The sequence below is a fragment of the Veillonella parvula genome (assembly GCF_032575955.1).
GTDB lineage: Bacteria > Bacillota > Negativicutes > Veillonellales > Veillonellaceae > Veillonella > Veillonella parvula_J.
This window is the reverse complement of the sequence record NZ_JAWFXN010000001.1, coordinates 115,344-230,686: the sequence shown is the minus strand read 5'-3', so window position 1 is coordinate 230,686 and position 115,343 is coordinate 115,344. Positions and strand designations below refer to the sequence as shown.

At 39.3% G+C, this 115,343-nt stretch carries 104 protein-coding genes, 1 tRNA gene and 2 other RNA genes (2 of these 107 cut by a window edge); 1 reads left to right on the top strand and 106 read right to left on the bottom strand.

The features are described from left to right. From mltG to E7L28_RS00730, 65 genes are all read right to left on the bottom strand, one after another. Positions 1-455, bottom strand: partial view of an endolytic transglycosylase MltG gene (gene mltG, locus E7L28_RS01050; RefSeq protein ID WP_316692213.1) — the start only. The gene continues 979 nt to the left of window position 1, outside the view; 455 of the gene's 1,434 nt are visible here — the first part of the coding sequence; the start codon lies at positions 453-455; the stop codon falls past the left edge of the window. Positions 456-698: 243 nt separating this feature from the next. Beyond that, positions 699-995 (bottom strand): DUF1292 domain-containing protein, encoded by a 297-nt coding sequence (locus E7L28_RS01045; protein ID WP_004696361.1) that lies wholly within the window; start codon positions 993-995, stop codon positions 699-701. Positions 996-1,021: 26 nt separating this feature from the next. Continuing rightward, on the bottom strand, positions 1,022-1,441 hold the full coding sequence (ruvX, locus tag E7L28_RS01040) for a Holliday junction resolvase RuvX (protein ID WP_004696363.1): 420 nt from the start codon (positions 1,439-1,441) through the stop codon (positions 1,022-1,024). Continuing rightward, positions 1,441-1,701 carry an IreB family regulatory phosphoprotein gene (locus tag E7L28_RS01035; RefSeq protein WP_004696366.1) on the bottom strand — a complete coding sequence of 87 codons (261 nt, stop codon included), beginning with the start codon at positions 1,699-1,701 and terminating at the stop codon, positions 1,441-1,443. Before E7L28_RS01035 ends, ruvX begins: the two co-directional genes overlap by 1 nt. Before the next feature lie 154 nt (positions 1,702-1,855). Further along, entirely contained in the window at positions 1,856-4,471 is a 2,616-nt protein-coding gene (alaS, locus tag E7L28_RS01030) for an alanine--tRNA ligase (protein WP_227065635.1), read from the bottom strand. A gap of 278 nt (positions 4,472-4,749) precedes the next feature. Next, a complete protein-coding gene (locus E7L28_RS01025) occupies positions 4,750-5,562 on the bottom strand; it encodes a C40 family peptidase (RefSeq protein WP_004696370.1) in 813 nt (270 codons plus the stop codon). Between the two features lie 84 nt (positions 5,563-5,646). Then, on the bottom strand, positions 5,647-6,657 hold the full coding sequence (locus E7L28_RS01020; protein ID WP_004696372.1) for a glycosyltransferase family 2 protein: 1,011 nt from the start codon (positions 6,655-6,657) through the stop codon (positions 5,647-5,649). Positions 6,658-7,034: 377 nt separating this feature from the next. Beyond that, on the bottom strand, positions 7,035-7,412 hold the full coding sequence (locus tag E7L28_RS01015; protein WP_008714244.1) for a hydrogenase expression/formation C-terminal domain-containing protein: 378 nt from the start codon (positions 7,410-7,412) through the stop codon (positions 7,035-7,037). Positions 7,413-7,462: 50 nt separating this feature from the next. Further along, positions 7,463-8,059 carry a HyaD/HybD family hydrogenase maturation endopeptidase gene (locus tag E7L28_RS01010; RefSeq protein WP_038125459.1) on the bottom strand — a complete coding sequence of 199 codons (597 nt, stop codon included), beginning with the start codon at positions 8,057-8,059 and terminating at the stop codon, positions 7,463-7,465. Next, positions 8,052-8,861 (bottom strand): Ni/Fe-hydrogenase, b-type cytochrome subunit, encoded by an 810-nt coding sequence (gene cybH / locus E7L28_RS01005; protein WP_038125462.1) that lies wholly within the window; start codon positions 8,859-8,861, stop codon positions 8,052-8,054. Before cybH ends, E7L28_RS01010 begins: the two co-directional genes overlap by 8 nt. Before the next feature lie 14 nt (positions 8,862-8,875). Further along, entirely contained in the window at positions 8,876-10,777 is a 1,902-nt protein-coding gene (locus E7L28_RS01000; protein WP_316691957.1) for a nickel-dependent hydrogenase large subunit, read from the bottom strand. Beyond that, positions 10,777-11,916 carry a hydrogenase small subunit gene (locus E7L28_RS00995; protein WP_118091349.1) on the bottom strand — a complete coding sequence of 380 codons (1,140 nt, stop codon included), beginning with the start codon at positions 11,914-11,916 and terminating at the stop codon, positions 10,777-10,779. Before E7L28_RS00995 ends, E7L28_RS01000 begins: the two co-directional genes overlap by 1 nt. A gap of 274 nt (positions 11,917-12,190) precedes the next feature. Beyond that, on the bottom strand, positions 12,191-12,520 hold the full coding sequence (locus E7L28_RS00990) for a thioredoxin family protein (RefSeq protein WP_004698670.1): 330 nt from the start codon (positions 12,518-12,520) through the stop codon (positions 12,191-12,193). 57 nt (positions 12,521-12,577) lie between these two features. Beyond that, an RNA gene (gene rnpB, locus E7L28_RS00985) (RNase P RNA component class A) lies at positions 12,578-12,928 on the bottom strand. Positions 12,929-12,977: 49 nt separating this feature from the next. After that, positions 12,978-14,081 (bottom strand): Nif3-like dinuclear metal center hexameric protein, encoded by a 1,104-nt coding sequence (locus E7L28_RS00980; protein WP_316691956.1) that lies wholly within the window; start codon positions 14,079-14,081, stop codon positions 12,978-12,980. A 15-nt stretch (positions 14,082-14,096) separates the two neighbouring features. Next, complete coding sequence (locus E7L28_RS00975) at positions 14,097-14,828, bottom strand: tRNA (adenine(22)-N(1))-methyltransferase (protein ID WP_195394652.1); 732 nt, start codon at positions 14,826-14,828, stop codon at positions 14,097-14,099. 244 nt (positions 14,829-15,072) lie between these two features. After that, positions 15,073-15,147 (bottom strand) — tRNA-Ile (locus E7L28_RS00970). 65 nt (positions 15,148-15,212) lie between these two features. Next, positions 15,213-15,776, bottom strand: a complete 564-nt coding sequence (gene folE, locus E7L28_RS00965; protein WP_316691955.1) for a GTP cyclohydrolase I FolE — start codon at positions 15,774-15,776, stop codon at positions 15,213-15,215. 86 nt (positions 15,777-15,862) lie between these two features. Beyond that, positions 15,863-16,597: a 7-carboxy-7-deazaguanine synthase QueE gene (locus E7L28_RS00960; protein ID WP_024061961.1), complete on the bottom strand. Its 735-nt coding sequence runs from the start codon at positions 16,595-16,597 to the stop codon at positions 15,863-15,865. Continuing rightward, positions 16,584-16,922, bottom strand: a complete 339-nt coding sequence (gene queD, locus E7L28_RS00955) for a 6-carboxytetrahydropterin synthase QueD (protein ID WP_012864569.1) — start codon at positions 16,920-16,922, stop codon at positions 16,584-16,586. Before queD ends, E7L28_RS00960 begins: the two co-directional genes overlap by 14 nt. Positions 16,923-17,127: 205 nt before the next feature. Continuing rightward, positions 17,128-18,288, bottom strand: coding sequence for an RNA polymerase sigma factor RpoD (rpoD, locus tag E7L28_RS00950; protein ID WP_004696398.1), 1,161 nt, complete (start codon positions 18,286-18,288; stop codon positions 17,128-17,130). Between the two features lie 28 nt (positions 18,289-18,316). Then, positions 18,317-20,089, bottom strand: a complete 1,773-nt coding sequence (gene dnaG, locus E7L28_RS00945; protein WP_316691954.1) for a DNA primase — start codon at positions 20,087-20,089, stop codon at positions 18,317-18,319. Between the two features lie 257 nt (positions 20,090-20,346). Beyond that, complete coding sequence (gene rny, locus E7L28_RS00940; protein ID WP_004696400.1) at positions 20,347-21,948, bottom strand: ribonuclease Y; 1,602 nt, start codon at positions 21,946-21,948, stop codon at positions 20,347-20,349. Between the two features lie 118 nt (positions 21,949-22,066). Further along, positions 22,067-22,510: a regulatory protein RecX gene (locus E7L28_RS00935; RefSeq protein ID WP_316691953.1), complete on the bottom strand. Its 444-nt coding sequence runs from the start codon at positions 22,508-22,510 to the stop codon at positions 22,067-22,069. 2 nt (positions 22,511-22,512) lie between these two features. Then, positions 22,513-23,553, bottom strand: a complete 1,041-nt coding sequence (gene recA / locus E7L28_RS00930; protein WP_004696404.1) for a recombinase RecA — start codon at positions 23,551-23,553, stop codon at positions 22,513-22,515. A 4-nt stretch (positions 23,554-23,557) separates the two neighbouring features. Further along, complete coding sequence (locus E7L28_RS00925; protein WP_316711395.1) at positions 23,558-24,805, bottom strand: competence/damage-inducible protein A; 1,248 nt, start codon at positions 24,803-24,805, stop codon at positions 23,558-23,560. Positions 24,806-24,842: 37 nt separating this feature from the next. Continuing rightward, a complete protein-coding gene (rimO, locus tag E7L28_RS00920) occupies positions 24,843-26,189 on the bottom strand; it encodes a 30S ribosomal protein S12 methylthiotransferase RimO (protein ID WP_004696407.1) in 1,347 nt (448 codons plus the stop codon). A 55-nt stretch (positions 26,190-26,244) separates the two neighbouring features. Beyond that, positions 26,245-27,282, bottom strand: coding sequence for an ABC transporter substrate-binding protein (locus tag E7L28_RS00915; protein WP_008601367.1), 1,038 nt, complete (start codon positions 27,280-27,282; stop codon positions 26,245-26,247). A 56-nt stretch (positions 27,283-27,338) separates the two neighbouring features. Beyond that, on the bottom strand, positions 27,339-29,285 hold the full coding sequence (locus tag E7L28_RS00910) for a YgiQ family radical SAM protein (RefSeq protein WP_316711393.1): 1,947 nt from the start codon (positions 29,283-29,285) through the stop codon (positions 27,339-27,341). A 39-nt stretch (positions 29,286-29,324) separates the two neighbouring features. Beyond that, the gene (locus E7L28_RS00905) at positions 29,325-29,777 is read right to left on the bottom strand and encodes a helix-turn-helix domain-containing protein (protein ID WP_004698676.1); all 453 of its coding nucleotides are present in this window, start codon (positions 29,775-29,777) and stop codon (positions 29,325-29,327) included. 48 nt (positions 29,778-29,825) lie between these two features. Beyond that, a complete protein-coding gene (locus tag E7L28_RS00900; protein ID WP_316711392.1) occupies positions 29,826-32,570 on the bottom strand; it encodes an FtsK/SpoIIIE family DNA translocase in 2,745 nt (914 codons plus the stop codon). Between the two features lie 82 nt (positions 32,571-32,652). Further along, positions 32,653-33,954, bottom strand: coding sequence for a replication-associated recombination protein A (locus E7L28_RS00895; RefSeq protein ID WP_278451712.1), 1,302 nt, complete (start codon positions 33,952-33,954; stop codon positions 32,653-32,655). A gap of 244 nt (positions 33,955-34,198) precedes the next feature. Next, a non-coding RNA gene (gene ssrS, locus E7L28_RS00890) (6S RNA) lies at positions 34,199-34,370 on the bottom strand. An 80-nt stretch (positions 34,371-34,450) separates the two neighbouring features. Beyond that, positions 34,451-36,256, bottom strand: coding sequence for an aspartate--tRNA ligase (aspS, locus tag E7L28_RS00885; protein ID WP_316711390.1), 1,806 nt, complete (start codon positions 36,254-36,256; stop codon positions 34,451-34,453). 8 nt (positions 36,257-36,264) lie between these two features. Beyond that, positions 36,265-37,536, bottom strand: coding sequence for a histidine--tRNA ligase (gene hisS / locus E7L28_RS00880; protein WP_279008323.1), 1,272 nt, complete (start codon positions 37,534-37,536; stop codon positions 36,265-36,267). Further along, positions 37,536-38,963 (bottom strand): coproporphyrinogen dehydrogenase HemZ, encoded by a 1,428-nt coding sequence (hemZ, locus tag E7L28_RS00875; protein WP_012864579.1) that lies wholly within the window; start codon positions 38,961-38,963, stop codon positions 37,536-37,538. The genes hisS and hemZ overlap by 1 nt, the downstream gene beginning before the upstream one ends. Then, complete coding sequence (locus E7L28_RS00870; RefSeq protein ID WP_008601380.1) at positions 38,956-39,444, bottom strand: Fur family transcriptional regulator; 489 nt, start codon at positions 39,442-39,444, stop codon at positions 38,956-38,958. The genes hemZ and E7L28_RS00870 overlap by 8 nt, the downstream gene beginning before the upstream one ends. 41 nt (positions 39,445-39,485) lie before the next feature. Beyond that, complete coding sequence (locus tag E7L28_RS00865) at positions 39,486-40,121, bottom strand: MBL fold metallo-hydrolase (protein ID WP_316711387.1); 636 nt, start codon at positions 40,119-40,121, stop codon at positions 39,486-39,488. After that, positions 40,121-42,361, bottom strand: coding sequence for a RelA/SpoT family protein (locus E7L28_RS00860; RefSeq protein ID WP_004696424.1), 2,241 nt, complete (start codon positions 42,359-42,361; stop codon positions 40,121-40,123). Before E7L28_RS00860 ends, E7L28_RS00865 begins: the two co-directional genes overlap by 1 nt. A gap of 11 nt (positions 42,362-42,372) precedes the next feature. Then, positions 42,373-44,355, bottom strand: a complete 1,983-nt coding sequence (recJ, locus tag E7L28_RS00855) for a single-stranded-DNA-specific exonuclease RecJ (protein ID WP_316711385.1) — start codon at positions 44,353-44,355, stop codon at positions 42,373-42,375. Positions 44,356-44,549: 194 nt separating this feature from the next. After that, positions 44,550-45,968 carry a [FeFe] hydrogenase H-cluster radical SAM maturase HydG gene (hydG, locus tag E7L28_RS00850; protein ID WP_077708570.1) on the bottom strand — a complete coding sequence of 473 codons (1,419 nt, stop codon included), beginning with the start codon at positions 45,966-45,968 and terminating at the stop codon, positions 44,550-44,552. 310 nt (positions 45,969-46,278) lie between these two features. Next, a complete protein-coding gene (locus E7L28_RS00845; protein ID WP_024061977.1) occupies positions 46,279-47,367 on the bottom strand; it encodes an ABC transporter substrate-binding protein in 1,089 nt (362 codons plus the stop codon). Between the two features lies 1 nt (position 47,368). After that, the gene (locus E7L28_RS00840; protein WP_120055415.1) at positions 47,369-48,178 is read right to left on the bottom strand and encodes an ABC transporter ATP-binding protein; all 810 of its coding nucleotides are present in this window, start codon (positions 48,176-48,178) and stop codon (positions 47,369-47,371) included. Between the two features lie 14 nt (positions 48,179-48,192). After that, entirely contained in the window at positions 48,193-49,191 is a 999-nt protein-coding gene (locus E7L28_RS00835) for a FecCD family ABC transporter permease (protein ID WP_120055417.1), read from the bottom strand. Between the two features lies 1 nt (position 49,192). After that, positions 49,193-50,215: a FecCD family ABC transporter permease gene (locus E7L28_RS00830; protein ID WP_120055419.1), complete on the bottom strand. Its 1,023-nt coding sequence runs from the start codon at positions 50,213-50,215 to the stop codon at positions 49,193-49,195. Positions 50,216-50,508: 293 nt separating this feature from the next. After that, positions 50,509-51,273, bottom strand: coding sequence for an ABC transporter permease (locus E7L28_RS00825; protein ID WP_004698663.1), 765 nt, complete (start codon positions 51,271-51,273; stop codon positions 50,509-50,511). Next, a complete protein-coding gene (locus E7L28_RS00820; protein WP_119563216.1) occupies positions 51,270-51,926 on the bottom strand; it encodes an ABC transporter ATP-binding protein in 657 nt (218 codons plus the stop codon). Before E7L28_RS00820 ends, E7L28_RS00825 begins: the two co-directional genes overlap by 4 nt. 144 nt (positions 51,927-52,070) lie before the next feature. Then, positions 52,071-52,355: a 50S ribosomal protein L27 gene (rpmA, locus tag E7L28_RS00815; protein WP_004696430.1), complete on the bottom strand. Its 285-nt coding sequence runs from the start codon at positions 52,353-52,355 to the stop codon at positions 52,071-52,073. A gap of 12 nt (positions 52,356-52,367) precedes the next feature. Then, a complete protein-coding gene (locus tag E7L28_RS00810; RefSeq protein WP_004698521.1) occupies positions 52,368-52,682 on the bottom strand; it encodes a ribosomal-processing cysteine protease Prp in 315 nt (104 codons plus the stop codon). 2 nt (positions 52,683-52,684) lie between these two features. Further along, positions 52,685-52,996, bottom strand: coding sequence for a 50S ribosomal protein L21 (gene rplU, locus E7L28_RS00805; protein WP_105086659.1), 312 nt, complete (start codon positions 52,994-52,996; stop codon positions 52,685-52,687). 200 nt (positions 52,997-53,196) lie between these two features. After that, positions 53,197-53,772, bottom strand: coding sequence for a manganese efflux pump MntP (locus E7L28_RS00800; protein ID WP_105086660.1), 576 nt, complete (start codon positions 53,770-53,772; stop codon positions 53,197-53,199). A 28-nt stretch (positions 53,773-53,800) separates the two neighbouring features. Next, positions 53,801-55,228, bottom strand: coding sequence for an Rne/Rng family ribonuclease (locus E7L28_RS00795; RefSeq protein ID WP_105086661.1), 1,428 nt, complete (start codon positions 55,226-55,228; stop codon positions 53,801-53,803). Between the two features lie 34 nt (positions 55,229-55,262). Continuing rightward, positions 55,263-55,958 (bottom strand): TIGR03936 family radical SAM-associated protein, encoded by a 696-nt coding sequence (locus tag E7L28_RS00790; protein WP_120055423.1) that lies wholly within the window; start codon positions 55,956-55,958, stop codon positions 55,263-55,265. After that, on the bottom strand, positions 55,930-57,813 hold the full coding sequence (locus E7L28_RS00785; RefSeq protein ID WP_004698741.1) for a TIGR03960 family B12-binding radical SAM protein: 1,884 nt from the start codon (positions 57,811-57,813) through the stop codon (positions 55,930-55,932). Before E7L28_RS00785 ends, E7L28_RS00790 begins: the two co-directional genes overlap by 29 nt. Positions 57,814-57,868: 55 nt before the next feature. Then, on the bottom strand, positions 57,869-58,972 hold the full coding sequence (gene rodA, locus E7L28_RS00780; RefSeq protein WP_004698715.1) for a rod shape-determining protein RodA: 1,104 nt from the start codon (positions 58,970-58,972) through the stop codon (positions 57,869-57,871). Positions 58,973-58,980: 8 nt separating this feature from the next. Next, entirely contained in the window at positions 58,981-59,904 is a 924-nt protein-coding gene (locus E7L28_RS00775) for an AAA family ATPase (RefSeq protein WP_004698588.1), read from the bottom strand. 1 nt (position 59,905) lies between these two features. After that, complete coding sequence (gene mrdA, locus E7L28_RS00770) at positions 59,906-61,828, bottom strand: penicillin-binding protein 2 (protein ID WP_004698712.1); 1,923 nt, start codon at positions 61,826-61,828, stop codon at positions 59,906-59,908. A gap of 19 nt (positions 61,829-61,847) precedes the next feature. Further along, a complete protein-coding gene (gene mreD, locus E7L28_RS00765) occupies positions 61,848-62,342 on the bottom strand; it encodes a rod shape-determining protein MreD (protein ID WP_021148353.1) in 495 nt (164 codons plus the stop codon). After that, the gene (mreC, locus tag E7L28_RS00760) at positions 62,339-63,256 is read right to left on the bottom strand and encodes a rod shape-determining protein MreC (protein ID WP_004698531.1); all 918 of its coding nucleotides are present in this window, start codon (positions 63,254-63,256) and stop codon (positions 62,339-62,341) included. The genes mreD and mreC overlap by 4 nt, the downstream gene beginning before the upstream one ends. Before the next feature lies 1 nt (position 63,257). Next, complete coding sequence (mreB, locus tag E7L28_RS00755; RefSeq protein ID WP_004698656.1) at positions 63,258-64,295, bottom strand: rod shape-determining protein; 1,038 nt, start codon at positions 64,293-64,295, stop codon at positions 63,258-63,260. 279 nt (positions 64,296-64,574) lie between these two features. Beyond that, complete coding sequence (radC, locus tag E7L28_RS00750; RefSeq protein WP_004696456.1) at positions 64,575-65,273, bottom strand: RadC family protein; 699 nt, start codon at positions 65,271-65,273, stop codon at positions 64,575-64,577. 172 nt (positions 65,274-65,445) lie between these two features. Then, a complete protein-coding gene (locus E7L28_RS00745; protein ID WP_021148356.1) occupies positions 65,446-66,012 on the bottom strand; it encodes a Maf family protein in 567 nt (188 codons plus the stop codon). A gap of 86 nt (positions 66,013-66,098) precedes the next feature. Beyond that, positions 66,099-66,719: a hypothetical protein gene (locus E7L28_RS00740; RefSeq protein ID WP_008714287.1), complete on the bottom strand. Its 621-nt coding sequence runs from the start codon at positions 66,717-66,719 to the stop codon at positions 66,099-66,101. A 152-nt stretch (positions 66,720-66,871) separates the two neighbouring features. Further along, positions 66,872-68,077, bottom strand: a complete 1,206-nt coding sequence (locus E7L28_RS00735) for an acetate/propionate family kinase (protein WP_021148357.1) — start codon at positions 68,075-68,077, stop codon at positions 66,872-66,874. Between the two features lie 3 nt (positions 68,078-68,080). Then, positions 68,081-68,644 (bottom strand): hypothetical protein, encoded by a 564-nt coding sequence (locus tag E7L28_RS00730; protein WP_004696462.1) that lies wholly within the window; start codon positions 68,642-68,644, stop codon positions 68,081-68,083. Positions 68,645-68,830: 186 nt separating this feature from the next. Between E7L28_RS00730 and E7L28_RS00725 the strand changes: the two genes are divergently transcribed. Beyond that, positions 68,831-70,024 (top strand): tRNA(Met) cytidine acetate ligase, encoded by a 1,194-nt coding sequence (locus E7L28_RS00725; protein WP_316692095.1) that lies wholly within the window; start codon positions 68,831-68,833, stop codon positions 70,022-70,024. Positions 70,025-70,148: 124 nt separating this feature from the next. Here the strand turns inward: E7L28_RS00725 and pyrR are convergent, their stop codons facing one another. The 41 genes from pyrR to E7L28_RS00520 form a co-directional block, all read right to left on the bottom strand. Further along, positions 70,149-70,670 carry a bifunctional pyr operon transcriptional regulator/uracil phosphoribosyltransferase PyrR gene (gene pyrR / locus E7L28_RS00720; protein ID WP_004696466.1) on the bottom strand — a complete coding sequence of 174 codons (522 nt, stop codon included), beginning with the start codon at positions 70,668-70,670 and terminating at the stop codon, positions 70,149-70,151. A 93-nt stretch (positions 70,671-70,763) separates the two neighbouring features. Then, positions 70,764-71,687: an RluA family pseudouridine synthase gene (locus E7L28_RS00715; protein WP_021148361.1), complete on the bottom strand. Its 924-nt coding sequence runs from the start codon at positions 71,685-71,687 to the stop codon at positions 70,764-70,766. 86 nt (positions 71,688-71,773) lie between these two features. Further along, positions 71,774-72,214, bottom strand: coding sequence for a signal peptidase II (lspA, locus tag E7L28_RS00710; RefSeq protein WP_021148362.1), 441 nt, complete (start codon positions 72,212-72,214; stop codon positions 71,774-71,776). Between the two features lie 108 nt (positions 72,215-72,322). Then, positions 72,323-72,487 (bottom strand): DUF362 domain-containing protein, encoded by a 165-nt coding sequence (locus tag E7L28_RS00705; RefSeq protein ID WP_004696472.1) that lies wholly within the window; start codon positions 72,485-72,487, stop codon positions 72,323-72,325. A 491-nt stretch (positions 72,488-72,978) separates the two neighbouring features. Beyond that, a complete protein-coding gene (locus E7L28_RS00700; protein ID WP_004696474.1) occupies positions 72,979-73,242 on the bottom strand; it encodes a SemiSWEET family transporter in 264 nt (87 codons plus the stop codon). 240 nt (positions 73,243-73,482) lie between these two features. Further along, positions 73,483-74,784, bottom strand: a complete 1,302-nt coding sequence (locus E7L28_RS00695; RefSeq protein WP_021148363.1) for an SLC13 family permease — start codon at positions 74,782-74,784, stop codon at positions 73,483-73,485. Between the two features lie 38 nt (positions 74,785-74,822). Then, positions 74,823-75,080 carry a hypothetical protein gene (locus E7L28_RS00690; RefSeq protein ID WP_008601433.1) on the bottom strand — a complete coding sequence of 86 codons (258 nt, stop codon included), beginning with the start codon at positions 75,078-75,080 and terminating at the stop codon, positions 74,823-74,825. 194 nt (positions 75,081-75,274) lie between these two features. Next, the gene (gene mmdB / locus E7L28_RS00685) at positions 75,275-76,396 is read right to left on the bottom strand and encodes a methylmalonyl-CoA decarboxylase subunit beta (protein ID WP_008601435.1); all 1,122 of its coding nucleotides are present in this window, start codon (positions 76,394-76,396) and stop codon (positions 75,275-75,277) included. A 70-nt stretch (positions 76,397-76,466) separates the two neighbouring features. Further along, positions 76,467-76,850: a methylmalonyl-CoA decarboxylase subunit gamma gene (mmdC, locus tag E7L28_RS00680; RefSeq protein WP_008601436.1), complete on the bottom strand. Its 384-nt coding sequence runs from the start codon at positions 76,848-76,850 to the stop codon at positions 76,467-76,469. A 101-nt stretch (positions 76,851-76,951) separates the two neighbouring features. Further along, a complete protein-coding gene (mmdE, locus tag E7L28_RS00675) occupies positions 76,952-77,119 on the bottom strand; it encodes a methylmalonyl-CoA decarboxylase subunit epsilon (protein ID WP_004696483.1) in 168 nt (55 codons plus the stop codon). 23 nt (positions 77,120-77,142) lie between these two features. After that, positions 77,143-77,487 (bottom strand): methylmalonyl-CoA decarboxylase subunit delta, encoded by a 345-nt coding sequence (gene mmdD, locus E7L28_RS00670; RefSeq protein ID WP_021148364.1) that lies wholly within the window; start codon positions 77,485-77,487, stop codon positions 77,143-77,145. Between the two features lie 73 nt (positions 77,488-77,560). Then, positions 77,561-79,090, bottom strand: a complete 1,530-nt coding sequence (mmdA, locus tag E7L28_RS00665) for a methylmalonyl-CoA decarboxylase subunit alpha (RefSeq protein ID WP_004696486.1) — start codon at positions 79,088-79,090, stop codon at positions 77,561-77,563. 150 nt (positions 79,091-79,240) lie between these two features. Beyond that, positions 79,241-79,663 (bottom strand): methylmalonyl-CoA epimerase, encoded by a 423-nt coding sequence (gene mce / locus E7L28_RS00660; RefSeq protein ID WP_004696488.1) that lies wholly within the window; start codon positions 79,661-79,663, stop codon positions 79,241-79,243. A gap of 52 nt (positions 79,664-79,715) precedes the next feature. After that, positions 79,716-80,654, bottom strand: coding sequence for a methylmalonyl Co-A mutase-associated GTPase MeaB (meaB, locus tag E7L28_RS00655; RefSeq protein ID WP_024061999.1), 939 nt, complete (start codon positions 80,652-80,654; stop codon positions 79,716-79,718). A 78-nt stretch (positions 80,655-80,732) separates the two neighbouring features. Continuing rightward, on the bottom strand, positions 80,733-81,128 hold the full coding sequence (locus E7L28_RS00650) for a cobalamin B12-binding domain-containing protein (protein ID WP_004696492.1): 396 nt from the start codon (positions 81,126-81,128) through the stop codon (positions 80,733-80,735). Positions 81,129-81,156: 28 nt separating this feature from the next. Beyond that, positions 81,157-82,803 carry an acyl-CoA mutase large subunit family protein gene (locus E7L28_RS00645; RefSeq protein ID WP_024062000.1) on the bottom strand — a complete coding sequence of 549 codons (1,647 nt, stop codon included), beginning with the start codon at positions 82,801-82,803 and terminating at the stop codon, positions 81,157-81,159. 28 nt (positions 82,804-82,831) lie between these two features. Then, the gene (locus E7L28_RS00640; RefSeq protein WP_101928845.1) at positions 82,832-84,337 is read right to left on the bottom strand and encodes an acetyl-CoA hydrolase/transferase family protein; all 1,506 of its coding nucleotides are present in this window, start codon (positions 84,335-84,337) and stop codon (positions 82,832-82,834) included. A gap of 521 nt (positions 84,338-84,858) precedes the next feature. Then, complete coding sequence (locus tag E7L28_RS00635) at positions 84,859-86,097, bottom strand: O-antigen ligase family protein (RefSeq protein ID WP_101928844.1); 1,239 nt, start codon at positions 86,095-86,097, stop codon at positions 84,859-84,861. A gap of 9 nt (positions 86,098-86,106) precedes the next feature. Then, a complete protein-coding gene (locus tag E7L28_RS00630; protein WP_101928843.1) occupies positions 86,107-87,414 on the bottom strand; it encodes a bifunctional folylpolyglutamate synthase/dihydrofolate synthase in 1,308 nt (435 codons plus the stop codon). A 12-nt stretch (positions 87,415-87,426) separates the two neighbouring features. Further along, positions 87,427-90,084 (bottom strand): valine--tRNA ligase, encoded by a 2,658-nt coding sequence (locus E7L28_RS00625; protein ID WP_101928842.1) that lies wholly within the window; start codon positions 90,082-90,084, stop codon positions 87,427-87,429. Between the two features lie 20 nt (positions 90,085-90,104). Further along, positions 90,105-90,995 (bottom strand): twin-arginine translocase subunit TatC, encoded by an 891-nt coding sequence (tatC, locus tag E7L28_RS00620; RefSeq protein ID WP_012864607.1) that lies wholly within the window; start codon positions 90,993-90,995, stop codon positions 90,105-90,107. A gap of 1 nt (position 90,996) precedes the next feature. Next, complete coding sequence (locus E7L28_RS00615) at positions 90,997-91,968, bottom strand: polyprenyl synthetase family protein (protein ID WP_316711383.1); 972 nt, start codon at positions 91,966-91,968, stop codon at positions 90,997-90,999. After that, positions 91,965-92,663: a ribosome biogenesis GTP-binding protein YihA/YsxC gene (gene yihA / locus E7L28_RS00610; RefSeq protein ID WP_316692127.1), complete on the bottom strand. Its 699-nt coding sequence runs from the start codon at positions 92,661-92,663 to the stop codon at positions 91,965-91,967. Before yihA ends, E7L28_RS00615 begins: the two co-directional genes overlap by 4 nt. After that, the gene (gene lon / locus E7L28_RS00605) at positions 92,663-94,972 is read right to left on the bottom strand and encodes an endopeptidase La (protein WP_004696511.1); all 2,310 of its coding nucleotides are present in this window, start codon (positions 94,970-94,972) and stop codon (positions 92,663-92,665) included. Before lon ends, yihA begins: the two co-directional genes overlap by 1 nt. Before the next feature lie 65 nt (positions 94,973-95,037). Next, positions 95,038-96,291 (bottom strand): ATP-dependent protease ATP-binding subunit ClpX, encoded by a 1,254-nt coding sequence (gene clpX, locus E7L28_RS00600; RefSeq protein ID WP_008601448.1) that lies wholly within the window; start codon positions 96,289-96,291, stop codon positions 95,038-95,040. 12 nt (positions 96,292-96,303) lie between these two features. Then, positions 96,304-96,897 carry an ATP-dependent Clp endopeptidase proteolytic subunit ClpP gene (clpP, locus tag E7L28_RS00595; RefSeq protein ID WP_004696517.1) on the bottom strand — a complete coding sequence of 198 codons (594 nt, stop codon included), beginning with the start codon at positions 96,895-96,897 and terminating at the stop codon, positions 96,304-96,306. A gap of 36 nt (positions 96,898-96,933) precedes the next feature. After that, positions 96,934-98,238 (bottom strand): trigger factor, encoded by a 1,305-nt coding sequence (tig, locus tag E7L28_RS00590; RefSeq protein WP_004698674.1) that lies wholly within the window; start codon positions 98,236-98,238, stop codon positions 96,934-96,936. A 163-nt stretch (positions 98,239-98,401) separates the two neighbouring features. Beyond that, on the bottom strand, positions 98,402-98,857 hold the full coding sequence (locus tag E7L28_RS00585) for a CBS domain-containing protein (RefSeq protein WP_004696521.1): 456 nt from the start codon (positions 98,855-98,857) through the stop codon (positions 98,402-98,404). Between the two features lie 111 nt (positions 98,858-98,968). Further along, on the bottom strand, positions 98,969-99,448 hold the full coding sequence (gene rlmH, locus E7L28_RS00580; RefSeq protein WP_008714315.1) for a 23S rRNA (pseudouridine(1915)-N(3))-methyltransferase RlmH: 480 nt from the start codon (positions 99,446-99,448) through the stop codon (positions 98,969-98,971). A 2-nt stretch (positions 99,449-99,450) separates the two neighbouring features. Further along, complete coding sequence (locus tag E7L28_RS00575; protein ID WP_008714316.1) at positions 99,451-100,257, bottom strand: MBL fold metallo-hydrolase; 807 nt, start codon at positions 100,255-100,257, stop codon at positions 99,451-99,453. Positions 100,258-100,362: 105 nt separating this feature from the next. After that, entirely contained in the window at positions 100,363-101,550 is a 1,188-nt protein-coding gene (locus E7L28_RS00570) for a RuBisCO large subunit C-terminal-like domain-containing protein (RefSeq protein WP_205112520.1), read from the bottom strand. Between the two features lie 204 nt (positions 101,551-101,754). Next, positions 101,755-103,140: a nucleobase:cation symporter-2 family protein gene (locus E7L28_RS00565; protein ID WP_004696527.1), complete on the bottom strand. Its 1,386-nt coding sequence runs from the start codon at positions 103,138-103,140 to the stop codon at positions 101,755-101,757. Positions 103,141-103,285: 145 nt separating this feature from the next. Beyond that, complete coding sequence (gene xdh / locus E7L28_RS00560) at positions 103,286-105,835, bottom strand: selenium-dependent xanthine dehydrogenase (protein ID WP_004696528.1); 2,550 nt, start codon at positions 105,833-105,835, stop codon at positions 103,286-103,288. Positions 105,836-105,852: 17 nt separating this feature from the next. Beyond that, positions 105,853-107,202, bottom strand: coding sequence for a dihydropyrimidinase (gene hydA / locus E7L28_RS00555; protein ID WP_315307107.1), 1,350 nt, complete (start codon positions 107,200-107,202; stop codon positions 105,853-105,855). Then, positions 107,199-108,890 carry a selenate reductase gene (locus E7L28_RS00550; protein ID WP_316711380.1) on the bottom strand — a complete coding sequence of 564 codons (1,692 nt, stop codon included), beginning with the start codon at positions 108,888-108,890 and terminating at the stop codon, positions 107,199-107,201. The genes hydA and E7L28_RS00550 overlap by 4 nt, the downstream gene beginning before the upstream one ends. A 28-nt stretch (positions 108,891-108,918) precedes the next feature. Continuing rightward, positions 108,919-110,247: a putative aminohydrolase SsnA gene (gene ssnA / locus E7L28_RS00545; protein WP_316711379.1), complete on the bottom strand. Its 1,329-nt coding sequence runs from the start codon at positions 110,245-110,247 to the stop codon at positions 108,919-108,921. A 54-nt stretch (positions 110,248-110,301) separates the two neighbouring features. Next, on the bottom strand, positions 110,302-111,237 hold the full coding sequence (arcC, locus tag E7L28_RS00540) for a carbamate kinase (protein ID WP_316692174.1): 936 nt from the start codon (positions 111,235-111,237) through the stop codon (positions 110,302-110,304). Between the two features lie 68 nt (positions 111,238-111,305). Then, entirely contained in the window at positions 111,306-112,499 is a 1,194-nt protein-coding gene (ygeW, locus tag E7L28_RS00535) for a knotted carbamoyltransferase YgeW (RefSeq protein ID WP_004696537.1), read from the bottom strand. A gap of 152 nt (positions 112,500-112,651) precedes the next feature. Further along, complete coding sequence (locus E7L28_RS00530) at positions 112,652-113,962, bottom strand: YgeY family selenium metabolism-linked hydrolase (protein WP_278469966.1); 1,311 nt, start codon at positions 113,960-113,962, stop codon at positions 112,652-112,654. Between the two features lie 12 nt (positions 113,963-113,974). Beyond that, the gene (gene dpaL, locus E7L28_RS00525; protein WP_281782902.1) at positions 113,975-115,186 is read right to left on the bottom strand and encodes a diaminopropionate ammonia-lyase; all 1,212 of its coding nucleotides are present in this window, start codon (positions 115,184-115,186) and stop codon (positions 113,975-113,977) included. Positions 115,187-115,195: 9 nt separating this feature from the next. Next, a protein-coding gene (locus E7L28_RS00520; protein WP_278471916.1) for a helix-turn-helix transcriptional regulator crosses the window boundary here: on the bottom strand, positions 115,196-115,343 show its 3' portion. Its footprint extends 485 nt past the window's final position; the window shows 148 of its 633 coding nt (coding positions 486-633); its start codon lies beyond the right edge, outside the window; the stop codon is at positions 115,196-115,198.

The following is a 115,343-nucleotide window of genomic DNA, read 5'->3' as shown; positions in this document are numbered from 1 at the left end:
TTCATATATGGGTATGGTACATAGGTCTTAGCTTCAGCTAAGAAGTCCTTCGCCTTCATAATTTGATTCTTTTCAAGAACGATAGCAATATCACCAACTGTATATCCTTCTGGAATTGTAACACGAATAGATTCTACATGACCTTCTTGTAACAAGGAAATGAGTTCGCGCACAGTTACTTTATTAGGTATTTGATAATGTCCAGTTTGAAGCTTATCATTGGTACCGCTCAAATATAACCAGAGCTTAAAGCCTTGAGTTGAGCGAATAAGCCCTCTTTCAAAAAGCATATCTGCAATTTCAGTACCCGTTTGACCTTTTTCAATAACGACTACTTGTGTTCCATCATCTTGAGCAAAGGTATTCGGTACAAAGTACAATGCACCAAGGCCTCCACCAATAATTAATATACCTACAATAACTAGGATCAAAATATATCTTAAGGCTTTTCTCACGTTGTTGAGTTCCTTTCTGTAACATAACAGTATATCAATTCATTATACCATAAACTCTATATTTCCCCTATATAAAAGGGCAATGATTCCACTTATTCCATTTTATGCAATATATTAATTTTATATATTTGTTATGCCCTTAGCATGAATGAAGTCCCTTCTTTGTACAACAATGATAATGTATAACAAAATAAAAATAGCGCATTGTCCACTGACAACACGCTAAATTTATGCTAAAGACAATTATTCGTCTTCATCCATGTCTTCATACAATTTTACTAGAGTTTCAAAGTTTTCATCTTCTTCATCCAAAGGTACGTATTCTTCTACGCCTTCTTCATTTGTTTCGATGCGAGCCAAGATCATGTATGTGTCATCTTGACCTTCATGGTCGGCATCTTCATCTTGTACATGTACAAGAACGGCATACTCTTGACCTTCATGGTTCAAGATAACATCTTCTGTGAAGTATTGTTTATTACCATGTTCATCTTCGAATTCCAAATAATACACTTCACCTTCAAAATTTTGGTCAACCATTGGAAACCCTCCTTAAGGAAAAATACTTATTTATTAAACTGCAAGCGATCTAGATATCCTTGCAAAATTACAACCGCTGCCATTTTATCGATAACGGATTTACGCTTTTTACGGCTCACGTCAGCTGCGATGAGTTGACGTTCAGCCATAACAGTAGATAACCGCTCATCCCAATATGTAACAGGTAAATCGATGACTTCCTTCATTTTTGCAACGAATTCTTCAGTCTTTTCAGCCCGTTCACCTTTTGTACCATTCATATTTTTCGGCATACCTACCACAAGTTCATGTACTTCATATTCAGAAATGAGTTCTTGTAAGCGATTAAAGTCTTTTTCCAGAGATGTTCTACGAATGGTTTCAATACCTTGTGCTGTCATGAGCAGTGCATCGCTACAGGCAATACCAATAGTACGGCTGCCTACATCTAATGACATAATTCTCATTATAATTGTTTAGCCTTTGCGTATTCTTTCAACAATTCTTCAATCAAGTCATCACGCTCTAAACGGCGGATATCGGAACGCGCATTATTATAACTTGTTATATACGCAGGATCTCCAGAGATTAGATACCCTAAGATTTGATTAATTGGATTGTAACCTTTTTCTTGAATAGATTGATAAACACGCGTAAGCACCTCTTCAGCGGTCATCGGTTCATCGTCTACTTTACGGAATAACATGGTTTCATCTGAAACGTTCATCGTATCCCTCCTTTTTATTACATCGGCAGATTTCACTATACAAGTGAAATCTCACCTACTATTATACTTGAATTAAAGCTACAAAGTCAGTAACTTTTTATGCATTATAAAAAATTTCTATAACAGATACAAGAATAATTATAAAATTATATGCCTATTGTAACATAGATTTTAAGGCTTCACCACCAGCTTTTAATGCTTCCATTAATTTAGCTGGCTCTTTGCCACCTGCTTGTGCCATATCCGGACGGCCACCGCCATTACCTCCAGCTACTTGAGCTGCTGCTTTAACAATATTACCTGCTTTTGCACCTTTAGCAACGACATCTTTAGATACTTTACATACAAAGTTTACCTTATCATCGCCCATAGCAGCGCCTACAAGAACCACACCAGATCCATTCAATTTATCAAGGCCCATATCAGCTAAGTCGCGTAATTCATCAATAGAGGATGCTTTTACAGCTGCGCCAACAAACTCTACATCACCTACCATGACTTTACCAGCAATGATATCTGCAGCACCCGCAGCAGAAACCTCTTTACGAATTTGTTCTAATTCTTTAGCAGTTTCTTTAGCTTCTGCTAATACTTGGTGTAAGCGTTCTTCTATTTGAGGAGCTTTAGTTTTAAGCTCGCTTGCCATGCGTTCAATAGTCAAACGATCTTTTTTTGCTGCATCGAGAGCTGCGCGACCTGTAATCGCTTCAATACGACGTACACCAGAACCGATACCAGCTTCAGATGTTAAACGGAAAGAACTAATGAAAGCTGTGTTGCCTACATGAGAACCACCACATAATTCAACGGAGAAGCCAGGAACCTCTACAACGCGAACTACATCGCCATATTTATCACCAAAGAGTGCCATCGCACCTTTCGCTTTTGCTTCTTCCATGGACATTTCAGCGATAGCTAGGTCCGTAGCTTTTAAAATTTCTTCGTTTACAAGAGCTTCGATTTGATCAAGTTCCTCTTGTGTTACAGGGGAGAAATGAGTGAAGTCAAAACGCAAGTAATCAGGAGTTACTAGAGAACCAGCTTGGTTAACATGCTCGCCAAGAACCTTTTTCAATGCTGCATGTAACAAGTGTGTTGCTGTATGATTGCGGGCCATTGCTGCACGACGAGCTGTATCCACTTCAAGCGTTACATCGTCACCTTCAGAAATAGAACCTTCTATAACAGTACCGATATGATATACAGTACCTTCTGGTAAACGTTTTGTATTATGAACCTCTACCTTACCCATTGGGCCCACGATAAAGCCTGTATCACCTAATTGACCGCCCCCTTCAGCATGGAATGGAGTAGTGCGTACGATAACAGTAATTTCATCGCCGTCAGCTGCTGTTTGTAAGCGTTCAGAACCTTTACCAAGCATCAATACGGAGGATGCAGTTTCTGCTTCATCTTCAACAAGTTCTTCATCTTTCAAGAATGTAATGTCTGGTGTTGCTACCTTCGCATCTTCTTTTACACGAGCTTCACGAGCGCGTTCGCGTTGTTCTTTCATAGCAGCTTCAAAACCTTCATGGTCGATTGTAAAGCCGCGTTCAGAAGCTATTTCCTCTGTTAATTCCCAAGGGAATCCATATGTATCATATAGTTTAAATACTTCTGTACCAGGAACAACAGTTGCTTTTTCAGCAGCTAATGTATCAATTAAAGAGTTTAACAACTCAAGACCTTGTTCCAATGTTTGGTTGAAGCGTTCTTCTTCGTTTTGTACAACACGTTTAACGAAATCTTGTTTCTCAGCGATGGATTTAATACCAGGGCCAAGAATGTCTACGACTACATCAATAAGAGGTGTTAAGAAGATACCTTCGATACCAAGTAAACGTCCATGACGTACAGCACGGCGTAAAATACGACGCAATACGTAGCCGCGACCTTCATTAGACGGTAACACACCATCGGAAATCAATGCTGTGACAGCACGAGCATGGTCAGCAATAACCTTCAAAGAAACATCTGTATTTGGATCTTCATTGTATTTCACACCAGCCCGTTTTGCAGTAGCTTCAATAATAGGGAAAATCAAATCAGTTTCAAAATTTGTTTTACAACCTTGTAATACGGAAGCCAATCGTTCAAGACCGGCGCCTGTATCAATATTTTTGTGTTGTAATGGTTCATAAGACCCATCTGGCATTTTATTGAATTGTGTAAATACTAAGTTCCAGATTTCAAGATAGCGATCGCAGTCACAACCTGGTGCACAATTAGGGTCATCACAACCATGTTCAGGACCTTGGTCGAAGAAGATTTCACTGTCAGGACCACATGGGCCTTCACCAATTTCCCAGAAGTTATCTTCGAGGCGTGTAATATGGCTTTCCTCTACACCACAATCATTGTGCCATGTATCATACGCTTCTTGATCATCTGGATATACAGTAACATATAATCTATTTTTATCGAGTTTAATAACTTCAGTTAAGAACTCCCACGCCCAGTGAATAGCTTCTTTTTTGAAGTAATCACCGAAGGAGAAGTTACCAAGCATTTCAAAGAATGTATGGTGACGAGCCGTACGACCTACGTTTTCAAGGTCACCGGTACGCATACACTTTTGGCTTGTTGTAATACGATGACAAGGAGGTACCAACTTACCTGTAAAGAACGGCTTCAATGGCGCCATACCTGCCCCAATCAATAACAAAGACGGATCGTTTTCTGGTATAAGAGAAAAACTATCTAATTTTAAATGTCCTTTACTTTCAAAAAACTGCAAGTATGCTTGACGCAGTTCATTACCCTTCATGTGTATATTCCTCCTAAAATTATTTACTCTTCATTATAACTCAAAAACGATATAAAATCTATTAAAAACATTGAGATTATGCGGAATTTACGCACTTTCACACCAATTCAAGTAAACCGTAAAAAATATAATTTTAAATCCATATTTTTTTACAATAAAAGTAAAAGTCAAATTTGGTCAATGCTAGTTAAATCATAAATAATAAACATAAAAAGAGGTTATACAAATCAACAAAACAAAATTGATTCGTATAGCCTCTTTTATAGCTAGTTATTAAATTAGCGTACAACGCGTTTTGCGCCGATGTAACGTTCACCCCAATAGCCAGTATCAAGATCTGCTACTGCAACACCACGACTGGAAGTGGCGCTGATGAACTTGCCATCACCAATATAAATACCGGAGTGAGATGGACCTGGTTCATAGGTTTCGAAGAATACCAAATCCCCCGCTTTCAAGTTTGCACGAGAAACTTCAACACCTACGTTATACTGTTCATCTGCCAAACGCGGTAAAGAAATACCTTGTTTTTCAAATACATATTTAACATAACCGGAGCAGTCAAAGCCACTTGGAGTTGTACCGCCAAATACATATGGTACACCACGGTATTTGTCAGCTTCTGCCAAGATTGCGTGAATGCTGCTAGGTGTTTCATTTTTCGTAATATTGTTTAATTTAACGTTCTTGCCATTAATGGAATGACCAGCGATACGTCGGGATGTCGCATTACTGTTTGTAAAAGCGGATTTCGTTGCTACTGCTTTAGTCGCTGCATTTTGGGTCAATACTGCCTTCGTAGAACGAGGAGCACCCATCAATGCATTATACGTAGCAGGGCCTACGATACCATCCACCGGAAGGCCACGATCTTGTTGGAACAGACGAACTGCCCACTTCGTTTCCTTACCATATACACCATTTTTATCTGTAGCATTATAGCCGTGTTTAATTAGTTGTTGTTGAACCGCTGTAACACTTTTGCCCTTATCACCATATTGTAATGTTGTTGCGCCAACCATGGCTGTTGTGGCACACACAAAAGTTAATGTTAATGCCGTTATTTTAACCTTACTATATTTTGACTTCATATGCTTCCTTTCCAAAAAACTTTTAAAGTAAGTTATTTATTCAAAATATACTAACCGTCTATTTATTTACATTCACAAATACAGCTAGTCTTCTTTGCTTTTGTTAGTATAAGCCTCTGGTGCCATAAAAACATCTGCACTACTTGGCCCGAGTAACGGAGCCTCTTCATGCTCTTCAAAATTTATAGCTGACTTAACCCAATACAAAGGCCGTTGCTTCACCTCTTCAAAAATACGACCTACATACTCGCCAATAATTCCCAGTCCGACGAGTTGAATTCCCCCAATAAACAAGATTGATACGCCCAAGGTTGTCCACCCATTCAAAGCTTGTCCTGTAAGATATACATACAAAAGATGTAAAATGAGCAAAAAGCTCATTCCACCACAAAGTACACCTACATACAAGGCGGCCCGTAAAGGCACCCTTGAAAAAGCGGTTACACCATCCAGAGCAAATCGAATCATTTTACGCACACTAAACTTTGAGACACCTGCAAATCGAGGTGGTGCCACAAAGTGCAACTCTGCTTGTCTGTACCCTAAGGCGCCGACAATACCACGTAAAAATCGACCATGTTCTCTGAATCGTTTCAACGTGCCCAATGCTTTACTATTCATGAGGCGGAAATCGGACCCGCCTTCAACAATAGGAACATCGGCCATTTTGTTCATTAGTTTGTAATAATACTTAGACGTGAAAGATTTAGCCCAACTAGCGTCATCAGTTGAATCGCGTATGGTACGCACCACATCATACCCTGATTCCCATAATCGAACTAGTTCAGGAATCAATGCTGGTGGATGCTGCATATCACCGTCCATTGTAATGACTGCATCGCCATGAGCATAATCAAGCCCACATGTAAGTGCCGTTTGATGCCCAAAGTTACGAGCCAGCAATAACACTTTAACATGTTTGTCATTGAATGCAATTTCACGCAGTATCATAGCTGACGAATCACTAGATCCATCATCCACGAAGATTAGTTCATAATCATATGTGAGACCTGACATAACATCAGTTACAGCTTTATAAAAGTTCGCTATATTTTCCTCTTCGTTATATACAGGCACTACAATAGAAAGTAACATAAATCCTCCAAAGTATTTTACTCACATATTTTATGTTAATTAGTAAATTAAGGCAAATGCTAAAGGTTAACAATAAGCCTAATAATGTTTATAAAGCCAGTAAATAAGCCATTTCTCTATAAAACACCAACAAAACACTTCATTTATCTTTTATATAACTATAGCAAATTAATATAATATCAATTCATTTGTAAAACTAATTAATAAAACGATTTATAAAAAATATTTATTTTAATAATATGGAAATAAATATGATTATTTCTTACTTTATTAACTATTAATCAAAAATTTGTATGTATTTTTATCACAAATTTACCGGAAATATCTATTTTCATCTATTTTTCATAAAAAAGGAGACCCGTTAAGGGTCTCCTTTACTATAATCCAGCAGCATCAATCCAAGATTGTAAATCTTCCTCCGCCAGTTCCATATCCTCTATATAAGCACCAGCTACAACTGGATACTTAGCGACCTCTACGGTATGTAAAATTGAGTCATCACGACCATTTTTATAAGTCCCAATCCAGATTCCAGAAAATTGTGATTCATACCATTCTACAGGTTGATCAGTTTCATTAAAGTTAATCGTAATATGACCGCGTCCAAGTGTTTCTAATACTTCAACTTGTTCTTCCTCTGTTAAACCCGTTTTTTCAATATAAATCGAATATGTCTCACCAGTTTCACGCAAATTCTTTAGAGCCAAACGCAACTCATTTAAAACGGCGCGAACATTACCATAATTTTCAATCATAAATACTCCTATACAGAGACTATCTTTACATTCTATAAGCTATCTATATACTATATGAAATTTTCACTTTGTGCTTTAGGCTCAGCTACTACGCCCCATTCTCGTAGTACATTCAAAACACGCTTCTTAACCTCAGGCAAGGCGCATTGTACCGGCTCGCTAGGTTCAAAACCAATTTCCAATGATTCCGGCTCTACACCGATAACCACTGCATCTTCTAATGGATCCTCTTGAATAGCACGGATACGTAAAATATCTTGCATTCCTACTTCATGTACAGAAATATGTTCCGTAAAATATTGTTCTAATTCCTTATGAGGAAATTCATATATAGTTCCTGGAGCATCTCCGCCATTAATAGCGTCTACAAGAAGGATTTTCTTCATACCACGCATATACGTAAGTAATTCCATTCCCATAGTGCCACCGTCAATAATGGAAATCGCAGGCGTAAATGTGAAAGATTCTTTCAATTCTTTTACTACATGAACACCTAATCCCTCATCGGTAAGCAAAATATTGCCGACTCCAAGTAGGATAATTTCATTGTCTCCATCATCATAAAGGCTGTTTAAATCAATACGCGGACCCTTTGAGTCCGCGTATTGTTCCAAGCCACTAATAATATCAGTACTTGTTTTAGTCATTTTCTTGTAATTCTCTTTCTCTAGGATCATTAGGATCACTTGGACGATATGTAGTACCAGATGGTTTATCAATACGTTCCCCACGACGACGTTTACCATTGAGGTCTTCAATATCAATTGGATCATGAGCGTAATATTTCATACCGGAAACCATAGCCGATACTTCGCCCGATTCCTCCATAACATCTTCTCGGAATGCCATATACACGTGAACAATAGTAAAGAACAAGAATCCCCACGCAATGTAGTGATGGATAACATGAACTTTATATTCACCACCAAATAATGTGACTACTGGTGCAAATAAAGTTCCTAAAACACCATTAGGGTCAATCATAGAATACATTGCAAAACCCGTTAAGATTTCAAAGAAAAACATAATGTATACCATCATATACGCAGTTCTAGCTAAAGAATTACGAAGCCAATGATGTTCATGTTTTTGAGGAATCATTAAATAGTGCAATGTTGTTTCTTTAAGACCGTACCAATACCGTTTTTGGCGGAATTTAGGTAATAATCTATCTCCTCGATTCCAAAGAGCTCCTGCAAATCGGAAAATAAAGGAGAATGTTAAGATAACCCCTGCAGTGAAATGGATACGACGCATAGTTTCCATAGAGAACCAGCCATCAATAGCAAAAGTTGGCTCTGGATTACCTGTGATAGCTGCAAATCCGGGATCACCGATATATAGACCTGTCCAAAATAATGCAGTTACGCTTAGCACCATAGTCCAGTGGAATATGCGCAGCCATAGACTAAATACGACATACGCCTTTTTGTCAGTATGTATTAACATAAGTCCACCACCCTTTATTTACACAATGCATCTGTATTGACGGAAACAATTTTTTCGCCTTTTTTATTGTATAAATGGGTTGCACATGCCAGGCATGGATCAAAGGAGTGAATTACCTTCAAAATTTCAAGTGGTTTATCCGCAATTTTTACATGTGTATCAATCATGGAATCTTCATATGCCCCATGTTCATTAGCTGCAGTTTTAGGGCACGCATTCCATGTAGATGGTACTATACATTGATAATTTGCAGAGCGTCCATCTTTAATATGTATCCAGTGACCCAAACCACCACGAGGCGCATCTACAAGACCAACACCTTTAGCATCTTTATCCCATGTGTTTGGTTCAAACTTAGTCATATCCGCTACTGCAGTATCACCATTTTTAATATTAGATACAAGTTTGTTAAAGAAGTATTGGCTAATATTTGCCGCTACTTGTGCATCAAGGCCACGACATGCCGTACGTCCTACCATAGTAGTCATCCATACATGAGCTGGTACACCCAATACTTGAGATACGGTATCAATTTGACGAACAATCATAGATTCAGCCCAAGTTGGGTCTTTGATTATTCCTTGTTTCACCTTTGTATACACAACAATATATTTTGCTAATGGACCAACCTCTGCAGTTTTCCCTTTGAAAGTTGGAGATTTAATCCAAGAATATTTTTTATCTTCATCAAGGAATTCCCATTTTTCTTTTGTACCAGATTTAGGACCTGTAAACTTAGGATCAGTAACACCTTCAATAGGATGAAGTGTTTTTGTTCCATCTGGATATGTAAACCAGGAATGATCAACCTCTTCACTAAGGTATTGAGGATCCATGAAGTCTTTACCTTCTAATGGGATGAATGTTGCTTTATCTACACCTAATGCAAAGTTCTCAACAACACCATTGGAACGAACAATACATTTCTTATGATAATCACCATTAGAAATACCGGTGTACGTATCATCAGGATAATCGCCATAGGACATAACGCGTTTCTTCGCAAGGCCACCACCATCGATCATACCTTTTTCTACATATATTTTACCGATAGCTAATAGATCTGGCACGTAGAAATTATCAACTAAGTCTTTAGTCAATGCAATAGATTGCTCTACGGCAGCAAGGCGTTGCGTATTAATAGGGGCATTCATATCATTCATAGAGATAGAACATGGCATGCCACCTACAATATAATGAGGATGTGGGTTTTTGCCACCAAATACAACGTGAGGAATTACAATATCACGTTGACGATCAAGAATGTTCAAATAATGAGATACGGCCATCAAATGAACTTCTGGAGATAACAAGTTATAATCAGGATGATCCCACCATTGAGCGGAGAAGATGCCTAATTGACCAGATTCTACGATTTTCTTAACCTTTTGTTGTACAGCTGCAAAATAGGCAGTTGTAGCTTTAGGGAACTCCTTAGGATATGCAGAATCTTTAGACGCAGTTTCAGCTGGCGCTAAACCACTTACATTATAAGTAGCTAATACATCATTTTGTAATTGTACAGTTTTAGCTGGATCTGCACTAAGAGCTGCTACTGGGCTAACCCAGTCAAGAGCATGTAAGTGATAGAAATGTACGATATGATCATGTACATCTAAAGAACTATGCATGATATTACGAATATAGTTTGCATTTTTAGGAATGGTAATACCAAGTGCATCCTCTACCGCACGTAATGCTGCCAACGCATGTGTTGTAGTACATACGCCACAAATACGTTGTACGAAAGCCCAAAGGTCACGAGGATCGCGATCTTTAGCAACAAGTTCGATACCGCGCCAAGCAGTGCCAGAAGACAATGCGTCCTCTACTTTACCACTTGCTTCATCAACTTTTATTTCAACCCGTAAATGACCTTCAATACGGGAAATCGGATCTACTACTACGCGTTTCATTAGTGACCTCCTCCATTATTATGTTTCTTTTCATCCCATAAGCCTTCTTCTTTTAAGCGTTTTTCTTCTTTCATATCAAGAATTTTATTACGCGTAAGAGTTGCAGCACCATGAACGATAACCGCTGCAGTGGCACCAACAGCAGCTACTGTACCGATTGTATCAGCAGTTGTGATGGTATTAGCCAATGGAATATCTGGTAAACGTTTATAGAATACGTCATTATCCCAGAAGCCCTTTTCAGAGCAACCAATACAACCGTGACCGGATTGAATTGGATAGGATAAACCATTCCACCAACGTAGATTACCACAAGAATTATATGTTTGAGGTCCACGACAACCTACCTTGTATAGGCACCAACCAGATTTAGATGCATCATCGTCAAATTTTTCAACGAAGAGACCAGAGTCAAAGAAGGCACGACGGTAGCATGTGTCGTGAATACGATTGCCATAAAATTGTTTTGGACGACCTTGCGCATCAAGAGGTGGGATTTGACCAAATAATGCATAGTGCATGATTACACCAGTCATAACCTCTGGAATTGGAGGGCAGCCAGGAACCTTGATAATAGGCTTACCAGATACAACGGAAGATACAGAAACTGTATTTGTTGGATTTGGTTTTGCCGCCTGTATACCGCCCCAAGAAGCACAAGAACCATATTCTATGATTGCTGCAGCTCCTTTAGCTGCTTCTAATAAGGATTCTTTAAATGTACGTCCACCTACTGTGCAATAAACACCATCTTCATCAAGTGGTACGCCACCTTCAACAGCCAAGATATATTTACCGGCTTTTTCTTTGATGATTTTTTCTAAATGTTCCTCTAATGGTGCACCAGACGCTGCCGCCAAAGTATCATCATATTCAAGAGAAATCATGTTCAAAATAACATCAGAAGTAAAGGGAGAGGATGAACGGATAAAAGATTCACTACAACCAGTACATTCATGACCATGCAACCAAATCACCGTAGGTAATTCAGTTGTTTCGGCAGCCTTAACAACGGTGTCTAACATCGTTGGAGGTAGACCTAAAATAGCAGTGAGTGCTACACAGGATTTCATAAATGTGCGTCGACTCAAACGGCGTTCTTGGAAGAGTGTCCACAAACTATTTATACGATTCTTCATGGAATATAGCCTCCTTACAACAACTTTGCGCAATATAATTATATTACTTAATAAACTACAACGTTTATGACAGAAATCATTTTTATGAGCTCACTCTATCAGTTTGACGAAGTTCAACCAGCATGATGACAATCATATTTTCACTATTTTATTATATCACTTAACATTTATGAAAACTATAAAATTTAACAAAAAAGCTGTATATAAGAAATTAACTTTTCTTATATACAGCCTCATGTTATTTATTTTCTACGAATTCCTAGTTATTAATTAATTAGATAACTTCCTTTATTAGAGACTCAAGCATATCTGCTTTTTTATAACCCACAAGGGAATCAAGCATTTTACCATCTCGGAAGAATACTAAGGATGGAATACCATCAACATCTTCTTTTAACAAAATACCGCGAAGATTTTTATCTTCTGCATTAACACTAAAGAATTCTACTTGACCTTTTAAACGCTCTGCTACGTCTTCAATCTCTGGACGCATAACGGTGCAAGGTTCGCACCAACCAGCCCAAAAATCAACAATAGCTAAACCTTTAGCGCCAAGCACTTTCTCATCAAATTCTTGTACACTAGTAATTGCTGTAATTGCCATAAAGTTCTCCTAACAAAGATCTACAATCTTATATACTATCAATTATATGTTAAATATAGAAGCAAGCAATCAATAAGCCGAGTTCTGTTCCGCTTGCGCGGTGACGATTATCTTTCTAGGCGTACAGTCGCCTGCACGCTCGAGCGACACAACCCGGAAGGTAGGCGGGACCACCCTTAACCCTTCCCTATTCGGTCTTGCTCCGGATGGGGTTTACCAAGCCAGCCTGTTACCAGACTGCTGGTGAGCTCTTACCTCACCTTTCCACCCTTACCACTTACGTGGCGGTTTCCTTTTCTATGGCACTTTCCCTAAGGTTACCCTCGCCAGACGTTATCTGGCATCCTGCCCTATGGAGCTCGGACTTTCCTCGAGTCTTATAGACTCGCAACCGTCTTTCATACTTGCTTCAATTCAGTTTATCATAGCTAACAATTTGTTGCAAGAAAATGCATCATTACACAAAGAAGAAATCATTTTGTTCTGTGAAAGCTTTCACAGGAACAGTAAACCCTGCAGAGATTAAATAGTCACACAAACCACGCGCCACCATAGACTCAGTTCCAAAATGACCCGCATCAACTACGAGCAAACCCAACTCCTTAGCCATTTGCGCCTCATGATACTTCACATCACCTGTAATATAGGCATCTACATGTAATCGAGCAGCATCTTTAATAAATTCAGCACCTGCTCCGGAGCATAGCGCAATGGATTGAATTGTTTCTGGCGCAACACCGGCAAAGCGAATATTGGCATCAGGCAAAGCCTCTTGTACCCATTCACGGAAAGAATCTAAGTTTAATGCATTAGGCAAGCGACCTACCCGGCCTAGATATTGAGTTGAACTAGTAGGTTCAACTATATTTAAAACCTCATAAGCCACCTCTTCATACGGATGAGCTGATTTCATAGCCGCTACGACTTCGCTTAAATGTGTACCATCGACTATAGCATTTACTTGTATCTCAGGAGCCACTGTCAAAGCACCAGCTGACCCAATGACAGGATGAGAATCTTCATTACCAACAAAGCGCCCTTCCCCATGGATACTGAAACTACAATACTCATAATTACCAATTCGGCCTGCCCCTGCATCGCCCATCGCCATACGAACCGCATCAGCCGAGCTTTCAGGTACAAAGGTGGTCACCTTATAGAGCACCTCTTCACCAGTTTTAATAAAGCCCTTAATATCTGTGAGGCCCAATTGTTTCGCCAACATATCATTGAGACCGCCTGGTGCAATATCAAGATTTGTATGTGCACTGTATACGGCAATTTTATGTTGAATCAGCTTATTAATCGTACGCCCTTGAGCAGTATCACATGATATCTGTTTCAACCCTTTAAAGATTAATGGGTGGTGACTAACAATTAAATTACAATTTTGTTCAATAGCATATTCTACGGTTTCTTCTGTTACATCTAACGTAGTCACTACACCTGTAACAACTACATTCCGATCGCCCACCATGAGTCCTACATTATCCCAAGACTCTGCATACGAATGCGGTGCTAATTGCTCCATCAAGGTAATAACTTGTTGAACTGTTATCATACAACTCACTTCTTTCTATTTATTCTCTAAAAGATTACGAAGAAAATTAACTTCCTGCTCTAAATCCTGATATTTATCAGTATAACTTAATTTCTCTGTCATATCATCTAATGCACATTGTCGTTGATATATTAAATACTCTATATATTTCATCCAAAGTGGTGGTCTATCTTGTTCCAATAAAGCCCCTACAGACCACAACAAGGAATCTTCCGGTAACGCTTGATAAACATCTATATATTCAGTCATACCTGTATAAGCTTCTACACAATCATTGCGTACTGCTAAAAACGCTGTATAGAGCTTACCAGCATCTTCTACAATGATTTCTAAAACGATAACATATCTCTTCTGAACCATGTATTGACGCAATTCTTTTTGTCCATTCTGTGGTTGTAGTACATAGAACTCTAATGGTTCTGGGCCTGCATCTACAATATCTCGCATTAAGAAGCCACCCATACCACAACAAATAGCACCGTTCAACTCGCCCTTTTCTGTCACTTTAAGACCATCGCCTAAACGACAATCTACTTTAGCGGCTAATCCACAAGACTCAATATATGCTCTTGCAGATTCTAATGGGCCTTTATGCACATCCCCGGCAATGACATATTCAGCGCGTTGACGATTGATGAGCTCTACCGCTAAATAGCCGTGATCGGTACCGATATCGGCAATGGCATGAGCCTTAGGTACGATTGAGAATACCGCTTCTAGGCGGTCCATCATAGGTCTAGGTTCCATAACATCCTCTACTATTACTAATTATATATTACTAACTATTCATTCTTAATTCTTAATTCTTAATTATTTATTCTTGATTATTTTTTGCTTATTTTATGCTTATTTATTTACATATTTGTTCTCGTTTATTTATTTCTAAACATAATACTATTCAAAAATAAGCTTTGTTAAGTTACAAAAACAAATGATTTACATATAAAAATAACCGCCCTTGAAATCTCAAGGACGGTAGATATCAACATAATGGTGGGCCCACCTGGGTTCGAACCAGGGACCGACCGGTTATGAGCCGGTTGCTCTACCCCTGAGCTATAGGCCCTCAGTTAGTTTCTAGCTTATTAATTATACCGAATAGACTATCATTTAGTCAAGGCAACTCAAATCTTAAGACTCTTTCATTAGCATAAAACGGTGAATCATATGATCTTCGTTAAATACGCCTTTAGTAGTTAGTGTAGTCGTTTGGCTATCTGTAGATTTAATACCTCGTGCACTCATGCAGCTGTGAGACGATGTAATGTGCACAATAACATCATCAGACCCTGTCGCTAAAGAAATTACTTCCGCAATATCTTCACCAATTTTTTCTTGTAGTTGTAAACGCTTGCAGCACATTTCAGCTATGCGGGGAATCTTAGATAAACCTATGACACGACCTTTTGGAATGTACCCAATACTGATACTCATATCATACATCAATGCCATATGATGTTCACAATGAGAGAAGCAAGTAATATCCTTTACTACTACCATTTGATTTGTATCTACAGCGAAGGTCTTACCATACATTTCTGCAATCTCAGCATTTGTATACTGAATTCCTTCATATACCTCTTCCATCATTTGAGCCACCCGTTTCGGTGTTTCTAACAAACCGTCCCGATTAGGATCCTCACCTAATGCTTCTAACAACTGATATATAAGCGATTCTATTTTTTTTGTATCCATATTTACCCCTTTATATCAAGATTTCATCAGACCTCATATCATACTATGCATTAGAAAAGATACTGACACTACACATCCTAACAATACTATACACCCTTTGCATCTGGATCCCAGACAAATTTATGGATTTGTAGTTGGAATCGTACATTCTGCAAATTATATGTTTTCATATAATCGATAATCGATGCCGCCTCAATCTGTCCCCATACAGGCGATACATATATTTGAGCCACTGTAGGATATTTACTAATTATGCGACGCATACAATCCAAATCTTCTGGAGAGCCAACGACAAACTTAATCAAATCACGTTCTGTAGCCACCTTGAATATATCTATATTCATAGACTCTTCGGCTAAAGAGGACGGCGTTTTATAATCGTAGGTAAACCACACATTATCTCTATGAAAGCTCGGTACAATCGTGCCATTTGTTTCAATATTGAAATCATAAGGACTATTATTAGGCCTCTCTCGTTTATCTACATCATTAATACGAGTTAAATCACTTTGACTTGATGGATTGTCTTGTATCTTTAAAGCCTTCCGACGATTTAATTCATCAATTAACTCTACAACAGCAGCTTCTTGTAATAGAGGCTCCCCACCAGTAATAGTAATGCGATGATTGCCTAAGCTTTCAATAACATCAGCCACCTCAGCTACAGTCATCTCTGTGAAAACACTATCAATGCCGTAGCTATAAGTCGTGTCGCAATAGAAACAGCGAATATTGCAATCATGGAGGCGTAAAAATGTAGTCAACAAGCCTTGCCGACTGCCTTCCCCATCAATAGAGGCAAAAATCTCAATCACGTTCATAAATAGCTGTGTTCCCTTCAGATTCTTGAACCTCTACTTTAAAGCATTTTGGGCCCAATTCATCAGCAATCCATTTTGCCATATTCTCCGCAGTGGGATTAATGTCGCCTAGTACATCGTTGATATGGCGATGATCCAAGCGACCATGAATTTTTTCTTTAATAATCGTAAAGTCGATGACCATCCCGTTATGATCTAACTCTTCAGAACGAGCATGAACTGTAATAATCCAGTTATGCCCATGAAGATTTTGACATTTACTCGGATAATCTAGTTGTAATTGATGAGATGCACTCACCTCTAACCGTTTAGTAACTGTAAACATTATATCTCCTATCCATCACATAAGCTTTCAACTTATATCTATTACATAAGACTTATCGCTATTACATGAGACCCTTCTCTACTACATAAGTCTTATCATAAAATGCTTTTTATTGTAAGATATTATTATTTTTTATTATAACACAAAAGGGTTGTAATACAGTGCTATACAACACTGCATTACAACCCTTAAGAGTTTCAAAATATTATAAGAAGTCTTTGATTTTATCACGTTTACCGCGGTTGCGCAATTTAGTAAGCGCTTTACCTTCAATCTGACGAATACGTTCACGTGTAACATTAAAATGTTGACCAACTTCTTCCAATGTACGAGGCTTACCATCCTTCAAACCAAAACGTAAAATCAATACTTGTTGCTCACGATCAGTTAAACATGTAAATACATCTTCAATCTGCTCTTGCAATAAAATATAGCTAGCTGCATCGTCTGGAGCAATTGCATCTTGGTCCTCGATGAAGTCCCCTAAATGGGAATCTTCCTCTTCACCAATCGGAGTTTCCAAGGATACTGGCTCTTGGGCAATTTTCTGAATTTCACGCACCCGCTCTACAGTAATTCCCATACCTTCAGCAATTTCTTCTGGCAATGGCTCGCGACCTTTATCTTGCAACAATTGTCTAGAAATACGAATCAATTTATTAATTGTTTCTACCATATGTACAGGAATACGAATCGTACGAGCTTGGTCTGCAATAGCACGCGTAATCGCTTGACGAATCCACCAAGTAGCATATGTAGAAAATTTATAACCCTTAGTATAGTCGAATTTATCTACCGCTTTGATTAGACCTAAGTTACCTTCTTGGATTAAATCCAAGAACAACATACCGCGACCTACATAACGTTTCGCAATACTTACAACTAGTCGCAAGTTAGCATCTACCAATTTTTTCTTAGCCTTTTTGCTAAGTTGAATATCCTTATATGTAGCATCCTCTTGTGCACCAGCTTCGATTTGCTTAGCTAATACGATTTCTTCGTCAGCTGAAAGCAATGGTACGCGACCAATTTCTTTTAGGTACATTCGTACAGGGTCATCGATATTAACACCAGAATCAACACTTAAATCGATAGAAATTTTCTTCTCGCTAGAAACTTCGTCTTCATCTTCATCCGTTTCAATTGTATGACTATCTGTATCATCAGCATCAATATCTGCCACAATCTCAACATTCAATTTACCCAAAGTCGTATAAATATCATCTAATTGTTCCGCAGTAATTTCCGTCTGCTCATGAAGAGCATCTGAAATCTCGGATTGTGTCAACACACCGCTCTTACGGCCTTTTTCAAGAAGTTGCTCAACAATCTCCTCTATTTGACTTTTTTGTACTTTCTTAGCCACAGCGCTCTCCTTTTTAACCATTAATGATTTACTTAGACCATTCTCTAATTAAATTCTGTATTTCCTGACACTTATGTAATTCGCTAATAAACGTCGAATCTCCTGCTCGTTTTAATTGATCCGCCATAATTGAATGCGCTTTATACTGTTCACGCAATGAATGGAGCCTTATCTTGCGGATTAATGCAGGCACTTGTACCTTGTATTCATCGTCACTCATGACGACCAACCTAGAGTAAATATCGTATTCTTGAGAAGATAAAACAGATTGAATTGCAGTTTCATCTAGACGACCTTCGGACTTATACAAGGTGAATAGCTTTTCTATTATACCTCGATATTCAATTTTTTCAAAGTCCTCTAATGGCAAATAGCTCATCATATGTTGTAATACTTCGCCATCTGTGAAAGCTAAGGACAATAATTTTTCCGCATCCCCCTTTGGTAAATCCTGTGTTGGCAAAGGTGTTGATGCAGTATCCACTAATTCAATTTGTCCTTTTTTCACATAATCTCTAAAGTATCTAAAAATAGTACTATTATCAAGCCATAATGGCAATGCCAATGTTTTTAAAGCATCATCTCTCTGTGTTTGACTATCTATATTTGCAATATATGGGAAAACATCTGTCATAACAGCCTGCTTCCCTTCTGTATCATTTGTATCGTGTTTAATCAAAGACTCACTTAATAGATAATCAAGAGGTTTAACAGCTTTAGCAACTAACTCCTTAAATGCCTGTCCCCCATGATTACGCACATAATCATCTGGATCTTTACCGTCTGGCATGGCAAGGACACGCACCTTAAAATCCGTATTTTGCAATAATTCAATAGCCCTAGCAGCCGCTTGACGACCAGCACCATCCATATCATAAGCTAACACGATTTCTTCAGCTTGCCTCATCAAGATATGCCCATGATCTCTTGTATAAGCAGTCCCCAATGATGCGACTACATTAGTAACACCATGATTATGAGCGGATATAACATCCATATAGCCTTCTACAAGAATAGCTTGTTTTTCCTCACGAATAGATTTATAAGCCTTATCAAAAGCAAATAGAAGTTTACCTTTTTCAAAGATTGATGACTCTGGAGAGTTTAAATATTTTGGTGTACTGTCATCCATAACACGTCCACCAAAAGCAACTACTCGCCCTTTACCATCCATAATGGGGAACATAATTCTATTTCTGAAGAAGTCATAAAATTGACCCTTTTGGTTCTTTCGGACAAGATTCAACTCTAAAAGAATGGAATCATCAATGCCACGGTCATGAAAGGCACGATATAACTTATCCCAACCATCAGGGGCAAAACCAAGCTTAAATGTTTCTATGGTCGCTTGTGTGAGTCCTCGCTTTTTCAAATAATCTAATCCCACTTTACCAATAGAAGTTTGAGTAAGACAGTTATGGAAAAAAGTAGCCGCTAAATCAGAAGCTTCATACAGTTTTTTGCGTCTTTCATCTCTAGCTCTTTGCTCAGGTGAAAGTTTCGCCTCTGGCAATGGAATATTAGCTCGATTAGCTAGCCGCTCTAGGGCTTCTACAAAGGTTAAATGCTCTAATTCCATAAGAAATTTAATAGCATTTCCTGATGCATGGCACCCAAAGCAATAATAAAAACCCTTTTCAGGGGCTACACTAAAGGATGGCGTTTTTTCATTATGAAATGGACAACAACCCCAATAGTTCTTGCCGCGTTTCTTTAAGGCTACATGCTCGGATACAACTGACACGATATCATTAGCATCTTTGATTTGTTCAATCAACTCATTTTCAAAATATCGGCTCATAGCCAACGCCTCCTTCCCCATATATATATATTAATTCTATATACAAATAAAAAATCCTCTATTTGTAAAGCATTTCAATCAATTAAATTATTAAAAAAGTATAAATAACTTGATACGAATCATAGGAATCATCATCTACAACGCAATGTACATGATGATTCCTATACGCCGTATATAGCAATATATAATTACCGAAACTTTGATAACAATAGGCTGCAATGAAAACATTGCAGCCTATACTTATCGCTTATAGCATATTATTTTGCGTAATCCACAACGCGAGTTTCACGAATAATTACGACCTTAATTTGGCCTGGATATTCAAGTTCTGACTCGATGCGTTTTACGATATTCCGAACAAGTAATGTAGACTCAGCTTCATCAATCTTATCCGGTTTTACTACAACGCGAATCTCACGACCGGCTTGAATAGCAAAACATTTTTCAACGCCTTCGAAGGATTCAGCGATTTCTTCCAATTTAGATAAACGTTTTAAGTAGTTTTCTAATGTTTCTCGACGTGCTCCTGGACGGGCAGCGGAGATAGCATCAGCGGCAGCTACTAATACAGCTTCTACGGTTTGGAACTCTTCATCACCATGATGAGCACCAATACAGTTAATTACTGCTGCACTTTCACGATATTTACGAGCCACATCAACACCGATTTGAACATGAGAACCTTCAAGTTCACGGTCTAATGCTTTACCAATATCATGAATCAAACCACCTCGTTTAGCCAAAGTTACATCACAGCCTAGTTCAGCTGCCATTAAACCTGCTAAATGAGATACTTCAATGGAATGTTTCAATACGTTTTGACCATAACTAGTACGATATTTCAAACGGCCCAAAATCTTAACAATTTCAGGATGTAAGCCATGAACATCAGCTTCAAATGTCGCTTGTTCACCAGCCTCTTTAATAGTTTGGTCCACCTCTTTACGAGCTTTACCAACCATTTCTTCAATACGAGCTGGATGGATACGACCATCTACAATCAATTTTTCCAGCGCAATACGAGCCACTTCACGACGAATTGGATCGAAGCCGGAAAGAATAACTGCTTCTGGTGTGTCATCGATAATCAAATCAATACCTGTTAATGTTTCGAGTGCACGAATGTTACGGCCCTCACGACCGATAATGCGCCCCTTCATTTCATCATTAGGCAATGCCACTACGGATACGGTAGTTTCCGCTACATGGTCAGCTGCACAACGTTGGATAGCAGAGGAGATAATTTCTTTCGCTTTTTTCTCCGCTTCATCCTTAGCTTGCTGCTCCATTTCCTTAACCATAATCGCCGTTTCATGACGGATTTCTTGTTCCACATTCGTTAACAAGATATTTTTTGCTTCTTCGAACGTCATGCCAGAAATACGTTCCAATTCTGCCATTTGTTTTTCATACAAAGCTTCTACCTTTTCACGGCTTTGGGCTAAGTCAGCTTCTTTGCGATGTAAAGCTTCCTCTTTGTGCTCAATATTGTCTAATTTTTTATCCAAAGATTCTTCTTTTTGAAGAATACGACGTTCCATACGTTGAAGTTCAGAACGACGATCTTTATTTTCTCGTTCTACATCAGAACGGAGCTTATGAATTTCTTCTTTCGCTTCTAATAAAGCTTCTTTCTTTTTAGACTCAGCTGTGCGTTCACCATTTGCAATGATGCGAGCAGCCTCTTGTTCAGCTTGATTCAGTTTTCCTTCAGCAATATTTTTTCTTAAAAAATAGCCTACCCCTAGTCCAATCAGTACCATTACCACTGCAATTAGACTATACTCTAAAATTTCTTTCACCTCCTTTTTATTTCTCAAAATTGAGCTTTCATGCTCCTTTTTATGCCCTTTATGCATTAAATTATCAATTAGCCATATCATCATATAAATAAATAAGGCTATTATTAATTTTAGACTTCAAAGCCCTTTCTGTCAAGATTTTACAAGCCTACCAAGGCCTCTCAAAAAGCAGAATTTATTCATAAAAATCATTGCATACAACTTGAATTGTGCTTGTTGAGAACCCCCTGTATTTGAGAAAACTAAAAACTTTTACCCGAGGAGTCTTCTCTTCATTGAGAATAGATCCAAATTTTTTCTCTACCACCCGATAAGCAGCTTTTACCTCATCATAAGCAGAAATTTCTTGAGGAATCGCAAGTCCTCGAATTTTCATTTTTTGCTTAATCATATAAGCACCGTATTTCTGTTCTTTCATCAAATAGGTTAATACTTGCTCAGATAAACGTTCATCATTAATGTAATCATAATCTCTAAGGCGCTCAAGGACCCTCTCAATGATAGGGTCCTCGAATTGTTTACGTCTCATTTTTTGCGTCAGCTCATAAGAACTAAGGAAGCGCTGAGCTAGGAAGCGATACGCTTGATCCATAGCAGCTTGCATCGTTTCGTCACTCATGATTATACTTCTTCAGTTACTTCTTCACCGATTACATCGATTTCTTCAGTGCCAACAGCCAATGTATCACGAATAATGCGATCGATTTCATCAGCTATTTGTGGATTCTCTAACAAGTATTGTTTAGCCGCTTCCTTACCTTGCCCCATACGTTCCCCATTATAGGAGTACCAAGCACCAGATTTATTAATAATTTCCATATTTGTACCAATATCAATAAGTGTGCCAGTTTTAGAGATACCTTCGCCATACATCAAATCAAATTCAGCTGTCTTAAATGGAGGTGCCACCTTATTTTTGACAACTTTGACTTTTGTTCGAGCGCCAACATTTTCGTTGTTTGCTTTAATTAATTCCCCTTTACGAACATCAAGTCGTACGGAAGAATAGAATTTCAACGCACGACCACCAGTCGTTGTTTCAGGATTACCGAACATAACACCTACTTTTTCACGCAATTGGTTGATGAAGATAACAACTGTTTTGGATTTACTGATGATACCAGTCAATTTGCGCAAAGCTTTACTCATCAAACGAGCTTGTAAGCCTACGTGAGCATCGCCCATTTCGCCATCGATTTCCGCTTTAGGCACCAAAGCCGCTACGGAGTCAACTACAACGATATCTACTGCACCACTGCGAACAAGAGCTTCTGTAATTTCTAGAGCTTGTTCTCCATTATCTGGTTGAGAAATCAACAAATTATTGATGTCTACCCCCAAGTTGCGAGCATATACAGGATCCATCGCATGCTCCGCATCAATAAATGCCGCAATACCACCTTGTTTTTGAGCTTCTGCTACAGCGTGAAGAGCGACTGTTGTTTTACCAGAAGATTCTGGACCGTAGATTTCAATTACACGACCACGAGGGAAGCCACCTACACCAACAGCAATATCGATAGCAAGAGAACCAGAGGAAATCACCTCTACATTCATGCGATCTGCCGCTTCACCAAGACGCATAATAGCACCTTTACCAAAATCTTTTTCAATTTGTTTTAACGCGTTATCCAACGCTGCTTGTCTGCCATCTACAGCCATTATTTTATTTCCCCTTTTCTGTTATATAAGTATAAACATAGTATAGTGCTAGCTCTGCCGCACTTTGTCTAATATCTTCTCGATTGCCAATTAAATTAGCTTTATGGGCCACTGTGCCATATGGACCAGTAACACCAAACCATACAAGACCAACAGGCTTTTCTCGAGTACCACCTCCAGGACCAGCTATGCCTGTCGTAGAAACAGCATATGTTGTTTGGCCAACAGTTCGTGCCCCCTCTGCCATAGCCTTAGCCACTTGTTCACTAACAGCGCCATACGCATCTAACATATCTTGTGGTACACCTAAAACACGATGTTTCACATCATTACTATACGAAATGACACCACCCATATAGTACTCACTACTGCCACTGACATTAGTCAGTAATTTACCAACCAATCCTGATGTACATGATTCAGCAGTACTAATAGTACTATGTTCCTCTAACAAGGTTCGACCTAATGTTTCCTCCATAGAAATTGTTAAGTTGCGCCCTATGCGAGAGCCTAAGCGTTCTCGTATGATTGCATCCCAAGGATTAAGCAGGTCTTGTGCCGCTTCTAATGTTTCAGCCTTAGCAGTGATGCGAACCTCAATGTAGCCCTTTTTAATGAGCAAAGCTATGGTCGGATTAGATTGCTTCTTAATTAGATCCATCAAGGTGCTTTCTAAATCAATTTCTCGAATATCATATACGCCATAACGATAGGATGTAACAACACCTTGAGAACCAAATCGGCCATTTAAATAAGGAACTACGCTCTCTTGGAACATGCCCTTCATTTCTCCAGGAGGTCCAGGTAAAAGTATGTACGTAGTGTCGTCATCTTCAACGACTACACCTGGAGCAACTCCAACAGGGTTATATAATACTTTCGCCCCTTCTGGTAATTGTGCTTCTCGCCGACTCGCATCGGGTATAGTACGGTTTACACTTTTAAAGAATCTTTCAAGCTCGTTCATGGCCTCTTGATTAAACACAATAGGTCTGCCAATTGAATCGGCAAGTACATTACGTGTAATGTCGCCCTGCGTTGGTCCTAGCCCACCAGTACTAATAACGATATCAGCCCTTGTACTAGCGAGCTGAAAAACTTCAGCCATTCGTTTCGGATTATCACCTACCACCGATTGATGGGCAATGGTATATCCTAATTTATTTAACTCTTGTGCTAGCCAAGATACATTCGTATTTACTGTATCACCTAGCAATAATTCTGAACCTGTAGAAATAAGTTCTACAATCATCAGATCACCTCCACAATCGAATGTATCGAACTGTGTATTATTCTACAACCGTAGCTACTACATCATAAGCAAAGCCTTGCTCTACTTGTACCTTAAGAATATCACCAGGTTGAATGTCTTCACCGCAGTCTTCAATGTACATATTACCATCTACATCAGGTGCTTGAGATTTCAATCGACCTTTTGCAAGCAAGGTGTTATTCTCGCCTTCTTCGATTTCCTCTACCATCGCATAATCAATGGTACCTTCTAAATTGCGATTATTCTCTTCAGAGATAGCAGCTTGGATGGACATAAGAACGTGATAACGCTCTTCTTTGACCTCTTCTGGTATTTGGTCTTCACGAGCACCAGCTGGTGTACCATCTTCTTGAGAATACGTAAATACGCCCATATTATCGAATTTGATTTCTTTTACAAAGTCACAAAGTTCCTCAAATTGTTCATCTGTTTCACCAGGAAATCCAACGATGATAGAGGTGCGCAATGTAATATGAGTCGGTGCATTTCTAATCTTCTTAAGCAAGCGCTCAATATCATTGCGATCGTCTCGGCGATTCATTTGTTTCAAAATATCGTTATTAACATGTTGCAATGGAATATCTACATATTTACAAAGCTTTGGCTCATTAACGATAATATCTAACAATTCATCAGAGAAAAATGTCGGATATAGGTATAGCATGCGAATCCATTCTATGCCTTCTACAGTTGTTAATTCTTTTAACAATGTCGTCAATAATGGTTTACCAGCATTAAGGTCGATACCATAGCTCGTTGTATCTTGAGCGATAAGGACAACTTCCTTAACCCCTGTCGCAGCCAATCGTTCCACTTCAGCCTTAATAGACTCGATAGTACGACTACGGAATGCACCGCGTACCTTAGGAATAATACAGAATGTACACCCATTATTACAGCCTTCTGCAATTTTTACATATGCACTATAACGAGGTGTTGTTTGAATACGAGGCATGCGTTCATCATAGATATTCGTAATATTTTCCATGATACAACTGCGATTGCCGTGCTCAATAGCATCAACGGCTACCATAACTTGATCCCATGCACCGGTACCGATTAATGCATCAATTTCAGGAATTTCTTGGAATAATTCATCCTGATATTGTTGGCTAAGACAACCTGCTACGATAAGGCCCTTACAAGTACCATCCTCCTTATATTGGGCAACCTCAAGGATGGTATTTATAGACTCAGCCTTAGCTTTTTCAATAAAAGTACAGGTATTTACAACGATAAGATCTGCTTCGCTTAAGTCTTCTGTAATCGAATAGCCATTATCTCTCAATAAGCCTAACATTACCTCTGTATCTACTAAATTTTTAGCACAACCTAGGCTAACATATCCTAATTTTTTCCCCATTCTATATCCTTTCGTCACTAGATTCTTATTTATTTCTTGGATTTATACAACTGACTTAGTCCTTACGGAATCGTACTTGACTAACCCAATGATTTAATAGTAACTTTTTACCTTCTAGAGTATAGCCACCATTCACAGGCCATAATACTAAATCATGCCCCATAGAATCTTTTGGCTCATCCATCTCAGGATTAGTAAATATATAAGTAAAATTCTTTTCTACCATATATTTCGCCGTTTTAGAAGATAGTAACCAATTAATAAACTCTACACTATCTGCTTTATGTTTTGAATTTTTTAAAACGGCAGCACCAGTCACATAATAAGACGTACCATCTTTAGGATAAATGATCTTAATTGGATACCCATGATGACTATATTGCGCCGCATCAGACAAGTTACCAATACCAATATTTGTCTCCCCTAGCGCAGTTAGGCGTATTGGAGTAGACAAAAATTTAGCATGTTGAACCACATGGGGCTTCAAACTATATAAGTATTCAAGAGCCTCTGGTTCCCCTTTATACTCTACCATATTATATAGCAAATTGGCCGCATTCTGAGATGCTACAAAATCGGTCATAACAATAGACCAATCACCTTGTTTTCCCAATGTATCCCATGTAGTAATATATTTACCAATGCCATTATGGAAGGTATCATTCTGAACAAATACGATGGGATCATACCAAATACCAACCCAATAGCCATTTGGATCCTTTAGATTATCACGTACCTCGTCAATACGTTCATTGACGATGGGCATATATTTACCTGCATTGGCACCAATTACGAGATTATCTTCAGAAGTTAGCACCAAATCACCAGAAGTATCAGCCACTGTAGAAGCCGACCGTTGTGACATTTGTTCCTCTGTAAGAGGCATTACAGTGACTTTTACCTTTTGTTCCTCTTCATAACGCTCAGCAAGCATAGCTGTCAAAGTATTAGGTAAGTCCGTATAGACTATAATTTCACCACGAATAGGCTCTTTGGCCTGTTCTATTTGTTCTTGTTGGTAAAAGTTTATGCCATAGATCAACATTCCTACCACAAATAATGCTAAGATGCTCGGAGCAATCCATCGTTTCATATATGCCTCCCATAAGACATAAAGTATCTTAAAATGAGAGTAGCTAAAGCTACTCCCTACATGTAACGACCACCAAAACTTTTATTAGATGTACGAACTTTAGTCACATCTCTACTACGCCTTTTTCCAGTCTGGCATCGATTCCTAGATTCGCAACCTCGTTTGCCATTACGGGATTTACTAGATTGGCTAATACGCTTAGAATTTCCACCAATTGGTCGGGGTGGAATTAAACATTCTGGGCCAAAGCCAATTAAATCACGTCGATTGGCTTCTATGAGAGCCTCTTTAACAAGGTCATAGTTTTCAATATTTTTAAACTGCATCAATGCGCGCTGTTTTGCTTTATCTCTACCCTTTTTAGCAACATAAACAGGTTTTCCATCTAGTGGATTAATGCCCGTATAATACATACAAGTAGAAAGGCTATCCGGCGTAGGAATAAAATCCTGTACTTGCTCTGGGTACATATGGTGATCTCGTAAAAATTCCGCTAATTCAATAGCATCCTCTAGGGCACAACCGGGATGAGAGCTCATAAAGTACGGCACTAAGTATTGTTTCTTACCAAGCTTTTTATTTGCCTCTTCAAACCAAGACTTAAAGGTTAGGAATTCTTCTTTACCAGCTTTCCCCATCATATTGGTAACCCGTTTAGATACATGTTCTGGAGCTACCTTTAGCTGCCCACTTACGTGAAACTCGCAAAGTTCCCGCACAAAATCTTTATTGTTATCGGCTAGTACATAGTCATAACGCAAACCAGAACGAACAAATACCTTTTTTACACCTTTTAGTTTACGTAATTTACGCAGTAAAGCAATATAGTCATCATGATTTGTATTCAAGTTTTCACAAGGCTCTGGAGCCGCACAAGTACGACCTTTACACGCACCATAGACAGCTTGTTTATCGCAAGCTAGATGGCGGAAGTTTGCCGTAGGGCCCCCTACATCATGAATATACCCTTTAAAATTGTCCATCTTGATCATCATGTGAGCTTCTTCAATCAAAGACTCATGACTACGATTCTGAATGATACGCCCTTGGTGATTACTAATAGCACAGAAAGAACAACTGCCAAAGCAACCTCGTTGGCTCACAAGGCTAAATTGAACTTCGCTTAATGCTGGCACACCACCCTTATCATCGTATTTAGGATGCCACTTTCGAGTATATGGCAAGTTATAGACACCGTCCATTTCCTCCTGTGTCAATGGCAACGCAGGCGTGTTCTGAATGAGATATCTATCACCATGCTTTTGGACTACAATACGTCCATAGAACGGATCTTGTTCATCGTATTGAATGCGGAATGCATCGGCAAAATCCATCTTATCCGCCTTAATAGCTTCATACGATGGGCACTCTACATAGTCAATGGTTGGAATTTCCTTTGCCATGTAGCAAATGCCACGTATAGATGGCAAAGACTCTTTAAATCGCCCCTGATCTAAGGCATAAGCTAGTTCAACGATTTGAAGTTCTCCCATGCCATAGACGAGTACATCGGCCTTAGAATCTACTAAGATGGATCGACGCACCGTATCTGACCAATAGTCATAATGACCAAAGCGACGCAAAGACGCTTCTATACCACCAATGATAAGAGGTACATCACTGTAAGCCTCCTTCATACGGTTAGCATATACCAAGGTAGCACGATCTGGACGATGACCTGACTCACCACCTGGAGAATAATCATCTTGACGGCGAACTTTCTTTGCTGCCGTAAATTTATTAAGCATTGAATCTAAATTCCCTGCCGTAACAAGGGATGCTAGACGTGGTTTACCTAGTTTTTTGAAAGCCTCTACATCATTCCAATCTGGTTGATCTATAATGCCTACACGATAACCTTTGGATTCCAAGTATCTACCGATAACTGCAGGCGCAAAGGATGGATGGTCCACATAAGCGTCCCCACTGATGAGAACGAAATCTAATTCAGCCCAACCACGTTCCTTCATATCCGAAGGTTCTGTTACTAAAAATCTATCCATTGATTGTGTAAATGCCTTTCTATCATGCCTAATCAGATACTAGAACAGGAATAACCATAGTAAAAATAATGCCATGCAAACTAAAATAATCCCTAAAATAATGCGTTCTTGTACAATAGAGCGTTGACGTTTTCGTTGACGCGTTTCTAAGGACATACGCTTTTTAGATGTTTGGTATTCAACAAACTCACTTTGTACCAAATTAGGAGTTGCTTGAGCCTTCCGTCTTGTAACAGAACGTAAAGAAAAGGTATCTATGTCCCCTACTTGGCCCTGATATACTTTTACCAAGCGATCCCCATCAAGATCTAAGTAGTTACCATAGTTTCGAATAAAACCTTTTACGTAGACTTGACCAGGAATGATATCATAGTTGCCATCTTCGATAGCCTCTAAATAGGTTGTTTTAATGTGCAGCACTTGCTCCACATCTTTAAAGGTTAGATTACGTCTTACCCGTTCACGTCGTAATTCTTCGCCTAATTCAGCCATTTTCGTTCCTTTCTAAATCTACGTAATATTCATATAGTAATTAGCTAATTATTGCTCATCATTGGAATCGGAGAAATATCTAGCCTTAGCTTGTTCAGGGCTCATTAAAATTTCTCGAGCCTTACTGCCCATGCTAGGGCCAACGATTTTAAGGTCTTCCATTGTATCTACAAGACGTGCTGCACGGGTGTAACCTATACGGAAACGACGTTGCAACATCGATACGGAAGCTTGACCAGATTCCATAACAAGATTGACAGCTCGCTCTAATAATTCATCGCGGTAAACATCATTAGCATCAGAAGATTCTTTTTCAGCTTCCTTTTCCACTTCTTGAGTTACCGTATTATCATATTCTGGTTCTCGTTGAGCTTTCACAAACTCTACAAGTTTTTCTACCTCATCATCAGAAATGAAGGCCCCTTGTACACGAATAGGTTTATTTGCACCAATCGGAGCAAATAACATATCCCCTTTACCCAATAATTTCTCTGCTCCTGCCATATCAAGAATGGTACGGGAGTCAATTTGAGAGCCTACAGCAAAAGAAATACGACTTGGCACATTGGCCTTGATAGAACCGGTAATAACGTTAACAGATGGCCGCTGTGTAGCAAGAACCATGTGAATACCTGCGGCACGAGCCATTTGTGCTAAACGACTAATAGATTCTTCAATATCATCAGGAGCTGTCATCATAAGATCAGCTAACTCGTCGATAATCAACACGATTAGCGGCATTGCAGCCTTAGGATGAGCCTCATTATAGCTCTTAATATCACGTTTACCAGATGCAGCAAACGCCTTATAACGAGCCTCCATTTCACGAACGGCCCAACGCAATACAGCTGCTGCTTTTTTCATATCCGTTACAACTGGAGCCATCAAGTGCGGAATCCCATTGTAAATAGACAATTCAACCATCTTAGGGTCGATTAATAATAACTTAACCTCTTCCGGTTTGCGGCTAAAGAGAATACTAGAAATTAATGTATTTACACATACGGATTTACCAGAGCCAGTTGTACCAGCTACGAGCAAGTGAGGCATCTTCGCAAGGTCTGTAATAACAGGCTTTCCTGCAATATCCTTACCAAGACCGACAGGAATACCTCCACGAGCATCTTTAAAATCACTACAATCAAGTACATCGCGTAAATGAACGGCTTCTGTCGTTTTATTAGGAACCTCAATACCGATGGCAGATTTCCCTGGAATCGGAGCCTCCATACGAATATGTTGCGCTGCCAAATTGAGGGCAATATCGTCTGTTAAATTAACGATACGACTCACTTTCACGCCTGGTGCAGGTTCAATTTCATAACGTGTAACAGTTGGGCCTTGTGTAGCATTAACAACCTTTGCAGTAATACCAAAGTCACTCAATACATGTTCAAGCATCATCGCATTTTGTGCTACTTCTTCACCATTGTTTTGACTCCCCTTCCCTTTCGCCAAAATATCTAGGCTTGGGAAATGGTAAGGTCTATCATAGGACCGATGAATCTGTCCATCTTTAGATACAGCTACTTGCGCCGTATCTTCTGTAGTACTAATAATGGACGGTACTTGTAAACCCATACCTGCCATACCGGCCCCGGCACTTACAGAACTTGCAGCTGCACCCGTTCCTGGCACAGCAGAGGCAATAGCACCGTGATTCGTTTCTAATGGGCCTATTGTTGTATTTTGATAAGAGAATTTTGGTTCTTCATCATCAGAATTTTCTACAGTTTCAACCTCATCTGAATACTCTTCATCTGGTGTATATGAATAGTCCTCATCTGGAACATATACATAATCATCACTCGTAGATCTATGTGTATCAGAGAATTGTTCAAAATCATCAGCTTCATAAGACTTCGCATCACCAGATGCTTCAGATATATTAGCCAATTGCTCAGCCGCACGATTACGTGCTTCTATCTCAGCCAATTCCTTCCAAGATGTAGGAGTTTTTTGTGACTCCATAGTAGTAACTGTATCTTCAATAGAATCAACATCTATAGCTATGGTAGAGTCAAAGAGGTCTCTACCAGTAGCAATGCCTTGTTTTTCTAGTGCATCTAATGCTTGATCTGCTGCATCAGCAAAGCGTGTATCTTTTTCCCTGTTATAAGCTTTACGCTGTTCTGCCGCTTCTTTACGTTGTTCATTCCAATCTTCAAACACTTCTTTTGCAACAGCAACCTTCTCAGCAGCTACCTCTTTTGCAACATCAAGGCCAACCTGTGTTTTGTCCGCAGCCTTTTGTAATCCACTGCGCAAAGACAAACGTGTCACCAATAATCCAAAAGCTATGAGTAAGAATACATCAAGAATAATCGCCCCTAGATTGCCTAATAGTGTACGAAGGAATGTAGCAATCGCGCCACCTACGAAACCACCTTGATTAGCTAGTTGCGTAGTAATGAGTTCCTGCCCCTCAGGAACGCGCCACAAGGGAACAAGAGCTAACAAAAACAGAAAAAACAAGGTCATTACAACCCCTCGTTTTGTAATGGAAATAAATGTATCCTTATATAATAATCTCCAACCTAACCAGAAAACGCATAAACAAGGAATAATACCCCCTAAGCCAAAGCCATAACGGAATATACCTGTTAAAATCTGTCCCACAAGGCCGAGTTCAAAGCCGAAAAAGCCCAGAAAGGAAATCACAGCAAAGGCAATGACAATAAGGCCTTTCACTTCGCTGCGCAAAGAAAAGCTTTGAGACTTTGATTGCTGTTTTGTACTTGTTCTCTTACGGCGTGTGTTGCGTCTTTTGGTGGAAGTATTTTCTTCTGCCATAAATCTATACAAACCCCTTACTTATATAACATTACAGTAAATTAACTTATCATTATATTATAGCATATATCGTAATATTAAGTTAATTTTTACAACGTTTCTCCCAGTCGTGAAGTAACTGTTCCTCAGTCCCTCTCTTTATGCCCTTATAGTAGGTTGCATCAACTAGAGGCGTTGGTAAATACTGCTGTTTTACATATCCATTAGGATAATTATGAGCATACTTATAAGCTTTCCCATGGCCTAATTTACTAGCCCCGCTATAGTGACTATCTTTCAAATGATCAGGTACTTGTCCACAATCCTTATGTCGCACATCAGATATCGCGGCATCAATAGCTACATAAGCAGAATTACTTTTAGGTGCGAGAGCAACATAGCACGCAGCCTCAGATAATATAATGCGCGCCTCAGGAAAACCTACCATATGAGCCGCTTGAGCCGCTGCATTGGCAAGTATAAGAGCTTGTGGGTCCGCAAGTCCTACATCCTCTGCTGCACAAATAACAATACGACGAGCAATGAAATTAGGATCCTCTCCAGCTTCAATCATACGCGCTAAATAATGTACTGTTGCCTGCACATCGGAGCCACGCATACTTTTAATAAAAGCTGAAATTGTATCGTAATGACTATCACCTTTTTTATCGTATGTATATATGCGACGACCTACGACCTTTTCGAGAACTTCAATAGTAATCATCCCCTCATCAGGAACCATAGCTGCTGCTTGTTCAAGAATATTGAGAGCCATACGCCCATCGCCATTGACGAAAATCCCCACATCCTCCAGAACTTCATCGGTTACCTGTAGATGGCGTTTGCCAAGGCCTACCTCTTCATCGGTAATGGCGCGACGTAAAATTTGACCGATAGCCTTTGGTGTAAGTGCTTCTAATGTAATAAGACGCAAACGAGATAATAGCGGTCTATTAACCTCAAAGAATGGATTTTCTGTAGTAGCACCAATAAGGATAATAGTGCCATCCTCTACACAGGGTAACAACACATCTTGTTGGCTTTTATTAAAACGATGAATTTCATCAAGGAATAGAATTGTGCGTTGCTGTAAAGAACGAACCCGTTTTCGCGCGTCTTCAATGATAGTACGCAACTCACCAATACCAGCGTTAGTAGCATTCAGATTTACAAAATGACTATTGCTCACCTTAGCTATGATTCCGGCTAATGTAGTCTTACCCGTTCCACAAGGCCCATAAAAAAGCATAGATGGTATTGTATCCTTCTCTACCATAGCTCTCAAGAAAGTCCCCTTACCTACGGCCTTCTCTTGACCATATAAATGATCTAGTTTAGTAGGACGCATTCGTACAGGAAGCGGCTCGTATGTATTTGTAGGTGTCATATCAAACAAACTATCCATTCTATCACCTCAATTCTCACTCAGTTTAACTGTCGTATTTTCATATCTATAACTATTCAATCAAAAAACAATTACTTCCCCGTCATAAAAGCCTAATAACATCAGTAACTCGGTAACACTGATAATATTGGCAAGACATTTATAACGTTTATGACATTTAGGACTCTTAAGATTTTAAAAAATTTAAATTCTTACCAAAGATATATTTATAGTATATGATATTTCAGTCTATTTTTACACGCAAAAAAGCCCCACCATGCCGTAATGTACCGCGTTTTGATCCTGCAAGGGCAGGTGGGTGTCCTCCTCATCCTGCAGTTGTCCCGTACGGGCGTAACGTTCAGACGAGAGTTCAGACTCCCAAAGTAAATGTGTTGGCTCAAAACTGCGATATCACACGCACATGGCAGGGATATCTTATACTTAAATAGTATCAGAAAGATTAGCAATTAACAAGTCTTGACATTTCGATTTTAATCAATTCTTGCCTATGTTTTTACACTAAAGATTGCTCTTGTTCTTCTTCTACATCGGATTTAATATGCAACTCTTTTAATTGCTTTGGTTCTACTTCAGATGGAGCTTGACTCATGATATCAGAAGCAGATTGAGTTTTAGGGAATGCGATTACGTCGCGGATAGATTGACGTTTTGCCATCAACATAACAAGACGATCAAGACCAAATGCACAACCTGCATGAGGAGGTGCACCATATTGGAATGCATCAAGCATGAAGCCGAATTTAGATCTTGCTTCTTCAATGGACAAGCCAATTGCTTTGAATACTTTTTCTTGTACGTCAGCTTGGTAGATACGCAAGGAACCGCCACCGATTTCTACGCCATTCAATACCATGTCGTAAGCAATCGCTTTTACATTACCAGGATCGGATTCTAATTTATCAAGATCCGCATGGCGTGGCATTGTGAATGGATGGTGCATTGCTACATAACGTTTTTCATCTTCGTTATATTCGAACATAGGGAAATCAGTTACCCATGTGAATGCCAATTTATCTTGGTCAATCATGTTCATACGACGTGCCATTTCAAGGCGTAGTTCACCTAATGCACGTGCCACAGTTGCAGGTTTATCAGCAATCATCAATACGAGGTCGCCACCTTTAGCGCCCATTTTTTCACCGATATTGCGAATTGTATCTTCACCTAGGAACTTCATAATTTGAGACTTGATGGAACCATCTTCGTTGAAGCAAGCCCATGCAAGGCCTTTAGCACCGTAACGATTTACATATTCAACAAGATCATCAAGTTCACGGCGAGGAATGCCAGCATCACCAGGTACAACGATACCTTTAACTACGCCACCATTGTCGATAACAGAACGGAATACTTTGAATTCTGTATCTTTTACAAGATCAGTTACATCAGTAAAGGCCATATCAAAACGAAGGTCAGGCTTATCAGAGCCGTATTTATCCATTGCTTCGTCCCATGTAATACGAGGCATAGGCAAAGAAATTTCTTTACCTAATGCAGTTTTAAATACATGAGCAATCATCTCTTCAAGCAATGCATAAATATCTTCTTCATCAACGAAGGACATTTCTAAGTCAAGTTGAGTGAACTCAGGTTGACGGTCTGCGCGCAAATCTTCATCACGGAAGCAACGAACGATTTGGAAATATTTTTCATAACCAGCAACCATCAAGATTTGTTTGAAAATTTGTGGAGATTGTGGCAACGCATAGAATGTACCAGCATTTACACGGGAAGGCACTAGATAGTCACGAGCGCCTTCTGGTGTAGATTTAGTAAGCATTGGCGTTTCAATTTCCAAGAAATCGCGGCTATCGAAGAAGTCGCGCATTGCTTTAGTTACTTTGTGACGCAAAATCAAGTTGCGTTGCATTTCTGGACGACGTAAGTCAAGGTAACGATATTTCAAGCGAATATTTTCATCTACATCGATATCATCTTGGATATAGAAAGGAGGAGTTTTAGCGGAATTCAATACGCGCAACTCTTCACAGAACATTTCGTATGCACCTGTAGGAAGGTTTGGATTAATAGCAGCCTCATCACGTTTTGTAATCTTACCACGTACACAAAGCACATATTCATTACGAACATCCTCTGCTTTGTGGAACGATTCTACGTTATGATCTGGGGATGCCACTACTTGTACTACACCAGAACGATCGCGTAAATCCAAGAAAATCAAACCACCATGATCACGACGGCGTTCAACCCATCCACATAATACGACCTCTTTACCTATCTCTTGTTCAGAGATGGTGCCACAACCGTGCGTACGGTGTAAGCCTTGCATTGTTTCCATTCTAATTGTCATCCTTTCACCAAAGAAGTTATACGTTCAGCCACTGTATCAAGAGATACAGTCTCTTGTTCACTAGTATCCATGAATCGAATTATGGCTTCTTTACGAGCCAATTCATCATCACCCAATATAATAACATATTTCGCATTAATTTTGTTAGCGTATTTTAATTGTGCCTTCATACTCTTGCCCTGCCCGTCCATTTCAACGGTAATATATTCATCATGTAAGGCTTGGCAAATTTTGAAAGCCTCTACCTTAGCCGCATCACCAAGAGCGACTACGAATACAGATGGTTCTACAGTTGGCTCAGGCAATAAGTTTTGTTTTTCAAGAGCTAATAGTAAACGCTCCATGCCCATAGCAAAACCGATAGCTGGAGTATGAGGTCCATCGAGCTCTTCTACGAGACCATCGTAACGGCCACCACCGGCTACAGCACTTTGAGCACCTAAAGGAGTATATTGTACCTCAAAGGCTGTCTTTGTATAGTAATCAAGGCCACGTACGAGACGAGGATTTAAAGTATATTGCACATTAGCTGCAGTTAAATAGGTTTTCAATTCTTCAAAATGATCATGACACTCTTCACATAAATGTTCGTGAATTTCAGGAGCACCTACGGACAAGGATTTACATGTTTCATTTTTACAATCCAGTATACGCAAAGGATTTTTGTACAACCGTTCTTGGCAATCGCTACATAATTGTTCCTTTTTTGGTTCAAAGAAGGCGATTAATTTTTCGCGGTATACAGGGCGACATGTTGGACAACCTACGGAGTTCACCTCTACATTGAGATCTTTAAGACCAAAGTCTTTTAATAACTGTACAACCATGCAGATAACTTCACTATCTACCACTGGAGATTGCGAACCTAGTACCTCTGCACCAAATTGGTGGAATTGACGATAACGACCCGCTTGCGGTTTATCATGACGGAACATAGGGCCCATGTAATACCATTTTGTGAGACCTTCTTTACCATATACTTTATTTTCTAAGTATGCGCGCACAGCAGACGCCGTATTTTCAGGGCGTAAGGTAAAGCTAGAACCACCGTCATCACCAGTGGTAAAGGTGTACATCTCTTTTTGTACTACATCTGTAGTCTCACCGATACCGCGTAAGAATAATTTAGTTTCTTCAAAGGCAGGTGTGCGAATTTCATTGAACCCATATACTTTACAAATTTCGCGCATACGTTGTTCAATATAATGCCAATGTATCATCTGTTCTGGCAAAAAGTCTTGTGTACCTCTTGGTTTTCTTATAGCCATTACACAACCTCCCAAAATCTTTCACAAATTTTATGTCGTTTCTCTAAAAGTGCATCTATCGTTACGTGATAAACATCTACGTCTTTTGGCATATGCTGTTTAAGCTGACGATATTCAGGGGCTCGCATCCACTTAGACGAGCTACCGGGCCCCATGGATAGAATACTTTGGCGTTCTTCCATGATCTGAATATTGTATTCGCATGCTTTGCCAGGCAAGGTATAGCCGATATTCTCTAACTGCCCTCTCATATATTGTTGGCGATATAAATAATATGGCATATAACCAGCCGCTTCAAGACGCTCTTTACCATATTGTACCATTTCCGCTACGAGATTTTCTTCAGGAATATCATCTTCCATATGTAAATCGTACAACGGGCTACCACGTTTTAATGCTAACGTATGAATTGTAACATTTTCCGGCAGATTTTGACATACATAATCCATATTCTCTATCATGTTTGACATCGTTTGGTTAGGCAAACCTGCGATAAAATCCATATTTACGGCTAATGATGTATTGTTTTTTACATATTGTAAAAGTTCATCAACATCCCGTACGCTATGACCGCGTCCAATACGACGCAAAATATCATCTTGCATCGTTTGCGGGTTAATGCTAATGCGATTCACACCTAGCTCAAGCATGGAACGTAGCTTAGTAGGATTAACAGAATCTGGCCGCCCGGCCTCTACAGTGAATTCATGTCCTTCAGATACGAGTAGAGATAACTGTTTTAGGACCTGGTGAAAGTCTTCATCCTCTAGCACTGTCGGAGTACCACCGCCCATATAGAGAGTATCGACTGTTAGGCCATAGGAATCAACGATAGATTTCATATCTTCTATATCACGGTTTAAAGCCCTTAGAAATTGACTTTTACCAGCATAATCCTGATAAAGACCATATGGAAACGAGCAATATACGCAACGCGTATCGCAGAAAGGAATACCACAATAGAGACTTACCTTTTTATCGTCTGTATCAGATAGAAACGGACGTTGATATTCGCCAATGGCCCCCAAAGTAGCAAGCTTTTCCATAGACACAGAAAACTCGTCCCTAATGTGACGAGTTGCTGCGTGGACAGAGCCATATGTATCTATATATTTATGTAGTAGCTTTGTAGGGCGCACACCTACCATGGTTCCCCATGGAGCCTCAGCAGGTAAGCCTTGATATTCACGCAAATAGCGCAACAAGGCTTGTCCAATTTGACGACGCCCCATAGAGGAAACAGGGCCTTCAAAAATCTTAATTGTATCACCAATAGTAACAGTTAATGTATATATTCCTTCCACTTCATGCGCTTCAAGGATAACCTCTGGATGTACCTTATCAGAAAAGAGTCCTGCCGCGCCACAGTTATGAGCTACTACGGAGCCAAGTGGTAATGGACCCGTATATAGATATCCATTAACCATGATGGGACATACGCTCAAGCTTTTCTAATTCTGCTTCAGTCATATGATTTTGGCAATCACTACAGTAACCATATACTTTCAATTGATGATCAATGGTACGGAAGTTTAATTTCTTAGCGATGATAGACTCCAATGTTTCAAGCATGTCATCTTCAAACTCGGATACTTTACCACATTTTACGCAAATCAAATGATGATGGAAATGAGCGAACTCTTCGTCATTTAATTCATAACGATTACGGCCATCACCAAAATCAAGACGTTTTAACAAATCAAGTTCAGTGAAGAGATCAAGAGTTCTGTAAATTGTTGCCAACCCGATATCAGGTGCCACCTCTTTTACAAGAACATATACATCTTCAGCACTCAAATGATTTTCTTCAGCATCGATAAATGCTTGCAGGATTGTTTGACGTTGAGTTGTCAATTTGTACTTTTTGTCTTTAATGCGTTCTTTTAATTTTTCTAATGTTGTGTTCATGATAAATTTCCCCTCGACTGTAAAAAATAATTCGTTTAAACCTACTGACCAACGAATGGGTTGTATTGTTTTTCATACCCTATATTTGTTTCCGGTCCATGACCAGGATAAACCATTGTATTATCAGGCAATGTATAAAGCTGAGTCTTAATAGATGATATCAGAGTCTCATAAGAGCCATTTGGAAAATCTGTACGGCCTACGGAATCTCTGAATAGAGTATCCCCTACAAACACAAGACCTTCCATGTAATAGCACACACCTCCTGGCGTATGACCTGGTGTTTCAAGCACCTCAAGATCGATATCACCACATATAATGTGATCACCTTGTTTAACCTCGATGATTTCCGCTTTTACCATAATTGGCATTGGATTGCTATAAGCACTAAGATTAAGTTCAGGATCAGATAAATACGGTACATCGCCCTTATGAATATATACAGGTACGTGATAGGTATTCACAATCTCTTGAATACCACCAATATGATCTCCATGACCATGTGTCAGTACAACCGCCTTAGGCTTTAAGTCATGTTTTTTTAGCGCATCTAGTACTTCAGCTGTTGCAGGATCGATAATGAAAGCTTCACCTATCACTTTATCACCGATAACATAGCAATTTGTTCCTAGTGGACCTAAAGGCATGCGCATAAGCACTAATTGTTGTTCGCTCATTAAGCCCCTCCTTTACTACGTTGAACAGTATACACTTCACGAATACGACGCAATTTAGTCATTACGAAATCTAGTTGCGAAATATCCCGGATATCAACCACCAAATTGATGCTTACATTTTTTGTATCTTCTTGAACCTTAGCATTGATGTTAGTAATGGTGATTTTCAATTCTGAAAGCACCGCCATAACCTCCATGAGAATACCAGCTCGATCATAAGCTTGAATATCAATGCCTACGTGGAAAGATTCGCCAGAAGAACCGTCCCAAGAGACTTCTATCATCCGCTCTAAGTCTTCAGGAGAATGTCCCATGCTAGGGCAATCACAACGGTGAATAGAAACACCACGACCACGGGTTATGTAACCTATAATATCATCACCAGGTACAGGATTACAGCATTTTGCCATACGCACCATCACACCAGCTTCACCTTTTACGAGAACACCAGTGCCATTTTTAGTTTTCTTTTGTCCTTGAGATTTTAATTTCTCAATAATTTGCTCTGTACTGCGCTTAGATTCCTCTACCTCTTTAGACTTTTTATAAAGTTCAATTAAACGCAAGAGAACAGTGCTTACAGGAATACCGCCATAGCCACAGGCTGCAAACATTTCCTCTTCTGTACCGGCTTTAAGTTGTTTCGTTACATGTTGTAAACGGTTGTCTGCACATAATTCTTTCCAATTATGATTCAATCGTTTTGCTTCTTTTTCAAGAGCTTCTAAGCCTTTTTCAATATTTTCAGCTTTATTTTCACGCTTGAACCAATTGCGAATTTTGCTCTTACTTTCAGAAGAACCTACGATATTCAACCAATCAAGGCTAGGACGACCTGTTTTGGATGTGATGATATCAACAATATCACCATTTTGCAAGGTGTAATCCAGCGGTACAATTTTACCGTTTACCTTAGCACCTACACAATGATGACCTACATCGGTATGAACTCGATAGGCAAAATCAAGAGGTACAGAGCCTATTGGCAACTTAACAACGTCACCCTTTGGCGTAAATACAAATACCTCACCAGAGAAAACGTCTAATTTCAAAGCATTAACGAGTTCCGTTGGATTACTAGTATCTTGCCATTCAAGAACCTGGCGCAGCCATGCAACCTTTTGATCAAATTCTTTATCGCCGTTTTTATTTCCTTCTTTATATCGCCAGTGAGCGGCCACACCATATTCAGATACACGGTGCATTTCCCAAGTACGGATTTGAATCTCTACCGGTTGCCCCATCGTGCCGATAACGGTTGTATGCAAGGATTGATACATATTAGACTTCGGCATGGAAATATAATCTTTGAAGCGATAAGGCAATGGCTTCCACAAGCTATGTGCAATGCCAAGTACTGCATAACAATCAGGGATGCTATCAACGATCACACGAACGGCAAGCAAATCATAAATTTGGGATAAATCACGATTATCCTTTTTCATCTTCTTATAAATACTGTAGAAGTGTTTTGGACGACCTTTGATATCCGCCTTGATATGGGCTTCACTTAAGGCCTTTGTAAGTTGCCTCATCGTATCATTAACGATGTCTTCCCGGACTTGGCGTTTTTGTTTCATTTGATCGACTAGATCATAGTATTTTTCCGGCTCTAAATAACGGAAGGATAAATCTTCCAACTCCCATTTCACATTGAAGATACCAAGACGATGTGCCAAAGGTGCAAAGATTTCTAGGGTTTCCTTAGCAATACGCTTTTGTTTGTCACTACGCATATGCTTTAAGGTGCGCATATTATGTAAGCGATCACCCAATTTAATAACTACGACACGTACGTCCTTCGCCATAGCTAAAATCATCTTTCGATAGTTTTCCATTTGGCGATCTTCTTTGGTTTCATACTGGAATTGGTTTAATTTTGTTACCCCATCAACGAGGAATGCTACTTCAGAGCCAAACATCTCCTCTAGGTCTTCCTTCGAGTAAGATGTATCTTCAACCACATCATGCATTAGAGCTGCCATGAGTGTAATATGGTCGATTTGTAAATGTGCCAAAATATCAGCTACAGCTAGAGGATGCATGATATACGGTTCACCGGAAGCTCTAAACTGACCTTCATGAGCCTTATCAGCAAGCTCAAAAGCTTTCAATACTTGGTCACACTCATCATCTGTTAAATACGTATGGATATACTCCATAAACTCAGCTAAGGCTTTACTTTTATCAAATGTACTTTGTTCTACCAAAGCTTTGCCTTCTTCATTTACAGTTGTCATGATGTCACCTCCTATACACTATAAGTAAGGAATGTTACGGATGTGACAAGATCTAATTTTCCTTCAATGGCGTTCCATCTAAGCATTAATTGACCATCATCACTTGTATATTCTTCAACAATGCCCAATTCTTTAAATACATCAATAGATGTTAGAGCACTGCGATTATTCTGATCTGCCGGCTTACGGCGCAATATATCTTGTTCTACATTATAAACCGATTGACTACGACCTCGCATGGACTGTTTTATTATGACATACATTTGTCTAAGCCCTTCTGTAGAAAGCTTAATCGGCTCTTCAGTCAATGGTTCAATAGCTTGAATCATGAGTTGCGGAGAAACCATGCCTTGCCATTCATTCTTTTGCAAAGAAAATGCCACTTTTACCACAGTTCCCACAAAGATAAATTTAAATAAGTCTGGACGATTCCAAGCTATAGCATCTAATGTACCATTCGAAGTTTCAAATATTATCTTACAATGATTTTTTAATTGGCCCATGAGCATAATATCTTGCACGGTAGCTTCCATAATGGCAAAGACTGGCGTGCTATTGGCCATCCCATAAGGCTCAAGGTCTGATACGCGGTCAATGATATCGACATCGATATCATCAACAGGTAGTTCCGCATCAATAGCAACCACAGGAATATATTCCTCATCTGTAATAACTGCTTTGCAATACTTGGTTAACCGTTCTCGTAACTCATCAATACGATTTGCATCGATGCTAAAGCCTGCTGCCGCAGCATGCCCGCCAAACTGTAGCAAGATATCCTCACAAGATTTTAATGCATCATATATGTTAAAGCCATCTATACTACGGCACGAGCCTTTACCAACGCCATCATGAATACTGATGACTAAGGTTGGCTTGTAAAACTCCTCTACTAGACGAGAAGCAACAATACCAATGACTCCTGGATGCCACTCTTCGCCGGCCACAATAGTTACATAATCAGCTTTATGTCCTTGATTAGCTACATCAACACGAGCCAACTCATGAATATTTCGTTCTAACTCTTGTCGTTCACGGTTCGTTTCATTTAGTTCCTCCGCAATTGCCTCTACTATATCCTCGTCATCGGTCACAAGTAATTCAACTGCACGCGTTGCATGCGTTACGCGACCCGCTGCATTAAGACGAGGTGCTAAGGTAAAACCAATATGTCCAGATGTAATAGTTCGTTCATGAAGCCCAGCTACATCAATAAGCTTTTTAATCCCCAAGTTAGGTTCCCTATTCATCTTCTCAAGGCCTGATTTTACAATGATACGGTTCTCACCGACCAAAGGCACTACATCTGCCACAGTGCCAAGTGCAACGATATCTAAATCATCTAAGTACCATTCTCCGTGCTTTGTAAGCCACAAGGCTTGGCATAACTTAAAAGCAACACCTACTCCAGATAAGTTTTTATCCTTATAAGGACAGTCCTTTTGCTTATGATTTATGACGGCCTTCGCTCGTGGAATCACATCTGGAGCCGTATGGTGATCCGTAATAATCATATTGATGCGGTCCCGTACAGCCTCTACAATATCGTAAGAGCTAATGCCGCAGTCTACGGTAATTACCAAATCCGTTCCCCGTTCAATAAGGTGCTTTAAAGCCTCTAAATTGAGACCATACCCTTCGCTTTGACGTTCTGGTATGTAATATGTAACATCAGCACCTAATTTCTTTAAAAATCGATAGAGTACAGAGGTTGCAGTAATACCATCCACATCATAATCACCATAAATGACGATTGGTTTGTGACTTTCAATTGTTTCCAGAACTAGTGAAACAGCCACATCCATATCTTTTAATGTAAATGGATCTAACAAATCTGACAAAGTACCTTGTAAAAACTGACGACCTTCGTCTACATCAATGTGACGATTCACCATTAATTTAGCCACAATAGGGTTTACACCAAGTTCACGGATTAAGATATTCTCTTTCTCTTGATCACCTTTACAAAGGCGCCAACGTTTTTTCTTAATCATCATATCCCTCAGTAGTTTATAATCAATATTATTCTTGAATTCAACGTATTATCATTATCATTTTTATTTATTATACCTTAAAATGCAAATAAAATAAACTATTTTATATATTTTATTCTCATTTAAAGCTTGCTATTTTCTCAACAAGAAAGAGCCTCCTATTATCAATAGGAGGCTCCATATCAGTGAATTCCTTAGAACCGGAAGTCCCGTTCGCCGTCTTTCATCTGTGCAATATAAGCTTTAGCTTTATCTTTAACTAAATCATTTTTGATATTTTCTAACTGTTGTTCAATAACCTTAGAACCATGAGCCTTAGTTTCATCATTGCCGTAATCCATGATATATTCGTTCAATGTCATCAACGCATTTGGTTGACAACAGTTGTGAATTTGACCGGATTTTGCAAGAGCCATGAATCGATCCCCAGTTCTACCTGCACGATAACAAGCAGTACAGAAGCTTGGAACATACCCAAGGTCTAGCAACCAGTTAACGATTTCATCTAATGTACGCGTATCACTACGATCGAATTGTGCCGTATTATCTTCTGGCTTTTCTTCTTCTTTGTAACCACCTACACTAGTACGAGATCCACCACTAATTTGGGAGATACCTAATGCCAAGCCACGTTCACGCATGGATTGACTTTCACGAGTGGACATAATCATACCTGTATACGGTGTGGAGACGCGGATAAGAGCAACAATTTTTTCAAATACATCATCAGGTACAGCATTACTGAAATCATCTACATCGATATCATCCGCTGGACAAATACGAGGTACAGAAATAGTATGTGGACCTACCCCATACACAGCCTCTAAATGTTCTGCGTGCATCAACAAACCAACGAAATCGTATTTATAATGTTCCAAACCATAAAGAACTCCGATGCCTACATCATCAATACCACCTTGCATAGCGCGGTCCATCGCCTCTGTATGGTAGGCGTAGTCGCTCTTAGGGCCTGTAGGATGTAAAGCTTCATAGTTTTCTTTATTATATGTTTCTTGGAATAATGTATACGTGCCAATACCAGCTTCATGTAATTTTTTGTAGTCCTCAACGGAACAAGCTGCAATATTTACGTTTACACGGCGGATTTCACCATTTTTATTTTTGATACTGTAAATCGTCTTGATGGATTCCAAAATATATTCCAGTGGATTATTAAGAGGATCTTCACCAGACTCAATTACAATACGCTTATGGCCCATCGCTTCTAACGCAATAACCTCTTCTCTGATTTGGTCTTGCGTTAATTTTTTACGTTTAATATCGCGGTTTTTGGAGTGGTACGGACAATACACACATCCATTGATACAATAGTTAGACAAGTATAACGGTGCAAATAGAACAATACGATCGCCGTAGATAGCCTTCTTGATTTCCTTTGCTAAAGCAAAAAGCTTTTCCTTATATTCAGGTAACGGACATTCTAAGAGAACTGCTGCTTCTCGGTGGTTTAATCCCTTAAATGTAGCAGCTTTCGCTAAAATAGCATCTAACAACTCCCTATTTTCCTTGTTTTCCTCTGCATAGGCAAGTGTGTCAAGGATTTCCTGATGGGAAATAAATTCCTCCGCCTTTGGAGATTTTACATCATACATAGTACTTACCTCAAATCTTTCTAGTGGCAATGCCACCCCTCTTTAGGTTTATGAAAGTATATGACAACCAGTCTTCTGGTATTTCACTGATACTGTACATAGTATACCACTATTCCTACTAAAAAGCACAGGAATTTGATACATGCAAAAAGGTTGCCACCTCATAAGAGGAAGCAACCTTTATATCATGGGAGTTTCTAATCTATATCGATTATCTATATCGAACATGACTAAAATGTATGTATGTATTTTTACACGAGATAAACCCTTACATAATAGTACTAACTATATATTACAAATGTATTTAGTCCTATTCTCCCCATGTATCATACAGCTCTTTCATAGCACGTTCTTTCGCAATAATACCATGGGCCATCCACAAAGTACTATCCACTTGCAATACATGATCGGCTTTTACAGCAGGCAAATTTTTCCACAACTCATCTTTTTTAAGATTTGCCAATCGTTGGTCTGCTACACCTTGATTATTAGCACTAGAAGCACCGTAACCAGCAGAAACGATTAAATAGCCTGCATCAAGATCGGGTAATCGCTCTAAAGAAATCGCATTGTTCGTAGGGTTAAGTTCTGTTTCTAATACCATATCAGGCGGTTTAATATTAAGTAATTCAGCCATAAAGACATTCAAATCGCTTTTCATATACGGATACAATCGTATTTCTTTATTTAAAATTCTTAGAAAAGCTACGGTTTCCCCTTGCATATGTTCAGCTAAAGCTATCCGTGTTTTCTTAGCCTGTGAATAATATTCTTTCAAACGAGCTTCCCCTTTTTCAGGGACCCCAAGTGCTTTAGCAATAGTTAGTAGTGCAACTTCTTCCTTATTTACGTTGACAGAAATGGTTGGAGCAATTTTAGAAAGTGCATTATATGCCGCTTTGCCATAAGAGTCACGCATAATAATCAAATCCGGTTTTAAAGCCTGAATCTGCTCATAGTTGATAGTCTTTGTTTCATCATTAATACTAAAATTTTGAACATTACGATTACTTAATTCATTATAAAGATAGCTTTTTTCATTAAAATTTGCCCCTATAAAAGATTCATCTAATGCAATCATAGGATCTTCTGTCCGAACAACCACGATACGTTTATGTTCTTTGGGCATAACTGTTGTCCCGAGCTTATGAGTGACAATAATCTTATCTCCTTCAACAGTAACAATTTTATCTGCTGCCTTTTGGATAGCCGTTAATCGCTTCTTAAACTCTTTATCAATGTCTTTCGGATCATTTGACCGTTCAAGGGCTGTTTTTACCTTATCATCAAGATTAGCATAGATAGCTTCATGAGTCATACCATTTTCCTGTGGACCACATCCTGCAATTCCCATGAGCATACAAGCCCCCAAAAGACCAGAAATTAACAAACGCTTCATACTACACCTCACGTGCCGTATGGCCATAATTTTTCATAGAATAAGGAATACAGAACGGACGATCTGTCTTAGGGTCATTCATGATTGTAGAATCTACACCAAATACATCCTTCAACATTTCATTATGGAAGATAGTATGAGGCGTACCTTCGTATTGAATTTTTCCATCCTTCATGGCAACTAAATTATCAGCAAAACGAGCGGCTTCATTAAGTTCGTGAATAACCATAACAATCGTTTTGTTATAAGCTTTATTCAAATGCTCTACTAAATGTAATACATCCATTTGGTGAGATACATCAAGGAAGCTAGTAGGCTCGTCAAGGAATAGAATGTCTGTATTTTGAGCGATAGCCATGGCAATCCATGCGCGTTGCCGTTGCCCCCCAGACATATTTGTAATGCCACGATCTGCAAACTGAAGTAATTCAGTCTCCTTCAAAGCCCACTCTACAATTTCTTTATCCTCTTTTGTAGTACGGGCAAATAAGCTGCCTTGATGCGGTGCACGACCGTACATAACAAGTTCACGAACTGTAATTTCACCAGGTGCCGTTGGATTTTGAGGCAAAATAGCAACCTTTTTTGCTAGTTCTCTACTACCATAAGAACCGATAGATTTACCATCTAGTAAGACATCGCCATCCATTGGTCGAATAATACGACAAATAGTTTTTAGTAAAGTAGATTTACCACAACCATTAGCACCAATTAATGCTGTTACCTTGCCTTCTGGAATCGTAAGATTTAAGTTCTCTATAATTTTTGTATCACCGTAACCAGTAGTTAGGTTTTTAACTTCTAATTTCATTTATATTTCCCCTTTTACGCTTTTGTTTTTGCTAGAATATACAAGAAGTATGGTGCCCCGATTAAAGCTACAATAATCCCTAAGAGGATTTCATCAGGCGCAATAATGGATCGGCCAATCCAGTCAGCAGTGACCACTAAAATAGCTCCAATTAGACCTGTTAATGGCAAGAAATAGGCATGATCGGCACCGACTAAGCGGCGTGCAATATGCGGGGAAATAAGCCCTACAAAACCAATGCTGCCACCGATAGCTACACAGAACCCAGATAAAAGAACTGCAATAATAAGGTATACAAATCTAGAGCGATTTATATGTACACCAAGCCCAATCGCTGTTTCATCAGCTAGGCTCAATAAATTTAGCTCCATATAACGGGCATAGAGAATGAGTGATAATACAATGACAACTGGCGCAAGCACCCATACATGCTCCCATGTATTACCCGAAATAGTGCCGATGGTCCAAGTATTAACTAAATAAAATTTATTAGGGTCCAAACGCGTTACGAGTAAGACTTGCAATGCATGGAGTCCTGCACTCATAGAGATACCTGTTAAGATTAAACGATATGGAGAAATAATATCTCTACCGCGACAAGATAGAAGATAAATTAAAATCGCTGCCACAACAGCCCCAGCTACGGCAACAGTAGGTAATGTCCAAATCCCCCACGCCGTTGTAGAACCTGCAAAATATACTAAAAGAACTACACCTAAACCAGCACCAGCATTTACGCCTAACAAGCTTGGACTAGCCAATTCATTCCGAGATATAGTTTGAAAAATTGCACCAGACATAGCAAGGCCCATACCAATAAATACAGCCAAGATGGTGCGAACTAAACGGAAATCAAAAACTGTGAGTTTTTCTACATCATTACCACCGCCAAAGAGAATGCGAATAAGATCAGATGTAGACATATCACTAAAGCCTGTATGAAGATGTCCATACATGGCACCTAACAACATGAGCGTCATAACGAAAGAGTAGGCAAAAAAGCGTTTTTTCATCTTATTTTCCTCCCTTACGATTTGCTAAATAAATAAAGAATGGAACACCTACAAGAGCAGTAATGGCACCTAATGGTGTTTCGAATGGAGGATTTACGATACGAGCTACAACGTCAGCAATCATAACAAGTACTGCACCAAAGAGTGCAGAGAATGGAATTACAAGACGATAATCGATGCCTACCAGTTTACGTGTTATATGTGGAATAACGAGACCTACAAAGCCGATCGGACCGGCTAGAGCAACAGCAGAACCGCTAAGAATAAGTACAGTCAAACCAGATAATACACGTACACGATTTAAATTACTGCCAAGACCAATAGCTACCTCTTCGCCAAAGCTTAAGAGCGTAACAGATTTAGATACGTACATGGCAATAAGAATACCAATGAGTGTCCAAGGTAATACGAGTAATACTTGTTCCATACGAATACCACTAATACCGCCTGCAGTCCAAAAGCTTAACTCTTGTGCCACTTGGAAGTACACAACAAGCATATGTGTAACAGCCACAAATACTGCACTAATAGCCGTACCTGCAAGTGCAAGATATACAGGAGTAGCTTTACCACCTACGCGTTTAGCAAGAGCTAAAATGAACAGTGTTGCCAATGCGGCCCCACCGAAGGAAAACAAAATACTTCCATTTAAGGTTAAATAAGGAAATAAAATCATCCCAACAGCTAAACCAAAACTGGCACCTGCGTTAATCCCCAAAATAGAAGGACTTGCCATAGGATTGTTGGTAACACCTTGCATCAGTGCACCTGATACGGCAAAGCTGATACCTACAACGATACCTGCTATCATACGTGGCAAGCGCAATGTTTGAACGATCATCTGACCTATACTATTAGGATCATAGTTAGTAAAGGATAAAATAATATCATCTAGGCTGATATAGCGTATCCCAATGAAGAGTGAACCAAGAGATGTGGCAATTAAAATAGCTAAAGCCAGTATACCTAGTAGCGTAGTTTTAGCTGCGCGCCCTCCCCTTGTTTCTACGTCATAATTGCTCATAAGAACTCCTTACAATACGAAATACTATAGAATTTACTGATACATTATATCAACAATGCTCTATCTATTTCAATAATAAATCTCAGTATCATTTATAGCAATAATGCAATGTTAAAAACAAAATAAGTAAATCTTTATAACTATACAGAATTATATCCAACAATTTTTATTCCTATAATCATATATAAACATTATTTCTATAAAAAAAGAGCAGTAACCTTAAGGCTACTACTCTAAGTTATGAGTAAATATTCTGATTTGATGTACAATAAAATATATTTAAAGTACTAAATTTACCTATTTAATTGATTCCTATTATTAAAAAATGCTCTATACGCTAATTGACAAGTAATAAAGCAAGCAATCGATATAGTAGATAAACTCATAAATGTCACGATCATTTGATATTTTACAGCTTCAAGTGGAGGCATTCCCGCTAAGATTAGACCTGTCATCATTCCTGGTAAAGCCACGATTCCTAAAGTCTTAGCGCTATCTACAGTAGGTTGCAATCCAGTCTTTATAACATCTCGCACGATGGCTTTTGACGCTTGCTTAGGCGTACTTCCTAACGCTAGTTTAATTTCCACCTCTTGTTGGCGTAACTCAAAATTTGATAGCATTTGTCGATAACAAAGGCCAATTGCCACCATAGCTCCACTAATAACCATCCCTCCAACAGGAATCACCTGATAAGCAGTAAAGTTAAGCACACCTGTTAGAAGCAAAATCGATAATGTAATGCTTGCACCTACGGTTATGGCAAACCAAGAAATCCACAATGCATATGGTATTCCCTTACCGCGTTTAGAAGAATTATAGGCTGCATTAATAGCCATAAAACCTAATAATCCGATTATGAATATAGGACTTTCAGTACTAAAAATATAAGCTAAAATAAAGCCTATGGCAAATAACTGTATGGTAGCTCGTAAAGCACTTATAAAAATATCTTTCTCTAACTTCAACTCCTGCCGATAGGACATAAACATACTTATAATAACTAATATAGATGCAAGACATAATGACATGGCTGAAATAGCATGAAATTGACTCACCGTAATACCTCCTCTTTAGCTAATGATCCATCTACAATTGTAATGCGGCGATTAGCCTTACGTAAGCTTTGTTCCTCACTATGTGTTATTGCTATGATGGTCATCCCATTATTATGAAGTTCATCGATTACCTGTTCCACGATAGCCGTGTTAACAGCATCTAATGCAGAGGTAACCTCATCTAAAAGCAATACTTTAGGTTCAAAGATAAGGCTTCGAATGAGACAAATCCGTTGCATTTCTCCACCAGATAGTTCATCATTATGGCGCTCAAGATATTCAATAGGCATATGAAGTAAATCGAAAAGATATTTGATACGAATCATATCAGGTTCCATACCTCGAATATCATAAGGGAACAAAATATTACGACGCACCGTTTTTGCAAACAAGTAAGGTCTTTGAAAGCAATAACCTACCTCTTTTCGATAACTTTCTGGATCTATAGTGGTTAAATCACGTCCATTATAAGTAATAATCCCTGAGGTAGGACTAATCAAATCACTGCATAATTTTAAAAGTGTACTTTTACCACTACCAGAAGGGCCTACAACAGTGAGATACTCTCCTTCATGTACAGATAGAGACACATCACGGATAATAGACTTTTCGTTTACAACATAGGATATATTAGATAACTCTAATAGTGCCATAATGCCTCCGATCATATTTCAAGACTCTATGATATATTTAATAATCACTTTAAATTATATTATATTATACCAATACAACTTACACCATAATAAACAATAAAAAATCCCTAGTGGAAACCACTAGGGATTAATAGTCTTGTAAAATTAAGCTTCTACAGGGTATACGCTAACTTTACGGTTATAACGACCAGCACGTTCAAATGCTACTTTACCAGGCACAAGTGCGAATAAAGTGTCATCTTTACCGATACCTACATTAGTACCAGGGTGGAAGTGAGTACCACGTTGACGAACGATGATGTTACCGCTCTTTACGATGGAACCATCATGGCATTTAACACCAAGACGTTTAGATTCACTATCACGACCATTACGAGTACTGGACACACCTTTTTTATGTGCGAACAATTGCAAATCAAAAGTAAACATTAAGTTCACCTCCTATATTTCGTGAATTTGGACAAACTCTGGATATTGACGGCTAATTTCCTCTAAACCGAGAAGCATAGTCCCCAGAATATCCTGTCCACTCTGATTAATCGTACCAGAGAGAACTATATCACATTGACCTTCGCTATTCGTATACTCACCTTCTTGTTGAGCAATTTGGGTGAGGCCTAACATCGCCGTTGCCGATAAGGCAGACACTGCAGCACATACGATATCGAAGCCATGTTCATCATATCCTGCATGACCGGACATATGACAACCAATAACTTGACCATCACTATTCCGCTGGATTCCAATGGAAACCATAATTAAGCTTGGATAGATTCAATACGAACTTTTGTGAACGGTTGACGATGGCCTTGACGACGACGGTAGTTGGATTTAGCTTTGTATTTGAATACTAAAATCTTTTTACCTTTACCATGCTCAAGAACTGTACCTGTAACTTTTGCACCGTTTACAAGAGGAGCGCCAACTTTAACGTCGCCGTCATTCACTACAGTCAAAACTTCTTCGAATGTAACGGAATCGTTAGCAGCTGCTTCCAATTTTTCGATAGTAATTACATCGCCTTCAGCAACGCGATATTGTTTACCACCAGTTTTAATAATTGCGTACATGAGAACACCTCCTTGTTATCGAACTCGCTGAATTCGGTATCCCGACCCGAACTTCGGTCGGGCGTTTAAACCTGCTTCACGCGGATTGCAAAGTTCAGAAAACCGAACTAATACTGATATAGTATATACTATTTACACTATCATGTCAAACCAAAAACTACAGAATTCGCCTAGTTTTTAACACTTATATATACAGAGCTTTAAAATTCTCCGATAATTCCAAGGTGCTGTAAGAGTATCTTTGTACCGATGAGAATTAATACACCTCCACCAACTATATCTGCATATTTTCCAACAAATTGGCCCATAAATTTACCTAAGTACACACCAATTAAAGAAATGCCAAAGGTAATAATACCAATCATGGTAGAAGCTTCCCATACATTAATAGGTAAGAACGCAAAGGTCAACCCTACAGCCATCGCATCGAGACTGGTTGCTACGGAGAGCATCACCATCTCCCAGACACCTAAAAATTGCTTATCATCGTCCTCTTCATCATCATCGCTAAGCCCTTCTCGAATCATAGCGATACCTAAATAGCCAAGAAGACCAAAGATAATCCAGTGATCCCAATCAGATATGACATCGATAAATTGACGTCCTATGAGCCAACCGATGAGGGGCATTAGGAACTGAAACAAGCCAAAGAGAAAGGCCAAAGTGACCTTCCGACTATTCTCACCTACAGGCATTGTCAGCCCCTTACCAATAGATACGCCAAAAGCATCCATGGCAAGACCAATACTAATTAATACAATTTCAAATATAGACACTATACTCACCTATAAACAAACTACTTACTTATTCGGCTATAGCCATCAAGGAATATCCTTCTCGACTAATTTGTGGATTTACTACAATAGAAATCTTGCGACCTATAGACCCACCTAAATCCTCGACAATAGCTTTTGTTAAATACTGAGCCACCTCCGGATGAACTTCGATTTCTAGATTCGTTTTAATACGTCCTGATTTAAATAACTCGCGGATGCGACGCACAATCTGCATATATACAGTACGACCCGACAACATATAGCCCGTACCACCGCATTGAGGGCATGTATCAAACATCAAGGTTTGCAAGCCTTGGCGAGCTCGTTTTCGCGTCATCTCTACGAGGCCAAGCGAACTAATGCCGCATACAACGGTTTTCATTTTATCTAACTTAGCTTGTGCCCCCAACAATTTTAATAACTCTTGTTGATGTTCTTTATCTTTCATATCAATAAAATCGATGACGATAATACCACCGATATCACGCAAGCGCAATTGACGACAGATCTCTTTTGCCGCCTCTTTATTGACTGTAAAAGCTAAATCTTCTAGTTTATTAGATTTACCAGTATAATGAGCAGAATTTACATCAAATACGGTGAGAGCCTCCGTATGATCAATACGGATTGACCCTCCAGAAGGAAGATTAATATCGCGAGAGATAAGATCTTCTAATTGCGGTTCAATATGGTTTGCTTTAAAGATAGGTGTGCTATCGCGATGACGTGTTACTTTAATTTGTTGCGATGTAGGGCCATGACCTAAGAGATCCATCAATCGATCTTCACCCATATCGGAATCGACGATGATTTCTTCTACATTGCGATGAGCATAGTCCCGCACAAGACGGAACCAGAAATCTGCGTCACTATATAAATCTGTACCGCTCTTAGCCACCTTAAAGCGCTTCAACACATGTTGCCATGTACGCCACAAGTAATCCATGTCACGGCCTATTTCATCAGCACTAGCCTTAGCTGCCGCAGTGCGAATAATAAAACCGCAACCTTCTTGTACATAAGGTGCTGCTAATTCTTGCAACTTTGCACGCAAGGCTTCGTCAGTAATCTTTTTAGAAATATGCATGCCTTCAGAATACGGTAAAAGCACCATAAAGCGGCCCGCCAAACTGACATCAGCAGTTACGCGAGCACCTTTACCAAGCATTTCTTCTTTCACTACTTGAACGAGAATTTGTTGCCCCACAGATAAGCGTGGCAAAATTTTCTGTTCCTTCCCTTGTTGTAAGTTCAAGTACGCATTTTGAGAGCCCCCAATATCAACAAAGGCCGCTTGCATACCATTCAATACATTCTTTACTGTGCCTTTGTACATATGATTTGCCATATGAGACTCATCGGTACGCTCCAAGACAAAGTCCACTAGCTGACCTTCTTCGTCTATAACAGCCATCCGAATTTCTTCGCGCATAACATTGACCAAAATTTTATGCATCCTATCCCTCCCTTCTTTGTCATCTAAATTATAATTAGTAATTAATCTCTAAAGGCGTATAACGGCCTTCTTCATTTTCTACCATAATTGCTTTACGGTGAACTTCGTAGCTAGTTGTAATAGGCCAATTATATTGGTCCTTACCTAGATTCCACACTTCGCTAGGTTTAATAGTACCTTGCGGATAAATGCCGATACCCATTGTAAGGGTCACCATACCGTCCTTAACGGAGGCTACGATGGGTTCTTTTACAAACTCTTTTACATCAATGGTACGAGTTTTCTTAGGTGTTACCTTTTCATAAGAAATTTCCGTTGCTTCATTAAAAGGTTTGAGTAACGCATCCCAATCAGCATTTTCATCTGTCACAGGACCTGTTACCTCATAGATAGCAAAATTACAGATGGCCATCATCTTTTTCACCTTTTCAGGCATTTCTTTACCGTCTAGTACTTCAAGTCCTGGAGGTGCTACGCGATTTAAACGGTCCATAATGGACTCTAAACTATCCTCTTCAAGCACATCCATATCGATATATTCAGCCGCTGCCGTTACGCCTAAAGCAAGAGCAGAGGAAAAGCTAATTTTCATATGAGGGTTAAAGCCTTCAGAATATGCCATTTTAATTTCTGCTCGACGTATCATCCGCTCTACAGCTTGAGCATAATCAAGGTGTGACAGGAATCGTAATTCTTCGCCCTTATTTAAGGCCAAACGTAACTTTTTCAACTCTGCCACCCTCCTTATAGTCAATAATAGCTGTATTGAGCTCTGGACATACATTACAGCCCTTACATGGAGCTCGACGACAATCGCCTGTAAGATTAGCTGCTACCGCTTGCTCCCACTCACGCTTTAAGAAAGCTTTACTTACAGTACAATCTAAATGATCCCAAGGCAATGGCTCATCGAAATCTCGTGTACGACGTGCAAAATACGCAGGATCCAATCCGCAGTCAGCGAATGCTTTCAACCAAGCTTCATAGTTAAAGAACTCAGTCCAACCATCAAATTTACAACCAGCTTTCCAAGCCTCTACGAGAACTTTAGATAGTCTACGATCTCCGCGAGCAAAAGCGGCTTCCATGTAGCCAGTATAACCATCATGATAGTGATAAGAAATGTTACGATTATTGATGAGAGACTTCAAGTAACGTTGTTTACGATGAATCTCCTCCACATCTTCTTGACCATACCATTGATATGGAGAATGTGTTTTTGGTACGAAGAAGGATACGCTCACCGTTACAGAACCATTACGTTTGCCTGTAATATCACGGTGCAAGTCAAGCACCTTGTACGCAAGATCTGCAATACCAGCCAAATCTTCGTCTGTTTCTGTAGGAAGCCCCATCATAAAATACAATTTAACCGTGTTCCATCCTGATTTGAAGGCATTAGTACATGCGGCCAACAAATCTTCTTCACTAACGCCCTTATTGATAACGTCACGCATCCGTTGCGTACCTGCTTCAGGCGCAAAGGTAAGACCACTCTTGCGCACTTGCTGTACCTTTTTCGCAATATCGATAGAGAAGCTATCAATACGCAATGACGGTAAGCTAACGCTAACTTGTTTATCTTTAAACTCTTCCATGAGCATATCTACGAGTTCAGGCAATTTAGAATAGTCCGCAGAGCTCAAACTCATCAAGGATATTTCATTGTACCCCGTATTGGCAATTGTATCTTTAGCAATCTGTAACAAACGTTCTGGCGTCTTTTCACGAACCGGACGATAGAGCATACCGGCCTGACAGAAACGACAACCACGCGTACAGCCACGGAATAACTCCAATACAGCACGGTCATGCACTATATCAAGGAACGGTACAACAGGCTTTGTTGGATAGAATACATTCTCTACATCCTCTATAATACGTTTCTCAACGGTTGCAGGTACGTCTTCGAAACGCGGCGTAATCGATTTAAAATCGCCTTGTTCGGTGTATTCTACATCGTATAAAGCCGGGCAATATGTGCCAGGAATTTGGGCTACTTTACGCAAAAAGCCTTCTTTGCCACCTGGGAAGCCTTTGGCTTTTTCTGCTTTAAATAAGTCGATGAATTCATCGCCCCACTCTTCGGATTCACCGAGGGATACGATATCAAAGAAATCAGCAATAGGCTCTACATTATACGCACAAGGGCCACCGCATACAAGCAGTGGAAAATCTAAATCACGCTCCTTAGCATACATAGGAATGCCTGCTAAATCGAGCATATTTAAAATGTTAGTAAAACTCATTTCATATTGAAGCGTAAATGCTAACACATCAAAGTCTTTAATAGGCGTACGTGTTTCTAAGGAAAATAATGGAATATTACGCTTGCGCATTTCCTCTTCCATATCGTGCCACGGTGCAAATACGCGCTCGGCTACCGCATCTTCACGACGGTTTACGAGACCATACAAAATCTTGATGCCCAAATGACTCATGGCCACTTCGTACACATCGGGAAAACCTAAAGCCATAGTTACATCAACAGTACTGTGATCTTTCACGATACTATTGTATTCGCCGCCCGTGTAGCGAGCAGGCTTTTGGACATGTTGTAACCATGACGTATCTAATTGAATCATACATCCTCCGTCTTTAATGAAAGACTTCTTTCACAATCAATCCTATGAAAGGATATTAAAATATATATTTTGTCCGCTGTCTAGCAATATTTAATAAAATGCCAATGCTCAGCATATTAGTTGTTAGCGCACTAACACCATAGCTAAGGAAAGGCAACGGAATCCCCGTTACAGGCATGATACCAATCGTCATTCCTACGTTTACGAGCACTTCAAAGGCAAACATCGTACCAATACCCGTTGCTAATAACATACCAAAATTATCATTGCAGGTATATGCTACTTGAATACTGCGATAAATAAGCATAAACAATAATAGCAATACTACAATGCATCCTACAAAGCCAAATTCTTCGCCGATTACAGAAAAGATAAAGTCCGTATGATTTTCTGGTAAAAAGTTCAACTGACTTTGAGTACCATTAAAGATACCTTTACCAAAAATCATACCCGACCCGATGGCAATCTTAGATTGAATGATATGATAGCCAGAACCGAAGGGATCAATATCTGGATTTAAAAATACTAGAATACGTTGCTTTTGGTATTCTTTCAGTACAAACCAGCCCAAAGGCATCAAGAGTAAAGTCACGCTCGCAATGATTTTTATAAGCTTTGTTTTGATACCAGATATAAAGAGCATCCCTACAAATATAGCAATATATACGAGGGATGTCCCCAAGTCAGGTTGTAAGAATACGAGAAGGATAGGAATCCCTACATATAACACTGGCATCAATAGGGATTTAAAAGTATCTAACTTGCCAATGCGCGGTTCTAACATTTTAGCCATACAGATAATCATCAATAGTTTAGAAAACTCTGAAGGCTGGATAGTAATTGGCCCCAGTTGAATCCAACGCTGTGCACCTAGTGCGGAGGTACCAACTACCATGACTGCAATTAACATAAGCATGGTAATCACATAAATCATATTCCCCCACCCTTTAAGGCGATGGTAATCTAGAAATTGCATGCCTATAACGACAGCTATATTTGCTAAAAAGAATACGAGTTGTTTTACCACTAAACTACCAAAACCGATAGCTTCATGATTCACATGGGTAGCACTACCAATAGCTGTAAGACCAATTCCGACAAGTAATATAGTACATATGATGATAGTCCAATCGCTATCTGTCCATATTTTACGCCACATCATATCACCTATTTCAACTTGCTACGGCGCCACAAGCTTTGTTTCCCTTGCACCAATAAGCGTTGCGTGGTCCAACCGCCACGATTAATGTAATGAACATTGTTAGAATCCTCAAAAATAGACTCACCTACTGTTGCAAGACTTGGTGTACTATCTTGCTCCTTCGATGTTTTTTTCTTAGTTACATAAGCATCGAAGTGCTTTTGTACATCGTAGTCTTCCCAACACTCACCGGTAGTTACATAATCAACAAGAGGTGCTAACATAGCTTTTAGTTCACTAGAAACAAATTCTAACAAACGACCATCTTGTGTATAGGTCAAAATATCCTCATCATAAGGAATTATAGCCCCTACATATTCAGCGCGAAGGACTTCTAACATATCATATAAATGGATATCCTCTCCATCGATAGGTACTGCATTAAAAGCAATAGCATAATCACGAATATTATGTTCTTGACATACTTGAATCATGCGTGCCCCATTACGCAAGGATACCCATAAAGGATGCGTCACCACGATGCAGCGATTTACTAATTCTAAAATAGACTCTATGCCCTTACCAATACCAGCAGGAGCATCAATTAAAATATAGTCATATGTCTCAGAGAGGCGACGGACTAATTTTTTATATTTTTTACGACCTATATCTTCCCAACGAGCGCTTTGGCTAGCTGGTAGGAAATCTAAGTTTTCATCAATTGATACGATGGCATCATCCATATAGTCTTTATCTTCGCTCGCATCTAATGCGTCGTAAATAATTTCATTTGCCACTCCTAACACAAGGTCTAAATCGCGCAATCCAAAATCTCCATCACAGAGCAATACGCGATGCCCTACATTGCTTAAGGCTGAACCCAAGCAAGCGGTAATCGTAGTCTTACCTACGCCCCCCTTACCGGATACAACGCCGATTATCTCGCCCATACTAATCCTTTCTTGGTTGTCCACTAGTTACCGCATTCTGAGGTTTTTGCCCTTTATTAATACTTGTCCCCGTAGCAGTTTCCTTATTGCTCTTACTATTTGTATCATTAGATTTCTTATTCACTGGTACATTGAAGTACGCAGCCAATATATCTCGTACGATAGGCCCTGCAGAGCCCGCACCAAAGCTACCTTGCTCAACAAGTGCAACCACTACAATTTGTGGCTTATCATATGGTGCATAGGCTACAAACCAGCCGTGATCTCTGCCATGTGCATTCTCTGAAGTACCTGTTTTACCAGCTACATCAATAGGGAATCCTTTAAACAACTCCCCTGCTGTACCACCTTCATTAGTAACATCACGCAAGCCTTCACGAACAAGATCCATAATATTTTTTGGTACAGGTAAGATACCGAGCTTGTCTGGGCCAAAGATTTCTTTTGGCGTGCCATCCTTATTATCAATACGGCTCACTACATATGGGCGGTATTTAATGCCACCATTTGCTACTTCACTGAGCATAACAGCCATTTGTAATGGTGTCACCAAAGTAAAAGACTGACCTATGGCCGCATCAAAGGTTTCACCTAAATACCAATCTTCATCATACACTTTGCGTTTATAAGCAGGACTTGCCATATTACCAGAGGCCTCACCAACAAGATTGATGCCTGTCTTTTCGCCAATACCAAAGTAGCCAGCATATTTTACAAGTCCTTCTATGCCAACGCGATTGCCCATTTCATAGAAGTAAACATTATCTGATTTTGCAAGAGCTTTATTAAAGTTAAGCCACCCTAATGCTTCACCTTCTGCATTTCGTTTATCGATAAGCCAATGTTTACCACTATCAAAAATCATTTCTTCAGGGCTAACCTTTTTAAGATCTAAAGCCGCCGTACCTGTAATAATCTTGAACGGAGAACCTGGTGGATATTCACCAGAAATAACCTTATTATCAAATGGATGATTCTTATCGTTATTCAATTGATTCCACTGTGCCGTTGTAATCCCCTTCGCAAACCAATTAGGGTTAAACTCAGGGGCGCTGACCATGGCCAAAATGGCACCCGTATTTGGATCCATTGCTACTACAGCAGCTCCTTGAGCTGGAATGCCTTGGGCACGCAACTGTTCTAATTGGTTCTTAACAGCTTCTTCAGCAGCCTTTTGTAGATTTGCATCTATTGTCAAATGGATATTAGATCCAGGCACTGTATGCTTTCTATCTACCTCCGCAACCGGTCGGCCTGTAGCATCAACCTCTACCTGTTTACCACCATCAGTGCCACGCAAGATGGAATCATATAGTTTTTCAAGACCAGAACGGCCTAAAATAGTACCACCACTAATAAGGGTATTTGGATCTTGCTGTTTTAGCTCTTCTAATTCTTCTTCGCTCACTTCACCCACATACCCAAAGAGCTGAGAAGCCATCGTTTCATATGGATAATAGCGAAGTGGTTCTACATCTATGGTAACACCTGGTAATTCATGACGATGCTCTTCGATGCTTGTAACTACGTCCATAGAAATATCATTAGCAATACGAATTGGCTCATAACCATATTTATGATCATTTACCTTTTTTGTAATATCTTCTGGTTTAATTTTCAGCAAAGTTGCCAACTTAGCAACTTCACCTTCGTCTAGAGCCTTCCCCGTAGGCAAAATGGAGATAGTGTATGCCGGTCTAGAACCTACTAAGATCTGACCATTTCGATCGTACATAATACCACGAGCAGCTGTCATGGATACCATGCGCAAACGGTTGCCTTCTGCCTTAGCTTGGTAATAACCACCAGACAAGATTTGCAACGACATCAGGCGTAATGCCAAGACTATAAATATGCCGGCTACAATGTAAAAGAGTACATCAAAGCGATTCGTTTTTCTTCGTTTATAGAGGCCTTCAAGCACTCTTTCACCCCCTTAATCCTTACCAAATATAACCTTGTTGTTCATCATCTTTACGCCATAACAAACCATGCACAATAGCGCCTAACAAGCCATTCCAGAACATCACGGGTAATACCATATGCCACAAGTATAGTCCAAAGTGCAAATCGCCACCACTAGCTAATATCATAAAGCTACGAATAACGCCATCTAGCAGCGTACAAATAGCTACTATACCACTAGACCAATACCAGCGTTCTTCATAGATACGATGCTTTACGGCAGATAGTAGGTATACCACAATTACGTAAGGGAATAGATGGAGCCCAAAAAAGTTAGATATCAATACATCATGTACGATACCCCCAACAACAGCGGATATCAGCCCCATACGACGACCTTTAAATAAAGTAATCATAACAATTATCGTCAAAATTAAGTTTGGTAACCAATTTGTATGGAAAATAGTAGGCAATAATTGCACTTGTATAAAATATATTAAAAATCCAGAGAGAGCTAAAGCTAGACGCATCATTGTTTAACGGCCCCCTTTGCACCCTCTACTTGATCTCGTTGTGTTTGAGGCACAAGTTTAGGCTCAAGTTCTGGTTTTTGTGGTGCGCTTAGAGAAGACGAGGTAAGCACAAAAACTTCTTCTAAACGATGAAAATCTACACTCGGTGTGACTACCGCATTTTTAACAAATCCTTCCGAATCATTTTCGATAGATTGCACGTTGCCAACAGGTAAACCTTTCGGATAAATTCCGCCATATCCAGAGGTAATCAACTTATCACCTACCAATACATCACCATCGCGAGCAATATTTACCATAGATGGTGTACGAGGTGTATTGCCATTACCTTTTACAACGCCAGACAAACGAGATTCAGGTCGTTGTACAAGGATACCTATTGCGCTACGCGGATCAAGAATGGTTTGAACGCGAGCAGAATGCGGATATACATCTGTAATAAAACCAACGACACCACTAGGTACAACAACAGCCATATTAACTGCCATACCTTCTTCACTCCCTTTATCAATGGTGAAAGTATTTGTCCAAGTACCGTAATCCTTTGTAATGATACCTGCTAAGGTCATGGAGAATTCTGGATGGCTACTCTTATAGTTTAAAAGCTGACGAAGGCGAATATTCTCTGCCACTACTTCATCGTAGTTAACTACCTTTTGTTCCAATGTAGCTTTACGAGATGCTTCCTCTTCGCGTTCGATAGTAGAGAAAATAGCATTATTAAGTACTGTAAAGCTAGTTTGGACGCCCTCTAATAAACGAGCTGACCCATAAGAGAAAGGCGTTGTAATTCCTTCAAGGGTAACCGTAACAAAGGGAATACTAGTCCGTTGCTTCCACGCAAAGCCGAGCAATGCCATTAGGATACAACCAATGACAACGATGATAATTAACTTTTTATCTGACTGTATCATGCTAGTCTCGGCCCTTTCTATTCTTAGAATTTACAATAAAACGCGATAAGCTCACCAAATCAGATGAGGCCCCATTAAGGCCTACCACAACTTTTGTTTCAGGTGCTTCAGGAACGTGAACAGGTACACCTACTTCAGTACCAATCCGATCCGCTAATCCAGATAGTCTTGCTGTACCGCCAGTAAGCCATATGCCATGTTGCATAATATCAGCCACGATTTCTGGTGCCGTAGCACGAATCATTTGCTTAACCTCATCCAAGAGTCCTATCAAACATTCATTTACAACTTGGTACACTTCAGATTGATGAATCACACAACGTCTACCTAAGCCGTTCATCATATCGCGCCCCTGAAAGGCATACTCTGCATCCTCTAAAGGAGCGATAGCTGTACCTAATGTATGCTTAATATCTAATATGGTCTCATCAGATACGATAACGCCAAAACACTCACGCACATAGCGCAATAAGGCATTATTAATATCAGAACCACCAAAACGAATTGTTTTGCTATCTACGATACCACCTAAAGAAACAATCCCCATATCAATAGTGCCACCACCGATATCAATAACCATAGATCCTTGCGCTTCAAAGATAGGCACACCACAACCAATAGCAGCCGCCACAGGTCGTTCAATGAGGAATACCTCTCGAGCACCAGCTTGAATAACAGCATCCATCATAGCTCGTTGCTCAACATCGGTCATGCCACAAGGAACCCCTACGACAACGCGGGCTCGACGCAACGCATTAGACACCTTATTAAGAAAGTAGCTAAGCATAGTATGCATAACACGATAGTCAACGATAAATCCATCCTTTAAAGGCGTTAACGGACGCCACATATCGGGCATGCGCAATACGAGGCGCGCCGCTTCATCACCAACGGCTACTACTTTTTCTTGTTTTGTATCAGTTGCTATAATCGATGGTTCGCTTATAACAGTCCCTCGCGTCCCCCCCATGAGGCGCGTTTGTATGGAACCAATATCTATACTTACATCTTTTCCTAGAGTAGGTAAAATGGAACTCATAGTAATTTCTCCTTCATTACATCATCATTCCATTTTACCATATATAACGCGACTTTTTCCATTGATATCAGTACCTTTCCTTTTGTTAAAAGCACAGATAACGCATAATCCCTGTACTCATAAGTCATACATAAAAATTACATAACTTCATACATATAATCTCATACACAATAAGGAAAAGCACTCATTTATAGGAACTTACCCATGCGTCAAAATTAGGTATAGTTCAAAATGAGTGCTTTTAATAATCTTACTTGGCTTTGTTCAGTTTATTTAGGCTCAGCTCAATTTACCAATTTCGCTGAGGCTCGTAAATTCATTATCCCCTATAACAATATGATCAAGTACAGGAATCCCCATAAATTGACCAGCACTAACAAACATTTTCGTTAGCCGTATATCTTCATCACTTGGTCTACTATCACCTGACGGGTGGTTATGGATTAGAATAATAGCCGCCGCATTGCATGCTATAGCTTTTTTAAATACTGCTCTTTGCTCTACAAGGCTTGATACCAATCCACCATTAGAGATATGCTCCAACTGAATAAGCTTATTTCGAGATGTTAGCATGGCAGCCCACACATGTTCCACATCTTCGTGCCGCAGTCGTTCCATCACATATTGAGCTATTACAAAAGGTTGCGAAAAATCTTCATAAGTCTCTTTAATCTTAAGCTCCCCTAGACGCCTACCCATTTCAAGTGCTGCGCATAGCGTCACTGCTTTATCTCTACCAATACCCTTGATTTTGGTTAGATTATCTACGGTCATTCGGTTAAGACCATATACGCCATCATCAAAGGATTGTACGATATCACTTGCCAAAGAAATCGCAGATTGCCCCTTTACCCCTGTACGCAATAAAATAGCCAACAACTCCTCCATTGCCATATGTGAAGGGCCTAAGGCGAGAAATTTTTCTCGCGGGCGCTGGAATGGTAGCATATCTTTTACACTTACTGTTGGTACTTCCATAGAATCTCTCCATTCAAATAGATAACACCATTTGTAAATCAAACAATAAACACATCTACTCTCTTAAAAATTATTCAGCACAGCACAGCACAGCACAGCACAGCACAGCACAGCACAGCACAGCACAGCACAGCACAGCCAATTATATCACTATCTGTCTAATACGCTAGTACTATTTTGCCCCTAACGCCTTGCACAGTTCCTCGTATACATGTTCAACTGGTAACCCTACCACATTAGTATAAGAGCCCTCTATTTTATCTACCCATAATGCACCTTTTCCTTGGATGCCATAAGCTCCAGCCTTATCCATCGGTTCCCCACTAGCAATATAAGACTCAATTTCAAAGGGTGCTAATTGTTTAAAATATACTTTTGTTTCATTGTGAAAAACTATCTCCTCCCCTTTGATGAGTAACGCGACTCCAGTGATTACAGAATGTGCTCTACCCGATAAATGCTCCAACATATGGCGTGCATCGGATTCATCATGTGGCTTTCCTAATACTTTATTATCAAGGACAACAATAGTATCTGCGCCTAACACAATACTTCTATCAGGAACACCTACAGCACAACGAGCCTTACCTAATGCTTGGGCTTTCACCATTTCAATAGGGTTGTCGTAACCCTCATTAGATTCCTCATAAGTACTGGATACAACAGTATGATCAATCCCAACCTGTGTTAATAATTCAGTTCTACGTGGTGATTGACTCGCCAAATATAATCCAGCCATATACGCTCCTTCGTATTAAAAAACTTGTACATAAAATTCTTGGTATAACCAAACTATCCTGCCTATCCCCCAGAACTTACCATCCTTTACATAGTTGTTCCTTTATCTTCTTCTGAAGAAATTAATCTTTCATAATATTCTTGTACATCTTCTCCATGTTTTACCGCATCAGCTCGCACCGCTGCATAAAATACGATATCCGCTTGAGGCACACGAATACGGCCAGGCACATGCTCTTCTAATATTTCAAAGAATCTATCGTCGGCTTTCAACAGCAAACGACCATTTTTAACTTTATTTCCATCTACAATAGAATACACAAGAGACCAAATCGGGCGCGGGTCAGAGGTAGAACATTTTCTATATTTATAGCGGTATTTAATATTTGTCAACAACTCACGTTCAAACTTGAACACCCCATCAATCATGTTATAATCTACTTCAAAATGGCGATTTCTAAAGATAGAGTGCTCTTCAATCACAAGCTTTGTATCTGTCAAAATATATGTATATCGACTAACAGCCTGTTTAACCATAACAATGATGGCCATAATTTCAATAAAATACTCAGCTAATAAAACCGTATGTAATTGAATACTGCGATACGTTGTATAAGCTGCTGCACACAACAATAAAATCACAAAAAATACTACCAATAACTCTGCACTTCTGGTGCGCTGAGATTTTTCTTTATATAATACTGTCATGCTTTACCCCTTTTAAAGAAATCACTAATTAATAACTATACATCCTATTATAAGATATTCTATGCATAAAAACTACAAAAACCCCGTCCATATCCGAGATATAGACGGGGTTTTATGACTCTATTAGTCACTCAGTTCAGATGCGAACTATATTATTTTTTCAACGCTGCAGTAATACGTTGAGTATCACGAGCAATCATGATTTCTTCGTTTGTAGGAATTACGAAGATTTTAACCTTAGAGCCTTCAACACTGATTTCTTGTTCTTTACCACGAACATTATTGCGTTCAGAATCAATACGAGTACCTAAGTATTCCAAACCGTTACAGATTGCATCACGGTTACCAATACCGTTTTCACCAATACCAGCAGTAAAGATGATAGCATCTACACCGCCCATAACAGCAGCAAAGGCACCGATTACACGACGAACTTTGTAATGGAACATGTTCAATGCCAATTGTGCGCGTTTATTGCCATTAGCAGCAGCTTCTTCAATCACACGGAAGTCATTGGATACACCAGAAATCCCTAATACACCGGATTCTTTATTCATAACTCTATCAATTTCTTCATAGGTCATACCTGTTTTTTCCATCAAGAATGGAACGATAGCAGGGTCAATATCACCTGTACGCGTACCCATGATCAAACCGGACAATGGAGTAAAGCCCATTGTAGTATCGATGGAGCGACCACCTTTAATAGCAGCCACAGAGGAACCATTACCCAAGTGGCATGTGATGATACGAAGATCAGTCATATGTTTACCCATTAATTCTGCACAACGTTGCGCTACATATTTATGGGATGTACCATGGAAGCCGTAACGACGAATACCATAATCTTCATAATAAGAGTAAGGAAGCGCATACATATATGCTTCTTTTGGCATAGTTTGATGGAATGCAGTATCAAATACAGCAACTTGAGGTACATTTGGCATAATAGCTTCACAAGCTTCAATACCTTGAATGTTTGGTGGGTTATGCAATGGTGCAAGAGAAGCACATTCTTCCAATGCTTCCATAACTGCTGGAGTAATCAATACGGAATCAGCAAATTTTTCACCGCCGTGTACTACACGGTGACCTACAGCATCGATTTCATCCATAGAGGAAATAACACCAAATTCAGCATCAACTAAAATATCTAGCAAAATGCGAAGCGCTTCTTTATGGTTCAAAATTGGTTCAACGCGTTCTAATTTATCTGCATTAGGACGTTTGTGAGTGAAGATAGCATCTTGATCACCAATCTTTTCAAAAAGACCTTTTGCCAATTCTGTTTCAGTTGTCATATCAAGTAATTGATACTTCAAGGAAGAACTACCGCAGTTAACTACTAATACGTTCATCGATTAACCCTCTTTCTGTTGTGTAACTTGAATCTTGTTTTGAATTTCTTTGCTGATATCAGCACCTACCTGATCCTTTTCAGGATATTGGTAGACTATATTCCACAATACGCCATGATCTAAGAATACGTATTGAGAAATTCTAAATATTTGTCCTTGTGATGTAACAGTAACATCAAGCTTTTTAGCAGATGCACCTTCTAATGCTACGGACTCTTCTTTGATGGTCGCGCCTACTTTAGCAAATTCAGACTTACTGTGATTAATATACTCATCTACCGTAGGTAAAGGTTTATTTTCACCAGGCCGTAAAGCCTCAACCTCAATTACCATATGTTCTGTAACAGATCCATAAATATCAATTGGATACCCCTTATCAGACATATTTTTTGTACTTTTACCCATTTCATAAGGCAAAGCAATGGTAATTTCAGATTGACCAGCACGGATAACTTGATGGCCAAAACTATATGTATCCATTACATTTGTAGAGCCACATCCCGCCATTGCTAGCAGCACAGCACCGAGCAGAGCCCCTTGTAATGTACGTTTCCAATTTTGTTTCATCATATACCTCACATCAATTCAGCATTTACAGTTAATTATAGCCTATAGTGTCAAGAAAATCTATACTAAACTTAATATTTGCACATAACATCATTTCTATAACCAGGCCTTTTATATAGATATCATGAAATGTTATTTACAGCATTTCTTCGCTTTGTTACACTAACAATAATGAAAGGAGCCACTATGAAAACAATCGGTATCATCTGTGAATATAATCCATTTCACAATGGACATGCGCATCAATTACATACCTTAGCACAAGAGCATCCTGAGGCGCTGCGCATTTGTATCATGAGTGGTTCCTTTGTACAACGAGGAGAACCTGCTATTTTTTCTAAATTTGATCGTGCTCGTTGGGCTATTCTCGGTGGTGCAGACATCGTTATCGAGCTACCTACACTCTATTCTTTGGGTAGCGCACAACTCTTTGGAACAGGTGCTATTCGTATGGTAAAAGCTTTACATATCGATGCACTCTCCTTTGGTTCTGAAACGGCTGATCTAGATACACTCGTAGATATAGCTAAACGTATGGATTGTGAAAGTACTCAAGCAGTATTACGCACCTATATTAACGAAGGCATGTCCTATGGCTCTGCCTTTCGTAAAGCCCTCGATACAGAGATACTAAACACCCCCAATGCACTATTAGGACTTGAATATATTCGGGCAGGACTTAACTATCATCCTACCTTAAAATACATGCCAATCTTACGCATATCAAATCATCACGAAGCGAATATTACAAAAGATTTCCCTTCTGGTACAGCATTGCGTAAACTCATAACAGATATGGCTACAGGTAGTAACAATTGTAATATAAACCGTATCGTTCCTAAGACTATTGCAGATGATATGACTAATATAATTTCTAATGGTGCTTATGTAAACTATAACCGCTACTATGATATGGTCCATACTTTAAGTCGTCGTACTTCAACTAAGGAGCTAGAAAGCTTTGGAGAGTTCAACGAAGGCATTGAACACTTATGGTCCAAAGCGGCCCAACAACCTACGTGGAACTTGGCTATGAAGCAAATAAAATCAAAGCGCTATACCTATGCCCGTTTACAACGAATGGGAGCCTATCTCACCTTAAGAATACAAAAAGATTTACTACAAAGTGCTATACAGGAATCGCCACAATATGCTCGTTTACTGGCCTTCAACGATAGAGGTCGTCAATGGCTTCGAAATGATTTTGAAATACCACTTATTCAAAAATGGGCCAAAGCACCTAATGAATTAAATACGTTGGGACAAACGATGCATCAAATTGATACATTAGCTACAGATATACAAGCCTTATGCTTACATAATGAAGTTAAACGAATGGGTCATATGGACTACACCTATACGCCACAATACATAAAATAAGCAGAACTACAATCTGGTAGAAACATTCTGCACATAAATATAAGAGTCAAATAATTTAATTTTATTAAGTTAATCATCTTATTATATAGTAATACTCAAAAAGAAGAAGGGGTTACAATACAGATTATTCCTGTATTGTAACCCCTTCTTCACCATCCAGATCAGCGACGGCAACGCGTACACTTTCAAGATGTGATGTAGGAATATTTTTACCTACATAGTCCGCTCGTATAGGCAATTCACGATGACCACGATCGACGAGGACGGCCAATTGAATAGATCTTGGTCTGCCAGCCGTCATTAATGCATTTAAAGCAGCACGAATAGTACGGCCCGTATACAAAACATCATCTACAAGGATAATTGTCTTTTCCGTTGTATCAATCGTACACGGTTCCCCCTCTTTAGGACGAGCATCACGATCATCACGATACACTGCAACATTCAAAGACTCACAATCAATATGAATACCTTCTATACGCTCAATTTCCGCTTGTAAACGTTTTGCCAAAATGACACCACGCCGTTCAATACCTACAATTAACGCATTAGATAAACCTTTATTGCGTTCTAAAATTTCATGACTAATACGACGAATCGCACGCATTATAGCGTCTTGATCCATTAATAAGCGTTTCTTTTCCATATATACGCCCTTACAGCATAGGATTGTTCTATGCCCCTATATCCAAATAAGTAGTAAAAATAAGTACTTAAACAATCAATGTAAACATTTAGACTATTTTCGTTTATCTTCACGGTAGGTCTTAGCAAATTCTAAGCACGCCTCAAAATCAGCTGGTACCGGTGCTTCAAAGTGCATTTCTTCACCTGTAATAGGGTGTTTAACATCTAACGATTTAGAATGTAATGCTTGCCCTTCTATAGGAAAATCCATACGTCTATATCCATAAAATGGGTCATTAACAACAGGATGTCCAATATGAGCAAAGTGAACACGAATTTGATGGGTTCTGCCAGTCTCCAAATTACATTCAACCAATGTTTGATGACCATAACGCTCCAATACTTTAAAATGTGTTACTGCATCTTTACTGTTTTCAAAGACAACAGCCATTTTCATACGGTCCTTAGGATGGCGTCCAATAGGCGCCTTTATAGTCCCCTTTTCTTCTACAATATTGCCTTGTACTAGCGCCCAGTACGTACGTCTTGCAGAATGTGCTTTTACTTGTTCTGCTAAACCAATATGCGCTGCATCATTTTTTGCCACCATCATAACGCCAGACGTATCTTTATCTAAGCGATGCACAATACCTGGCCTAATTTCACCATTAATGCCTGATAGGTCCTTACAATGGAATAATAGAGCATTTACAAGGGTTCCAGAATAATTTCCTACTGCAGGGTGCACCACCATGCCACGAGGTTTATTAACAATAACAATATCGTGATCTTCGTATAAATAATCTAAAGGGATATCCTCAGGTTTAACCTCAATCGATTCAGGCTCTGGGATTTCTACATGAATTACGGTATCAGGTGTAAGCCGAAGATTAGCCTTCCCTACTTTATCACCTACTGTAACATGACCACCTTTAATTAAACTTTGAATATAGCTACGAGATCCTTCCATCTGTTCAGTTAAAAATACATCTAGTCTCATGCCTTCTTGCTCAGCACTTACAATATATTCATTCATCCTCTATTCCTCTTTGAGTCAAGTATAAGATATATATTTATTGACGAATCAAGTCAATGATTTATAAAGGGTCCTAATGATGAAAGTTATTCATGGTCCTCTTTCAATGAAAACAAATAAAATACAACAAAAGCTACACCTATACAAATACCAATATCTGCCACATTAAAAATAGGCCATACACGAAAATCAAAAAAGTCCACTACCCCATGAATCATGTATCGGTCAATGCCATTACCAATTGCACCTGCGACTAATAAGGCGGATCCGATTTGCAAAGTCCAATGGCCCTTAGCTAATCGCTTCCAATAAAAAGCACAAACAGCTAATAGAATAAAAGCTACTAGTAAAAAAAACCATCGTTGATTCGCTAACATGCCAAAGGCTGCACCGCGATTGATAATATAGGTAAGATGAAATACATTAGGAATAACAGGTAAAGATTCACCTAACAAAAAATGATTCATTACATAATATTTAGTTAATTGGTCCAATAATAACCAAATGATAAGTACTGTATAAAACAAGATTAACTCCCTTACTATAATATAATTCTTAATAGTCCTATTATACTAAGTTACGCAAATTTAGGCAAAATAAAAAGCCCCTCAATGAGGGGCGTGTTTTATTTGTGATTACTCAGCGGAAATTACAGAAACTGGGCAAACGGATTCGCAAGAACCGCAATCGATGCAAGCATCGCCAATTTCGTATTTAGTTTCGCCTTCAGTAATGCAGGAAACTGGGCAAACAGATGCGCAAGAACCACATTTAATGCAACCATCAGCAATAACTCTCATAATTAGGACCTCCATCAAAATATAAATCAGAACTTTTTATTATCATTTAGAAAGGCACTTGCCTCAACTTATGTTCTCATTATCACACAGTTCAAATTGAAAGTCAAATGAAAATGATAAAAAATTATATAATATTTTGCATAATAATTGTTCCTTTTTATCATAAAAAGCCTATATTTATATGTATTTTGATATTTCTTTTCATTTATGTAATTGAGTTTAATAATCAATAATTGAGAATGCACTAATTATCATTTCAATTAAAATACGTACTATTATACTAGGAATTCAATTATCAATATTTATTATCATAAAAACTATTTTTTTATTACAACAGATTTAACGCTTATCTATATTTTAATCTAACATATAAACTTCACTCTAAAAAAGGCCGAATCATACGATTCGACCTCATTTATATTTATAAAGTAAAGTAATATCTTTACTATTATTCACTATATAACAATAATACTATTTTTTTCTTATAGCACTTAGAAAGATGTTAAGAATGTTAGTGTACCTAAAATAACGCCTGCAAGGTTTGGTACGATTAAAATATAATCACGTTTAGGTGATTTTGTCCAACCATATAATACCCAGATCAAACAGGATACTGCTGCAAATAATGGTTGCCATGGTTGACTAGGTTGACCATGAAGATTAGCAATTATTTGTGGGATATAGGCTAAAAATACAAATACACCAATAAATGCACCAATAGAACCAACTAACATGTTAAATCTTTCTTTTGTCATAGATGACCTCCTTATTCAACATTACATTATTATATCTTACACAATATACTATATCATATTTTTTTCGATGTAGTCAATTGTGTAAAATTAATCATGCAAATTAGTTTAATTCATATTGCTTTTGATTACACTTATATGTAATCTATATTAAAATCATATAGACTAAAATCATAAAAAACGAGGCCGAATCTTACGATTCGACCTCGTGTGTGCTTGTATAGTAGAGTAACCTATTCCCTATTATTTACCAGGGAAGAATGGCCATACCATTGGAATGATAATTAAGCTTACTACGAAGCAAACTAAAATCAATGGAACGCCGGCTTTTACATAATCTGTAAATTTGTATTGACCAGGACCAAGTACTAGTGTATTTGGAGGTGTACCTACAGGTGTACCGAATGCACAAGATGCAGCAACGCCGATAGCCATCAATACTGCATGAGGGTCAGCGCCCATACCTTGAGCAATGGAGATACCGATAGGTGCCAATAATGCACAAGATGCAGTGTTAGACATGAATTGAGTCATGATACAAGACAATGCAAATAATACTGCTGTTGCAAAGTAAGGGCTAGGATCAGACCCCATAACACCGATTACTGCATCAGCAATCATTTTACCTGCACCAGATTGGTCAAGTGCAGTTGCCACTGGCATCATACCAGCGAATAAGAAGATTGTTACCCAGTCAATAGATGTGTAAGCTTGTTTTTCGTTCAAGCAACCAGTTAATACGCAAAGCATTGCGCCAATAACTGCAACCATGCTCAATGGTAAATTAATACCAAAATATGTTTTTAGAGGATCCCCTAAAATCATAGCAATGATTACACCTAAAAGAATAAGACCAGAGTATAATTGTTTCTTAGGATCGTTAGAAATATCTTCAGCAGCTACTTCTTGTTCAACATCACCAGCATCAGTAATTTCATGTTTAGGTAATAGATGTTTACCAACGAGCATCATGAATACGATAGTAGCAACAGTCAAAGGAATACCAATCCAAGCAAATTCAAAGAAACCAAATGGTTCAATGCCAAATTTAGATAATGTACCACTTACAATGATATTAGGTGGTGTACCAACCATTGTAATGATACCACCGATACCTGCAGCAAATGCTAAAGGCATTAATTGGCGAGATGCAGGAATCTTAGCAACAGCACAGATACCAACAACCACAGGAAGTAACGCAGCTGTTGTACCAGTATTAGATAAGAATGCGGACATGGTAGCTGTTACGAGCATAATCGCAAGCATCAAGCCATTTTCGCTAGTCCCTGCATGAGATACTACGGTTTCCCCAATTTTTTGAGCCAAACCAGTGTAGAATAATGCAGCACCAACAACGAACATGCCTGCAAACAACACAACTGTACTATCAGATAAACCAGAGAATACAACCTTAGGAGTAATAATACCCATAAGGCCTAATGTAATTGCGCCGCCTAAAGAAGTAATAGCTAGAGGAATAATTTCCGTAACGAATAAAACAGCCATGACTGCAAGGACGATTAAGGTTTGTTCTGCAGTACCCATACATCATCATCTCCCTTCAGAGAAATGCACTGATATAGTTATAATAGGTATAAAATATAACCTACGATACCAATGGCAGAAGCCATCAAAAAAGTAATCCCATATCCCTCTCTTGTTTTAGGATACCCAAATAATAAAGTTTCACCTAAAAATCCTCGACGATTAAACCAAGAATATTTTGTTCTTTGTTGAAACCACTTAGCTTTGCCTTTATTACCGATAATCAGCGCTGTAATAAAAAAAACAATAAATGCCCATATAAAACAAATCAGTATTTTTAATTCAATTGATAACAAGTGACCACCTCTACTATATATAAAGCACTAGAAGGTTATTCTGTGAAATCTTGCTAATCACCTAATGACCGATCTGAAAAGCATTTATTGCAAATATTCCCTTTTTATGTATGATTACATAATGACCAAGGGCTTTTTGATTCACCAATAGGTGTACCTATTTAGGTACACCTGGGTGAATAATTATTAAATTATTAGTGGTTAGACAACATAGCAAGCATTGTACCTGCAGCTACTGCTGTACCGATAACGCCAGCTACGTTAGGACCCATAGCATGCATGAGCAAGAAGTTAGCTGGGTTAGCTTTCGCACCTACTACTTGAGATACGCGAGCCGCCATTGGAACCGCGGATACACCGGCAGAACCAATAAGTGGATTTGTTTTACCACCATCTACTAAGCTCATCAATTTACCGAATAATACGCCACCAGCAGTACCACCGATAAATGCAACTAAGCCTAAGCAGATAATAAGAATTGTTTGTACGCTTAAGAAATGTTCCGCACTCATTGTTAAACCAGTACCAGTTGCCAAGAAGATTGTAACAGTATTGATTAACGCATTTTGAGAAGTATCGGACAAACGTTCAGTTACGCCAGATTCACGGAACAAGTTACCTAACATCAACATACCTAAAAGGGATGTAATGGAAGGAAGCAATAAGGAAATGAAGATCGTTGCAACAATTGGGAACACGATTTTTTCAAAACGTGTAACTTCACGCAATTGCTCCATAACAATTTCGCGTTCTTTTTGCGTAGTGAATAATTTCATTACAGGCGGTTGAATCAATGGTACCAAGGACATATAGGAATATGCGGCAACCGCGATAGCACCTAATAAATGAGGAGCTAGTTTAGTAGCTAAGTAAATGGATGTAGGGCCGTCAGCACCACCGATGATACCGATAGCAGCTGCTTCTTGAGCTGTGAAGCCAAGCATCATTGCGCCACCTAAAGCAACGAATACGCCGATTTGAGCGGCAGCGCCTAAAAGCAATGTTTTAGGATTAGCAATGAGTGGACCAAAGTCAGTCATTGCACCTACACCTAGGAAAATTAAAGGTGGGAAGATTTCTTGGGAGATACCTGCGCTAATAAGTGCCATAACGCCTTCTTCGAAACCATTACGAGGAATATTAGCAAGTATACAACCAAACGCAATCGGACCCAACAATAAAGGTTCAAACTCTTTAGCAAATGCCAAATACAATAGGATCAAACCTACAAGAATCATAATAGCATTGCCTGTTGTAAATGCGAGGAACCCGCTATCTGTAATAACGGATTGAATCGCAACAGCAAAAGCCTCCATATGCGTTCCCCTTTCACAAATATAAAATTGTTAGATGACGTGGCGCAGCCACGTCATACAACACTTGGTATTAGCCAAGAACAACCATGTCGTCACCAGTGGATACAGTTTGGTTAGCAGATACGCGAACTTCGGAAACTACAGCATCATGTGGAGCTGCGATTTCATTTTGCATTTTCATAGCTTCAAGGATCAACAAAGTTTCGCCTTTTTTAACTGCTTGACCAGCAGATACTGCTACAGATAAGATTTTACCAGGCATTGGAGCTTTTACAGTTTCAGCACCTGCTGGAACTGGAGCTGCTGCTGCAGCAGGAGCTGGTGCAGGAGCTGCTTTAGGAGCTGGAGCTGCTGCTGGAGCTGCTTTAGGAGCTGCTGCAGGAGCCGCTGCTTTCACTTCATTAACTTCTACATCATATGCTGTACCATTTACTGTAACGTTGAATTTTTTCATCTTAAATTCCTCCAAAATGTGTAGTTTCTACACAAAACTTATAAATATTTTTACACATATAAATTGAATAATCCCATGGATTATCAAATTAGCCAATTATCTTATCGATTACCACGCAAACGGCCTTCCATTTTCCAATTGTAGCTTACGATTGGACGGATATGCGCGATTTGATCAGCGGAATAACCCATTGCCGCTAATGCACCAACGATTACTGCTACTACATCTTGAGATGGAGCTTTACCGTTAGTTGTTGTAGCATTGCTCATTACAAATGCCTCCTAAAAATATTTTAACCTCTACCGCTTAAGCGACCTTCCAAGCGCCATTTAGCACTGGTTGCTGTAGGTCGAATAGATGCAATTTGTTCAGATGAGTACCCCATCGCCACAATGGCACCTACGATAGCTGCTACTACTTCACCTTCATTTTGAGCAGATGCATTTGGTGCAGCCACCGGTGTAGCTGCGGGAGCCACAACAGGTGCACTTGGTGGTACGTCTTTTTTCTTCTTAGTAGGGTCAATCAAATGAACGATTGTCATCAAAATACCTAAAAGAATCAACACAACAAATACAACTGTCATATTAATGGCCATGATTAACCAAGGATTGGTAGTAACTGCTTGTCCTTCCATAATCATTCCCCTTTCTAAAAAAGTAGTAAAGAAAGGTATCTCCCAAATTCGATGATATGTTTACCGAATCGAATTATAATGGAATATTACCATGTTTCTTTGGAGCACGGTTTTCGCGTTTGCTTGCAAGCATAGCCAAAGCGTTGATAACTGCTGGACGAGTTTGTTTAGGTTCGATTACAACATCTACGAAGCCACGTTCTGCAGCTTTGTAAGGAGTCGCAAACTCTTCTACATATTTAGCTGTTTTAGCATCTTTATCTTCGTCTTTCTTGAAGATAATATTAGCTGCACCAGCAGGACCCATTACAGCGATTTCGGATGTAGGCCAAGCATATACTTGGTCTGCGCCTAAATCTTGGGAACACATAGCGAGGTAGGAACCGCCATATGCTTTACGAGTGATGACAGTAATTTTTGGTACTGTAGCTTCAGAGTAAGCATATAACATTTTAGCACCATGACGAATGATACCGCCCCATTCTTGATTTGTGCCAGGCAAGAAACCAGGAACGTCAACGAAGTTAACGATTGGAATATTGAAAGCATCACAGAAACGGATGAAACGGGAAGATTTGTCAGAAGCGTTAATGTCCAAGCAACCAGCCATTACTTTTGGTTGGTTAGCAATGATACCAACGGATTGACCATCAAAACGAGCGAAGCAAGTAATGATATTAGTAGCATAGAATGGTTGTACTTCATAGTATTCGCCATTATCTACAGTAGCTGCGATAACATCTTTCATGTCGTAAGGCATGTTACTGTTATCTGGCAACAAGCTATTCAAGCTTTCATCCTCACGAGTTGGATCGTCACCAGTATCTACCAATGGAGCATCTTCCATATTGTTGGATGGCAAGAAGCCTAATAAGTAACGAATTTGAGCGATACAATCATCTTCATTTTCAGCTGCAAAGTGAGCAACACCAGACACGGAGTTGTGAGCCATTGCACCACCAAGATCTTCAGCGGTTACTTCTTCACCAGTTACAGATTTGATTACTGCAGGACCAGTGATGAACATTTGAGAAGTATTTTTAACCATGTAGATGAAGTCAGTCAATGCTGGAGAATATACAGCACCGCCCGCACATGGGCCCATGATTACGGAAATTTGTGGAATAACACCAGATGCATTTGTATTTTCAAAGAAAATTTTACCGTAACCAGCAAGGGCATCTACTGCTTCTTGAATACGAGCACCGCCGGAATCGTTGATACCAACAATAGGAGCACCCATTTTCATTGCTAAACGTTGTACTTTAACGATTTTAGCAGCATGCATTTCACCAAGAGAACCACCTTCTACAGTGAAATCTTGTGCGAATGCATATACTAAACGACCGTCGATAGTACCATAACCTGTTACTACACCTTCGCCTGGTAATTCTTTCTTTTCTTGACCGAAGTTAACACAACGATGTTTAACGAATTGATCAAGTTCAACGAAGGAATTATCATCGAACAATTTAGCCAAGCGTTCGCGAGCAGTCATTTTACCTTGAGCATGTTGTTTCTCAACGCGTTTTTCACCGCCACCAGCTTTAACTTTAGCTAGTTTTTCGTGCAATAACTCGATTTTTTCCTGCACTGTTGCCATTATAGCACCTCCAAATAAAACTTGTTACAGTATCATTTTATTTCATAAATGAATAAAGTTCAAGAAGCATACATATTTAATATATAACGTAGGATTATATGTATATGTATATCTACAACTCATATATAATGATGTGAATTGGATACTGTATTATTTCATACGTTGACATAATTCAAGCAAAACACCGCCAGTTGCTTTTGGATGTAAGAAAGCAATTGAGGAGCCGCCTGCACCATAACGAGGTTTTTCGTCAATCATACGAACGCCTTTAGCCATCAAATCAGCAATAGCATTTTCAATATTATCAACGCGCAATGCAACGTGTTGGATGCCATCACGACCGCCATTTTTTTCGATAAATTTACCGATAGGGCCATCTGGAGTTGTAGTTTCTAAGAATTCAAGTTCAGCATCACCACAAGGGAAGAAGGATACTTTTACCTTTTGTTCTTCTACGATTTCGTCTTCAGGAAGATGTTCAATGCCTAATGCATTTTTATAGAATTCTTTAGTTGCTGCTAAATCATTAACACCAATACCGATGTGGTCCACTTGTAATACTTTAAAAGCCATTTTGATTATCTCCTTTTATAAGGCTAAATCTCTCATGCTATGTAGTCGCCGTCTACTTTAGCACATTTGACATAACGCCGTTAACAACTGTATATGGATCGCTCATGCGTTCATTTACAGCTGCCACTTGGCTATTAAATTCATCGCTAGTGACTATTTTTTCCGCCACATAACGACCAATTTGCTCATTAATCATTGCGATGATTTCATCACGCGTACGTTCTGCCCGGCGAGCATCCAACTCACCAGAGTCTTCAAGATACTCAAAATGTTCATCCAAGGCTTCGATGAGTTCATCTACACCTTGATCTTTGCTGGCAACAGTACGCTTAATCGGAGGTCTCCATTTGACTTCGCGAGAATCGAGATCAAGCATCATCTCGATTTCAACATTCAAACGATCGCAACCGTCCCGATCCGCTTTGTTGATAGCAAATACATCGCCAATTTCAAGAATACCCGCCTTGATAGCTTGGATATCATCACCGAGACCAGGAACTAGTACAACCAATGTAGTATCAGCATTTTTTACAATATCTACTTCAGATTGACCTACGCCTACAGTTTCAATAATTACTAAATCCATGCCAAAGGCATCCATGAGTTTTACAACGTCTGCAGTCTTTTTAGATAATCCACCAAGACTACCACGCGTGCCCATGCTTCGAATGAATACATTTTCATTTAATGTTAAATCATTCATTCGAATACGGTCCCCCAAGATAGCACCTCCAGAGAATGGGCTAGTTGGGTCGATGGCAACGATGCCGATTTTTTTACCTTGATCTAAATAATGTTTAACTACCTTATCGGTCAAAGTACTTTTACCAGCACCAGGGGCCCCTGTAATACCGAGAATACGTGCGTTCCCCGTTTTAGGGTAAATTGCCTTCATAATATCGATGGCATTATCATACTCGTTTTCTACAGCTGTTATGGACCGTGCTAAGGCTAGTCTAGAACCTTCAAAAAGGCCTTTAACTAAATCCATTCGCCTCACCACCTATCTTCGAATATGGGAATAGAGGGGAGCCAACTATTCGAGTTGCACCCCTCTTTGCCCAAGCAATTATTTTACGTTTTCTTTAATAAAGTTAACGATATCGCTAGTTGGTGTGCCAGGTGTGAATACTGCCGCTACGCCAGCTTTTTTCAAGCCAGGGATATCAGCGTCAGGAATAACGCCACCACCGATTACAAGAACATCCCCCATGCCTTTTTCTTTCAAAAGTTCAACAATTTTAGGGAACAATGTATTGTGAGCACCGGAAAGAAGAGATAATGCAACTACATTAACGTCTTCAGAAAGCGCTGCTTCAACGATTTGTTCTGGTGTTTGACGAAGACCAGTGTAGATTACTTCGAAACCAGCATCGCGAAGTGCGCGTGCTACTACTTTTGCACCACGGTCATGACCATCAAGACCTGGTTTTGCTACAATTACTCTAATACGTTTTTCTGCCATGATATATTACCTCCGAAATCAGCTGATATTATAATGTGGAATGAGCTTCGTATTCACCGAATACTTCGCGCAATACATTACAAATTTCACCCAAAGTAGCATATGTTTTAACTGCTGCAAGAATTAATGGCATCAAGTTAACAGATTCGTCAGCTGCACCAGCTTTCAAATCAGCTAAGGCTTTATCAACTGCGGCTTGATCGCGGTTAGCACGAACTGCTTGAGTTTTCTTAGATTGGTTAACACCTACGGAAGCGTCTACGCGAAGCAAGTCTTTTGGAGCTTCTTCTTCAACTTGGAATTTGTTTACGCCAACGATTGTGCGCAAGCCAGATTCAACTTCCATTTGCCATTTGTAAGCGGATTCTTGAATTTCTTTTTGGATGTAGCCTTTTTCGATTGCTACTACAGCGCCGCCCATTTCATCAATTTTCTTGATGTATGCCATAGCTTCGTCATAGATAGCGTTAGTCATAGCTTCAACATAGTAGGAGCCGCCCAATGGGTCAACTACGTCAGCCAAACCAGATTCGTAAGCCACGATTTGTTGAGTACGAAGGGCTACTTGTACAGATGCTTCTGTAGGAAGAGCCAAAGCTTCGTCACGGGAGTTTGTATGTAAGGATTGAGTACCGCCCATTACAGCAGCTGCAGTTTGAAGAGCAACACGAACGATGTTGTTATCAACTTGTTGTGCAGTCAACATGGAACCAGCTGTTTGAGTATGTACACGAAGCATCATGGATTTTGGTTTTTTAGCACCAAAACGTTCTTTCATGATTGTTGCCCACAAGCGACGAGATGCGCGGAATTTAGCAACTTCTTCAAGTACGTTATTATGAGCATTCCAGAAGAAGGAAAGACGACCAGCGAATGTATCAACATCAAGACCAGCTTTCAAAGCTGCTTCTACGTATGCGATACCATTAGCAATTGTAAATGCGATTTCTTGCACTGCCGTGGAACCTGCTTCACGGATGTGGTAACCGGAGATGGAAATAGTATTCCATTTAGGAACGTATTGAGAACAATATTCGAAGATATTAGTGATCAAACGCATGGATGGTTTTGGAGGGAAAATGTAAGTACCACGAGCTGCATATTCTTTCAAAATATCATTTTGAATTGTACCTTTCAATTCAGTGGAAGGTACGCCTTGTTTTTCAGCTACTGCAATATACATTGCCAACAAAACAGACGCCGGAGCGTTAATTGTCATGGATGTGGATACTTTACCAAGGTCGATGCCCTCGAACAAGATTTCCATATCTGCCAAGGAGTCAATAGCAACGCCTACTTTACCAACTTCGCCTTCAGCCATAACATCATCAGAGTCATAACCGATTTGTGTAGGCAAGTCAAATGCACAGGAAAGACCTGTTGCACCAGATTCGATTAGGTAGCGGTAACGTTTGTTAGATTCTTCAGCTGTAGCGAAGCCTGCATACATACGCATTGTCCAGAAACGGCCACGGTACATAGTAGGTTGTACGCCACGAGTATAAGGGAATTCGCCAGGCATTCCCAAATCGCGTTCATAATCAAAGCCTTCAATATCAACTGGTGTATACACACGGTTGTATTTTAAGTTTTGACGTTCTGGAGTTTTTGCGCATTTTTCGTCACAAAGTTTGTTGTACTCAGCAATTTGGGCTTTTAAGTTTTCGTAAGCCATGTTTTCATCATCCTCCTAAAAAAACAGGTTATTTTTTCATGCTTCCAGTTTCTGTGAAGCGTTTATGCCAAGAAAGAGCTTCATCAAGCAACATTGGTGTATGGGCATCCTTTGTTGCAGCTAATGCTTTTTCTAGGTATTCAGTTAACATAGGTTTGTAGTCTGGGTGAGCACATTTTTCAATAATCAAACGAGCTCTTTCCACTGGGCTCAAACCACGACAGTCAGCAACACCTTGTTCTGTACAGAAAATCATAGTGTCATGTTCTGGATGATCCACATGGGATACATATGGAACGATAGAACTGATGTCGCCATTTTTAGCAACGGAGTTGGTACAGAAGATAGTGAGATATGCACTACGTGCAAAGTCACCAGAACCACCAACACCATTCATCATTTTGCTACCCATAATATGAGTAGAGTTTACATTGCCAAAAATATCAAATTCGATAGCAGTATTCATGGCAATGACACCAATACGACGAGCAATACCAGGGTTATTGGAAATTTCTTGCGGACGAAGAATAATTTTTTTACGATATTCATCAATATTCGCATAGAAACGTTTCAATCCATCTGGAGAAGGACTCAATGCAGTACCGGAACATACAGTTACTTTACCAGCATCGATCAAGTCAAACATACCGTCTTGAATTACTTCTGTATAAATAGATAAATCTGTGAAAGGCCCTTGAGCCAAGCCACTGATTACCGCATTTGCTACAGAACCTACGCCGGATTGCAACGGAAGCAAGTTTTTAGGCAAACGACCTTCTGCAATTTCTTGTTCAAAGAATTTGATAAGATGTTGACTCATTGCCTTTGCATCATCATCAATAGCAGCTAAAGGTCTTGTTGTATCAGGTACATCACTTGGAACCACAGCAATAATTTTGCTAGGATCACAAGGTATTGCTTCTGTACCGATGCGATCGCCGGCCTGTTCCAACGGAATTGGTTTACGATGTGGCGGATCCAACGGTTCATAGATATCATGCATACCAACTAAGGATAATGGTTGAGATACATTTACCTCTACGATAACCTTTTTAGCTTGACTAACAAATGTTGGAGAATTGCCAACAGAGGTAGTCGGTACTAAAGAACCATCTTCGTTGATTTGACATACTTCAATAATTGCTACATCTAAATCTCCGAAAAATCCATAACGAATATTTTGTGCCATTGTGCTTAAATGCATATCGATGTATTTAACATCTCCACCATTTAAAGCCTTTCTCATATCTTTATTGGTTTGATATGGAAAACGGCGATTAATACCATTAGCACGAGTTAACGCACCATCAGCTTCATCACCTACAGAAGCACCTGTCCACAAATCGATTTTGAATGGTTCTTTTTCCATTCTTTCTGCCAATGCCAATGGCACAACTTTTGCATAACCCGATGGTGTAAAGCCGGAAATACCAACTTTATCATTAGGGTTAATCAACTGAGCTGCATCATAAGCAGTGACAATTTTACCTTGCAGGTCCACATTTTTTACGCGGTCTTTGATGTCTATCACCATAACCATCTCCTTTAAGAGTAACATTGTTAAACGACAATTGAATCTCTTTGGTCTAATACGTTCCTTAAACCGACTTCATCGTAGTCCACATCCAATGTATTGTCAACTTATATGACTAAAATGTATTTTTTATCACACTTCGACTGTGCATTATGACTAAAACGCATAGGTTTTTACATTTTCACATAAGTTTTATTCACACCGATATAACTCACAGGAATTATCATTTTAATAGTATATATTGTTGTTTTTTATGCATATCGAACTATCTCAATACAACATATAGAGCCTTATCAATATAAAAAAAATAATATATACAAAACTGACTGCTACACCTCCTATAAAAATATAGATATACAAAAAACCGGTTTTCAAATGCAAGCAATAATGTTCAATTATCCTAACATTAGAAAACCGGTTAAATATACTTAAGCTTACCCTGCTAAGGTATATATAAATTATACCATACTATGAAATTATATCTCTACCATAAAACTTACTGATTATACAAAATGTACCTTTTACATATGTTTCTTTGTGGAAAGTTGTACTTTCACAAAGGCCCCAACCCAACCAAGGAGTTGCCAAAAAACAATAGTAACTTGATGGCTATAGAGCTCAAAATCAGACAATCCACTAAAAAGGACTCCGATAGCTAAAGCACCTATACCTATCTGTGCAGCTTGTCGGAACATATCCCCTTTCAAACGAACAGATGTAATAACATGACCGACGATAACTGCTAGGAATGATAGCAAGCCAGGAATACCTGTTTCAGCCAATATATTTAAATATAAATTATGGGCATGATACATCAACACATTAGGACCTTGAATGTAATAGTTATACTCTGGATAAACTAAGTAGAATGTATTCCACCCTATACCAAAGATTGGATTTTCTCGTACGATATACATTGTGCTGTCCCATAGAGCCCAGCGAAGATCTGATGACGTATCATGACCTTGGAATATAGACCAAAGTCGCGAAGCAACTTCCCCTTCATAGAAGTATAGAATTAGCGGTACCACTAACAAAGATAAGAATAGTCTTCGTTCTACGAAAATAGCCCAATACAGAATCATGGCCGCAAAACTAATCCAAATACCACGCGAATAGGTTAATAACATCGTTAAAAATAATACAATACCAATAATCAGCATTGTAACAACTTCACGAGTACGATTCTCTTTCATATAAACAAGAATATAGCTAATACATACACTTAATACCATCAATAGATAAGCCCCTAACAAGTTAGGATTTTGCAATGTAGACGCCATTCGACGCATCAATTTAGGAAATTGTGCTGCATCAACCCATTCTTTTATATGTATATTAGGAACAAATATATACTGATAGGCCCCGATTATGCATACAAGAAGGGCTGTACCTAAAAAGGCACGAAGAAAATAGTTCCACTGTTTAGGTGTTCGAATATAGGTACGAACTAAATAGTACATGCCCCCACCCGCCACAATTTGGTAGAACCAACTCTGAATAGACCAATCCCAGTTTGGTGACATTAACGACGATATACCTGTCCAGATAACAAAGATCATAACAGTCCAAGATAGATAACCGGTCGGCAGACTCAATGATTTACTAGAAATTAAATCATATAATGCTAGACCTATGGCCAACCAGAGAAGTACATCTCCCACCATTGGCTGAAGTGGCATCGCAATGACAACACCATAGATTAATCGTTCAATATAAAAAGTAATTCGTTTCTGATTAGGAATGAGTGAGAGCTCCATAATCTCACCTCAATGACTCATCTCATGGAAAAACCACTGACGAGCATCCCCTAGAATATATAAAGAACCACATACAGCAATGATATCACCATTCTTTGTATGTTTGTATGCTAAGGCTAACGCAGCCTCAACAGATTCTGCAGTTTGAGCCGTCACCTTAGGCACAGTACGGCGAATCACTTCAACCAAGCTCTCAGGTACCTCTGTTCTATCTGTTGGTGCAGGTACAACGAGGACTGTGTCGCCAGATTTAACCACTTCACGAATAATAGCCTCTTGGTCTTTATCTTTAAGGATAGCCATTACCACCGTTTTCGGTGTGTCCTTAAATAGTTCATTGTACGTCATGGCAAAAGACTCAGCCCCTGCCGCATTGTGAGCACCGTCAAATATAAAGGTACGATCTAAGCCTCGTTTAACTTCAAAGCGCCCCGCCCACGTAGTGCGGGCAAATCCTTCACGCATTGTTTCTTCACTGATGTTCGTATCCTCTTTCATCAACAGGCGTACGGCCATCAATGCACAAGCGAGGTTTACAGATTGATGAATGCCAGCCATCGTCGTAAACAACATAGCAGGTGCAGCATTGTTAGAACTAACCGTAATCATTTGACCACCCATTACAGCGCTGCGGCTATCAATACCAAAATCTTTATTAAAAACATAAAGCTTGGCATGTCGTTTTTTAGCTACGTCCTCAATGATATTAAGAGGTGTATCTTGTGCAGCTGTCACTACAGGCACCTTAGGTTTAATAATCCCCGCTTTATGGCGTGCAATTTCCTCGACAGTATCACCACAATATGCTTGATGATCTATTGTTACATTAGTAATAACAGATACTTTTGGAGTCACGATATTAGTAGAATCTAGTAAGCCCCCTAAACCAACTTCTACTACGGCATAGTCTACACCTTGCTCCTTAAAGAATAAAAATGCGGCAGCTGTTAATATTTCAAATTGTGTTGGCGCTTCTATTCCATTGTTAATAATAGTATCTACGGCAACCTTTACGCGACTAATTAATGTCCCAAAGGCTTCCTCTGTTATATTTCCATCATTAATTTGAATACGCTCCGTATAGGATTGAAGGTGAGGCGATGTAAATCGCCCCACCCGTAATCCACTTGTAAACAGTGCGTAGGAAATATATGAGGTAACCGAGCCCTTACCATTTGTACCTGTAACATGAACAATTTTATAATCTTCTTGTGGATTCCCTAACACATCCATAAGAGCCGTAATTCGTTCAAGGCCAGGTTTAATACCAAATGAAGATGCCTGCTCCAAATAGGCTAAGGCCTCCTGATATGTCATATAAACCTCCTATTATAAGGTTTCAAGGAACGCTTCACGTTCCAATAACGCTTGTTGTTTTTGTTTATATTCTTCTAACTTTTCTTTTTCTTTTGCTACTACAGCTTCAGGAGCTTTTGCTAAGAAGCCTTGGTTAGACAATTTACCTTCCAAACGAGAAATTTCTTTTTCCATTTGGATTTTTTCCTTTGCAATACGCTCTCTTTCTTTTTCACCGTCAATCAAGTCTTTAAGTAAGAGATATACTTCCATACCATTGACAACGGTTACAGTCGCATTTTCTGGTTTTGGATCATCGGTACCAAGAATTGTTACTTTCTCAGCCCAAGCCAATGTTACGAAGTAGTCACTATGTTCTGCTACAGTTTTAGCTAATGCTTCATCTGTTGGCGCTACGATAACCTCAGCTTTTTTACCTAAAGGCACATTCATTTCAGCACGCATGTTACGAATACCTTTGATAGCATCCATCATAACTTCCATTTGACGTGCTGCCCCTTCAAGATTATCGAATTTCAATGCTTCAGGCCATTTAGTAACAACGATGCTGTCCCCTTCGTGTGGCAAATGTTGCCAAATATGTTCAGTTACGAACGGCATGAATGGATGTAATAATTCGAGCATATGACGTAAGATTGTTACAAGTAAATATTGAACTGTACGACGATCACGTTCGTCGCTTTCACTATACAAACGAGGTTTCGCTAATTCAATGTACCAATCGCAGTACGTATTCCAAATGAAATCATATACGGAACTTGCCGCTTCACCAAGTTCGAATTTATCGAGATTAGATGTTACGCTTTGTACTGTTTCATTGTATTTTTGAACAATCCATTGGTCTGCTAATGTCAAATCATCTGCTGTTGGAACGAAACTTTCATCATAATTAGTAAGGTTCATCAATACAAATTTTGATGCATTCCAAATCTTATTGGCAAAGTTACGGTTAGCCTCAACACGTTCCATATAGAAACGCATATCGTTACCAGGTGTGTTGCCAGTTACAAGAGTAAAGCGCAATGCATCAGCACCATATTGGTCGATAACTTCAAGCGGATTAATACCATTGCCCAAAGATTTACTCATTTTACGGCCCTGGCTATCGCGAACAAGACCATGAATAAATACATGTTTAAATGGAATTTCATGTTCAAACTCAAGAGCCATAAAGATCATACGAGCAACCCAGAAGAAGATAATATCGTAACCAGTTACAAGCACACTTGTTGGATACCATTGTTTAAGTTCTGGAGTTTGCTTAGGCCAACCCATTGTGGCAAACGGCCATAAACCAGAGCTAAACCATGTATCAAGAACATCTGGATCTTGTGTAACATGACCGTGGCAATGAGGACATTCTGTAATATCTTCACGGCTAACGATAGTTTCACCACAGTCATCACAATACCATGCAGGAATGCGATGGCCCCACCACAATTGACGAGAAATCGTCCAATCGCGGATATTTTCAAGCCAGTTCACATATGTTTTTGTAAAACGTTCAGGAACGAACTCTACTTCGTGGTCTTTAACAACCTTAAGAGCGGGCTCTGCCAATGGTTTCATATCTACGAACCATTGTTTAGATACCATTGGTTCGATGATTGTATTACAACGGGAGCAATGACCTACTGCATGGTCATGATCATCAATTTTTTCAAGTAGGCCTAATTCTTTAAGTTCTGCTACTACTTGTTTACGCGCTTCTTCACGAGGTAAGCCATTAAATTTGCCAGCACCTTCATTCATTGTTGCATCATTGTTCATAACAACGATGGATTCCAAATTATGACGTTGGCCCATTTCAAAGTCATTAGGATCATGAGCAGGTGTAATTTTTACACAGCCTGTACCGAAGCTAGCATCTACATAGTCATCGGCAATTACAGGAATTTCTCGATTAACAAATGGCAAGATCAATGTTTTACCAATGAGATCTTTATAACGATCATCATCAGGATTTACTGCTACTGCTACGTCACCAAACATTGTTTCTGGACGAGTTGTAGCAACAACAACAAAACGATTATCTTCACCTTTTACAGGATATTTAATATGCCATAAATGGCCATGTTCATCTTCATGCTCAACTTCAACATCAGATAACGCAGTGGCACAACGAGGACACCAGTTGATGATGCGTTCACCGCGATAGATCAAACCTTTTTCATAAAGACTTACAAATACTTCGCGCACTGCATGGTAATACCCTTCATCCAAAGTAAATCGCTCACGGTTCCAATCACAGGATGCGCCAAGGCTACGGATTTGTTTTACAATAGTATCACCATATTCTTTTTTCCATTCCCACACGCGCTCTACGAATTTTTCACGGCCCAAATCATAGCGAGATTTTCCTTCTTCTTTAGCAAGCATCTCTTCTACTTTGATTTGTGTAGCAATACCAGCGTGGTCTGTACCTGGCATCCACAATACATTGTAGCCTTGCATGCGTTTGAAACGGATGAGGATGTCTTGTAATGTGTTATCAAGGGCATGCCCCATATGCAACATACCAGTTACATTAGGAGGTGGTAATACGATACTAAATGGCTCTTTATTCGTGTCTACTTCTTCGTGAAAGTATCCTTGATTTTCCCAATAAGAATACCATTTGCCTTCTATTTCACCAGGATTATATGTGGTTAAATTTTCGTAGGTTTTCATCGTTCCTCCTAAAAGACTCCTTAGCGCTTCATAATTTTAGCCAATACAAATAGGCTTGTTTCATATAGCAATATCATAGGTAATGCAATCATCGTTTGAGAAAACATATCTGGTGTAGGTGAAATGACAGCACCTATGATAAAGGATATAAGAATAAATATCTTTCGCTTCGTTTTTAAAAAGCGTGATGTGATTAAGTTGAAATATCCCAAAATAATTAAGATCAACGGCAACTCAAAGATAAATCCAAAGGGCAGTACAAAGGATAATACAAAGTCCATATACTGACCAATAGAAAACATCGGTTGTAATTCATCTGTAGCAAAGCCCATAAAGAACTTCACCGCTGCAGGCAATACGAGAAAATAAGAAAATACAATACCTATCCCGAATAGACCAATTGCTACTGGTAAGATCCAGTTAGATAGCTGCTTTTCTCGCACAGTTAGTGCAGGCTTAACAAATAGCCAAATCTGATGCAATATAATGGGAGCGGCTATGACTAAGCCACCTACAACAGACACCTTCATATATGTAAAAAATGCTTCAGTAGGTCTCATATAATAGAGCTTGCCAGCCGGTTTTAGGAGTATTTCCAATAATAAGTCTACATAATAATAAGAAATACAAGTTCCCACAATAACCGCTACAGCTATTATAATCAATCGTTTTCGCAGCTCTGAAAGATGTCCTACAAGAGACAATTCCCTTGCTTCATCCATCATCTTCTGCTCTATAGCCGTATAAACTGGTTCATCTTCCACATCCTCAGGAATGTGTTGAGTTGCCACCTTATATCGTTCTTGCTCAGACTTTTGTTCTGCTTCACGCCGTTTTTGACGAACTACACTATCAAAAGAAGGTTTTTGCATGGGATATTCGAAATCCGATTTTGGTTCGAATGGTTCCATATTATACCTTTCTATCAGCCAGATTTTCTACAGCCATCACAAGGAATTCCTTCCCTGGGAAATCACGCACTGCAGCGAGTGCCGCTAGAGCATCTTTACAATATTTATCAGCTACAGCTAATGTATTATCAATTCCACCTTCAGCAATAACATAATCAATAATGTCTTGCTCATTACCACCATTATTTAAGCCTTTAATATCTTCAAGCAATTTATCTTTATTACCATCGTTAACGATGCTTAATAACGGATACGTCAATAGTCCCTCTCGAAGATCATTCCCTACAGGCTTTCCTGTTGTTTCCGCTGTTTCACGATAATCCATAATATCGTCTGTAATTTGGAATGCCATGCCTAATGCATGACCATATTTTTTCAACTCTATGATTTCATCCTCTTGCCAATCTCCTAAGAGACCACCAAGCTCCATACAGCCTTCCATAAAGTCTGCTGTTTTCTTTTGCGTCTTTGTCATATAACGCTCTATGCCTTGATCGATGCGATATACATCTTCCATTTGCATGAACTCACCTTCTACGAGGCATGTAATAATATGAGAGAATACTTGAAGATACTTCATATTCGTCATTTCAGATACGATTTTAAATGCTTTAGCAAATAAATAATCACCACTAAGGATAGCTACCTTATTACCTTTATGCATATGAATTGTATCCTCCCCACGGCGAATTTCAGCTTGATCTAAAACATCGTCATGGATAAGTGTTGCTAAATGAAGCATTTCAACAGCCTCAGCAATTTTAATGCGTTGACGCTCTATAGATGTACCTGCATTAGCAATCAATAGACACAATTGAGCGCGCAAACGCTTACCACCTGCTGCTGATAACGGTCGAATCAGTGCATTGAAGTCCTCTGCACCGGTATTAAAAGATGATGCAAGAGACTCTTCGACACGCTCTAAATCTAGAGCAATGCGTTCCATAATCTCTAATTCGTTCGTTTGACTCATGCTTCATCTCCTACCAAAATTTTATTGATTCGTTGTTGTAAAAGCTCACGTCCAGTATGCTTTAAAGAGCTGTACAAAATCGGCGGGGTAGCCGTTGGATATAGCTCTTTAATAATAGACAAGTTTGCAGACTTTTCTTTAGCCGTCAATTTATCGGCCTTGGTCACTACAATTTGTAACGGAACACCGGCTTCGACGAGCCACTCAAAGGCCACCTTATCAATGGCCATTTCAGGATGGCGACCATCGATAAGTAAACACAACAACATCAATCGTTCAGAATGTAAAATATAATCGGCAATAAAGGAAGACCACAGATTGCGGTTTCCTTTATTTGTCTTTGCAAAACCATAACCAGGAAGGTCAACGAGAAACCAGTTATATCTGCGTTCCTCGGTTTCAGAAATATCCTCTTTTGATTCAATATCAAAGTAGTTTATCGTCTTAGTCTTACCTGGCTGACCACTAACGAGGGCTAACCCACGATAGTTACATAAAGAATTAATCAACGAAGACTTGCCCACATTAGAGCGTCCAAGGAAGGCGATTTCTACGGTATCCCCTTCAGGATATTGATCCGCCTTCACACAGGAAGTATTATATTTTGCAGCTATAATACGAGGCCCCTTTGGTTCTTTTCGTGTATATTGTGGTTTTGGGCCCATTGGTTTAGTGGATTTTTTCTTCTTTTGCATTACACAAGTGCCTTTGCTAATACTTCATCCATTGTCTTAACTGGCGTAATGATGAGGCCTTCTTTCACAATGTCAGGTAATTCTGCAATATCCTTTTCATTGCCTTTTGGAATCAATACCTCTTTTATACCATGGGACAAGGCTGCTAATAATTTTTCTTTTAAGCCGCCTATTGGTAATACGCGGCCACGCAATGTGATTTCACCAGTCATGGCAATATCAGAACGAACCTTGCGGTTAGTCAAAATAGATACCATAGCTAATGTCATTGTAATACCTGCTGAAGGACCATCTTTAGGGGTTGCCCCTTCTGGCAAGTGAACGTGAATATCAAGCTTTTTATAAAAATCTTCTTCAATCTTTAAAGCTTTTGCATTATGGCGAATATAACTCATAGCCGCTTGACCAGACTCTTGCATAACCTTGCCGAGACTACCAGTTAAAGCCAATTTACCGGTACCATTCATAGTTGTAGCTTCACATGGTAATACTACACCACCAACAGATGTCCAAGCTAATCCATTTACATAGCCAACTTGTGCTTTCTTTTCTCGCTCTTGGTCAACAAAGATTGGTGCGCCTAAGAATTCGTGAAGATTCTTAGTAGTGACTTTTGGTGCGTCTCCGCCTTCTTCAACTACTTTGAAAGCAATCTTACGGCAAATCTTAGCAATTGTTTTCTCTAAAGTACGAACACCTGCTTCGCGAGTATATTCGGAAATTACCTTTCTTAACACAGCATCAGATAATTTAACCTTGTAATCTTCAAGGCCATTTTTCTTAATTTGCTTAGGTGTTAAGTAACGCTTAGCAATTTCTAGTTTTTCTTCTTCCATATAGCTGGACAACTCAATAATTTCCATACGATCTAACAATGGACCAGGAATATTAGATGCTACATTAGCCGTAGTAATCCAGAAAACTTCAGAGAAGTCGAACGGTACTTCGATAAAGTGATCACTAAATGTGCTATTTTGTTCTGGATCCAATACTTCTAATAACGCTGAAGATGGATCACCTTTATAATCAGATGCTAATTTATCAATTTCATCCAATAAAAATACAGGATTCTTAGTACCTACATTTTTTAACCCCTGAATCATACGACCAGGTAAAGCACCAATATAAGTACGTCGATGTCCACGAATTTCAGCTTCATCACGAACACCACCTAAGGATGCACGGATAAACTTACGATTCATTGCTTTAGCAATAGAGGTAGCCAAAGAGGTTTTACCAACGCCTGGTGGGCCTACTAAACAAAGAATAGAGCCACTATTTTTACCAGTTAATTTACGAACCGCTAAAAATTCTAAAATGCGTTTCTTAACCTTTTCAAGGCCATAATGATCGGCCTCGAGCATAGCATGAGCGCCCTTAATATCTAAACGGTCTTCCGTTAATTCGTTCCACGGTAATGCCAATACCCAATCTAGGTAATTGCGCAAAATTGTTGCTTCCGGCATCAATTGAGGCATGCGGCTGTAACGAGAAATTTCTTTATCAATACGCGTATGTACGTCTTCACTTAGATTAAGTGCTTTTAACTTAACTCGTAGTTCTTCTGCCTCCTCCTCGGGATCCCCTTTATCACCCAACTCATCGTGGATAACGCGGATTTTTTCGCGCAAGAAATATTCCTTCTGCGCTTTTTCCATAGATTGACGCACTTGATTATTGATGGAATTTTCCAAATCAGAGATTTGTAATTCCATATTTAAAATGCCTACAATCATGTTAAGACGACGAGCCACAGATAATTCTTCAAGTAACTCTTGACGTTTCAAATTATTAATAGGCAATAGAAATGCAACTTGGTCAGCTAATTCACAAGGATTGCGTAATTCCATAACGCGCGTTACACCTTCATCAGTAACTGATTTAGCTTCTTCTGCCCATTCGCCAAATTTAGCTTGAACCAAACGACGATAAGCTTCAAGCTCTACATCGTCTTCAAATTCAGACGCCACTCGTTCATAGTCTCCTATATAATAAGGGTCCATGCTAGTAATATTCATAAGACGAATACGAGTGATGCCCTCTACAAGAACACGTACTATACCACCTGGTAAGCGCAACATTTGTTTAATTTTTACTAATGTACCCATTTGGGCTAAATCATGAACTGTTGGCGCATCTACAGCATCATCTTTTTGAGTTACGACAGCTAAAATGCGGTCCTCATTCATTGCGGCTTCCACCGCCTTAATGGATTTGTCTCGACCGATATCGAGGTGAATCACGATATTCGGGTATACTACCATGCCTCTGAGAGGTACGGTAGGGATCCCAACTTCGAGTAAATTCATACTTCCTCCAGGTATATATATTATGAAAAGAAACTCATTCCTACACAGAAATGAGTTTCTTCGAATTACGATTTCAACTGGATGTCTTGGTCTGCCTCATTTTTGAGTATAGGTTCACCTGTGCTTAATACGGATTCACGATTCACAATGCACTTAGTTACTTCCGGCATGGAAGGAACCTCAAACATTACGCGTTTCATCACCTTTTCAATGATAGCACGCAAACCACGAGCACCTGTTTTTCGCTGTAATGCTTCATCAGCGATTTCTTCTAATGCATCTTCAGTGAAAGTTAATTCTACACCATCAAGGGATAGAATTTTTTCATATTGTTTTGTTAATGCATTTTTAGGCTTTGTCAAAATTTGAATTAACGCATCTCTGTCTAATTGATCTAATGTCACCATTACTGGCAAACGTCCAATAAACTCAGGAATCAAGCCAAATTTTAATAAATCTTCAGGTACAACATCTTTTAAGATAGCCGATACATTGCGTTCTTCTTTACGCTGTACATCTGCACCAAAGCCAAGTGTTTTCTTAGCGGTACGCTTAGTAATAACCTTATCCATACCATCAAATGCACCACCACAAATAAAGAGAATATTCGTAGTGTCAATTTGAAGCATTTCTTGATTAGGATGCTTCCTACCACCTTGTGGGGGAACAGAAGCGACAGTACCTTCTAAGATTTTAAGCAATGCTTGTTGTACGCCTTCACCAGACACATCACGTGTAATGGAAGGGTTCTCAGACTTACGAGCAATCTTATCAATTTCATCGATATAGATAATGCCACGTTCAGCCCGAGCTATATCATAATCTGCAGCTTGGATAATTTTGAGTAAGATGTTTTCTACATCTTCCCCTACATACCCAGCCTCAGTTAAGCTTGTAGCATCTGCAATAGCAAATGGTACTTCTAGCATTTTCGCTAAGGTTTGAGCCAATAGTGTTTTACCACTACCAGTAGGACCAATGAATAAAACATTAGCCTTTTGTAATTCTACATCATCAACTACATTATCTGTTTGTAAACGTTTGTAGTGATTATATACAGCCACGGCTAAAGAGATTTTAGCATCATCTTGACCAATGACATATTCGTCAAGATGAGCTTTAATTTCTCTAGGCGTTGGCAATTCTTTTAAATTGAAGTCGTCCGTCTCAACCGCACCCAACTCATCTGCAATGATGCGTTCACAAACTTCAACGCATTCATCACAAATATACACGTTAGGCCCCGCCACTAATTTGCGGACTTCTTCGCTTGTGCGTCCACAAAAACTGCAGCGCATAGTGTCTTTATCTTTTGCCAAGGGGCGCCTCCATTACTTGCTTTCTACAGGTTCTCTTGTGAGTACCTCATCGATTAAGCCGTATTCAACGGCATCCTGAGCACTCATGAAGTTATCGCGATCTGTATCGCGAGCTACTACTTCAATATCTTGTCCACTGCGAGAAGCTAAGATACCATTTAACTCTTCACGCATGCGAAGAATCTCACGGGCATGGATTTCAATTTCAGATGCTTGCCCTTGCACACCGCCTAATGGTTGGTGAATCATGATGCGCGCATGAGGCAACGCATATCGTTTACCTTTAGTGCCAGCTGTTAAAAGCACAGCACCCATGCTCGCTGCAGAGCCTACACAAATAGTAGACACATCTGGTTTGATATATTGCATCGTATCATAAATAGCCATGCCAGCAGTTACAACACCGCCAGGGCTATTGATGTACAAATGGATATCCTTATCAGGATCCTCTGCTTCCAGGAATAACATTTGCGCAATAACCGCATTTGCCACATTATCATCGATGGGGCCACCAAGGAAAATAATGCGATCCTTTAACAAGCGAGAGTAAATATCATAGGAACGCTCTCCGCGTTCACCTTGTTCAACTACGATTGGTACATACATGTAATCACCTTTTCATGTACCTAGTTGAGCAAACTATTATTCAGCCGCTTCAGCGCCTTTTGCATTATCAATAATGAATCGAGCTGCTTTTTTGCGAGCTACAGAGCCTGCCAACATAGCTACACGACCTTCTTTTGCAATAATATCCCAAACTTCTTTAGGATCTGCCCCAAAGTTTTGAGCCATAATGAAGATTTCACGGTTCATATCATCTGGAGTTACTTCGATACCTTCAGCAGTTGCAATAGCATCCAATACTAAATCAGCGCGTACGTTTTCAGCTGCGGAATCTTTGTATTCAGAGCGTAAATCTTCGATAGTTTTATTGGAGAATTTCAAGTAGTCATCAAGTTTCAAGCCACGGCCTTCCATATTCATAGCCAATTCTTGAATCATTTGTTCTACGCGATCTTTAATCATTACTTCTGGGATTTCTACAGTTGCATTTTTAACAGCTGTTTGAATCAAGTCAGCATTGTAAGTATCGATTGCACGACGGGAAGCTTCTTCCTCCATTTTAGTGCGAAGATCTTTTTTCAATTCTTCAATAGTTTCGTAAGAGCTTGCTTCTTTTGCAAATTCATCATTCAATTCAGGCAATTCTTTACGTTTAATATCATGGATATGAGTTTTGAATTCTGCTTCTTTACCAGCAAGTTCTGCTACGAAGTAGTCTTCAGGGAATGTTACTTTTACAGTTACATCATCACCAGCTTTAGCGCCAATTAATTGATCTTCGAAGCCAGGAATGAAGCTACCAGAACCGATTTGTAATGGGTAGGATTTACCTTCACCACCATCAAAAGGTTTACCATCAACGGAACCAGCAAAGTCGATTACTGCGAAGTCATCTTTTTGAATTGTAGCGCCTTCTTCAGCAACAACCATTTTTGCTTGTTGTTCACGAATATTGTTCAACTGTTCTTCGATTTGTTCATCAGATACTGTAGCATCTTGTTTTTCTGCTTCTAAGCCTTTGTAATCGCCAAGTTTAACTTCAGGGCGTTTAGTTACAGTAGCTTTGAAAATCAAATCTTTGCCTTCTTCGAATTGTTCTCGTTCGATTTCAGGTTCAGATACAGGCACAATATCATTTTCACGAAGTGCAGCACTATAGTTTTGGCTAGCCAATACTTCAAATGCTTCTTCCAAGATAGCTTCTTTGCCGAAGTTCATTTCCAAAATACGGCGAGGCGCATGTCCTTTACGGAAGCCAGGGATGTTCACTTGACCTGCAATGCGTTTTACAGCTTGTTTAATGCCCTTATCTACTTCTGCTGCAGGTACTTCAATAGTTAACGTTACTACGTGTTGATCAACAGGATTTACAGTTGCTTTCATTTAAAATATGTCCTCCTCGAAGGGCAATATGCCCAAATTTCTGTAGTATATTATGCACTCCTAATAATAACATAAATGCAAGGTCAATGCAATTCTTCTCAATATACACTAAAAGACCACCCCAAAATGGGTGGTCTTTACATATTTTACATAATTATGCTAATTAGTTATCTTTAGCAATCAATTTGATAATGTCACGACGAGACAAAATCCCGATCAAACGATACTCTTTATCTACAACTGGCACATTTTTCAAATGTTGATCAAGCATAACAGATACAATTTCTTCTACATCTTTATCCGGTGTGGTTGTAATTACTTCATCAGTCATCAACTCATGAACGTGAGATGCCAATAATTTTTTGAATTGAGCATTGTATTCGCCAATGCCATTGTAATAGATGCTAGCGCCTAATACATTAACATAATGAGGCACATGAGGACGTACTTTTTTATATAGTAAATCACCTTCAGAGATAATACCTAACAACTTATTATCATCATCCACTACGGACACCGCTGTTAAATTATATTTAACCAATAAATCAGCTACATCAGAAATCGGCGCATCTTTGCCAACAGTAACAGGGTATTTATTCATTACTTCTTGGATTTTCATAGTGAATTCCTCCTTACAAATACATCTTGCTTTATTATACTATTCGCCACAGTATAATAAAACTCCTTTTTTCTGAAAGTATTATACAAATAATTTTTAAGTCTACGTCTTCTACCAATGATAAGGTTCATTACGATTGATTTTTGATGCTCGATAAATTTGTTCTACAAGTAGCAATCGAACCATTTGATGAGTAAAAGTCATAGGGCTAAAAGATAATTTATAATTTACAGCCTGACGTAATATATCACTCACCCCAAAGGCACCACCAATAATGAAAGCCATATCGCTAACACCATCCACCTCAAGCTTAGATACCGTCTTAGCGAGTTCTTCAGAGGACATTGGTTTGCCATACACGTCAAGTAATACGGTATACGCATTTTTAGGGACCGCTTTTAATAAACGGTCTCCTTCTTCTGCAACGACTTGTTTGCGATCCGCATTACTCGGCTTATCTCCAATTTTACTTTCATTCAGCTCTGTAATTGTAATGCCACCATAGGGGCGCATGCGTTTCACAAACTCTGCTACGCCCTCACGTAAATAAGCATCCTTCAATTTGCCGATACAGACTACATAAAATCTCATTTTTACCTCTTCACAGATTGGATGGACACAATTTCATTAGGCTGACCATGTTGTAACTTCATTTCAGGTCCAATACGAACACCACCATCCACAAGCATTTTGCCAATAGTTTGGGTAACAAGGACAGAGTTATTATTATTTTCAGAACGATGGGCCAATATAACTTGCATAAAATCAGGACGTTTCATCATGAGTAGTGCTTGCGCAGCCATTTCATTACTCAAATGACCTTCATCACTAGCCACCCTTTGTTTCAAAAACGGCTGATATGGTCCGAATCGCAACATATGAGGATCATAATTCGCCTCTAGCACTAACAGAGTCGTATCATCAATTCTTCGTAAAATATCATCTGAAATCACGCCTGTATCAGTGACAATAGTTGCCTTATCGTTCCCAGCAAACACATTTATACCAATTGGATCAGCCGCATCATGACTTACCGAAAAAGGTTCCACAATTAGACTCCCCAACGTCAAACTGCCCTTTGTAAGCTCGATTAATCGATTCTTTGGCACGATTAACTTATCTTGGATTTCACGCCAGGTGCCTTGCTTCGTATACACAGGAATATCAAATCGTTTTAGTAATTGTTGTAATCCCGCAATGTGATCACTATGTTCATGACTGACAAATATACCCTCTACCTGTGCCATATCAATTTGTAATTCTTTTAACCCATTGACAATGCGTCGACAACTGATGCCTACATCATGCAATATGACGGAGTTCCCTTTTTTTATCACTGTACAATTGCCCTTACTACCACTGGCAAGGACATGGACCTCCAACGGTGAGGATTCACTCATCAAAACACTCCATATACTTAATCATAAATCTATTATTTCTGTAAAAGTCAATAGCTTAGTTATTTAGTTAAATATTGTATTAACTCATTTAAATTCAAGCTATTATTACGTTCTTTCAGATAATTTAGTCAGACGCTCTACAAAATACGACATATTAGCCTCAATATCTGGCCCTCTGCGGAACATATCGCCTCCAACAAGGAACATCGTATCATTTCCGTACAGCTCAACAAGTTCATTAAGACGAGTATCTGTAACGCCACCACCTGGTGCAGGGCAAGCCGCCTTCATCAAGCCCATTGGTCGTTTAATGTAAGAGGAAATCCTCTTGCATTGTTCCTCTGTAAAAGTAAAGCGTCCACCATAAGATACGAAGATTGGCATATCAGCCCCAAAAATACGAGGTAATAAACCTAGTTGTAAGTAATCGGCTACACCAGATACACCAGGGCTCACAAATCCACCAGAATAAGCGGGATGATGAATAATAGGCAATCGTAATTTTTCATCAGTAGCTAATTTGTGTAACCAACCGAAACCAACGAGACCTGAAGCCACCATGAGAGCTGTAGCACCAGCCTCTTTGGCAAAATAAGCGCGTTCCAATACGTCTGTGCCATCACCAGATACATTTGCTGCATATAATGTATGTGTCCCATGTGTAGTGTTCATTTCCTGTACCATAGAAGCACATCGTTTTACACGATCTTTATATTGAGAGAAGGACTGATTAGAAATACCATGATCATCCTTTATGACATCTGCCCCACCACGTGTATAGGCTCCACACATGCGAGCCAATTCCCCGTTTGGTGTTCCCATCGGCTTTACAACGGCTTGAATCATTGGACGCGTCGGGGTTTCCACTAAACAACGAATTCCTTGCAAGCCAAATCGTGGTCCCTTAAACACATCGTAAAGTGTTGGACATAGTTCAATATCTACTACCCAAATATGTGGCTGTAACGAAGAATTACCAAAGACAACATTTAAAAATTGTGTAGCCTCTAAGGCCGTGGTATCTACGTGATATGAAATACGAGCCAAATAGTAACGAGAGGTGTCAATTACAGCATTTGGCATCACACCTACATTGATATAAGGAGAGTCTTCTACTATAGGTTCAAGAGATTCTAGTCGACCAGTAATAGTTTCTTTAATGTATGGATCCGTTACAAACTCATAAGGAAATTCTATGGTTTGCTCCACTTGAACAGCCCAAGCAATTGATTTTGCTTCTTCATATGTACTCGCTTCTATTCTATATATAACTATAAATCGCTCGTCTTTCATAATGCGTCTCCTTTACAATAATATTATTTAATTATATACCAAAGTAGTATACGATTCCATAAAAAAAGACCTCACTCCAAATCAGAGTGAGATCTTTTTAACAAACGAAAACATATATATTGATGTTTTACCTATACTAACAAGGTTTCTACTGTGAGAGACAATACATATAATCGCATGAGAGTAAACTCGTCTAACTATATCTTATTGGTAGAAATGTTTAGGATAACCTTTGAATCGTGTGAAGTGACGATATTTACGAGTCGCACGATTAGGTTCATTAACAGTTTTATAACCAAAACCATTAAACATTACATTTAAAATAACAGCTACTATACTACCAGCTGTGATACCAGATTTCAAAAGAATTTGAGCCCATGCTGGAAAGTGTGTATAGAATTGAGGTGCTGCAAGAGGAATCATGGATACCCCAATACTAATGGCAACTAGCATCAGGTTATAGTTACCATCGAAACTAACTTTACCAAGAGAACGAATCCCACTGGCGATAATCATGCCGAACATAGCAATTCCTGCGCCCCCTAGTACAGCATTTGGAATACAAGCTACGATAGCGGCTAATTTAGGGAAAAGGCCTAATAAAATTAAAATTACACCAGATGCTGCTACAACGAAACGACTCTTAACACGTGTTACAGCAATAAGACCTACGTTTTGAGCAAATGCTGTATACGGAAAACTATTAAGGATACCACCAATAATAGTGGATAAGCCATCCGCACGAAGTACCGCAGCCAACTCTTTTTGACCAATAGGTTTATCTACGATTTCTCCAACTGCAATACTATCACCAGTTGTTTCTACCATAACTACGAGCATTACAATAATCATAGATACAATAGAAGCAAAGTCAAAGGTTGGAAGGCCAAAATAGAATGGTGTCACAACAGAAATCCATTGAGAACGCCCTACTTCTGAAAAATCTGTAATACCAACAATCATAGCTAAGGCTGTACCGAGAATAAGCCCAACTAAGATTGCCAAATTACCAAGGAAACCTTTACCAAATCGATAAGTTAATACAACGAGAACAAATGTAGCTACACCAAGAGCTATGTATAGTGGATCGCCAAAGTTTTTATTGCCTACGCCCCCCCCCATCCAGTTAACAGCTACTGGCATCAAGTTGATACCAATAATAGTAATGATAGTACCTGTTACTACAGGTGGGAATAGCCGAATCAAACGACTGAAAAATGGTGCCACAAGGAATGTAAAGAGACCAGCTACGATAATCGCACCGTAAATGGTAGTAATATCATGCTGCTGACCAATCAGAATCATTGGACCTACAGAAGCAAATGTTACACCTTGAATAAGAGGAATGCGACCACCGACAGGTCCGAACCCTAATGTTTGAATCAATGTAGCTACACCACATGTAAATAAGTCAGCTGTAATCAAACGAATTAAATCTTCAATTGGCAAATGCATAGCTTGTGCAATAATAATTGGTACAGCTACTGCCCCAGCATACATAGCCAGAACGTGCTGTAAACCATAAGCGAATAACTGCGGGATTGGCAGCATACCATCTACATGGTCGACACCAGATGCACCTTTACTCATAAGAATCACCTCATATCTTACGTTTTAGTTACTAGTTAAACAATATAGTCATACTATCGTACATGATAGAGTTTAGAAATCTCATCGACTTCACGTGGGAACCTTGATGGCTAGGGGCAAAAGCCCCTACCATTAAGCAAATATTCTATTTTTTATAACCTGTATGTTTAATCGGCAAGGACCTACGTGGTTCTCCGTCGATACGACGATACGCATTTGCAATAGCCGGTGCAATCGGAATGCTAGAGATTTCGCCAATACCTTTAGCACCGTATGCATATTGTTCTGGTGTCCCTTTTTCGATAAGACTTACATGAATTGGAGGACATTGGGTAGCTCTAAGAAGTCCTAGCGTACCGTATTTAGATGTTACATACCCTTCTTTATAAGGGAAGTCTTCTGTAACGGCATACCCCATTCCCATAATGGCACCACCTTCGGCCTGACCTGTACAGGATTGAGGGTTCACTACACGACCTACATCGTATGCTACATGTAAATTAGCAACCTTATTGTCTTCACCAATTGTTGCTACACATGCACCATAACCATAGGCAACGTGATTTTTTGGATGCGATTTATCAGAATTAAATGGATCTGTTTCACCGAGAAACTCTTCATAAATCTCTACGCCATTCAGTTCTTCTAATGTTTTAGTATCTAACATTTCTTTTAAGCGAAGACTTGCTTTACGCGTTGCTTCACCGGTAAAGAGCGTTTGGCGAGATGCAGTAGTTGTACCAGAATCTGGTGTACGTACTGTATCAGGTCGTTCTACAAATACTTTATCCGCCGTTAAGCCTGTCGTTTCACAAAGTACTTGTGTTGCCATAGTAGCCATGCCTTGACCAATACAAGCGGCACCCGTACGAATACGAACTTTACCATCACGTACTTCTAAAATAACGCGACCCGTATCAGGTAGTCCTACACCAATACCACTATTTTTCAAACATACCGCAAGGCCAGTACGATCAGAGGCATAATATGCATCTTTTACAGCTTCCAAACATTCTACTAAAGCGGTTTCTTTGGAACAAATTTGGCCGTTTGGTAATGAGTCACCAGGGCGTACAACATTTTTGTAGCGGAATTCCCAAGGATCCATGCCTACCAACGCAGCTAATTCATCAATATTTTGCTCTTGACCAAAGATAGTTTGTGTTACGCCAAACCCACGGAATGCACCACCAGGAACAGTATTTGTATAAACACATACACCATCAAAGGCAAAATTATCAAAGTGATAAGGGCCACAAGAATGAGTACCAGCACGTTGAAGTACAGGACCACCTAAAGATGCATACGCGCCACAATTAGAAACGATATTTACCTTACTTGCTACCAAATTACCTTCCGCATCACAAGCTGTTGTAATATCCATTTCCATCGCATGACGTTTAGTATGAATATTGAGACTTTCTTGACGGGAGAAAAGTACCTTAGTTGGTTTTCCTGTAAGCCAAGCTACGAGTGATGCATGATGTTGTACGGTCATATCTTCTTTACCACCAAAGCCACCACCTACGAGCATACTGTGAACCTTTACAGCCTCATTCGGAATACCAAGCATACGAGCAACTTCACGACGATCATCATAAACATTTTGGCTACCTGAATGCAGATGAATTTCATCACCCTCACGATATGCAACGGCACATTCTGGTTCCATAAATGCATGGTCGGTTTGAGGTGTGGAATAATGATTTGTTACTACAAAAGCAGCCTCTGCAATAGCCTTATCTACATCGCCACGAGATAATGTTTGACGAGATAATACATTTCCCTCTGGATGTAACTGAGGAGCATCTGGTTTTAGTGCTTCCAATGGATCTAGTACGGGTTCTAATTCAGTATAATCAACTTCAACTAGAGCCAATACTTCGTCTAAATATTTCTTTTCTGTAGTTGCAACAAGTGCAATTGCATCGCCTACATAACGTGTAATATCACCTTCGGCGATAAGTACATCCCAATCCGGTACTAAATGACCAGTCTTATTGAATGGTACATCCTTAGCAGTCAATGCCGTTACACATGCTGGATGTTCAAGAGCTTTAGACACATCAACACGATCAACTCTAGCTCGTGGGTATTTAGAACGCAATGCTTTGGCATAAATCATGCCATCCATATAGATATCATCAGAGTATTGTCCAGTACCTAATGCTTTTTCCTCAGCATCTACACGGTGTAAACGAGCGCCTACATTACCATTTGTATCCTTTTCTGGAACTGGTAAGTTCTCACGGAACATTTTTGCAGCTAGCATAATGCCCTCTTCAATTTTTACATAGCCTGTACAACGGCAAATATTACCTAATATCGCCTTTTTAACATCGTCAGGTGTAGGGTCATTATTTTCGTCAATCAATACTTTTGCACTAATAATCATACCTGGTATACAGAAACCACACTGCACCGCTCCGCATTCACCAAAAGCATAGGTGTATACTGCTTTTTCTCGTTCAGATAAACCTTCAATCGTGACAATTGATTTACCATCTAATTGAGATAGTTTGCTTACACAAGCCTTTGCTTTTTTTCCGTCTATAATTACTGTACACGTACCACATGCACCAGCACTACAACCTTCTTTAGTGCCCGTCAACTTTAAATCAGCTCGCAAGAAATCAATTAAACGTTGATCCTCTTGAACCTCATATTGGGTGCCATTCACTTGAAAGCGGTACATATATAGCCCTCCTCTCATTAAGGAATACATTCACCAAGATACGATTCTGTTAAGGATCCATCTTGTACCACATGGTGACCTCTAAGGATAACATCTCGAACCTTGCCAGTTACAGATATTCCTTCGTAAGGTATATAGTCAGCCTTTGTATGGGCGGACTCTTTTGAAAGCACATGTTCTATATGCTTATCTACAATTGTTATATCCCCATCACTACCTACAGCTAATGTACCCTTCTTGGGATACATGCCATATAGCTTTGCTGGGTTTTCACTAACTAATTTCATAAAATCTACAGCGCTCATATTGCATTGGTTAACCAACACATCATAAGCAATGATACCCCGTTCTTCAGCTCCAGGAATGCCACCAGGAATACGGGTAAAGTCATGACGACTTTTTAATTTTTGACCTTCAAAATTGAAACTACAATGATCGGAGCCAATAGTTTGGAAAGTACCATTTACTAGTGCATGCTTCAATGCCATTTGGTCTTGTATCGTTCTAAGTGGAGGACTCATCACAAATTTAACCCCTTCAAAATCAGGTAATTTATATCGTGATTCATCAAGCACCAAATACTGTGGACATGTTTCACAAGTCACTTGATGTCCTAATGCCCGCTCACGTAGAACTTCATCTACGCCTTCTTTAGAACTTACATGCACAATATGCACGGGATACTCTAATGCAGCACCAATTGTACTAAATCGCTTAATCGCTTCCGATTCAATCATGGCCGGTCTTGTGAGTGGATGATTGTCTACATCTAATTCACCACGTTTACGTTTATCTGCTACAAAGGCATCGATAAGATCACCGTTTTCACAGTGAGCCCCTACAAGCGCACCCGTTGGTTTTATAGCTTCAATAGCATCATAAATTTCTCGATCTGTTAAACGGAAGCCATACGCTAAGTACACTTTAAAGGACGATACACCAGCTTCTACAACCTTTGGTATTTCATGAGATACCTCTTCATTCATTTCTACAAGCTCCATATGGAATTTGTAGTCACAGGAGCAGCGCCCTGCGGCACGCTCCTTATGAACTTCTAAACCTTTACAAAGGGATCCATCCTTGGGAGAAGCAAAATTGATGATTGATGTAGTGCCGCCAAGAATAGCAGCCTTTGTACCACTATCAAAATCATCTGCAGTAGACGCCAAGGCATTTGTCATTTGAAAGTGTGTATGAGGATCAATAAATCCAGGGAACACATAGCAACCTTTTGCATCAATTACTTTAGCCCCGTCTGGAACAGGAACGTGTTCATCAATGGCGACAATTTTGTCGCCATCAATTAATAAATCTCCAGTAAGGATTCGATCATTTAAGACCAATTCCCCTTGTTGTATGATAATCATGATACATAGTACACATGCTCTTTACAGAAGGCATGTACAACTCCTTTCAATTCTTCAGGTAATGCATCAATGTCACATACGGCTTCTTCACCTTTGAAGCGATAACCACAGCTAGTGCCTGTGATGTAGAAACCATCATTTGTACTATCGGCTAAAGCTTCAGCATTGTGGAAGAATGTAATGCGATCCTTGTATGGTTGACAAGGTTCTACGCAATGACATGCACAGTTACCACACTCATTACAGCTTTGATCAACATGGACGATCAATTTAGCATCATTTACAGTAACGACTTCATTACATCTATTAGGACATACGCGAACACAAGCACCACACACTACGCGGCAGTGGTAGTCAGAACTACGTGTACCTGGGAAGGATGGCATAGCTTCGCGTTTTTTCTTCATTGCATCGCTCTTCTTGAAGATTTTGTTCTCAGCGATGTCTTTAGCGAGTTTAGCTATAAGTTCTTTATGAACTTTTAAAGCAGCATTGTAATCAGTAGATTCCACTTCGTCTGCTAAGCCTTTGAAAGTATTGTAACCTTCACCTTGTAGAAGAATTGTACATACTGTTACAGGCCAAATACCACAATCAAAGATAGCTTTGATATTTTGTTTTACAGCACCACCGCTATAAGACATAGGTAAACGTTCGCCGAATTGAGCACTTAAAAGCTCAGCTACACCAATTGTTACAGGTAACAAGGATTTACCAGACATGTACATTTGCTCGCCTGGCAATTCATTGTTGTGAATTTGAACAGGGAATGTATTTGTCAATTTAACACCGAAAATCTTATTGTGTTTTTCACCAAGAGCGATAAGACGCTCTAACATTGGAACAGCTTTATCGAATTGAAGGTCAACTTCAAATTGATGATCTTCAAAGTCAATGTACTCAAAACCGGCGTTATCCAATAATTCTCTAATGCGTTTTGGCCCTAACAATGTAGGGTTGCATTTTAAGTATAGGTGAAGACCTTTTTCACTGATAAGGTACGAACAAATGGATTCGATTTCTTCTGCTGGGCAACCGTGCATTGTGGACAATGTGATTGCTTGACAAAGTTCATCACCAATGGAGTTGATGAAATCAGCATCGATATGTTCAAATTCATCTACGTGGTCAAGACACCATTGTTTACAAGTATCCCACATAGGAGATTGAGATGCACTGCGCATTGTGTTGATGAATTTATCAACCATAGGGCTCTTGATACCAGCCAAGTTGTAGCCAACACTCATGATGAATAAGAATCCATCTGGATCGCCTAAGCCTAATTCTTTAGAGATTAATTTTAATGCGAACCAAGCTTTAATGTATTCATCAGCAGCTTCATCACAGCTATATTCAGAAGACCATTCTACATTATATGCTTCATCTACAGAGTAGATACAAGGTCTAGGAATACCTAGTTCTTCACCGTACATGATTTGTACGGTTTTTAATTCAATGCAACGAGCACCAGCTACATAAGATGCCACAATATTTTGTGCCAACTGTGTATTAGGGCCAGCTGCTGGACCTACAGGATTTTCAATGGATTTACCAAAGATAGATAAGCGTTGATCATGATTCGTACGATGAATTTTATTTACATTGTAAATGCGATTGTACATCTTGTACTCAGTCATAATGTGGTTCATCAAATTTCCGAAACTTACCGGATACATAATGTCACTCATAATGTCACACTCCTTTAAAGCGCTTGCGTTATGGGTTTAGTCGTTTCCATAAACCTTTAGATGTTGCTAAAACTTCGTCCATTACTTCAGCTTTATCAATGCCTTGTAATTTACGATCAATCATGCGTGGTACACCATCACTAATAGTTGTTACCACATACATACCATTAGCACCGAATAGTAAGTGACCATTGATGTTGTTTTCATCAAGTGGTGTTGGTGCTGCGTAATCAAGAACAATTACGTCAGCTGCAGCACCTTTTTTAAGGATGCCTACCGTAGTATCGAAGAATTCATTAGCCATTTTGCGGTTGTTTTCAAATAGCATATGAGGTACTTCGCCCCAGCCTACATATGGTTTATGTTGCTCATGTTTCACGAGACAATTCGCTACTTTATAAGATTCGAGCATATCATTTGTATAACCATCTGTGCCAAGCCCAACAGTGATCCCTGCATCTAATAGTTTCAAGATATCTGTCGTGCCTACTGCATTACCCATGTTACTTTCTGGGTTATGTACGACCTTAGCTTGAGATTTTTTCAATAATGCCACATCTTCGTCAGTTACGTGTACACAGTGACCAGCGATGCTCTTAGGGCATAAAATACCTGCCTCTACGAGGCGTCTAACAGGTGTCATGCCATACTTTTCTTTACTATCGGCCACATCTTCAGGACCTTCTGCAACATGAACATGATAACCCAACTGATCCTCATTATGAGCTTTCACATAATCTAATGTTTCCGTGCTCAATGTGAAAGATGCATGCAAGCCCATCATCGCCGCCAGTCTGGATGGATCTTGTTTTGCTTCTTTACCAAAACGTACGTTTTCTGCAACAGCGGCTTTCATTTGGTCTACGCCATTGCGGTCGGATACTTCATAGCATAAACATGAGCGAACGCCGAATTGTTTAGCTACATCTGCAATGATGGATAAGCTGTTAGGAACTTCACCATAACTTGCATGGTGGTCAAAAATAGTAGTTACACCATTTTCGATACAGCCTAAATACGTAAGTAATGCACTTGCTTTTACATCTGGAGCCGTCAATTTATTATCTAAGTAGAACCAAAGTCCTTCCAAGATTTCACCGAAGTTAGTCGGTGCTGGACCTGGCAACGATAAGCCTCGTGCAAGAGCGGAGTAAATATGATGATGTGCATTAATGAAACCTGGCATAATCAAGCCACCATTAGCATCAATAATTTCTGCGTTTGCATAAGCTTTGCATAATTCATCATATTTACCAATATCAACAATTTGAGTCCCGTCGATAGCAACAGCACCATCATAAATGATAGGTCTATCAGCGTCGCGAGTAATAACAGTACCTTTTCCTAATATAATCATGTGGGCACCTCCTCAACGATTCGTTGAAATGCATACTTATAAACTTATATATTATTATAATACGATACGTGTGCCTGTTTTTCCTGCTATACCATCTTTAGATTTCTCTAATAATGTGATAATTGAGACACGGCCTTTTTTGGATTCTGCAAATGCTATAGCGGCTTCTACCTTTGGTTTCATCGAGCCTTCTGCAAACTCACCAGCTGATACATATTCTTTAGCTTGTGTAACGGTTAATTCATCAAGCCATTTTTCATTTTCTTTACCAAAGTTAATGGCAACCTTTTCAACAGCTGTTAAAATAACGAGAACATCAGCATCAATTTCTTGGGCCAATAAACTACTAGTCCAGTCTTTATCGATAACAGCAGCTGCACCATGAAGTTCATTACCTTCTTTAGTTACTGGGATACCTCCCCCGCCACAAGCAACAATTAATTGTTTACCTACTAAACCTTTAATTGCTTCTAGTTCAATGATTTCTTTTGGTGCTGGAGATGCCACCACACGACGATAACCACGACCCGCATCTTCTTTTACCACATAATCGTAATTCTTTTCTGCGTATTCAGCTTCTTCCTGAGTCATAAAATGACCAATTGGTTTTGTAGGATTTTGAAAAGCTGGGTCATTTTGATCAACAAGTACTTGTGTAACCATAGTCATTGTTGGCAAATCTTTAATACCACGATTTAAGAGCTCTTCGTGAAGAGCATTTTGTAAGTCATAACCAATATAAGCTTGGCTCATTGCTACACATACAGATAATGGAGTGTTTGGTTGACCTTCTACTTCACGAGTCAATGCAGCCATCGCATTGTTGATCATACCAATTTGAGGTCCATTACCATGTGTTACCACTACGTCACAATCAGCTTCTACTAAATCAATGATTGTTTTAGCTGTACTTTTTACTGCAATTTTCTGTTCTGGTAAGGAATTGCCTAATGCATTCCCCCCTAGTGCTACTACAACTCTCTTTTTCATGTTATGCCTCATAACAAACTATTAAGAATAAAAGGAGCCATCAATACGGATGGCCCCTAAACTTTACTTTACGGTTGAACTCGTTCGGTTCCCTTCCGTTCTAATTCTTTTAAGGTTTCTACAGGATTTTTAAATTTGCTAAGGAAAATCATAGCTGCAATAACATATGGTTTGTAGCTTGCTTCCTTATAAAGAGGTATGCGGTAGCGATCAAATACTGTTGCATCTACTTCGCCTTCTTCACAACTTACACCTGTAATATCTGCTGGTAAGCAATGTAAGTAAAGAGCCTTGCCGTCCTTTGTGAGACTCATCATCTCTTCCGTACATGCCCAATCTTTATGTTTACCATTTTCTTCAAGAAGAACTTTTTCTAATGCTTTAATACCTTCATGATCATTTTCACCATACAGTTTTGTACGTTTTTCCATTGCACCGAATGGAGCCCAGCTCTTAGGATATACGATGTCTGCATCTTTGAAAGCATCCTTCATGTCGTTAGTTCTACGGAATGAACCGCCGCTAGCTTCAGCTTGTTTCTTAGCGATTTCTTCAACTTCCGGCATTACTTCGTAGCCTTCTGGATGTGCTAATACAACTTCCATACCTAAACGAGTGAATAAACCAATAGCACCTTGAGGTACGGATAAAGGTTTACCATAGGATGGAGAATACGCCCACGTCATAGCAATCTTTTTACCTTTAAGGTTTTCTACACCGCCAAATTCTTTGATGATATGAGCTGTATCAGCCATGATTTGTGTAGGATGGTCGATATCACATTGTAGATTTACAAGTGTTGGGCGTTGCTCTAATACACCATCTTCATGACCTTCTTTAACTGCATCGGAAACTTGATGCATATAAGCATTGCCTTTACCGATATACATATCATCACGAATACCGATAACATCTGCCATAAAGGAAATCATATTAGCTGTTTCACGAACTGTTTCACCGTGAGCGATTTGAGATTTGCCTTCGTCTAAATCTTGAACTTCAAGACCTAGCAAATTACAAGCGGAAGCAAAGGAGAAGCGTGTTCTTGTAGAGTTATCACGGAATAAAGAAATGCCAAGACCGCTGTCAAATACTTTAGTAGAGATATTGCGTTCTCTAAGAGCACGTAATGCATCAGCTACTGCCCATACACCTTGCAATTCATCATCAGATTTTTCCCAAGTTAAGAAGAAATCTTCGCCGTACATTTTACTAACGTCTAATTTTTGTAAAGTTTCAATACTTTTATTGAAGTCTGTCATCTGTAAGTCCTCTCTTTCAATTCCCTAAAGGGCTACTTAGGATCTAACTTTATACGATGCCTCATCAAATAGTGAGGCACTATATGAAATTCTAAATATCAACTATTTCCAGTTATTCCGTTTATATTAAATCTAATTCAATGTATGTGATATTAATTTTTGCAATATACGGATGGTAATAATGCATATACAGCAGCACATGTTACAAGATCTTGTTTCCATGTAATTTCGTTAGGTGCATGTGCTTGTGCTTCTGCACCAGGACCGAAGCCAATGCATGGAATGCCATTACGGCCCATGATAGATACACCATTTGTGGAGAATGTCCATTTATCAGTTAATGGGCGAGCTTTACGCATTTCAACTGTATCTTCTGCACCAATACGTTCATTGCCATATAAGCTAGTGTATGCTTCTTCCAAAGCTTCTGTTACTTTATGATCTTTAGGAATTACCCATGTTGGGAAGTAGCATTCGATTGGATAGGTTAAACCAGTCCAAGATGGACGAGCATATTCGTACATGGATACTTTCGCACCATATTCTTTAACATGTGGCAACGCTTCGATTTCTGCCAAACAACTTTGCCAAGTTTCACCAGCAGTCATACGACGATCCAAGGAAATAGCACAGGAGTCAGCTACTGCACAACGGCTTGGAGAAGTATAGAAAATTTGGGAAGTAGTTACTGTACCGCGACCTAAGAAGCGAGCTTCTTCGTAATGGTCAGGGTTGAATTTAGGGTCAAGCATTTTAACAAGACCTTTAATTGCTGTGCTTTCATCGGCAGAATTAGCATTCAAATCACGAATGTCTTGAAGAATATCTGCCATTTTATAGATAGCGTTGTCACCGCGTTCCGGCGCAGAACCATGGCAAGATACGCCTTGTACGTCTACGCGGATTTCCATGCGACCACGTTGACCGCGGTAGATACCGCCATCAGTTGGCTCAGTGGATACTACGAATTCAGGACGGATATTGCGTTCTTTAATCATGTATTCCCAGCAAAGACCATCGCAATCTTCCTCTTGAACTGTACCTACAACAAGTACGCGATATTTGTCGTTAAGAAGGCCTAAATCTTTCATGATCTTAGCGCCGTATACAGCGGATACAATACCACCCAATTGATCAGATACGCCACGGCCACCAATTTTAGTTTCGTCTTCGAAACCATCATATGGATCAAAATCCCAATTGTCACGATTGCCAATACCAACTGTATCAATATGTCCATCAAAAGCAATGAGAGTTTTCCCTGTGCCCATATATCCGAGAATATTCCCCATAGGATCTACTTCAACTTCATCGAATCCTAGGTTTTTCATTTCTTGTTCTATACGTTTTACATGATCTTTTTCTTCAGCACTTTCTCCTGGAAATGCTACGATCTCACGTAAAAACTTTGTCATCGCTGGGCCATAAGTTGCCGCTGCTTGTTTAATTGCTTGTAAATCCATAATTAATGCCTCCTAACGATCTTCACCATACCACATAATGTTTTTATATCTTTCAGGATCCGTATCACCTTCAGTGGAGAAACAGAGTACCTTTGAAGACGCATCTAATTCTAACTCTTTTCGTAAGTCTTCATATTCCGGCATCGTCATAATTGCCATTACAAGACCTAATGGAACTGCACCAGACTCACCAGTAGTAATTGGAGTATCGCCTTTAATTGGTGCACCACCAACGCGCATGCCTAAACGTGCCACCCAGTCAGGCGCAGAAACGAATACATCTGCATGATTTCTTAAAATATCCCAAGAAACCGTGTTCGGTTCACCACAAGCTAAACCTGCCATAATTGTTTCTAAATCACCTTCTACGATACGAGGTTTACCATCATCAGCTACAGCGCCTTTGTATAAACAAGCTGCTGCTGCCGCTTCTACAACAACTAATTTAGGTTTTTTAGCCACATTGCGGTATAGATTAGTGAAGTAACCCACTACAGAACCGGCAAGGGAGCCTACACCAGCTTGTACAAATACATGTGTAGGAACTTTACAATTATCAGCTTCTAATTGATTTGCTGTTTCCATAGCCATTGTGCCATAGCCTTGCATAATCCAGTTTGGAATTTCTTCATAACCCTCCCATGCAGTATCTTGAACTACAACACCGTTAGGAACTTCTTTAGACTTTTTAGTTGCTAAGCGTACACACTCATCGTAGTTGAAGTCTTCGATTGTTACGGTAGCACCTTCGTTTTCGATTTGTTTTCTACGATATTCTGTAGAGCCCTTTGGCATAAATACTACAGATTTTTGACCTAATTTATTGGCTGCCCATGCTACACCACGACCGTGGTTACCATCAGTGGCAGTAAAGAATGTAGCTTGACCAAACTCTTCTTTTAATTTTGCAGATGTTAATACATCATATGGTACATCCTCAACAGCTTTACCAGTTTGTTGCGCCACATATTTTGCCATCGCATAGGAACCGCCTAATACCTTAAATGCATTAAGGCCAAATCGGTAAGATTCATCTTTTACAAAGAGTGCATCAACACCGATATAAGACGCTAAATTCTTAAGCGATACAAGTGGAGTAATGCTATATTGTGGAAAACTTTCATGAAACGCTTTAGCTTTCTTAACCTCTCTAACATCCATAACGGACAAAAACTTGTCACTTGATGGTGCCATCGTATTACGCTTCCACTGAATTCGTTCCATATTTGCCTCCTAGGATTCTTCCTTTATAGTATTTAAATCACTATAAAGAGTAAACTTAGAAATATTAAAATACTCTGCTATCTTCTCAGAAGACTTCGAGATAAGAAAAGCCCCTTTTTCGTTTAAGTAGGTTATAGCTTTTAAGCGTTCCACCTTA

Coding starts and splice junctions, on each gene's coding strand:
- E7L28_RS01045 (WP_004696361.1), bottom strand. CDS start 995: ATGGTTGACCAAAATTTTGAAGGTGAAGTGTATTATTTGGAATTCGAA.
- ruvX (WP_004696363.1), bottom strand. CDS start 1,441: ATGAGAATTATGTCATTAGATGTAGGCAGCCGTACTATTGGTATTGCC.
- E7L28_RS01035 (WP_004696366.1), bottom strand. CDS start 1,701: ATGAACGTTTCAGATGAAACCATGTTATTCCGTAAAGTAGACGATGAA.
- alaS (WP_227065635.1), bottom strand. CDS start 4,471: ATGAAGGGTAATGAACTGCGTCAAGCATACTTGCAGTTTTTTGAAAGT.
- E7L28_RS01025 (WP_004696370.1), bottom strand. CDS start 5,562: ATGAAGTCAAAATATAGTAAGGTTAAAATAACGGCATTAACATTAACT.
- E7L28_RS01020 (WP_004696372.1), bottom strand. CDS start 6,657: ATGTTACTTTCTATTGTAGTGCCTGTATATAACGAAGAGGAAAATATA.
- E7L28_RS01015 (WP_008714244.1), bottom strand. CDS start 7,412: ATGATTGAAAATTATGGTAATGTTCGCGCCGTTTTAAATGAGTTGCGT.
- E7L28_RS01010 (WP_038125459.1), bottom strand. CDS start 8,059: ATGACTAAAACAAGTACTGATATTATTAGTGGCTTGGAACAATACGCG.
- cybH (WP_038125462.1), bottom strand. CDS start 8,861: ATGTTAATACATACTGACAAAAAGGCGTATGTCGTATTTAGTCTATGG.
- E7L28_RS01000 (WP_316691957.1), bottom strand. CDS start 10,777: ATGAAACGCGTAGTAGTAGATCCGATTTCCCGTATTGAAGGTCATTTA.
- E7L28_RS00995 (WP_118091349.1), bottom strand. CDS start 11,916: ATGAAGAATCGTATAAATAGTTTGTGGACACTCTTCCAAGAACGCCGT.
- E7L28_RS00990 (WP_004698670.1), bottom strand. CDS start 12,520: ATGGCAATTACAGCAATTACTAGTGTACAAGAATTTGATGAGAAAGTG.
- E7L28_RS00980 (WP_316691956.1), bottom strand. CDS start 14,081: ATGATAACAGTTCAACAAGTTATTACCTTGATGGAGCAATTAGCACCG.
- E7L28_RS00975 (WP_195394652.1), bottom strand. CDS start 14,828: ATGGAACCTAGACCTATGATGGACCGCCTAGAAGCGGTATTCTCAATC.
- folE (WP_316691955.1), bottom strand. CDS start 15,776: ATGGATACAAAAAAAATAGAATCGCTTATATATCAGTTGTTAGAAGCA.
- E7L28_RS00960 (WP_024061961.1), bottom strand. CDS start 16,597: ATGAACGTGATTGAGATTTTTGCCTCTATTGATGGGGAAGGCAGTCGG.
- queD (WP_012864569.1), bottom strand. CDS start 16,922: ATGTTTACAGTTACTAAACGGTTAGAGGTGAGTGCATCTCATCAATTA.
- dnaG (WP_316691954.1), bottom strand. CDS start 20,089: ATGAGCCGATATTTTGAAAATGAGTTGATTGAACAAATCAAAGATGCT.
- rny (WP_004696400.1), bottom strand. CDS start 21,948: ATGCATAAAGGGCATAAAAAGGAGCATGAAAGCTCAATTTTGAGAAAT.
- E7L28_RS00935 (WP_316691953.1), bottom strand. CDS start 22,510: ATGAGTGACGAAACGATGCAAGCTGCTATGGATCAAGCGTATCGCTTC.
- recA (WP_004696404.1), bottom strand. CDS start 23,553: ATGGCTGTAGATGGCAGACAAGCAGCGTTGGATAACGCGTTAAAACAA.
- E7L28_RS00925 (WP_316711395.1), bottom strand. CDS start 24,805: ATGATTGTAGAACTTATTTCTACAGGTTCAGAATTATTGCTAGGTGAT.
- rimO (WP_004696407.1), bottom strand. CDS start 26,189: ATGGGGAAAAAATTAGGATATGTTAGCCTAGGTTGTGCTAAAAATTTA.
- E7L28_RS00915 (WP_008601367.1), bottom strand. CDS start 27,282: ATGAAACGATGGATTGCTCCGAGCATCTTAGCATTATTTGTGGTAGGA.
- E7L28_RS00910 (WP_316711393.1), bottom strand. CDS start 29,285: ATGGATAGATTTTTAGTAACAGAACCTTCGGATATGAAGGAACGTGGT.
- E7L28_RS00905 (WP_004698676.1), bottom strand. CDS start 29,777: ATGGCTGAATTAGGCGAAGAATTACGACGTGAACGGGTAAGACGTAAT.
- E7L28_RS00900 (WP_316711392.1), bottom strand. CDS start 32,570: ATGGCAGAAGAAAATACTTCCACCAAAAGACGCAACACACGCCGTAAG.
- E7L28_RS00895 (WP_278451712.1), bottom strand. CDS start 33,954: ATGGATAGTTTGTTTGATATGACACCTACAAATACATACGAGCCGCTT.
- aspS (WP_316711390.1), bottom strand. CDS start 36,256: ATGGAAACAATGCAAGGCTTACACCGTACGCACGGTTGTGGCACCATC.
- hisS (WP_279008323.1), bottom strand. CDS start 37,536: ATGGCTATAAGAAAACCAAGAGGTACACAAGACTTTTTGCCAGAACAG.
- hemZ (WP_012864579.1), bottom strand. CDS start 38,963: ATGGTTAATGGATATCTATATACGGGTCCATTACCACTTGGCTCCGTA.
- E7L28_RS00870 (WP_008601380.1), bottom strand. CDS start 39,444: ATGAACACAACATTAGAAAAATTAAAAGAACGCATTAAAGACAAAAAG.
- E7L28_RS00865 (WP_316711387.1), bottom strand. CDS start 40,121: ATGAGCGAACAACAATTAGTGCTTATGCGCATGCCTTTAGGTCCACTA.
- E7L28_RS00860 (WP_004696424.1), bottom strand. CDS start 42,361: ATGACAACTGTAAATGAAGAAGGCAAAGCTTTGGTAGAACAAAGTACA.
- recJ (WP_316711385.1), bottom strand. CDS start 44,355: ATGATTAAGAAAAAACGTTGGCGCCTTTGTAAAGGTGATCAAGAGAAA.
- hydG (WP_077708570.1), bottom strand. CDS start 45,968: ATGTATGATGTAAAATCTCCAAAGGCGGAGGAATTTATTTCCCATCAG.
- E7L28_RS00845 (WP_024061977.1), bottom strand. CDS start 47,367: ATGAAGCGTTTGTTAATTTCTGGTCTTTTGGGGGCTTGTATGCTCATG.
- E7L28_RS00840 (WP_120055415.1), bottom strand. CDS start 48,178: ATGAAATTAGAAGTTAAAAACCTAACTACTGGTTACGGTGATACAAAA.
- E7L28_RS00835 (WP_120055417.1), bottom strand. CDS start 49,191: ATGAAAAAACGCTTTTTTGCCTACTCTTTCGTTATGACGCTCATGTTG.
- E7L28_RS00830 (WP_120055419.1), bottom strand. CDS start 50,215: ATGAGCAATTATGACGTAGAAACAAGGGGAGGGCGCGCAGCTAAAACT.
- E7L28_RS00820 (WP_119563216.1), bottom strand. CDS start 51,926: ATGGCACTATTAGAGTTATCTAATATATCCTATGTTGTAAACGAAAAG.
- rpmA (WP_004696430.1), bottom strand. CDS start 52,355: ATGTTTACTTTTGATTTGCAATTGTTCGCACATAAAAAAGGTGTGTCC.
- E7L28_RS00810 (WP_004698521.1), bottom strand. CDS start 52,682: ATGGTTTCCATTGGAATCCAGCGGAATAGTGATGGTCAAGTTATTGGT.
- rplU (WP_105086659.1), bottom strand. CDS start 52,996: ATGTACGCAATTATTAAAACTGGTGGTAAACAATATCGCGTTGCTGAA.
- E7L28_RS00795 (WP_105086661.1), bottom strand. CDS start 55,228: ATGCATAAAATTTTGGTCAATGTTATGCGCGAAGAAATTCGGATGGCT.
- E7L28_RS00785 (WP_004698741.1), bottom strand. CDS start 57,813: ATGATTCAATTAGATACGTCATGGTTACAACATGTCCAAAAGCCTGCT.
- rodA (WP_004698715.1), bottom strand. CDS start 58,972: ATGTGGCGTAAAATATGGACAGATAGCGATTGGACTATCATCATATGT.
- E7L28_RS00775 (WP_004698588.1), bottom strand. CDS start 59,904: ATGGGCGAGATAATCGGCGTTGTATCCGGTAAGGGGGGCGTAGGTAAG.
- mreD (WP_021148353.1), bottom strand. CDS start 62,342: ATGATGCGTCTAGCTTTAGCTCTCTCTGGATTTTTAATATATTTTATA.
- mreC (WP_004698531.1), bottom strand. CDS start 63,256: ATGATACAGTCAGATAAAAAGTTAATTATCATCGTTGTCATTGGTTGT.
- mreB (WP_004698656.1), bottom strand. CDS start 64,295: ATGAGTTCCATTTTACCTACTCTAGGAAAAGATGTAAGTATAGATATT.
- radC (WP_004696456.1), bottom strand. CDS start 65,273: ATGGAAGTACCAACAGTAAGTGTAAAAGATATGCTACCATTCCAGCGC.
- E7L28_RS00745 (WP_021148356.1), bottom strand. CDS start 66,012: ATGGCTGGATTATATTTGGCGAGTCAATCACCACGTAGAACTGAATTA.
- E7L28_RS00740 (WP_008714287.1), bottom strand. CDS start 66,719: ATGACAGTATTATATAAAGAAAAATCTCAGCGCACCAGAAGTGCAGAG.
- E7L28_RS00735 (WP_021148357.1), bottom strand. CDS start 68,077: ATGAACGTATTAGTAGTTAACTGCGGTAGTTCTTCCTTGAAGTATCAA.
- E7L28_RS00730 (WP_004696462.1), bottom strand. CDS start 68,644: ATGAAACAAAATTGGAAACGTACATTACAAGGGGCTCTGCTCGGTGCT.
- E7L28_RS00725 (WP_316692095.1), top strand. CDS start 68,831: ATGAAAACAATCGGTATCATCTGTGAATATAATCCATTTCACAATGGA.
- pyrR (WP_004696466.1), bottom strand. CDS start 70,670: ATGGAAAAGAAACGCTTATTAATGGATCAAGACGCTATAATGCGTGCG.
- E7L28_RS00715 (WP_021148361.1), bottom strand. CDS start 71,687: ATGAATGAATATATTGTAAGTGCTGAGCAAGAAGGCATGAGACTAGAT.
- E7L28_RS00705 (WP_004696472.1), bottom strand. CDS start 72,487: ATGAGAGTTATTGCTGATGGTTGCATTAAATGTGGTTCTTGCGCATCT.
- E7L28_RS00700 (WP_004696474.1), bottom strand. CDS start 73,242: ATGACAAAAGAAAGATTTAACATGTTAGTTGGTTCTATTGGTGCATTT.
- E7L28_RS00695 (WP_021148363.1), bottom strand. CDS start 74,784: ATGGGTACTGCAGAACAAACCTTAATCGTCCTTGCAGTCATGGCTGTT.
- mmdB (WP_008601435.1), bottom strand. CDS start 76,396: ATGGAGGCTTTTGCTGTTGCGATTCAATCCGTTATTACAGATAGCGGG.
- mmdC (WP_008601436.1), bottom strand. CDS start 76,850: ATGAAAAAATTCAACGTTACAGTAAATGGTACAGCATATGATGTAGAA.
- mmdE (WP_004696483.1), bottom strand. CDS start 77,119: ATGAGCAATGCTACAACAACTAACGGTAAAGCTCCATCTCAAGATGTA.
- mmdD (WP_021148364.1), bottom strand. CDS start 77,487: ATGGAAGGACAAGCAGTTACTACCAATCCTTGGTTAATCATGGCCATT.
- mmdA (WP_004696486.1), bottom strand. CDS start 79,090: ATGGCAACAGTGCAGGAAAAAATCGAGTTATTGCACGAAAAACTAGCT.
- mce (WP_004696488.1), bottom strand. CDS start 79,663: ATGGCTTTTAAAGTATTACAAGTGGACCACATCGGTATTGGTGTTAAT.
- meaB (WP_024061999.1), bottom strand. CDS start 80,654: ATGGATTTAGTTAAAGGCCTTTTTGAAGGTTCTAGACTAGCCTTAGCA.
- E7L28_RS00650 (WP_004696492.1), bottom strand. CDS start 81,128: ATGGCAGAAAAACGTATTAGAGTAATTGTAGCAAAACCAGGTCTTGAT.
- E7L28_RS00645 (WP_024062000.1), bottom strand. CDS start 82,803: ATGGCTTACGAAAACTTAAAAGCCCAAATTGCTGAGTACAACAAACTT.
- E7L28_RS00640 (WP_101928845.1), bottom strand. CDS start 84,337: ATGGTGATAGACATCAAAGACCGCGTAAAAAATGTGGACCTGCAAGGT.
- E7L28_RS00635 (WP_101928844.1), bottom strand. CDS start 86,097: ATGGAGCTCTCACTCATTCCTAATCAGAAACGAATTACTTTTTATATT.
- E7L28_RS00630 (WP_101928843.1), bottom strand. CDS start 87,414: ATGACATATCAGGAGGCCTTAGCCTATTTGGAGCAGGCATCTTCATTT.
- E7L28_RS00625 (WP_101928842.1), bottom strand. CDS start 90,084: ATGAAAACCTACGAAAATTTAACCACATATAATCCTGGTGAAATAGAA.
- tatC (WP_012864607.1), bottom strand. CDS start 90,995: ATGGAACCATTCGAACCAAAATCGGATTTCGAATATCCCATGCAAAAA.
- E7L28_RS00615 (WP_316711383.1), bottom strand. CDS start 91,968: ATGAGTCAAACGAACGAATTAGAGATTATGGAACGCATTGCTCTAGAT.
- yihA (WP_316692127.1), bottom strand. CDS start 92,663: ATGCAAAAGAAGAAAAAATCCACTAAACCAATGGGCCCAAAACCACAA.
- lon (WP_004696511.1), bottom strand. CDS start 94,972: ATGAATTTACTCGAAGTTGGGATCCCTACCGTACCTCTCAGAGGCATG.
- clpP (WP_004696517.1), bottom strand. CDS start 96,897: ATGTATGTACCAATCGTAGTTGAACAAGGTGAACGCGGAGAGCGTTCC.
- tig (WP_004698674.1), bottom strand. CDS start 98,238: ATGAAAGCAACTGTAAATCCTGTTGATCAACACGTAGTAACGTTAACT.
- E7L28_RS00585 (WP_004696521.1), bottom strand. CDS start 98,857: ATGAAAATCCAAGAAGTAATGAATAAATACCCTGTTACTGTTGGCAAA.
- rlmH (WP_008714315.1), bottom strand. CDS start 99,448: ATGAGATTTTATGTAGTCTGTATCGGCAAATTGAAGGATGCTTATTTA.
- E7L28_RS00575 (WP_008714316.1), bottom strand. CDS start 100,257: ATGAGTGAATCCTCACCGTTGGAGGTCCATGTCCTTGCCAGTGGTAGT.
- E7L28_RS00570 (WP_205112520.1), bottom strand. CDS start 101,550: ATGAAAGACGAGCGATTTATAGTTATATATAGAATAGAAGCGAGTACA.
- E7L28_RS00565 (WP_004696527.1), bottom strand. CDS start 103,140: ATGAGTAAAGGTGCATCTGGTGTCGACCATGTAGATGGTATGCTGCCA.
- xdh (WP_004696528.1), bottom strand. CDS start 105,835: ATGTACCGCTTTCAAGTGAATGGCACCCAATATGAGGTTCAAGAGGAT.
- hydA (WP_315307107.1), bottom strand. CDS start 107,202: ATGATTATCATACAACAAGGGGAATTGGTCTTAAATGATCGAATCCTT.
- E7L28_RS00550 (WP_316711380.1), bottom strand. CDS start 108,890: ATGAGTGACATTATGTATCCGGTAAGTTTCGGAAATTTGATGAACCAC.
- ssnA (WP_316711379.1), bottom strand. CDS start 110,247: ATGATTATATTAGGAAAAGGTACTGTTATTACTCGCGACGCTGATAGA.
- arcC (WP_316692174.1), bottom strand. CDS start 111,237: ATGAAAAAGAGAGTTGTAGTAGCACTAGGGGGGAATGCATTAGGCAAT.
- ygeW (WP_004696537.1), bottom strand. CDS start 112,499: ATGACAGACTTCAATAAAAGTATTGAAACTTTACAAAAATTAGACGTT.
- E7L28_RS00530 (WP_278469966.1), bottom strand. CDS start 113,962: ATGGATTTACAAGCAATTAAACAAGCAGCGGCAACTTATGGCCCAGCG.
- dpaL (WP_281782902.1), bottom strand. CDS start 115,186: ATGGAACGAATTCAGTGGAAGCGTAATACGATGGCACCATCAAGTGAC.